This window comes from Nonomuraea thailandensis (assembly GCF_024172165.1).
Lineage (GTDB): Bacteria > Actinomycetota > Actinomycetes > Streptosporangiales > Streptosporangiaceae > Nonomuraea > Nonomuraea thailandensis.
This window is the reverse complement of sequence record NZ_JAMZEB010000002.1, coordinates 4,861,252-4,975,979: the sequence shown is the minus strand read 5'-3', so window position 1 is coordinate 4,975,979 and position 114,728 is coordinate 4,861,252. Positions and strand designations below refer to the sequence as shown.

At 70.7% G+C, this 114,728-nt stretch carries 102 protein-coding genes and 5 pseudogenes (2 of these 107 only partly in view); 41 read left to right on the top strand and 66 right to left on the bottom strand.

Annotated elements, in window-relative coordinates; genetic code table 11:
• Together HD597_RS26470 and HD597_RS26465 are read right to left on the bottom strand one after the other, a co-directional pair.
• Positions 1-33, bottom strand: partial view of a GntR family transcriptional regulator gene (locus tag HD597_RS26470; protein WP_253745416.1) — the start only. Its footprint begins 333 nt before the window's first position; only the first 33 of its 366 coding nucleotides appear in the window; it begins with the start codon at positions 31-33; its stop codon lies off the left edge, out of view.
• Positions 33-1,016, bottom strand: a complete 984-nt coding sequence (locus HD597_RS26465; RefSeq protein WP_253745415.1) for a hypothetical protein — start codon at positions 1,014-1,016, stop codon at positions 33-35. The genes HD597_RS26470 and HD597_RS26465 overlap by 1 nt, the downstream gene beginning before the upstream one ends.
• Positions 1,017-1,347: 331 nt before the next feature.
• Between HD597_RS26465 and HD597_RS66915 the strand changes: the two genes are divergently transcribed.
• Entirely contained in the window at positions 1,348-1,755 is a 408-nt protein-coding gene (locus HD597_RS66915) for a hypothetical protein (RefSeq protein WP_372513400.1), read from the top strand.
• Between the two features lie 278 nt (positions 1,756-2,033).
• Here HD597_RS66915 and HD597_RS65975 read toward each other — a convergent pair whose 3' ends face one another.
• The 8 genes from HD597_RS65975 to HD597_RS26425 form a co-directional block, all read right to left on the bottom strand.
• A complete protein-coding gene (locus tag HD597_RS65975; RefSeq protein ID WP_253745414.1) occupies positions 2,034-2,648 on the bottom strand; it encodes a TetR/AcrR family transcriptional regulator C-terminal ligand-binding domain-containing protein in 615 nt (204 codons plus the stop codon).
• Entirely contained in the window at positions 2,645-3,433 is a 789-nt protein-coding gene (locus HD597_RS26455; RefSeq protein ID WP_253745413.1) for a tyrosine-protein phosphatase, read from the bottom strand. The genes HD597_RS65975 and HD597_RS26455 overlap by 4 nt, the downstream gene beginning before the upstream one ends.
• 26 nt (positions 3,434-3,459) lie before the next feature.
• Entirely contained in the window at positions 3,460-4,305 is an 846-nt protein-coding gene (gene phnE / locus HD597_RS26450; protein WP_253745412.1) for a phosphonate ABC transporter, permease protein PhnE, read from the bottom strand.
• Positions 4,305-5,099, bottom strand: coding sequence for a phosphonate ABC transporter ATP-binding protein (gene phnC, locus HD597_RS26445; protein WP_253745411.1), 795 nt, complete (start codon positions 5,097-5,099; stop codon positions 4,305-4,307). Before phnC ends, phnE begins: the two co-directional genes overlap by 1 nt.
• Positions 5,100-5,104: 5 nt before the next feature.
• Positions 5,105-6,037, bottom strand: coding sequence for a phosphate/phosphite/phosphonate ABC transporter substrate-binding protein (phnD, locus tag HD597_RS26440; RefSeq protein WP_253745410.1), 933 nt, complete (start codon positions 6,035-6,037; stop codon positions 5,105-5,107).
• 575 nt (positions 6,038-6,612) lie between these two features.
• A complete protein-coding gene (locus HD597_RS26435) occupies positions 6,613-6,828 on the bottom strand; it encodes a hypothetical protein (protein WP_253745409.1) in 216 nt (71 codons plus the stop codon).
• A 22-nt stretch (positions 6,829-6,850) separates the two neighbouring features.
• Entirely contained in the window at positions 6,851-7,756 is a 906-nt protein-coding gene (locus HD597_RS26430) for a S41 family peptidase (RefSeq protein WP_253745408.1), read from the bottom strand.
• A gap of 137 nt (positions 7,757-7,893) precedes the next feature.
• Positions 7,894-8,796, bottom strand: a complete 903-nt coding sequence (locus tag HD597_RS26425) for a LysR family transcriptional regulator (protein WP_253745407.1) — start codon at positions 8,794-8,796, stop codon at positions 7,894-7,896.
• A gap of 101 nt (positions 8,797-8,897) precedes the next feature.
• On the opposite strand from HD597_RS26425, the gene HD597_RS26420 reads away from it, so the two are divergent.
• Positions 8,898-9,737 carry an SDR family NAD(P)-dependent oxidoreductase gene (locus HD597_RS26420; protein WP_253745406.1) on the top strand — a complete coding sequence of 280 codons (840 nt, stop codon included), beginning with the start codon at positions 8,898-8,900 and terminating at the stop codon, positions 9,735-9,737.
• Positions 9,738-9,906: 169 nt separating this feature from the next.
• On the opposite strand, the pseudogene HD597_RS26415 reads toward HD597_RS26420, so the two are convergent.
• Positions 9,907-10,072: pseudogene (locus HD597_RS26415) on the bottom strand (transposase); the annotation flags it as partial.
• A gap of 194 nt (positions 10,073-10,266) precedes the next feature.
• Between HD597_RS26415 and HD597_RS26410 the strand changes: the two are divergent.
• The 4 genes from HD597_RS26410 to HD597_RS26395 all read left to right on the top strand — a co-directional run bounded on the left by HD597_RS26410 (position 10,267) and on the right by HD597_RS26395 (position 17,356).
• Positions 10,267-11,199 (top strand): hypothetical protein, encoded by a 933-nt coding sequence (locus tag HD597_RS26410; RefSeq protein ID WP_253745405.1) that lies wholly within the window; start codon positions 10,267-10,269, stop codon positions 11,197-11,199.
• A gap of 177 nt (positions 11,200-11,376) precedes the next feature.
• Positions 11,377-12,198, top strand: coding sequence for a hypothetical protein (locus tag HD597_RS26405; RefSeq protein WP_253745404.1), 822 nt, complete (start codon positions 11,377-11,379; stop codon positions 12,196-12,198).
• Between the two features lie 544 nt (positions 12,199-12,742).
• A complete protein-coding gene (locus HD597_RS26400) occupies positions 12,743-15,805 on the top strand; it encodes a tetratricopeptide repeat protein (protein ID WP_253745403.1) in 3,063 nt (1,020 codons plus the stop codon).
• A gap of 507 nt (positions 15,806-16,312) precedes the next feature.
• Positions 16,313-17,356 (top strand): pentapeptide repeat-containing protein, encoded by a 1,044-nt coding sequence (locus HD597_RS26395; RefSeq protein WP_253745402.1) that lies wholly within the window; start codon positions 16,313-16,315, stop codon positions 17,354-17,356.
• A 383-nt stretch (positions 17,357-17,739) separates the two neighbouring features.
• Here HD597_RS26395 and HD597_RS66910 read toward each other — a convergent pair.
• Positions 17,740-17,919, bottom strand: a pseudogene (locus HD597_RS66910) (IS982 family transposase); the annotation flags it as partial.
• A 64-nt stretch (positions 17,920-17,983) separates the two neighbouring features.
• On the opposite strand from HD597_RS66910, the gene HD597_RS26385 reads away from it, so the two are divergent.
• Positions 17,984-19,648, top strand: a complete 1,665-nt coding sequence (locus HD597_RS26385) for an IS1182 family transposase (RefSeq protein ID WP_253740324.1) — start codon at positions 17,984-17,986, stop codon at positions 19,646-19,648.
• Positions 19,649-19,671: 23 nt separating this feature from the next.
• On the opposite strand, the pseudogene HD597_RS26380 reads toward HD597_RS26385, so the two are convergent.
• A pseudogene (locus HD597_RS26380) lies at positions 19,672-20,412 on the bottom strand (IS982 family transposase); the annotation flags it as partial.
• 826 nt (positions 20,413-21,238) lie between these two features.
• On the opposite strand from HD597_RS26380, the gene HD597_RS26375 reads away from it, so the two are divergent.
• On the top strand, positions 21,239-22,588 hold the full coding sequence (locus tag HD597_RS26375; RefSeq protein WP_253745401.1) for a flavin monoamine oxidase family protein: 1,350 nt from the start codon (positions 21,239-21,241) through the stop codon (positions 22,586-22,588).
• Between the two features lie 63 nt (positions 22,589-22,651).
• On the opposite strand, the gene HD597_RS26370 is transcribed toward HD597_RS26375, so the two are convergent.
• Together HD597_RS26370 and HD597_RS26365 are read right to left on the bottom strand one after the other, a co-directional pair.
• A complete protein-coding gene (locus HD597_RS26370; protein ID WP_253745400.1) occupies positions 22,652-23,752 on the bottom strand; it encodes a VLRF1 family aeRF1-type release factor in 1,101 nt (366 codons plus the stop codon).
• A 188-nt stretch (positions 23,753-23,940) separates the two neighbouring features.
• Complete coding sequence (locus HD597_RS26365) at positions 23,941-24,591, bottom strand: SDR family oxidoreductase (RefSeq protein ID WP_308210973.1); 651 nt, start codon at positions 24,589-24,591, stop codon at positions 23,941-23,943.
• A gap of 319 nt (positions 24,592-24,910) precedes the next feature.
• On the opposite strand from HD597_RS26365, the gene HD597_RS26360 reads away from it, so the two are divergent.
• Positions 24,911-25,684 carry a class I SAM-dependent methyltransferase gene (locus HD597_RS26360; protein WP_253745399.1) on the top strand — a complete coding sequence of 258 codons (774 nt, stop codon included), beginning with the start codon at positions 24,911-24,913 and terminating at the stop codon, positions 25,682-25,684.
• A gap of 383 nt (positions 25,685-26,067) precedes the next feature.
• On the opposite strand, the gene HD597_RS26355 is transcribed toward HD597_RS26360, so the two are convergent.
• Genes HD597_RS26355 through HD597_RS26340 form a run of 4 tightly spaced genes read right to left on the bottom strand, consistent with a single transcriptional unit; the run spans position 26,068 to position 30,600 of the window.
• Positions 26,068-26,625, bottom strand: a complete 558-nt coding sequence (locus tag HD597_RS26355; RefSeq protein ID WP_253745398.1) for a DinB family protein — start codon at positions 26,623-26,625, stop codon at positions 26,068-26,070.
• Positions 26,622-27,176, bottom strand: coding sequence for a GNAT family N-acetyltransferase (locus HD597_RS26350; protein ID WP_253759476.1), 555 nt, complete (start codon positions 27,174-27,176; stop codon positions 26,622-26,624). Before HD597_RS26350 ends, HD597_RS26355 begins: the two co-directional genes overlap by 4 nt.
• 53 nt (positions 27,177-27,229) lie before the next feature.
• Positions 27,230-28,552, bottom strand: coding sequence for an FAD binding domain-containing protein (locus HD597_RS26345; RefSeq protein WP_276083025.1), 1,323 nt, complete (start codon positions 28,550-28,552; stop codon positions 27,230-27,232).
• Positions 28,549-30,600, bottom strand: coding sequence for a xanthine dehydrogenase family protein molybdopterin-binding subunit (locus HD597_RS26340; RefSeq protein WP_253745396.1), 2,052 nt, complete (start codon positions 30,598-30,600; stop codon positions 28,549-28,551). Before HD597_RS26340 ends, HD597_RS26345 begins: the two co-directional genes overlap by 4 nt.
• Positions 30,601-30,706: 106 nt before the next feature.
• On the opposite strand from HD597_RS26340, the gene HD597_RS26335 reads away from it, so the two are divergent.
• The 5 genes from HD597_RS26335 (at position 30,707) to HD597_RS26315 (ending at position 34,325) form a co-directional block, all read left to right on the top strand.
• Entirely contained in the window at positions 30,707-31,321 is a 615-nt protein-coding gene (locus tag HD597_RS26335) for a helix-turn-helix domain-containing protein (protein WP_253745395.1), read from the top strand.
• A gap of 850 nt (positions 31,322-32,171) precedes the next feature.
• Positions 32,172-32,477: a hypothetical protein gene (locus HD597_RS26330; protein WP_253745394.1), complete on the top strand. Its 306-nt coding sequence runs from the start codon at positions 32,172-32,174 to the stop codon at positions 32,475-32,477.
• A 263-nt stretch (positions 32,478-32,740) separates the two neighbouring features.
• Positions 32,741-32,938 carry a hypothetical protein gene (locus HD597_RS26325; RefSeq protein ID WP_253745393.1) on the top strand — a complete coding sequence of 66 codons (198 nt, stop codon included), beginning with the start codon at positions 32,741-32,743 and terminating at the stop codon, positions 32,936-32,938.
• Positions 32,939-33,042: 104 nt separating this feature from the next.
• Entirely contained in the window at positions 33,043-33,354 is a 312-nt protein-coding gene (locus tag HD597_RS26320; protein WP_253745392.1) for a VOC family protein, read from the top strand.
• A 95-nt stretch (positions 33,355-33,449) separates the two neighbouring features.
• The gene (locus tag HD597_RS26315) at positions 33,450-34,325 is read left to right on the top strand and encodes a sigma-70 family RNA polymerase sigma factor (protein ID WP_253745391.1); all 876 of its coding nucleotides are present in this window, start codon (positions 33,450-33,452) and stop codon (positions 34,323-34,325) included.
• A 205-nt stretch (positions 34,326-34,530) separates the two neighbouring features.
• Here the strand turns inward: HD597_RS26315 and HD597_RS66905 are convergent, their stop codons facing one another.
• A complete protein-coding gene (locus tag HD597_RS66905) occupies positions 34,531-34,626 on the bottom strand; it encodes a hypothetical protein (RefSeq protein ID WP_372513399.1) in 96 nt (31 codons plus the stop codon).
• A 156-nt stretch (positions 34,627-34,782) separates the two neighbouring features.
• Between HD597_RS66905 and HD597_RS26305 the strand changes: the two genes are divergently transcribed.
• The 3 genes from HD597_RS26305 to HD597_RS26295 all read left to right on the top strand — a co-directional run bounded on the left by HD597_RS26305 (position 34,783) and on the right by HD597_RS26295 (position 37,074).
• Complete coding sequence (locus tag HD597_RS26305; RefSeq protein WP_253745390.1) at positions 34,783-35,199, top strand: STAS domain-containing protein; 417 nt, start codon at positions 34,783-34,785, stop codon at positions 35,197-35,199.
• An 869-nt stretch (positions 35,200-36,068) separates the two neighbouring features.
• Positions 36,069-36,335 carry a helix-turn-helix domain-containing protein gene (locus HD597_RS26300; protein WP_253759474.1) on the top strand — a complete coding sequence of 89 codons (267 nt, stop codon included), beginning with the start codon at positions 36,069-36,071 and terminating at the stop codon, positions 36,333-36,335.
• Positions 36,336-36,648: 313 nt separating this feature from the next.
• A complete protein-coding gene (locus HD597_RS26295; protein ID WP_253745389.1) occupies positions 36,649-37,074 on the top strand; it encodes an STAS domain-containing protein in 426 nt (141 codons plus the stop codon).
• 644 nt (positions 37,075-37,718) lie between these two features.
• On the opposite strand, the gene HD597_RS26290 is transcribed toward HD597_RS26295, so the two are convergent.
• Together HD597_RS26290 and HD597_RS26285 are read right to left on the bottom strand one after the other, a co-directional pair.
• Complete coding sequence (locus tag HD597_RS26290; RefSeq protein ID WP_253745388.1) at positions 37,719-38,066, bottom strand: STAS domain-containing protein; 348 nt, start codon at positions 38,064-38,066, stop codon at positions 37,719-37,721.
• A complete protein-coding gene (locus HD597_RS26285; protein WP_253745387.1) occupies positions 38,056-38,676 on the bottom strand; it encodes a hypothetical protein in 621 nt (206 codons plus the stop codon). Before HD597_RS26285 ends, HD597_RS26290 begins: the two co-directional genes overlap by 11 nt.
• On the opposite strand from HD597_RS26285, the gene HD597_RS66900 reads away from it, so the two are divergent.
• The gene (locus HD597_RS66900; RefSeq protein WP_372513398.1) at positions 38,570-39,286 is read left to right on the top strand and encodes an IS110 family transposase; all 717 of its coding nucleotides are present in this window, start codon (positions 38,570-38,572) and stop codon (positions 39,284-39,286) included. The genes HD597_RS26285 and HD597_RS66900 overlap by 107 nt on opposite strands.
• Here the strand turns inward: HD597_RS66900 and HD597_RS26280 are convergent.
• The gene (locus HD597_RS26280; RefSeq protein ID WP_253745386.1) at positions 39,201-40,028 is read right to left on the bottom strand and encodes an enoyl-CoA hydratase/isomerase family protein; all 828 of its coding nucleotides are present in this window, start codon (positions 40,026-40,028) and stop codon (positions 39,201-39,203) included. The genes HD597_RS66900 and HD597_RS26280 overlap by 86 nt on opposite strands.
• Before the next feature lie 119 nt (positions 40,029-40,147).
• Here HD597_RS26280 and HD597_RS26275 point away from each other — a divergent pair, with 119 nt between their 5' ends.
• Together HD597_RS26275 and HD597_RS26270 are read left to right on the top strand one after the other, a co-directional pair.
• A complete protein-coding gene (locus HD597_RS26275) occupies positions 40,148-40,543 on the top strand; it encodes a winged helix-turn-helix transcriptional regulator (protein ID WP_253745385.1) in 396 nt (131 codons plus the stop codon).
• A gap of 261 nt (positions 40,544-40,804) precedes the next feature.
• Complete coding sequence (locus HD597_RS26270) at positions 40,805-41,155, top strand: SDR family oxidoreductase (protein WP_276083024.1); 351 nt, start codon at positions 40,805-40,807, stop codon at positions 41,153-41,155.
• Between the two features lie 139 nt (positions 41,156-41,294).
• Here HD597_RS26270 and HD597_RS26265 read toward each other — a convergent pair whose 3' ends face one another.
• Both HD597_RS26265 and HD597_RS26260 read right to left on the bottom strand, forming a co-directional pair.
• Entirely contained in the window at positions 41,295-42,188 is an 894-nt protein-coding gene (locus HD597_RS26265; RefSeq protein ID WP_253745383.1) for a TIGR03564 family F420-dependent LLM class oxidoreductase, read from the bottom strand.
• A 210-nt stretch (positions 42,189-42,398) separates the two neighbouring features.
• Entirely contained in the window at positions 42,399-43,955 is a 1,557-nt protein-coding gene (locus HD597_RS26260) for an alpha/beta hydrolase (RefSeq protein ID WP_253745382.1), read from the bottom strand.
• A 189-nt stretch (positions 43,956-44,144) separates the two neighbouring features.
• Here HD597_RS26260 and HD597_RS26255 point away from each other — a divergent pair, with 189 nt between their 5' ends.
• Positions 44,145-45,320, top strand: coding sequence for a sensor histidine kinase (locus HD597_RS26255; RefSeq protein WP_253745381.1), 1,176 nt, complete (start codon positions 44,145-44,147; stop codon positions 45,318-45,320).
• Complete coding sequence (locus tag HD597_RS26250) at positions 45,317-45,988, top strand: response regulator (RefSeq protein WP_253745380.1); 672 nt, start codon at positions 45,317-45,319, stop codon at positions 45,986-45,988. The genes HD597_RS26255 and HD597_RS26250 overlap by 4 nt, the downstream gene beginning before the upstream one ends.
• A gap of 386 nt (positions 45,989-46,374) precedes the next feature.
• Here HD597_RS26250 and HD597_RS65970 read toward each other — a convergent pair whose 3' ends face one another.
• The 6 genes from HD597_RS65970 to HD597_RS26220 all read right to left on the bottom strand — a co-directional run bounded on the left by HD597_RS65970 (position 46,375) and on the right by HD597_RS26220 (position 51,277).
• Positions 46,375-46,668, bottom strand: a complete 294-nt coding sequence (locus tag HD597_RS65970; protein ID WP_253745379.1) for an Atu4866 domain-containing protein — start codon at positions 46,666-46,668, stop codon at positions 46,375-46,377.
• An 18-nt stretch (positions 46,669-46,686) separates the two neighbouring features.
• The gene (locus HD597_RS26240) at positions 46,687-48,066 is read right to left on the bottom strand and encodes an amidohydrolase family protein (RefSeq protein WP_253745378.1); all 1,380 of its coding nucleotides are present in this window, start codon (positions 48,064-48,066) and stop codon (positions 46,687-46,689) included.
• Between the two features lie 22 nt (positions 48,067-48,088).
• Positions 48,089-48,397, bottom strand: a complete 309-nt coding sequence (locus HD597_RS26235) for a flavin reductase family protein (RefSeq protein WP_253745377.1) — start codon at positions 48,395-48,397, stop codon at positions 48,089-48,091.
• Positions 48,398-48,439: 42 nt separating this feature from the next.
• A complete protein-coding gene (locus HD597_RS26230) occupies positions 48,440-49,225 on the bottom strand; it encodes an SDR family oxidoreductase (RefSeq protein WP_253745376.1) in 786 nt (261 codons plus the stop codon).
• A 158-nt stretch (positions 49,226-49,383) separates the two neighbouring features.
• On the bottom strand, positions 49,384-50,226 hold the full coding sequence (locus HD597_RS26225; protein ID WP_253745375.1) for an SDR family NAD(P)-dependent oxidoreductase: 843 nt from the start codon (positions 50,224-50,226) through the stop codon (positions 49,384-49,386).
• 166 nt (positions 50,227-50,392) lie between these two features.
• The gene (locus HD597_RS26220; protein ID WP_253745374.1) at positions 50,393-51,277 is read right to left on the bottom strand and encodes a helix-turn-helix transcriptional regulator; all 885 of its coding nucleotides are present in this window, start codon (positions 51,275-51,277) and stop codon (positions 50,393-50,395) included.
• 645 nt (positions 51,278-51,922) lie between these two features.
• Here HD597_RS26220 and HD597_RS26215 point away from each other — a divergent pair.
• A complete protein-coding gene (locus tag HD597_RS26215) occupies positions 51,923-52,741 on the top strand; it encodes a helix-turn-helix domain-containing protein (protein ID WP_253745373.1) in 819 nt (272 codons plus the stop codon).
• 508 nt (positions 52,742-53,249) lie between these two features.
• Here HD597_RS26215 and HD597_RS26210 read toward each other — a convergent pair.
• Positions 53,250-53,681 (bottom strand): hypothetical protein, encoded by a 432-nt coding sequence (locus tag HD597_RS26210; protein ID WP_253745372.1) that lies wholly within the window; start codon positions 53,679-53,681, stop codon positions 53,250-53,252.
• Between the two features lie 717 nt (positions 53,682-54,398).
• Here HD597_RS26210 and HD597_RS26205 point away from each other — a divergent pair.
• Positions 54,399-55,460, top strand: a complete 1,062-nt coding sequence (locus HD597_RS26205; RefSeq protein WP_253745371.1) for a hypothetical protein — start codon at positions 54,399-54,401, stop codon at positions 55,458-55,460.
• Positions 55,461-56,024: 564 nt separating this feature from the next.
• On the opposite strand, the gene HD597_RS67330 is transcribed toward HD597_RS26205, so the two are convergent.
• Both HD597_RS67330 and HD597_RS26200 read right to left on the bottom strand, forming a co-directional pair.
• Entirely contained in the window at positions 56,025-56,513 is a 489-nt protein-coding gene (locus HD597_RS67330) for an efflux permease Rv1217c-related protein (protein ID WP_504928499.1), read from the bottom strand.
• On the bottom strand, positions 56,452-56,598 hold the full coding sequence (locus tag HD597_RS26200) for a hypothetical protein (RefSeq protein WP_253745370.1): 147 nt from the start codon (positions 56,596-56,598) through the stop codon (positions 56,452-56,454). The genes HD597_RS67330 and HD597_RS26200 overlap by 62 nt, the downstream gene beginning before the upstream one ends.
• 107 nt (positions 56,599-56,705) lie before the next feature.
• On the opposite strand from HD597_RS26200, the gene HD597_RS26195 reads away from it, so the two are divergent.
• The gene (locus HD597_RS26195; RefSeq protein ID WP_308210699.1) at positions 56,706-57,509 is read left to right on the top strand and encodes a glycosyltransferase; all 804 of its coding nucleotides are present in this window, start codon (positions 56,706-56,708) and stop codon (positions 57,507-57,509) included.
• On the opposite strand, the pseudogene HD597_RS26190 reads toward HD597_RS26195, so the two are convergent.
• The 8 genes and pseudogenes from HD597_RS26190 to HD597_RS26155 form a co-directional block, all read right to left on the bottom strand.
• Positions 57,484-57,624, bottom strand: a pseudogene (locus tag HD597_RS26190) (hypothetical protein); the annotation flags it as partial. The gene HD597_RS26195 and the pseudogene HD597_RS26190 sit on opposite strands and share 26 nt — an antisense overlap.
• Before the next feature lie 94 nt (positions 57,625-57,718).
• Complete coding sequence (locus HD597_RS26185; protein WP_253745369.1) at positions 57,719-58,618, bottom strand: zinc-binding dehydrogenase; 900 nt, start codon at positions 58,616-58,618, stop codon at positions 57,719-57,721.
• A 13-nt stretch (positions 58,619-58,631) separates the two neighbouring features.
• Positions 58,632-58,994: a hypothetical protein gene (locus tag HD597_RS26180; protein ID WP_253745368.1), complete on the bottom strand. Its 363-nt coding sequence runs from the start codon at positions 58,992-58,994 to the stop codon at positions 58,632-58,634.
• A 41-nt stretch (positions 58,995-59,035) separates the two neighbouring features.
• Complete coding sequence (locus HD597_RS26175; protein WP_253745367.1) at positions 59,036-59,434, bottom strand: hypothetical protein; 399 nt, start codon at positions 59,432-59,434, stop codon at positions 59,036-59,038.
• A 127-nt stretch (positions 59,435-59,561) separates the two neighbouring features.
• On the bottom strand, positions 59,562-60,152 hold the full coding sequence (locus HD597_RS26170) for a hypothetical protein (protein WP_253745366.1): 591 nt from the start codon (positions 60,150-60,152) through the stop codon (positions 59,562-59,564).
• Positions 60,153-60,174: 22 nt separating this feature from the next.
• Positions 60,175-60,492: a hypothetical protein gene (locus HD597_RS26165; RefSeq protein ID WP_253745365.1), complete on the bottom strand. Its 318-nt coding sequence runs from the start codon at positions 60,490-60,492 to the stop codon at positions 60,175-60,177.
• Complete coding sequence (locus HD597_RS26160) at positions 60,489-61,445, bottom strand: alpha/beta hydrolase (protein ID WP_253745364.1); 957 nt, start codon at positions 61,443-61,445, stop codon at positions 60,489-60,491. Before HD597_RS26160 ends, HD597_RS26165 begins: the two co-directional genes overlap by 4 nt.
• 19 nt (positions 61,446-61,464) lie before the next feature.
• Positions 61,465-61,782, bottom strand: a complete 318-nt coding sequence (locus tag HD597_RS26155) for a putative quinol monooxygenase (protein ID WP_253745363.1) — start codon at positions 61,780-61,782, stop codon at positions 61,465-61,467.
• A 142-nt stretch (positions 61,783-61,924) separates the two neighbouring features.
• On the opposite strand from HD597_RS26155, the gene HD597_RS26150 reads away from it, so the two are divergent.
• Entirely contained in the window at positions 61,925-62,845 is a 921-nt protein-coding gene (locus tag HD597_RS26150) for an AraC family transcriptional regulator (RefSeq protein ID WP_253745362.1), read from the top strand.
• 141 nt (positions 62,846-62,986) lie between these two features.
• On the opposite strand, the gene HD597_RS26145 is transcribed toward HD597_RS26150, so the two are convergent.
• Positions 62,987-63,760, bottom strand: a complete 774-nt coding sequence (locus HD597_RS26145) for a DUF7134 domain-containing protein (RefSeq protein ID WP_253745361.1) — start codon at positions 63,758-63,760, stop codon at positions 62,987-62,989.
• A 278-nt stretch (positions 63,761-64,038) separates the two neighbouring features.
• Here HD597_RS26145 and HD597_RS26140 point away from each other — a divergent pair, with 278 nt between their 5' ends.
• The 3 genes from HD597_RS26140 (at position 64,039) to HD597_RS26130 (ending at position 68,161) form a co-directional block, all read left to right on the top strand.
• Entirely contained in the window at positions 64,039-64,890 is an 852-nt protein-coding gene (locus HD597_RS26140) for a hypothetical protein (RefSeq protein ID WP_253745360.1), read from the top strand.
• Complete coding sequence (locus HD597_RS26135) at positions 64,848-67,547, top strand: outer membrane protein assembly factor BamB family protein (protein WP_253745359.1); 2,700 nt, start codon at positions 64,848-64,850, stop codon at positions 67,545-67,547. The genes HD597_RS26140 and HD597_RS26135 overlap by 43 nt, the downstream gene beginning before the upstream one ends.
• Before the next feature lie 143 nt (positions 67,548-67,690).
• The gene (locus tag HD597_RS26130; protein ID WP_253745358.1) at positions 67,691-68,161 is read left to right on the top strand and encodes a hypothetical protein; all 471 of its coding nucleotides are present in this window, start codon (positions 67,691-67,693) and stop codon (positions 68,159-68,161) included.
• A gap of 42 nt (positions 68,162-68,203) precedes the next feature.
• Here the strand turns inward: HD597_RS26130 and HD597_RS26125 are convergent, their stop codons facing one another.
• Genes HD597_RS26125 through HD597_RS26115 form a run of 3 tightly spaced genes read right to left on the bottom strand, consistent with a single transcriptional unit; the run spans position 68,204 to position 73,308 of the window.
• A complete protein-coding gene (locus tag HD597_RS26125; RefSeq protein ID WP_253745357.1) occupies positions 68,204-69,853 on the bottom strand; it encodes an amidohydrolase in 1,650 nt (549 codons plus the stop codon).
• Positions 69,853-71,247, bottom strand: a complete 1,395-nt coding sequence (locus HD597_RS26120; RefSeq protein ID WP_253745356.1) for a purine-cytosine permease family protein — start codon at positions 71,245-71,247, stop codon at positions 69,853-69,855. The genes HD597_RS26125 and HD597_RS26120 overlap by 1 nt, the downstream gene beginning before the upstream one ends.
• Positions 71,248-71,292: 45 nt before the next feature.
• Positions 71,293-73,308: a primary-amine oxidase gene (locus HD597_RS26115; protein WP_276083023.1), complete on the bottom strand. Its 2,016-nt coding sequence runs from the start codon at positions 73,306-73,308 to the stop codon at positions 71,293-71,295.
• A gap of 60 nt (positions 73,309-73,368) precedes the next feature.
• Here HD597_RS26115 and HD597_RS26110 point away from each other — a divergent pair, with 60 nt between their 5' ends.
• Complete coding sequence (locus HD597_RS26110; RefSeq protein ID WP_253745354.1) at positions 73,369-73,980, top strand: TetR/AcrR family transcriptional regulator; 612 nt, start codon at positions 73,369-73,371, stop codon at positions 73,978-73,980.
• Between the two features lie 4 nt (positions 73,981-73,984).
• On the opposite strand, the gene HD597_RS26105 is transcribed toward HD597_RS26110, so the two are convergent.
• The 11 genes from HD597_RS26105 to HD597_RS26055 form a co-directional block, all read right to left on the bottom strand.
• Positions 73,985-75,556 carry a GMC family oxidoreductase gene (locus HD597_RS26105; RefSeq protein WP_253745353.1) on the bottom strand — a complete coding sequence of 524 codons (1,572 nt, stop codon included), beginning with the start codon at positions 75,554-75,556 and terminating at the stop codon, positions 73,985-73,987.
• A complete protein-coding gene (locus HD597_RS26100; protein ID WP_253745352.1) occupies positions 75,549-77,039 on the bottom strand; it encodes an aldehyde dehydrogenase family protein in 1,491 nt (496 codons plus the stop codon). Before HD597_RS26100 ends, HD597_RS26105 begins: the two co-directional genes overlap by 8 nt.
• On the bottom strand, positions 77,036-78,454 hold the full coding sequence (locus tag HD597_RS26095; RefSeq protein ID WP_253745351.1) for a purine-cytosine permease family protein: 1,419 nt from the start codon (positions 78,452-78,454) through the stop codon (positions 77,036-77,038). Before HD597_RS26095 ends, HD597_RS26100 begins: the two co-directional genes overlap by 4 nt.
• Positions 78,455-78,576: 122 nt before the next feature.
• Positions 78,577-79,491, bottom strand: coding sequence for a LysR family transcriptional regulator (locus HD597_RS26090; protein ID WP_253745350.1), 915 nt, complete (start codon positions 79,489-79,491; stop codon positions 78,577-78,579).
• A 66-nt stretch (positions 79,492-79,557) separates the two neighbouring features.
• Positions 79,558-80,688, bottom strand: a complete 1,131-nt coding sequence (locus HD597_RS26085; RefSeq protein ID WP_253745349.1) for a M20 family metallopeptidase — start codon at positions 80,686-80,688, stop codon at positions 79,558-79,560.
• Between the two features lies 1 nt (position 80,689).
• Positions 80,690-81,358 carry a DUF1028 domain-containing protein gene (locus tag HD597_RS26080; protein WP_253745348.1) on the bottom strand — a complete coding sequence of 223 codons (669 nt, stop codon included), beginning with the start codon at positions 81,356-81,358 and terminating at the stop codon, positions 80,690-80,692.
• Positions 81,355-81,795: a RidA family protein gene (locus HD597_RS26075; RefSeq protein ID WP_253745347.1), complete on the bottom strand. Its 441-nt coding sequence runs from the start codon at positions 81,793-81,795 to the stop codon at positions 81,355-81,357. The genes HD597_RS26080 and HD597_RS26075 overlap by 4 nt, the downstream gene beginning before the upstream one ends.
• The gene (locus HD597_RS26070; protein ID WP_253745346.1) at positions 81,792-83,075 is read right to left on the bottom strand and encodes a flavin-containing monooxygenase; all 1,284 of its coding nucleotides are present in this window, start codon (positions 83,073-83,075) and stop codon (positions 81,792-81,794) included. Before HD597_RS26070 ends, HD597_RS26075 begins: the two co-directional genes overlap by 4 nt.
• 392 nt (positions 83,076-83,467) lie before the next feature.
• Positions 83,468-89,416 (bottom strand): RHS repeat-associated core domain-containing protein, encoded by a 5,949-nt coding sequence (locus HD597_RS65965; protein ID WP_253745345.1) that lies wholly within the window; start codon positions 89,414-89,416, stop codon positions 83,468-83,470.
• Between the two features lie 168 nt (positions 89,417-89,584).
• Positions 89,585-89,998 carry a DUF6283 family protein gene (locus HD597_RS26060; RefSeq protein WP_308210972.1) on the bottom strand — a complete coding sequence of 138 codons (414 nt, stop codon included), beginning with the start codon at positions 89,996-89,998 and terminating at the stop codon, positions 89,585-89,587.
• A 100-nt stretch (positions 89,999-90,098) separates the two neighbouring features.
• Positions 90,099-90,236 (bottom strand): hypothetical protein, encoded by a 138-nt coding sequence (locus HD597_RS26055; RefSeq protein ID WP_253745343.1) that lies wholly within the window; start codon positions 90,234-90,236, stop codon positions 90,099-90,101.
• 418 nt (positions 90,237-90,654) lie between these two features.
• On the opposite strand from HD597_RS26055, the gene HD597_RS26050 reads away from it, so the two are divergent.
• From HD597_RS26050 to HD597_RS26035, 4 genes are all read left to right on the top strand, one after another.
• Positions 90,655-91,590, top strand: a complete 936-nt coding sequence (locus HD597_RS26050) for an oxidoreductase (RefSeq protein ID WP_253745342.1) — start codon at positions 90,655-90,657, stop codon at positions 91,588-91,590.
• Positions 91,591-92,019: 429 nt separating this feature from the next.
• Positions 92,020-92,418, top strand: coding sequence for an ester cyclase (locus HD597_RS26045; RefSeq protein ID WP_253745341.1), 399 nt, complete (start codon positions 92,020-92,022; stop codon positions 92,416-92,418).
• Between the two features lie 452 nt (positions 92,419-92,870).
• The gene (locus HD597_RS26040; RefSeq protein ID WP_253745340.1) at positions 92,871-93,440 is read left to right on the top strand and encodes a TetR/AcrR family transcriptional regulator; all 570 of its coding nucleotides are present in this window, start codon (positions 92,871-92,873) and stop codon (positions 93,438-93,440) included.
• 888 nt (positions 93,441-94,328) lie between these two features.
• Entirely contained in the window at positions 94,329-95,117 is a 789-nt protein-coding gene (locus HD597_RS26035; RefSeq protein ID WP_253745339.1) for a neutral zinc metallopeptidase, read from the top strand.
• Positions 95,118-95,425: 308 nt separating this feature from the next.
• On the opposite strand, the gene HD597_RS26030 is transcribed toward HD597_RS26035, so the two are convergent.
• Both HD597_RS26030 and HD597_RS26025 read right to left on the bottom strand, forming a co-directional pair.
• Positions 95,426-97,042: a phytoene desaturase family protein gene (locus HD597_RS26030; protein WP_308210697.1), complete on the bottom strand. Its 1,617-nt coding sequence runs from the start codon at positions 97,040-97,042 to the stop codon at positions 95,426-95,428.
• Between the two features lie 152 nt (positions 97,043-97,194).
• Complete coding sequence (locus HD597_RS26025; RefSeq protein ID WP_253745338.1) at positions 97,195-97,380, bottom strand: hypothetical protein; 186 nt, start codon at positions 97,378-97,380, stop codon at positions 97,195-97,197.
• A gap of 251 nt (positions 97,381-97,631) precedes the next feature.
• Here HD597_RS26025 and HD597_RS26020 point away from each other — a divergent pair, with 251 nt between their 5' ends.
• Positions 97,632-97,931, top strand: coding sequence for a hypothetical protein (locus tag HD597_RS26020; protein WP_253745337.1), 300 nt, complete (start codon positions 97,632-97,634; stop codon positions 97,929-97,931).
• Between the two features lie 963 nt (positions 97,932-98,894).
• Here HD597_RS26020 and HD597_RS26015 read toward each other — a convergent pair.
• The gene (locus HD597_RS26015; RefSeq protein WP_253745336.1) at positions 98,895-99,425 is read right to left on the bottom strand and encodes a hypothetical protein; all 531 of its coding nucleotides are present in this window, start codon (positions 99,423-99,425) and stop codon (positions 98,895-98,897) included.
• 70 nt (positions 99,426-99,495) lie between these two features.
• On the opposite strand from HD597_RS26015, the gene HD597_RS26010 reads away from it, so the two are divergent.
• On the top strand, positions 99,496-99,936 hold the full coding sequence (locus HD597_RS26010; protein ID WP_253745335.1) for a MarR family winged helix-turn-helix transcriptional regulator: 441 nt from the start codon (positions 99,496-99,498) through the stop codon (positions 99,934-99,936).
• 153 nt (positions 99,937-100,089) lie between these two features.
• Here the strand turns inward: HD597_RS26010 and HD597_RS26005 are convergent, their stop codons facing one another.
• Positions 100,090-100,464, bottom strand: a complete 375-nt coding sequence (locus HD597_RS26005; RefSeq protein ID WP_253745334.1) for an STAS domain-containing protein — start codon at positions 100,462-100,464, stop codon at positions 100,090-100,092.
• Positions 100,465-100,808: 344 nt separating this feature from the next.
• On the opposite strand from HD597_RS26005, the gene HD597_RS26000 reads away from it, so the two are divergent.
• The 3 genes from HD597_RS26000 (at position 100,809) to HD597_RS25990 (ending at position 105,467) form a co-directional block, all read left to right on the top strand.
• Positions 100,809-103,193, top strand: a complete 2,385-nt coding sequence (locus HD597_RS26000; RefSeq protein WP_253745333.1) for a PKD domain-containing protein — start codon at positions 100,809-100,811, stop codon at positions 103,191-103,193.
• A 3-nt stretch (positions 103,194-103,196) separates the two neighbouring features.
• On the top strand, positions 103,197-103,604 hold the full coding sequence (locus HD597_RS25995) for a hypothetical protein (protein ID WP_253745332.1): 408 nt from the start codon (positions 103,197-103,199) through the stop codon (positions 103,602-103,604).
• A 1,641-nt stretch (positions 103,605-105,245) separates the two neighbouring features.
• A complete protein-coding gene (locus HD597_RS25990; protein WP_253745331.1) occupies positions 105,246-105,467 on the top strand; it encodes a hypothetical protein in 222 nt (73 codons plus the stop codon).
• A 96-nt stretch (positions 105,468-105,563) separates the two neighbouring features.
• Here HD597_RS25990 and HD597_RS25985 read toward each other — a convergent pair whose 3' ends face one another.
• From HD597_RS25985 to HD597_RS25965, 5 genes and pseudogenes are all read right to left on the bottom strand, one after another.
• Positions 105,564-107,069 carry an RICIN domain-containing protein gene (locus tag HD597_RS25985; protein ID WP_253745330.1) on the bottom strand — a complete coding sequence of 502 codons (1,506 nt, stop codon included), beginning with the start codon at positions 107,067-107,069 and terminating at the stop codon, positions 105,564-105,566.
• Positions 107,070-107,130: 61 nt separating this feature from the next.
• Complete coding sequence (locus tag HD597_RS25980) at positions 107,131-108,435, bottom strand: AbfB domain-containing protein (RefSeq protein ID WP_253745329.1); 1,305 nt, start codon at positions 108,433-108,435, stop codon at positions 107,131-107,133.
• Between the two features lie 304 nt (positions 108,436-108,739).
• Positions 108,740-109,006 (bottom strand): annotated as a pseudogene (locus HD597_RS25975) (IS5/IS1182 family transposase); the annotation flags it as partial.
• Between the two features lie 132 nt (positions 109,007-109,138).
• Positions 109,139-111,961 (bottom strand): heparinase II/III family protein, encoded by a 2,823-nt coding sequence (locus tag HD597_RS25970; protein ID WP_253745328.1) that lies wholly within the window; start codon positions 111,959-111,961, stop codon positions 109,139-109,141.
• A 144-nt stretch (positions 111,962-112,105) separates the two neighbouring features.
• Positions 112,106-113,005 (bottom strand): polysaccharide lyase family 20 protein, encoded by a 900-nt coding sequence (locus tag HD597_RS25965; RefSeq protein ID WP_253745327.1) that lies wholly within the window; start codon positions 113,003-113,005, stop codon positions 112,106-112,108.
• 140 nt (positions 113,006-113,145) lie between these two features.
• Here HD597_RS25965 and HD597_RS25960 point away from each other — a divergent pair, with 140 nt between their 5' ends.
• Complete coding sequence (locus HD597_RS25960) at positions 113,146-114,225, top strand: substrate-binding domain-containing protein (RefSeq protein ID WP_308210695.1); 1,080 nt, start codon at positions 113,146-113,148, stop codon at positions 114,223-114,225.
• A 118-nt stretch (positions 114,226-114,343) separates the two neighbouring features.
• Positions 114,344-114,728, top strand: the 5' portion of a protein-coding gene (locus HD597_RS25955; protein ID WP_253745325.1) for an ABC transporter substrate-binding protein. Its footprint extends 908 nt past the window's final position; 385 of the gene's 1,293 nt are visible here — the first part of the coding sequence; its start codon is at positions 114,344-114,346; the stop codon falls past the right edge of the window.

The window sequence follows — 114,728 nt, the reverse complement described above, 5'->3', positions numbered from 1 at the left end:
CTGGGACGACGCCGGATCGATGCTGATCAGCACTACGCCGTCCCTGCCTGGCGCTGCCTGCTCAGCCAGCCGTTGACGAGCGCGGCCGCGGTCCGCGCCTCGCGCGTGGAGTAGACGAGCCATCGGTCGTCGCTCAGGGACAGCGCGAGAACCGGCCCCTTGCCGCTGACGACACCCCAGCCGGCCGGGCTGTCGTCCAGCTTGTATCGCCCTTCGGGGGCCTGGTCCCTGGCCTCGGCGAAACGGACCAGGGAGAAGGGCGCCGTGCGCCGCAGGACGGGCAGCCACGTGGCGCGCACGGTGATGCCGGAGCCGTCGATCTGCAGGCTCGTACGTGCCTGCGCCGTCTCGAACAGCGCCCACAGGGCCAGCAGCGCCGTGCCCTGCCAGGCCCCCGAGCCGTTGCCCACGCTCAGAGCGGCGAGCGCGCCCAGCACCACGGCGAACACCAGGCGGCGGACCGACCACGCCGACGTCACGAACAGGACCCGCTGGTGCGGCCCGAGCGCCATGGCGGGCTCGTGCGGCGGCGGCGCGGCCGTGACCTCGGGCGGCGCCGGGACCGGCCCGGCCGCCCGATAGCCCAGGGCACCCGCGACGACGGTCACTGCGACCTCCGCGGCGAGGTGCCAGGCCGGGCGGGCCACCGGTCCGGGGGCGTCGAGCAGGGCCGTCAGCTCCAGGACGGTGGAGGTCGTGAGGGAGGCGAAGGTGGCGAAGCTCACGGCCACGACGCCGCGCTGCGCCTGGGGCACGCGCCAGCAGCTCAGGAACGACAGGAGCAGCACGGCCTCGAACATCACCATGGACCAGCGCCGCCCCGTCAGCCAGCCGTCCCAGGTGGGCGCGTACTTGAGGTTCGTGGCCCAGTTCTCGACGAAGGCGCGGTCCGGCAGACGGCTTCCGTACAGGCTGACCAGGACCATCGGCACGAGCAGGACGAGCAGGGGAGGGACGGCCGTCAGCGTCAGGCGGCGCAGGCGCCCCGGCGCGGCGGAGTCGGTGGAACGGGACATGACCCACCTCCAACTGTTTGCTTTTAACTATAACACTTCCAACAGTTGGGGTGCGGTCGAACGCGGCCCCGCCTGGCCGCGGGACTGTTCTTGCGCACGCGCGTGCCGAGGAGGCCGGCGAGCGCCGGAGGATGGGGCAGGATCCACTGCCCCCTACATCACCCGTGGGAGAAGACACCCGAGTGGGAACGCCAGGCGCCGCCGCCGCTGTCTGCAGTCAGGTGCGCGCCTTCGTCGAGATCAGTGCCGGCCATACGGCCAAGCTGACCCGCGAGCAGAAGGGCAGATTCGTCGCCCTGTGCTGGATCAGGACTGACTGCGATGACCCAGCATGTTCATCAGCCGAGAAGGCGATGACACGCGAGGCCGAACACCCGAGCTCGCTAACATAGAGCAAGTGCCGTCTGACAGTCCGTCATCAGCCGAGTCCCCTGATCGTCTCCGCGACGCGATGGTCGCCGAGCTGCGCGAGCGCGGCGCGATCCGCTCATCCGAGATCGCCGCCGCCTTCGCCAAGGTGCCACGCGAGAAGTTCGCCCCCGAAGCGCCCCTCTCCGCCGCCTATCCACGCGCGACGACACCGAGTTCCTCAAACGCGTCATCGACGAACACGGCTGGCCCGGCCACGACCTCGTCGGCGAACGCGCCACCCAGGCGGCCTGCTTCTGGCGCCCGACTCCCCGCGGCCCGAGGAGATCGAGCATCTGCACTTCTCCGGAGCTCTGCCGAGCGTCCCTGACAGTTGATGATCCCGAGCAGGGACGGCTTCGCGGCGATGGGAGCCTGGAAGTCGGTGCCGATCAAGCAGGAAGGGCCGACGTTGCCGGCCACTGACGCCGCGTACCGAGCATGAGGCGTTCCTGCTGCCAGTCGATGCCCTGTCTCTGTTAGGAAGGTCCGCGGTTCTCGCGTCCCTCCGGGTCTCGGGTGCTCCAAGTGCGGCGACATCCTGAAGATCTGAAAGAAGACGCGGGCCGTTGTGATGCGATGGGGCGACCGCGGGCGACGCAGGGGCGGTCAGGCCGCGATGCCCCGCCAGATCAGGTCGAGGGCCGCCGCGCAGCGCACCCGCGTGGCAGGGTCGTTCAGAGGGGCGCCCCGCACGACGGCCTGGTAGTAGAACAGGCCGTTCATGGCGTCGATGGTGGCCTCGACGTCGACGTCGGCCCGTATCTCGCCGCGTTCGATGCCGCGGCGCAAAGCCTCGGCCAGCGGCGCGCGGCGCCGGGCCACATGCGACTGCCAGATGACGTGCTGCAACTCGCGGTCGGCCAGGCCGAGGCGTAGGCGCAGCCGTACCCGGTCCTCGAGGTGGCGATCGGGCGCTTGCAGCGCGTCGAAGTAGCCGCCCAGCACGGCCTCGCGGGTGGGCACCTCCGGATCGATCCAGACCGGGCCGCGTCCGTGGTCCAGAGCCGCGGCGAGCAGATGAGTGAGCGATTCCCACCTGCGGTAGACGGCCGCGCGGCTGGCTCCGGACCGGGCCACGACGGCCCTGACCGTGACGGGCTCGCCGCTGTCGAGGAGCTCTCGGACCGCCTTGAGCACGCGTTCCTCGATGTCGGGGCGGCGGGGACGGCCGGGCCTGCGCCCGGCCGTGGCCGGGCGGAGTGTCGCCTCGACCTGGCTCACACCGCCGCCGAAGGGCTGCCCGGCTCGATCAGCCGCTCGCGCAGACGGGCCTGGGTCTGCGGCGTCAGGCCCGCCTCGCGCAGCAGCTCGACCAGCCCGGCCGTTCCGCCGAGCTCGGCGAGCATGGTGTGCATGGTCTCGGCCTTGGCGCCGTTGAGCTCCGGCGGCATCGTGGCTCGGTACGCTTCCAGGTCGCCGAGGAAGGGCTGCATGAGGCCGGCCAGGCGGGCCATGAGGGCGTCGTGCACGTCGTCGGTGCGCACGTAGTCGGCGACGATCGCCTCCTCGCCCGCACCCAGCACGGCCAGCAGCGAGGCGGCGAACTTGCCGGTGCGGTCCTTGCCCGCGGCGCAGTGGAACAGCGCGGCGCCGTCGGCCTGCGCGATCTCGGACAGGCCCTGGACGATCAGGTGACCGCAGGTGCGCATCACGCGGGCGTACCAGCGGCCGAACTCGGCGGCCGGGTCGGAGGCGTCGATCATGCGCTGCATGAGCTCGGAGGTGCCGCCGGTGATCTCCGCCATGAGCGGCAGGTGCAGATGGCGCACGCCGGTGTGGGCCTGGAGCGCGCCGCGGCCGGTGCGGGCGAGCTCCTCGGGGCTGCGCAGGTCGATGAGCAGGCTCAGCCCGTCCTCGACCAGCGTTCGGGCGGAGGTCACATCGATGATGCACACGTCGTCGGAGCGCAGCACCAGGCCGGTACGGACGGTGCCGCCCGCGACGGGGATGCCGCCGAGGTCGCGCAGGTTCGCCAGCGGGGACAGCGTGAAGGAGGGGATGGACATGGGATTTCTCTCTTCCGGAGGGGGAGTCAGGAGATCTTGCGGCGGACGACCGCCGACACCTGGTCGATGATCGTGACCAGGACGATGATGCAGACGACCATCGCGCTCAGATGTTCATAGTCGTACATGCGCATCGCGGTCGTCAGCTCCAGGCCGATGCCGCCCGCACCGACCATGCCCAGGATGGTGGCGCCGCGGACGTTCGACTCGAACATGAGCAGCGTGTAGCTGGTCAGCAGCGGCGCGGCCTGCGGCAGCACGCCGTACTGGACCACCTGGCGTTTCGAGGCTCCCACCGCCTGCATCGCCATGATCGGCCCGCGGTCCACCGACTCCATCGCCTCGGCGAAGATCTTGCCCATCGAGCCGACCGCGCCGAGCGTCATGGCCAGGATGCCGGCGAACGGGCCCAGGCCCACCGCCGAGACGAACATGAGGGCGAACACCAGGTCCGGCAGGGAGCGGATGATGTTCATGATCCAGCGCGCCGGATAGTACAGCCACCGCGGGGCGATGTTCGAGGCCGCGCCGAACGCGCAGATCAGGGACAGCAGGGCGCCCAGGACCGTGCCGACGATCGCCATCTGCAGCGTCTCGACGAGCAGTTCCAGAATGGTCGGCAGCTTCTCCCAGCTGGGCGGGAACAGACGCGCGAGGAACTCGCCCATGTTGACGGCGCCCTCGCCCAGCTTGGCGAAGTTGAACTCCGCGCCCGCCATCGACCAGACGACCAGCATGACGGCCAGGAGCGCACTCAGCGCGTTGCGAGCCCGCGGCACCCGGAAGGCCTGCTCGAGGCGGACGCGTTCCTGAGGGTCGAGGGCCGGCTTGTCACGGGGCTTGGCCGGGGCCTTGGGGCTGTGGATGGCCATCAGTCCTCGCCCTCCTCGTCGTCGCCGTCGTACAGCGGGGCGAGCTGTTCGGTGGAAAGCTGCGCGGTGGGCGCGGACACGAGCACCTCGCCGTGCCGCAGGCCGACGATCCGGTCGGAGTGCCGCAGCGCCAGGGGCAGCACGTGCAGGCTGACCAGGACGGGGATGCCGTCCTCACGGGCGATGCGCTGCAGCAGGTCCAGGACGGTGTGCGACAGCTTCGGGTCGAGGGAGGCGACGGGTTCGTCGGCCAGCATCACCTTCGGGTTCTGCATGAGGGCCCGGGCGATGGCCACGCGCTGCTGCTGGCCGCCGCTCAGCGAGCGGGCCTGCTCCTTGGCCTTGTACGCGATCCCGACCCGGTCCAGCAGTTCCATTGCCCGGCGGCGGTGCGCGGCGGAGAACCCGCCGGCCAGGTTGACCGGCCCGGCGTCGTGCAGGGCGCCCGTCAGGACGTTCGTCAGGACGGAAAGGCGTCCCACCAGATTGAACTGCTGGAACACCTGCCCGACGTCCGCGCGCAGGCGTCTCAGCTCGCCGCGCCGCAGGTTCGCCACGTCGTACCCGGCGACGTGCACGGACCCGGAGGTGACGGGCGCGAATCCGGTCAGCGACCGCATGAGCGTGGACTTGCCGGACCCGGAGGAGCCCAGCAGCGCCACGGTCTCGCCGGGGTGCAGCTCCAGGTGCACGCCGTCCAGGACCAGGGGGCCGCCGTCGTAGGCGACCTTCAGGCCTTGCACGGTGACCAGCGGCGGGCGGGCGGCCGTCGTCGGTTCGGCGTTCGCCGTCATCGTGCTCACTTCAGGTCCGAGATGTCGACGTCGGCCACCGCTGCGATGTCGACGAACGGCTGGAAGATGTCCTTCCTGGGCTCGATGATCGGCTGCACGCCCTCCGGGAACGCCTGAGCGTACGGCCCCAGCTCCTTGGCGTTCGCCGGGGCGAACACCTGCGGGATCGCCTTGAGCAGCGCCGCCCGCTTCTCCTGGCCCATCGACTGGTTGCCGAGCACGGACAGGGCGACCGGCATCGACGTCGACTCGCCGAGGACCTGGTACTCGCCCTCCTTGAACGGGAACATCTCGGTCCCCGGCATCGAGGTCGAGGTGCAGGCGACGTCCACCTGGCCCTTCTCGATCGCGACGAAGCTCATCTCGTGGCTGCCGGAGAACATCGGCTTGTAACCCGTCTTCGGCTCTAGGCCGGCCTGGTGCAGCAGATGGGTCGGCATGAAGTAGCCGGACGACGACGCCGGGTCCGCGAACGCGATCACCGTCTCGGGCTTGATGTCCTTCAGGGTCTTGATGGGGCTGTCCTTGAGCGTGAAGCACATCGAGACCGGCTCGTCCTTGGCCCCCGGCCAGGCCACCAGCGAGTCCACCTGGCCCGTGTTCACCGCCAGGGCCGAGGGAAAACCGCTCATGATGCCGATATCGGTGTGCCCGTTACGCACCGACTCGATGACCGCGGTGTAGTCGGGCACGTCCGTGATCTCCACCTTCATGCCCGTCTGCTGTTCCAGGAGGCGGGCGATGCCCTTGACAGGGGTGGTGGCGGCGGTCGGGTCGTCACTCAGCGGCAGGGTGGCGAACCGGATCACATCGTCCTCGCCTGCTCCGGAGGCGGCGGCGCCGCCGGAGCAGGCGGTCAGGATCAGGGCTGAGGCGGCGGCCAGGGCCACCGCTCCGGCAGCGCGAGCACCACGGAGGACGCGGGGACGCGGGGGCATGGGGCACGACCTTTCGGGAAAACCTTGCGAATTGCCTTCCCCCAGGCAAGCGAGCCGCGGTGAACGGGAATTACGAGACCGGTGTACCGAGAACAAAAGTCTCGGTGAACGCGTTCTTCGCGTGCGAACCGCCATCAATGCTGGTCAGGGCGTACCAAGGGACCATGCCGTTCTCCGTACCGGCGGCCAAGCAAGCCGAGGGCGGCCTGACCGGCGCCTGGGCGCTGGCCACCCCTTGCCCAGCAGGCCTGCGCCCTCGGCCGGCGACGCGGGGCCATCCGCCTGTCCGGCGCGGCCGTCGAAGCCGCGGGCAAGGCCGAGGCTCCGTCCTGCTGTTCGCACTGCGCCACCTCGAGGACGGCGCGCTCCGCTGGGGCATCCTCGGCTCCGCCTTCGACGTCGGCCTGATCATCGGCGCGATCACCGCGCTGCTGCCGGCACCCCCTCGCCTGGGAACGCTGGTGTGCGCCGGCGCGCTGGCCGAAGCAACAGGGACACTGAAACTCGTCTCCTACACCAGCCTGCAACAACGCGAGATCCCGCAGGACCGGCTCAGCAGAGTCATCGCCACCGCCTCAGTCGCCGGCAGCGTGCCAACGCCTGTCTTCTCCGCACTGACCGGGCCGCTGGCCGGCGCCGTCGGGGAACGGCTCGTGCTCGCCGGCTGCGCGGGCAGGCCCCCCGCCGCAGCCGCCTGCCGACCTCCTCATACGGACGTCCAGGAGGACGACGTCGAGCAGCAGCCGCAGGTCCTGCCTGACCAGCTCCTGATCGCCGACGTCAGGCACCATACTGCCGATGAGCTCGACTGCGTCAGCCTGCCACGCGGGCCAGGGCCAGCGCGTGCGCCCGGTCGAGGGATTCCGCGGCAGCGCAAGGGACGTCCGGCTGCACACCGGTGCCCTCCCAGTTCGTGCCGGAGACGGGGTTGATGGCGCGGCCGGTGGGGACGGTGGCTTCCAGGTGAGGGTGCACGGTCCAGCCCTTGCACGGGTGCGCGCCGCCGCGGGTGCGCTCGCCGACGACAACGGCGCGGCCGAGCTGCTGCAGGTCGTAGGCCAGCTCCTCAGCGGCGGAGAAAGTCCTGTCACTGGACAACACGTACAACGGTCTGCTGCCGCCGAAACGCGCGCCGGGAACGTGCGGCAGGCTCCAGGACTGCTCGCTGCGCTCGCCGCTGCGCCAGTACATGGTGTTGAGGTGGGTGCGCTCGTCCAGGAGGTAACTGCAGACGAAGGCGACGGTGTCCGGGTCGCCGCCCCGGTTGTCGCGAAGATCCACGATCAGCGCCCGGGCGCGGGAGGCCAAGGTGAGCGCCGCGCTCAGCGGTTCGGCGGCCCAATCCAGCGGAAACAGCATCGGCGCCAACTCCACCACGGCCACTCCTCCGCCGAGCAACTCCACCCGGGGCGCACCGCCCAGCGAGGTGTCGAAGTCCAGGCGGATGGACTCCAAGGTTGCCGCACCCTGCTCGGGGGACACCGGGTCGGCGTGGTACCTCAGTCTCAGGTGTTTGTCGTCATTGACGGACTGCAGGTCCGCGGTGACCAGACGGGCGAGCTCCTCGGCACTGCCAACGTCATAGGCGCCCTCGGCGAGGCGTTGTTGTATCAGGTCGGCGAGCTGCTTGGCTGTCTCAGGGAAAACGTAGTGCTCGGTCAGCAGCCGGGCCGTCTCGTCGATGACAGGGGCGGGCTGAAGCTTTGTCAGAGTCGTCACGGCAGGGAGTAGATCACTGCGCTGCCGAAAGCGTCAAAGACGCTCAGACGCGGCAGTGCCAAGCCATGGGTGATCTCGGCTACGTCTGGACGGGCCGGGACGTGGTGATCCCTGGCGCTGGGGGTGCGGTGTGAGGGTCAGCCGAACTTGGCGAGGTCGGTGGAGGCGGCCAGTTCGGTGACCACGTTCAGCAGACGGCGCAACGCGGGTGAGGTGTTGCCGGACAACCAGGCCATCTCGGTGGGAACAAACTCTCCGGTCAACGGTACGAACACCACACCGGTGCGTCGGAGACTGCTCGCGGACCTGGCGAGCCGGGTCACCCCGACACCGGCCGCCACCAGGCCGAGAAGCCCTTGCACGCTCGCGTCCCGCTGGACCACGTCAGGGGTGAACCCCGCCGTACGGAAGGAGTGGTCGAACGCCTGGTGCCAGGGTTCCCATGAGCTACGCGGGGTCAGCACCCACCGTTCGCCGGCCAGCTCATCCAGCGCCAGTTCGGTTCGCGCGGCGAGCGGATGCTCTTCGGGCAGGACGGCGCACACGGGCTCGCTGATCAAGGTCCTGGTCTCCAGACCGGCCACCAGCGGAGGCCGGGTGAACGCGACGTCGTAGCGGCCCTTGAGTACGCCGTCGACCAGGGGCGAGATCGTTGTCTCCTCCGTCGTCAGCCTGATTCCCGGCAGTCGCTGCCGGACGGCCCGGACCACCGGAGGCAGCAGGTAGTTCGTGGTGGTGGCGAGGAAGGCCAGGCGGAGACGGCCGGCCTCGCCACGGATGGCTCGTGCCACGACGTCGAGAGCTTCGTCGGCTCGATCGAGCACCGCACGGGCCTCGGGGAGGAACAGCACACCGACAGCGGTCAGGCTGGTGCCCCGGGTGTCGCGGTCGAACAGCTTCGCACCCAGCATGCGTTCCAGCAGGGCGATCTGCTGGGACAGGGACTGCTGGCTGATCAGGAGTCGTTCGGCAGCGCGTGTGTAACTGCTTTCCTCGGCGACCGCGACGAAGTACCTCAGCTGCCGGAGGTCAGGGGTCACAGGAAAATCCTACAACCGCGACAAGTAAAGGGTGTTGGACGGCTTTGGTGCGTCCAGACCACCATTGACCTCGAAAGACACCACGTTGAAGGGCGATGGGGATGACGAACGAAACGCAGGGCCGCGTCTGGTTGATCACGGGCTGCTCGACCGGATTCGGCCGGGAGATCGCGCTCGCCGCGCTGGCCGCCGGTGACCGGGTCATGGCCACCGCACGACGTCCGGAGACACTCGCCGACCTTGCGGAGATCGGCGGCGGCCGGGTCAGCACGGCGGCGCTGGACGTCACGGATCCGACCTCCGTTCAGGCCGCGGTGACCGCGACGCTGACTGTGTTCGGTGGCATCGACGTCCTGGTGAACAACGCCGGGTTCACCATGATCGGGGCCGTGGAGGAAACCTCGATGGAGCAGCTGCGCTCGCTGATGGAGGTCAATTTCTTCGGTGCCGCGGAGGTCACCAAGGCGATCGTCCCCCTGATGCGCGAGCAGGGCAGCGGGACGATCGTGCAGATGAGCTCCCTGGGCGGCCGGATGACCTATCCGGGGCTGGCCGGTTACGACGCCGCGAAGCACGCGCTCGAGGCCTTCAGCGAGGCGCTGTCGAGCGAACTGGCACCCATGGGCGTCCGGGTGCTGCTGGTGGAACCTGGCATGTTCCGCACCAGGATCACCAACAACATGGTCCTGGCCCCCGAGAACCCGGCCTACCAGGCGAGCTCTGGAGGTCTCCGGCGGATGGTCGAGGCAATCGCGGGCCACGAACCAGGTGACCCCGTGAAGGGCGCCGCGGCCGTCATCCAGGTGCTCGACGCGGAGAACCCGCCGCTCCGCCTCGTACTCGGCGGCGACGCGGTCGATGCACTGCGTGCCCACCACGAGGCTCTGCTGGCCGACATGGTCACGTGGGAGACGCTCAGCCGCTCAACAACGATGTCGTGACGTCTGCACCAGTCTCTTCCTCCTGCTCGGCCGCGCACCGACCACGGTCGACACCGCGGTGCAGGCCACGCCGGGGTTGTACGCCTGCTTCGACATCCTGGTCGGCAACGCCGTTCGCCGGTCGACGGCGGTCCACGAGGCACTTCCCGCGATTACACCCGTTTGCGACGTCGAGCGCTGATGGGAGGCCCTCCCCGCTGCACCCGGTCAAGGCGCAGGCCCTGAGCGAGCGCAGGAACGCGTCAGAACGTGCCGTCCTCGCTGCCGCCGACGGAGAAGCCGAGCACGTGGCGGCGGTCGTCGGCTGTCACTCCGGTGGCCACGATGACCGCTTGTCACCAACCTGCGCGACCACCCCTGAACGCCGTACATCCTCTGCAAGCGCAGTGCAAGCGGGCCCAGCGATGATCGCGCAGAGAGGATCGCCGCATCCCGTGCGGACCGGCGACGCGTAGATCAGGAACGGCATGACAAGCACACCCTTCACCCCCAGGCCCGGGCACCGTCGGGCAGCACGGCGGCCGGCACCATGAACGTCCTTGTCCTCGACCCGGACCTGCCCGAGGCGCACCGCCGGGCGATGTCCGCCCACCCCGAGCTCCTGCCACCCCCGCCGCACCGGCCCGCGTGGGGCGGCCGGACGGCCGGCGACGTCCTGGCAGCCCTGACGCTGTCGGCGTTGTACGGTTTCCTGCCCCTTGTCCTGGCGCTGGCCCGACATGGCCGCCGCCCCGTGCTCGTTGCCGCCGCCGTGCTGCTGCAGGCGGCGCTGCTCGGCGTCTGGATCGGGTACGGCTTCCCGGCGTTTTTCCTGTCCGGCCTGGCCGTGCAGGGCATCGCGGCCATGGCGCTGCTGGCTCTGGCCGGCGAGTCGCCCGTGGCCGGGTACGGCCGCCGCCACAGCGGCCGGTACGTGCACACCCGCATGCTGGAGCCGCTGGACGCCGCGCTGCTGGAACGCACCGTGGACGCGACCGCCACCGTGCTCGGCTCCCCGCTCGACCGGGACGGCCTGCTCGACAGCGTCGCCAACCGCGTCACCCTGCCCCGCCAGGCCTGGGAGATCGCCGAGACACTGACCGAGCTGACCCGCCTGCGCCGCGAACAGGACGCCGCCCGCTCCGGCCGCGTCACCGAGCGCATCTCCACCGTGCTCGCTTCCCAGGAAGAGGCGCTGACGGTCGCCACCCGCGCCCTGGCCAGGCGGATCTCCGCCCTGGAGGAGTACGCCCGGCGCACCGAGGAGGCGCAGGCCGTCTACGCGGAGTGGCGGACCCTCCAGGACCTGGCCGAGGACGGCGACGCCTACCGCGAGCTGCTGTCCAGGACGGCCCGTGATCCGCTGGCCGCCGAGGAGGTCGGCCTGCTGTCCGAACGCGTGCGCGACCTGCACGAATCCCTGCGCGACAGCGTCGAACAAGCCCGCCTCGCCGGTTCCGACCTGCTCTCCCGGAAGGGCTGACCCATGCCCGCGACCTCCGACCACCCGGGCGCGTCCTCCTCCGGCCCGACACGCGGCTCCAAGAAGCGCGCCACCCATAAGGGCACGCCCAGCACGCGCACATCGGGCCGCACGCGTGGCCGCGCGGGTGGATCCGACCGCGCGGGCGCGTCCGGTCGCCTGCAAGCGTCCGACCGCATGCGCGGCCTCCTCGCACCGTTCCCCACCTGGATCCGCCTGCTCGGCGCCGCCGCGCTCATCACCGAGCTGGTCGTCGGCCTGAACCTGGCCACGGGCTCCGGCACGCCCGTCACGGCGGCTACGCCCGTACAGACGCCCACACCGCCCTTCCCGGCGACACCCACGCCCGCCCCCACCACCACCCCGACCGCCACCACCCCGACGGCGACGCCCAGTGCCTCGAGCGATCTCCGGGTCACGAGGATCGAGGAGGGGACCGTCGTCACGCTCGCCCGCCGGCCGGGCAAAGGCTCCAAAACGATCGGCAGAGTGACCGACCCCAGGACGGGCCTGTCGTTCGCAGAGCTGGGCGCGCCATGGCGGCGCAGCCGTCCCATCGGCGACGGCCCCGTCAAGGACGGCCGCTACAACCTGCGCCAGACGCTGCTCACCGAGACGTACGGACCGGACGGCGACCGCGAGTGGTGGGCCGACCTGGACTCCCAGCACCTGTGGTCCGAGCTCGACGTCGGCGACAGCATGTACGACGCCGCCCGCGCGATGCTCGACCACAAGCAGGCCGGCGCGTTCCCGGCCGGTACGACAGGCCAGGACATCGCCTCCCAGCCCGTACACCGCGGCTGGCTGCTGGCCAGGATGATGCGGATGCCGCCGAGCCCGGACGGACGCGAGGCCGCTCAGGAGCTGTCCGTCGCGATCGCCGTGGACACCGGCCGCCCGCGCCCGGCCGTTCTGTGGATCACCATTCCCGACACCCACCGGCATCTGTGGCCCGACGTCCACACCGTGGTGGAATCGCTCAAGATCGTCCCGGCGTGACTGCTCCAGCAGGACCTCTGCACCCACGCAGTGGCCATGCTGGGCGCCGAGCACCCCAAGACTCTGACCGCCCGGCACAACCTCGCCGTCTGGACGGGGCAGGCGAGGGACGCGGTCGCCGCCCTGCTCCCCCTCACCGTCCTGCTCCCCATCGTTGAGCGCGTCCGGGGCATCGAGCACCCCGACACCCGACCACCCGGGCCAACCTCGCCCGCTGGACGGGGGAGGCGGAGGGAGGGAGCCGGGTGGTGGGTGATGGTGCTTCATTTACCGATCGTTAGATGAAGACTGTTCACCAATCTCCCGCGAGTGTCCGTTAGGGGAACGCTCACCGGACAACCACGATCCGCCCCCAGGCGAGATCTCGACCTGCGGCGACGCCGTCTCAGATAGGTAGTCCGCGAATACGTCCGGTGACCGGGGGCTAAACGATGCAGTCGGCGGGTGGGAGCGGCGAGGGATGTGACGGGGGTGTAGCCGCAGGCAGGTCACGCGTTCGTCACTATCAGTCCGGATGCATGCGGTTGGGGAGCATTCTGGATGCATGTCGAGCGCGGGCGACAACACCGGCATCTCCTCCAGCGGTGACCAGGCGAGGAACGTACAGCTACAGGCCAAGAGCTCAGGGCAGAGCCCCATGTATCAAGCAGCCGGCGACCTGTCCATCCACCACGACTCCTCCGTGCCGCGCCGGCCCCTTCCCCACGCCGAGCGCGTGCCGGTTCCGCCAGGGTTGAACGGTCTGCCGCGCCGTCCGGCCGCAGCCTTCGTCGGCCGCGACACAGCACTAGGTGACCTTCGCCGAGCCCTGGACGACAAGCCCGGAACGGGTGTGATCAGTCAGGCCGTGCTCGGGCTGGGCGGCGTCGGCAAGAGCGAGCTGGCGCTGCAGTACGCCCACCGCCATCGCGCCGACTACCGGCTGGTGTGGTGGATCGACGCCGACAGCCCCGACCGCATCCGCATCGGGCTGGCCGCCCTGGCCCAGGCACTGACGTGCGGCATCGACTCCGTCGCCGCCGAGCAGGCCACCGTAGAAGAGGCCGCCGCCTGGGCGGTGAGCTGGCTGGCCGCCCACCCCGGCTGGCTGGTCGTCTTCGACAACGTCGAGGAAGTCGCCGACGTCGAGCCGTACCTGGCCCGCCTGACCCACGGCCACGTGCTGATCACCACCCGCCGCGACATCGGCTGGCAGCACCTCGACATTACCCCCGTCCGGCTGGAGCTACTGTCCCGCCCGGCCGCGACCGCGCTGCTGGCCGGCCTGATCGGCCCGCCGGACGCCGCCAACACCGGCGCGCTGCAGGACCTGGCCGAGCAGCTGGGGGATCTGCCGCTGGCGCTGACCCAGGCCGGCGCCTACATCGCCCGCACCCCCCGCATGACCCTGACCCGGTACCTCGAGCTGCTCAAGGACGTCCCGGCCCGCATGTACGCCACCGCCACACCCGCCGGCGGCGACGCCGAACGCGTGGTGGCCAAGGTGCTCACCCTCAGCCACGCCCGCATCCACGAGATCAACCCGCTGGCCATCCGCGTGCTCAACCTGCTGGCCTGCTACGCCCCCGACAACCTGCCCTGCTCCGTCCTGGACGCCCTGCCGGAGGCCGACCCGCTCCAGGTCGGCGAGGCACTGGCACTGCTGCAGTCCTACAGCTTGATCATCCTGACGCCCAGTCCTACTGGCCTCCAGCCCGGCGAGCCGGAGGACCTGGTCAGCGTGCACCGCCTCATCCAGGCCGTCACCCTGCACCAACTCACCCCCGACCAGCGCGACCACAGCCGCCAGGTCGCTGCGGACCTGATCCTGGCCGCCCTCCCCGACGACCCCGACACGATCGAGGCCTGGCCTGCCTATCGAGCACTTCTCCCGCACGCCCGCAGCGTGCTGCCACCAGGCACCCCTGGCCTACGCCGGCTGGCTGCCTACCTCGGCGCCAGCGGTGACTACAGCACCGCGGTCCAGCTCCAGCAGGACCTCTACTCCTACGCAGCGGCAACGCTGGGCGCCGAACACCCCGACACCCTGACCACCCGGCACAACCTCGCCGTTTGGACGGGCCTGGCGGGGGACGCGGAAGCCGCCCGCGACCAACTCGCCGCCCTGCTCCCCCTCCGCGAACGCATCCAGGGCATCGAGCACCCGCACACTTTGACTACTCGGAATCAACTCGCCCGTTGGACGGGGCAGGTGGGGGACGCGGCCGCCGCCCGCGACCAACTCGCCGCCCTGCTTCCCATCCGCGGGCGCGTCCTGGGCGCCGAGCATCCCGAGACTCTGATCACCCGTAACAGCCTCGCCTCCTGGACGGGGGAGGCGGGGGATGCGACCGCCGCCCGCGACCAGTACGCCGCCCTGCTCCCCCTCTGCGAACGCGTCCTGGGCGCCGAGCATCCCGAGACTCTGACCGCCCGGGGCAACCTCGCCCGCTGGACGGGGGAGGCGGGGGACGCGGCCGCCGCCCGCGACCAGTACGCCGCCCTGCTCCCCACCCGCGAACACGTCCTGGGCACCGAACACCCCGAAACCCTGATCACCCGGGGCAACCTCGCCCACTGGACGGGGCAGGCGGGGGACGCGGCCGCCGCCCGCGACCAGTACGCCGCCCTGCTCCCCACCCGCGAACACGTCCTAGGCGCCGAACACCCCGACACTCTGGCCACCCGGGGCAACCTCGCCCGCTGGACGGGGCAGGCGGGGGACGCGGCCGCCGCCCGCGACCAGTACGCCGCCCTGCTCCCCACCCGCGAACACGTCCTAGGCGCCGAACACCCCGAAACCCTGATCACCCGGGCCAACCTCGCCCACTGGACGGGGCAGGCGGGGGACGCGGCCGCCGCCCGCGACCAGTACGCCGCCCTGCTCCCCACCCGCGAACACGTCCTGGGCGCCGAACACCCCGAAACCCTGATCACCCGGGGCAACCTCGCCCACTGGACGGGGCAGGCGGGGGACGCGGCCGCCGCCCGCGACCAGTACGCCGCCCTGCTTCCCACCCGCGAACGCGTCCTGGGCGCCGAGCATCCCGAGACTCTGACCGCCCGGGGCAACCTCGCCCGCTGGACGGGGGAGGCGGGGGACGCGGCCGCCGCCCGCGACCAGTACGCCGCCCTGCTCCCCACCCGCGAACACGTCCAAGGCACCGAACACCCCGAAACCCTGATCACCCGGGGCAACCTCGCCCACTGGACGGGGCAGGCGGGGGACGCGGCCGCCGCCCGCGACCAGTACGCCGCCCTGCTCCCCACCCGCGAACACGTCCTAGGCGCCGAACACCCCGACACCCTGACCACCCAGCACAACCTCGCCCACTGGACGGGGGAGGCGGGGGACGCGGCCGCCGCCCGCGACCAGTACGCCGCCCTGCTCCCCACCGTCGAGCGCGTCATGGGCGCCGAACACCCCTCCACCCTGACCACCCGGCACAACCTCGCCTCCTGGACGGGGGAGGCGGGGGACGCGGCCGCCGCCCGCGACCAGTACGCCGCCCTGCTCCCCACCCGCGAACACGTCCTGGGCGCCGAACACCCCGAAACCCTGACCACCCGGGCCAACCTCGCGTACTGGACGGGGGAGGCGGAGGGGATGGAGTCGGGTGGTGGGTGATGGCCTTCATTTAACGATCGTTTTTTGAAGACTCGCCCAACCGGCCCTCAGGGGGCCCGAAATGCCTTCAAAAACTCCTTCAACAACATCACCTTGTCAATAACCCCAATAACACCGTTTATTGACAGGGTCAGGGAGGAGGTTTCGGGACGGCACCCGCGATGCAAAGATCGCCGCTCTACTGATCGTTAACCAGCGGGAACGGCTCTTCTCACAAGCCGGCGTAGCTGCCTTCCGCCGGATCCCGTTCCAAATCTTTCAGCAGCCTTCCACCGCACAGCAGCCGGGGCCGCTGTGCGGTGGAATTGATCTATGGCAATCCGATCCCCCCGTGTGCCGCCGCGTGCGGTCATCGCATCAGCCGTCGCCGCCCGGGCCCGCCGGGCCGCCCGCGCCGCGGCCCAGTCTGCCGCCCTCGAGCCTGCTGCCGATGCGGAGCCGGCCTCTCCCCCATCTCCGCGGCTTTCCGGGCGAGTGCGGCGATCAGCAGGCGTGATCCTGGCTGCGATGGTGATCGCAGCCTGCGCGTGGGCGGCCGTGGCGGTGCCGGTGCCGGACTGGGCACGTTGGGCACTGGGCGGGACCGCAGTGGCGGTGGCGGTCGGCGGGATGCTCGCCGCCCTGATGGGCCCGGCCGCGCGGCGCCTGGCCGGAGAAGGGGCGCCGCTGAGCGTGGAGGAGCGCAAGGCACTGACCGTGGCCGAGCGGATCGAGATGGTCAGCAATGCCCGGCACATACTGCTCCAGGCGGCCACGGGCCTGGTGGTGGTCGGCGGCCTGGTGTTCACCGGCGCCGGCCTGGTGTACACCTCCCGTACTCTGGCGGTCTCCGAGCAGGGGCAGATCACCGACAGGTACACCAAGGCCGCCGAGCAGCTCGGCTCCGACAAGCGGGACGTGCGCCTGGCCGGCATCTACGCCCTGCAGCGCCTGGCCACCGACTCCCCCCGCGACCGCGACACCATCCGCAATGTGCTGGCCGCGTTCGTTCGCGGCCGCGACGCCTGCACCCCGGCCGCCGGCAAGACGACTTTGCCCACGCAGTGCACCATCGCCCACGAAAAGCTCAGAACCATTCCGAGCATTCGGCCTGAAGCCGATGTATTCGCCGCCTTAACCATCGCGCCCGCTCTGGCCAACCACGATGCAAGCATCACCTCTCAAGCGGACTTCTCCCACGTGCGCTTCCCTCGCGCGAACCTGTTCCGCGCGAACCTGAGCGGCGCGGACCTGCGCGGCGCGGACCTGAGCGGCGCGGACATGGCCGAAGCGGGCCTGCGCGACGCGGCCCTGGTCGGAGCGAAGCTGCGCGATGCGCGCCTGATCGGAGCGGACCTGAGCGACGCGTACCTGAACGGCGCGGACCTGCGCGGCGCAAACCTGCACGGCGCGGTCCTGAACGGCACGAGCCTGTATGGCGCGGACCTGCGCGGCGCGGACCTGAGCGGCGCGGACCTGCGCAACCCGGACCTGGGTGTGACGGACATGCATATGACCGAGCGATATGTGCGGGAGGTTGCCATCGTCGATCGAAGCACGAAGTTCCACTAGCAAGATGTGCCGTCTCATGAGGTTGGTTACGCCTGAACCCTCTTGCGTGACCGTCCCGTGCGGCCGGGAAACGAGACAAGGCCAGGCGCGCCATTCCGCCTCACGGACGGTGGTGGCCGTAAAGCGGCACTTGTGTGAGAGCCGGGCGTTGTTCAGGTGTTCTGGGGACGGAACCCGTCAATGCCGGGCCGCCGCTGGGTCGGGGGGCGCGCGCATGATCGGGGACCCTTCCTAGGATGTGGAGCTATCCCCGAAGTGCTTGCTGGACGGGGCGGGGCGCGGCCTGACGCCCGGTAACGGCAACGCCGAATACGGCGCCCGGCACAGGCGAGGGGACCACCGTGAGTCCTCGAACGAAACCCTCTAGACGAGTAAGTCCTAAGTCAGTGGTCGTAGGCGATCAGTGATCGGGTGATGGGCTGGCCGGTGTGGCGGTTGTGCCAGATGGCGGCGGTCAGGGCCAGGATGCGCTGGGCGATCCGGGCGCCCACGCCGGTGACTGTACGGCCGCCGTGCAGTTCCAGGTCGAGCTGGCCTTTGAGGACTCTGTTGGCCGATTCCAGTTGATGATCCCCGGTCCCCGGAGGAAGCTGGACCTGGGCCGCGGGGAAGATGGAGAGCTTCGCCATGTCTCTGCACCCTCGGCCCGCACGTCAGATTCCTGAGCAGACTGCCCGTATCGCGTGGGCGGCGTTCCCCAAGAGCTGCCTGGCCATGCGGATCCGCGATGAGCTGGGTCCGCTGTTTCGTGACGAGCAGTTCGCCTGCGCGTTCCCGCGGCGTGGTGGGCCGGCGCTGTCGCCGGGGCAATTGGCGATGGTCTCGGTGCTGCAGTTCGCTGAGGGGCTGACCGATCGTCAGGCGGCCGATGCCGTGCGGGGGCGGATCGATGTCAAGTACTGCCTAGGTCTGGAGCTGGACGATCCGGGGTTCGACTTCTCGGTGCTCAGCGAGTTCCGGGACCGGCTGATCGCTCATGGCCTGGAGGAACGCATCCTGGACACGCTGCTGGAGCGTCTGTCCGGGATGGGCCTGCTGCGGGCCGGCGGGCGGCAGCGCACCGATTCGACCCACGTGCTGGCGGCCGTGCGCCGCTTGAACCGGATGGAGTTCGTCGGGGAAACCATGCGTGCGGCGCTGGAGGCTCTGGCGGTGGCGGCCCCGGGCTGGCTGGCCAGCATGATGGTGCCGGACTGGAGCGAGCGGTACCAGGCCCGCTGTGAGGGCTATCGGTTCCCGAAGAGCGATGATGCCCGCACCGCGTGGGCCCGGCAGGTTGGCATGGACGGTTTCACGCTGCTGGAGGCCGTCCATGCGCGCTCCGCCCCGCCTTGGCTGCGGGAGCTGCCAGCGGTGCAGGTGCTGCGCAAGGTGTGGATCCAGCAGTATCACCGCGATGACAAGGGGGTGCGCTGGCGGGAAGGCAAGGACCTCCCGCCGGGCGCGATGCGCCTGGTGACGCCGTATGACGTGCAGGCCCGCTACAGCATCAAACGCGGTATGGGCTGGACCGGCTACAAGGTCCATTTCTCCGAAACATGTGAGCCCGACGCACCCCACGTGATCACCAACGTCGCCACCACCGCGGCAACCGTGACCGACACCGAGATGACCGCACCCATTCACCAGGCTCTGCGAGGGCGCAGCCTGCTGCCCGATGAGCACCTGGTGGACTATGGCTACACCTCGGCAACGCTACTGGTCCAGGCTCGGGCCGAGTACGGGCTGGACCTGGTGGGGCCGGTCCGTATCGACGTCTCCCGGCAGCGCCGGCAGGCGCCAGCGCTTGCGCAGGATGCCTTCACTATCGACTGGGACGCCCGCCGGGTCACCTGCCCGCAAGGCCATACCAGTGCGGTGTGGTCCGCCCAGCAGCACACCGTCCGGGGCGTGCCCATCGTCCAGGTCTTCTTCCGCCGCACCGACTGCGATCCGTGTCCACTGCGCGCGGCGTGCACCCGCACCACCAGTCCGCGCTGGGGGCGAGGGCTCCAACTCCTGGCCCGGCCTCTGCAAGAAGCGCAGGATGCACGGCGACGAGAACAGCACACCGAGGAGTTCAAAGTCCGCTACGGGGTCAGGGCGGGCGTGGAAGGAACCATCTTCCAGGCCGTGCATAGATCCGAAATCCGCACCAGCCGCTACATCGGCCTATCCAAGACTCACCTCGGGCACCTGTTCACCGCCACCGCCCTCAACCTCGTTCGCCTCAATGCCTGGTGGGCGGGCCAACCCCTTGGTGCCACCCGCACCAGCCACTTCGCCAAACTCGTCCTCGCACGGGCGGCTTGACCACTGAATCGGCCAACAGAGTCTTTGAGGGTGTCGTTGACGGACTCGATGAGCTGGCGGATCGGTTTGAGCAGGTGCTCGCCGGGACGGGGTGTGCGGTTGCGGTAGGACGGGCGCAGCAGCCGCACGCCGCGCTCGGCCAGGAAGGCGTCCAGTTCGGCGGAGACGTAGCCCTTGTCAGCGATGATCAGCAGGCCAGGACGGTCGGCGAGCAGGTGCGGATCGTGTTCGCAGATGGCCATCAGCACCTGCCGTTCGTCGATGTTAGGGGTGGCCAGGGCCCAGGTGATCGGCAGGCCGGCGGGCGTGCAGATCAGGTGCAGGCGCAGCCCCCAGAACCAGCGCGAGTGGGAACGGCAGTAGCCGTAGCCGGCCCAGCCGGCCAGGTCCGAGCGCTGAGTGGTAGGGCGAGAGCGCCCGCACTCGATCGGTGTGGAGTCGGCCACCCATACCGGATCGCTCCACAGGTCAGTGTCCTGAGCCAATGCCCGGATCGCTTGCTTGACGAGTGGCAGGGCCTTGCGCAGACGTTTGTTGTAGCCGGATTGGCCGGGCAGGTAGGGGAAGGCGCCGGGCAGGTGCTCGGGGACGAACCGCAGCCAGCGGGCCTCGGAGTGGATGCCGAGCAGAACTTGAGCCACGGCCAGGGTAAGCAGTTCGGCGTCGGTCAGCTTCGGCTTACGTCCCCATCGTGGCCGGTTGCCGAGCCAGTCATCGATTCTGACGTACAGTGCGGTGAGAAGGGTGTTGAGGTCTGTCTTCACAAACCGATCGTCAACACCCTTCGTCATGCACACACTCAGCACCGCGGCCACTTAGGACTTACTCGTCTAGACCTAGAGGCTGGCCTAGAGCCGACAACCCGACAACCCGCCTTGACCAGGGATCTAGCACCTAGACCCTGGTCTGCCGGACGGCCGTCTTCGCTGTAATGCCGAGGTGTGACAGATCGTTGGCGAGAACGCCAAACGCAGAGATCAGTAGCTGACTGACCGGGGCCAGGATGCGGCTGGCTGAGCTGAGAGGAACCTGTTGGGCGCGAGGGCCTGGCAGGCGACCCCCGCCGGCGACGTCACCGAAGTCTGCCGATCGGCCAGCCTCAGCCAAGATCTTTCGGCAACCCAGGCGGACCCGTACATCGCAGATGCATAGGTACATCGGCGCATCGGCGCTGCGGCTTCTCCAAGTGGCTCGGGTTCGGCGGGGTGCTGGCCGACGATGATCCCGAAGAGCAGGAGAAGCTGATCAAGCTCAATACCCTGCCGATGGCTGTGCGCGGGCTGAGCAGGAGGTAGATCACCGCCGCTCTCCGCGCTGGCTCCGGCAGCGGCGTGACCGACGTGGCGATCTGCTGGGCGCGTGAGAGTGAAGGCCCCCGATTCGGCTTCCACCGCCCGCACTGGCAGGACCTCGGCGCGGGCGGTCGATGCGCCGCACCTGGTCGCCCTGGTCCGCGCCGGGGCCACCTTCGCAAAGGCGAGCTCATCGAGCGGTCCGAGGAGTCATCGGGGATCGAGGAGCCGTCGATCCCCGCTTCAAGATCTTGATCCACAGATCGTGATGATTGCTGCCCTGCGTGACCATATGAACATGGTCGACTCTCAGGTTCTTGTCATCGGGGCGGGCTTTTCAGGGCTCGCTGCCGCGCACCGGCTGGACGCCGCCGGCGTGGACGTCCGCGTCCTGGAGGCGCGCGATCGCGTAGGCGGGCGCACATTCACGCGCTACCTCGACGGCGGGCTCCAGATCGACCTCGGCGGTCAGTGGTTCGGCCCGGGCCAGACCCGCATGTACGAGCTCGCCGCACAGTACGGTGTGAAGACCTTCCCTCTGCGCGAGGTGGGGGAGAGGTTCGCGTTCCTGGGCGGCCAACGCAACGCCGGCCCCGACGCCGAGGTGTCCGCGATTTACGCCGAGCTCGACCGCCTCGCCCGAACCGTGGACCTGGAGCGCCCCTCGCTCACCCCCGACGCCGCGGAGCTCGACTCCCAGACCCTGCACACCTGGCTCGCCGACCGCACCGACGCGGAGCGCGCCGCCTATGCCTCCCGCCAGCTGGCAGGGGGGCTGCTGGCCACGGACGCCAGTCAGGTGTCCATGCTGCAGATCCTGTTCTACCTGCACTCCGGCGGCGGCGTGGACTCGATGCTCAAGACCGTGGGCGGCGCCCAGCAGGACCGCGTGATCGGTGGTCCGTTCGCGATCGCGCAGCACATGGCCGAGGCGCTCGCCGAGCCGGTCGTGCTCGGGTTCGACGTCGCGTCGCTGACCCGCGATACCCGTGGCCAGGTGGCCGCGCCCTGGACTGCTCACGCGCGGGACGGTCGCGAGTTCACCGCAGACCGGGTGATCGTCACGGTGCCCCCGGTGGTGCTGAACCGCATCGAGATCAGCCCGGCGATGCCGGGGACGAAGCGCCGCGCGGTGCGCAACGTCTTGCCGGGCGACGCGATGAAGTTCCACGCCGTCTACGCCACGCCGCTGTGGAACGACCAGGGCAGGTCGGGGGCGTTCACCAGTTCCACGGGCCTGATCACCGAAGCTGTGGACAACTCCGTTCCCGGCACCGCCCAGGGCGTGCTGACGTTCTTCGTGTACGGGCACGACGCCACTCGCATCCGCGGGCTGGACGCAGGTGCTCGCCAAGAGCTGCTGCTCGCCGAGATCGCCGACCGGCTCGACGACGAGCACCTGAGACAACCTGTCGACTTCATCGAGTTCGACTGGGACGCCGAGCCCCACACCGGTGGCTGCTTCTCCGGCAGCTTCGCGGTCGGCACCATGCACGTCTACCGCGACGCCCTACTCGCGCCGTGGGAGGGCCTGCGGTTCGCCGGGACCGAGACCGCCGACATCTGGAACGGCTACTTCGAGGGCGCCGTGCGGGCGGGAGAGCGCGAGGCGGCCGCCCTTGTCGACGAGCTTGCGGGCGCGCTGTAACCACTCTTCCGAGCGGTACCGTTGACGGCGGTCACCGTCAGCGCGGGGCATCGCGACGACCGCTCACCAGCGCAGCATCGCCGCCACTCCGCCCGCCTCGGCCAGCTCGCCCGCCGCCCCGCTCTCCAGCACGGTGACCTCGCCCCCGTGCTCGAGGGCGAGCTCGATCATCTCCTCCTCCAGATCCTCGGGAGCGACGGGCTTGGGCGGCGCGGCCTTCCACCCGCCGGCGTCATCGAGCAGCAGGTGCTCGACCCGGCCCTGCCGCAGCAGGGAGAGGATGTCGTCGAGGCCGACCGCGCCGTTGCCGCCCGATAGGGCCAGGTCCCGGGCGCGCACGGCCAACGCGGCGTCATGCCGGGCCCGCGCCTCGTCGAGAGCGGGGCGCACGAACTCCAGCACCTCCGGCGGCGACAGGGCGTGATCGAGCACGGCGTCCACCTGGATGATCTCCGTGCCGGCCGGCAGCGCCTCGCTCAGCACCGAGGTGTCGCGGGGGTCGCCCACCAACAGCAGCGTCTCCCAGCCCAGCCGCCGAGCGTGCCCGGCCACGTGCGGGGCCGACTCGCGCAGGAACCTGGCCAGATGTTCCTCGACGCGCTGGTCGAAGCGGTCGGGGTGGATGCCGCCCCGCGAGAGCCTGGGCAGCGTCGTCGACCCCCCGCCGGACGAGCCCGCGGTCGCCAGGTTGAAGGTGACCGGCTCCAGCTCGTCGGTCAGGCCGTAGCGGTAGTCGAACAGCCGCACGCCGTCACGCCCCACCCTGGCCACCCCGGCGGGCCTGTCGGCCTGAACAGCGGTGACGAGCGGCAGCAGATAAGCGTGCTCCCTGAGGGTGGCGAGGTCGCCCACCGGGAGCTGGACCCACTCGGTACGGACCTCCTCACCTGCCACCTGCGCGAACAGGGCGCGCCCGAGACCGGGACCGGCCGGGTCGAGCAGCTCGTCGATCCGCGGCTCCAGCAGGTCGAGACGGAGGCCCGCGAGCCTGGCACGCTCGTGGTCGGGGTCCGCGGACAGCTCCTGGCGCAGCGCGGCGATCTCGTTGCGCAGCCGGGTGCGCCCGGCCTGCGTGCCCGGCTCCATCGTGGTGTAGAACGACAGCACACCGACTTCGTCGCCGAAGGCCGCCAGCTCGCGTAGATCTGCCTGGTCGAACACCATGACGCACTCACCTCCGTGGCTGGGCCCTGGCACGGACCCGGCGGTGCGGGGGTGACTCCATTTTATCCCGTCGCTCGTTCTCGCTGGTCAGCGGCCTGCCAGAGTGCTGCATTCAGGCGGGGCGTTGATCGCTCCCGTCATCGCAGATCATGGCGGGTCAGCTCGGGCGCTGAGCATGGCCCCGCGAGTCAGCCGAGGCGGCAGGAGCGAACCGCGGCGGTGACGCCGCCGTCCACCAGCAGGTCGGTGCCGGAGATGAAGCTCGCGGCCGGGCTGAGCAGGAACTCGGCGGCGGCGGCGATGTCGGCCGGGGTGCCCAGCCGCCGGGCGTTGGAGGCGTCGATCATCGCCTGCATGGCGGCGCCGTTCTCCCCGCTCAGCTCGGCGTGCGTCATCGGGGTGGCGATGACACCCGGGCTGATGGAGTTGACGCGGGCGCCCCGCTCGCCCCACGCGCTGCTGGCGGCCTGGACGCGCAGTACGTTGGCCTGCTTGGCAAAAGCGTAGGCGTGCCCGGAATCGGCGAAGTTGGACGCGGCGGCGATCGGCAGCGACAGCAGCTCATCGGCCGGGGCGGTGGCCAGTTGGCGGGCGTCCTCGGCGGCGAAGGGAGGGTGGAAGTGCCCGGCCATGCTGGCGATGACCAGCCCCGCCCCGCCGTCGGCGACGACCGTGCCGAACTCCTCCAGCACCAGCGCAACCCCCAGCAGGTCCACCGCCAGCACGGCCGGCACAGGAGCCTGGACCGGGGACAGCCCGGCGGTGTGCACTACGCGGCGGACCTGGCCGAGCTCGGCGGCCCGCCCGGCCAGCGCGGCGACCGACTCGCGGGAGGCGATCGGCTGTTGGAGATCATGGCCCCAGATCCACCATCTTGCTGCTGCACCTTTTCAAGATCGTTCGATGTGGTGCTGGATCTGGTCGTACGGCTTTCCGGTTCCGCGCTCAGGCGATCTTCTGGCCCCGCGGGGGCGCCGGACGACCGGCTCGCAGACGCCCCCGCGCGCACAGTCGATCACGGCGCGCTGCGTCGCTCCCCGGACCTGCGTGTGCCGGCCCGTCCACCGCGCGGCATGCGCGGACGGGCTGTCCTTGCGAAAACCATTGGTGCCCGGCTTGCTCCGATGATGGACTGACGTCCCGCCGTGAGTCTGCCGCGTGACGGAGGTAGTGGTTGTGACGGATTATGACGTGCTTGCCGAGGTGTATGAATGGCTCATCTCGGATGCGAAGTTGCCTCCAGCCGAGTTCGCCGCGTCGTTCGATGACGTCCTCAGTCTCCTGCCGTCGAACGCTCACGTCCTCGACTGTTCGTGCGGAACCGGACAGCTGGCGGTTGGCCTCGCCGGTCGTGGCATGCAGGTTGTTGCAACTGACGCCAGCGAAGCGATGGTTCGTCGGACCGCAGAGTTGTCTGAGGAGTTCGGGGCATCCGTCCGGGCCATGCGGGCGAACTGGGAAGAGTTGCCCGACCATTTCGAGGACGACACGTTCGACATGGTGTTCTGCGTCGGCAACTCGCTTCACCATGCCGCGGGCGCGACAGGCAGGGGTGCTGCTCTGGAGTCGATGTCACGGCTTCTGCGCCCTGGCGGGCGCTTGGTGCTCACATCCCGCACTTGGGAACTCGTGAGGGCCAGAGGTTCCCGGCTGGACATCAGTGACCGACTCGTCCGCCGGAACGGTCGCGATGCCGTCGTGGTCTACCGCTGGGAGATTGCGCCGCATTGGGAGGAGGAGCACCACATCGAGATTGCGATCGCGCAAGTTGATGCGACTGGGCTGGTTCTTGTCCGCTCGGAACTGCTGTCCTGCTGGCCCTACCGGTACGAGGAACTCGAAGTCGAGCTGCACCGGGTCGGACTCCGGACGGAAGTGAGCACGTTCGATCTCAAGGCCGAGAACTATATGGTGGTCGCGAGCAAGGCATAGACACCGGGCTCTCAGTCCCCGGTCGGACCACGCTGTTGCTCGCAGGACGCTTGCGCCCTCTCATCGGTGCGGGTCAAGCGGTCAACGCAACGCCTTGTAGCGGTCCCACCGGAATACAGCGGAAACGGGCGGCGGGCTTGATCACCAATCGTCAGGATCTGCGGGTCCGCGCTGATGGATGACGGTTTCCAGGGTTCCGGGTGGCTCGATCGATCGACTCACCTTCAACGCCACCATCATCGAAACCGGCACAGACTCCTACCGGCTGGCCCAGACCTGAGCACGTGCCGACGGCGCCACCGGCTGACGATCCGCCATCCGCCCGCGGTCATCCTGACCGGCGCAACCGCGCGCCCGGTCTCGGCCCACCCTTCGATGCCCATTCACAGGCCAACCGCGCCGTCGATGCCCTGCCGGAGGAAGTCGGCGTGGCCGTTGTGCCGCGCGTATTCCTCCACCATGTGCACCAGCACCCATCGCAGGGTGATCGTGCCCTTCCAGGGATCCTCACCGGTCACTTCCAGGTTCTCCGCCTCGGCCACGAAACGGTCGGCGAAGTCGACTTCCTCCTGCCATAGGCGCCAGGCCTGGGCGACCATCTCGGCATCGGGTGCAGCATTGTCGAAGGCCGCGTCCCGGTGGTCCTGGGTGGCGAAGTACGGTTCGACCGCCTGCCCGGCCAGGTCCCGGCGGAACCAGCGGCGCTCGACGTCGGCCAGGTGTCGCACGAGGCCCAGCAGCGACAGGCCGGAGAAGGACACCGGCCGCCGAGCGAGGGCCTGCGGGTCCAGTTCGGCGCACTTCAGCATGAGCGTCTGCCGGTGCCAGCGCAGGAAGGCGGCGAGCATGGCCTTCTCCGCCCCTCCGGCCGGCACGTCGATCCTGGGATCGGCGTTCTCGTCGACGAACATCTCGGCGAACATCGGCTTTGGCACAGTCATCGCACTTCTCCAATAGATTCGGCGAGGCGGTCCTGCGGGGCCGCCTCGACGGCAGGCCATTCCGTGGCGATCAACGAGAACATGGGCGAGTCTCGCAACAGGCCTTCCTCGCCCGGCGCCCAGGGCGGTGACCAACTGCGCAGCACGCCCTCGAAGCTCGGGCGCTCCAGCGCCCGGCGAGAGCGCTGGTTGCGGGCGTCGGTCTTCAGGCCGACGCGGGTCACGCCCAGCACCTCGAAGGCGTGGGTGAACAGCAGCAGTCTGGTCTCGGCGCTGATGGTGGTGCCCTGCGCGGAGGCGGCCAGCCAGGTCCAGTCGGCCTCCACCGCGCGCAGGTCCTGGCGGCCAGGCCAGTGGTGCGGATCCCAGAACGCGGTGCATCCCGCCGCCTTCCGTCGGTCGCGCGGATCTACGCGAAGGGGGGCAACCCCTCGCCAGAGTGCTGGGTTCGCAGGTAAGATGCCGCCTCCTGCGCACGGGGGAACCAGGGTGAAGGCGTAGGAGGACCGGTCCTCCTCCACGGCCTGAGCAAGAACGGGTACACGGCTCATCGCGAGTGGTTCCAGCCGTACGGACACACCCGACAGCGCCGGGGTATCGAGTCTCATGAGCAAGGTGGCCTTCCCGCCAGTGGGAGAAGGTTGCGGAGCAGCAGCCCGGCCACGGCACGGCGCCGGTAGCGGGCGGTGGAGCGGATGTCGTCGATGGGCTGGGCTTCGCGGCCGAGAAGGTCTGCGGCGTGGCGGAGACGTTCCTCTGTGAGCGGACCGCGTTCGAGAAAGGCCGCGGTTTTTGGAGCCTCCAGCACGGTGGGCCCGACCGCGCCGAGCGCGATGCTGACGTCCGCGAGCCCGCTCTCGTGCCGGCGCGCGCGGAAGGCGACCGAAGCCTTCGTGATCGCTTGGGCGCGGCGGGTTCCCACCCGGTCGAAGAACCAGATCAGGTCAGTCGGCGGCGTCTTGGGGATCTCGATGTGGGTGACGAGCTCGCCCTTGGCGAGGCGGGTGCGGCCAGGACCGGTGAAGAACCGCGAGATCGGGACGGTCCTGGCCTCGTGTGGTGATCGCAGGTGGATGCGTGCTCCCAGCACCTGGAGCGCCGGGATGGCATCGCCTGCGGGCGAGGCGTTGACGATGTTGCCGCCCACGGTGCCCGCGTTCTGGATCTGCCGTCCTCCCACGAGGGCGGCCGCGGTCGCGAGCGGCCCGGCCCAGCGCAGGACGGTCGGCGAGGTTCGCAGGTCGGTGTAGGTGGCGAGCGCGGGTATGACGACCGACTGGCTGGTTTCTGTGAGGGCGGGAAAGTCGGCGATGGCCGTGATGTCGAGCAGGCTCAGGCGTTCGAGACGGTGCTCGTGCTGGACGAGCAGGTCGGTTCCACCGGCGAGGATTCGCCAGGGGGCGTCCGTGGCGAGCAGGCGCAACGCGTCGGCGACGGTGGCCGGGCGCGCGTAGGCCGGGCCGAGGATGGCACGGCGTGGACCTGGCGGCGATGGCGGCCGGGGCTCGATCTGGTCGAGCACCTGACGGACCGCCGCGCGGATCTTGATGTACCCGGTGCAGCGGCACAGGTTTCCCGAAAGGTCGCCTCCGGCCGTGATGCTGGCGACGAATCCCGGCGTGCAGAAGCCGCATTGGACTCCGCCCTGCTCGCAGAGGGCCTTGATCACGGTCTGGCCGGTCTCGGTGCCGGCGATTCCCTCGATGGTCTCGACACGAGCGCCGTCTGCGCGTCCCGCGGGTATGAGGCAGGCGTTGAGCGGGCGGCCGTCGATCAGCACGGTACACGCGCCGCATTCGCCTTCGCCGCAGCCGTACTTGGTGCCGCGAAGGCCCAGTTCTTCCCGCAGGACATGCAGCAGGAGCGTGCGGGGGTCGGTGGTCACCTGGTGGCCGGCGCCGTTGATGGTCAGTTCGATGGCTGTCATGAGCTGAGGGCTTCCAGTACCTGTTCCGGAGTGATGGGGAAGCGGGCGAATCTCCTGCCGACGGCGTCATAGATCGCGTTGGCGACCGCGGCGGCCGTGGCGCTGATGCCTATCTCGCCGATCCCGCGCACGCCCAGCGGGCTCAGCGGCTCGGGCTCTTCGACGATGAAGGTGACGATGTCGGCCGGGACGTCCAGCGCCGACGGGATCAGGTAGGTCGACAACCTGGTGGTGCGCGGCTCGCCGTCCTCGATGATGGCGTCTTCGAGCAGGGCGAGTCCGAGGCCCTGGGCGATCGCGCCCTCCGATTGAGCCTCGACTCCCGCCCGGTCGATGACGCGGCCCGCGTCGAGGTAGTGCTCGACGCGCAGGACATCGACCTCGCCGGTCAGGGTGTCGACTTCCACGAGCACGATCTGCGCGGAGGAGGCGAACGCGGCATGCGGGATACCGGGCGTGATGGGGTCGCTCTGGCGTGGCGCGAACCGCCCTTCGACGCTCAGCGGCCCGCCGTCGGTCCGGCGCAGTTCCCGAGCTGCCTGCAGTACGGCCGAGCCCACGGTGAACATGGTGCGCGAGCCGTTGCTCGATCCGGAGTCGGGCCCGTCGGAGTCGCCGTCGGCAATGTCGAACAACGACGCGGGGACGCCCAGCTCGTCGGCGGCGATCCGGATGTAGGCGGACAGGTTTCCCTGGCCCATGTCGGGAGTGCTCACGTGTAACCGGATCCGCCCGCTTTCCAGCCGTTCCAGGCGCACGAGGGCCCTGTCCTTCACACCGGCCCCCATGCCGAACCCCTGCCATGCGATGGCTAGGCCGACCCCGCGGCGTTTGTGGGGCGTCTCCGAGTGAATGGGCTCGGTCAGCAGGGGGCTGGCCTGGGCGGCGTCCAGGACCCGGCCCATGCCCAGCGTCCCGAGAACGGGCCTGCCGAAGCCGGCCACCTCGCCGGGCCGCAGCAGATTCCGGCGGCGGAATTCGATCGGTCCCAGGCCGGTGTCCCGCGCCAGCATGTCCACGCACTGCTCCAAGCCGGCGACCATCTGGGGGTTGCCGAACCCGCGGAACGCGCTGGCGTTGCCGTTGTTGGTGAAGGCCGCACGGCCGCGGATCCGGGTGCCCGCGAAGGCGTACGGCCCGCAGGCATGCTCCGCGGCGAGCCCGACGACGGCGGGGCTGAGCGTGGTGTAGGCGCCCGCCTCGGCGACGAAATCGACGTCGGCGGCCACCAGGTCGCCTGCGCTGGTGGCCGCGATCCGGTACCGGACCTGGAAAGAGTGACGCTTCACCCCGGCGGCTATCGATTCCTGGCGGTCGTACATCATCCGGCAGGGGCGGCCGGTGTGCCAGGTCACCAGCGCCAGTAGCGGCTGAACGTTCAGGTCCTCCTTGCCGCCGAACGCCCCGCCCATCATCGGGTGCAGCACCCGGAGTCTCGACTCGGGCACGCCGAGGATCGCGGCCAGCTGGCGGCGATCGTGAAAGGGGTTCTGCCCTCCGGCGACGATGGTCAGCACGCCGTCGTCGTCATAGGCGCAACCGGCCTCGGTCTCCAGAAAGGCGTGCTCCTGGCGCGGCGTCTGGTAGGTCAGCTCCCGCACGAGATCGGCGTCGGCCAGGGCGGCATCGATGTCACCTGTTCCCAGCTCGACCCGGCCACACAGGTCTGCGGGTTCGAGCGGGTCCGAGACCACCTCCAAAGGCTCCGCATCGACGAGCACGGCGTCGGCGGCGCGGCGTGCCTGCTGGTCGGTGTCGGCGGCCACGATCGCGATCGCTTCGCCGTGGAAGCGGATCAGGTCCGATGCCAACACGGGCTGATCGGCCACATCGAGGCCGAAGGCGTTCAGCCCGGGAACGTCCGAGGCGGTCAGAACGCATGCGACGCCAGGAGTCTCACGTGCCGCAGTGGTGTCGATCGCACGGATGGTGGCATGCGCATGGCGAGCGCGGACGACGCGCACCCACAGCATGCCGGGCAGCGCGACGTCGGAGGGATAGCGGTGCTTGCCCGCGGCTTTCACGTGTGCATCGAAGCGTTCACCCATCGAGGGCCCCTTATTTGTGACGCAACGAGATACCCGCCATCAGCAGGTAGAACGCGGCGACATTATTACTACGACTAATTTCATGTCAACACGTTAAGGTGGTCGCGTGACATCTTCGGCCCACCAGGAAGCGCCCATCGCCGACTCACCCGGCCTGGAGCAGGAGATCGGCGCGACGATCCGGGAGGCTCGCCGGCGGGCTGGGATCACCATGACGGCGCTCGCCTCAGCGACTGGGCTTTCCCAGGCGTTCCTGAGCCACCTGGAGACGGGGCGGTCCGCTCCCAGCGTTGCCACGCTCTACCGGCTGGCCCAAGCGCTTAACGTGCTCCCGCAGGATCTTCTCCCTCGACCATCAGGACGAGACCTGGTCATCACCCGGAGAGGGGACGGTCCACGGCTCACCGGAACCGAGCGAGGCGGCGCCGGCGGAGACTTCAGGCTCCTGGCCGGCGAACCGAACGGCCTCATCAAGGCCAACGAGGTCACAGCCATGCCGAACACCCCGGCGGGCGACTGGTTCGAGCATCCGGGCGAGGACCTGATCGTCGTCATCGGCGGCACCCTGCGCATCGAGTTCCGCGACTGGCAGGCCGTCCAGCTCAACGACGGTGACTCGATCTGGTACAAGGGCCTCCAGCCCCACCGCTGGAGCTTCCCATCCGAGCAGCCCACCCGGCTGTTCCTGGTGACAGCTCAACACCGGCAAGACCACCCATAGGCGCGCAGGGAAAGCCACCGACCCGTACATCCGAACGTGCGACCCGAGACATGGCCGGGTCTACGCGGTCGTGGGAGAGCATGGGCGGAACTCACCCGCGGGACGGGCACCAGATGGTTGCGGCGGAAGTAGCCGACCTCGCCCTCCACGCCGCCCTTCTCGTTTGCGCCCTGCTTGCCCGGCCGGCAGTGGAAGGCCTCCAGCCGGTAGTGCGAGCGGAAGGCCACCCATCGGTCGGTCTCCACCCTGGCCAGGGAAAGCCCAGCACCTGGGCCACCGCGGCGCGCAGGTTGTCATGGCGGATCTTGCCGACGGGCACGCCACCCCGGCCAGCTCCACCATGACCTCGCCGAAGTCGACCTCGGCCTCCTGCCCGGGCAGGTGCGACTGCTCGATGAACACCTCAGGTGCTCCGCGCCCGGCCTGCGCCCAGATCTGCGGTCGACGCGCAGCCACGTACGTCTTGACCATGAAGTACGACACGACGTGCGCGCCGTACTCGGCCAGCAGCCGATCATTGATGCGCTTGGCGGCATGCCCCTGCTTCCGCGGAGCGCCCAGATCCTCGCGGAGCATGCCATCGATGGCGTCCTTGAACGGATCCAGCAACGACGGCCGCGCCGGCAACTCCTTGCGTGGCGCGGGCCAGGCCGACATCAACGCCTCACGCACCAACCGGCGGTGCACGCCGTACTTACGGGCCAGCGTTACTTACGGGCCAGCGCACGTATCGACAGGTTGCCCACCCGCGAGTCCCGGCGAACCGCCGCGAACAACTCCACCTTCGACTTCGGCACCATACGTGCCTCCGCGCTCACGGAGCACACCGATGCTCCCAACGCAAGAAGGCATGTTCGGCACGACGACCTTCATCGATGTCGCGTTCATCGAGGCGACCTTCAACAGCGGCACCACGTTCGGCTGGGCGACCTTTACTGGCTTCGCCTTCTTCGACGGGGCTGCCTTCAGCGGCGACGCTGGATTCGAGGGAGCGACGGGTTTGGAGGGCGCCAAGCTCCACGATGTGCGAATAGCCCCAGCGGAGGTGGAGCGGCGGTGGCCGGCGGCCTGGCGGGAGGAGCCGAGCGTAGACGGGTGGCGGACGCTGCGCCTGGCCGCAGAACCCTCCGGCGGCCCGGAGGACAGCGGTGGTTGACATAAGCGCCGATATCGAGCACCACGACCTGGGAAAACGTGCTGCTGGTGGCTATGGAGCCCGACTTATCCCGCCATGTTCGGGCCGAACCAGCCCGCACGTCCATGCCCCGACTACGCCCGCGTCTCCACCGCCGGCCAGACGTAGAACCGATCGCTCATCCGTACAACGGTCCACTCGATCGCCGACAGGTCGGCCCGTACGACCTTCGTCATCGAATGGTCTGAGCTCAGTACTCGCTCGCAGCCGGCCAGCGTTGCTTCGTGCAGCGGGATGGCCCGACCCAGATCCCCGCCGCCTTCACCGTGCCGGAGGACGTGGACGAGGCGCTGGTCGACTTCCCGTTCGCCGGAGCGGGGCCGATCACCGCCCAGGTGGTCTTCCGGGTGCAACCCGAGTCGCGGGCCTTCGGTGACAGTCTGGCGGCGCTGCCGAGCCACACCGGGATGCGCCCCCGGTGACCGCTCCAGCGGACCGGCCCTGTTACCTTCTCCCGTTGGCACTCGTCATGGGGGTGACGACCGAGACGAACGGTCGTCGCACCAACGAGTGAAGTGAGAGCAGGATGCTGACCAACATCATGTACACGACGGTCTACGTCACCGATCAGGACCGCGCGCTGGAGTTCTACACCGAGGGACTCGGCCTGGAGAAGCGGGCCGACTACGCGGGTCCCGACGGGCGGTTCATCACTGTCGGCGTTCCGGGCAGCCCGGTGCAGATCCTGCTGTGGTCGCATGCGGCGGCCGCAGGCCAGCCGGGCGACACGGGCGCCACAGGCCAGCCTGTCGCGCCCGGTCCGTTGATCCTCGAATCGGATGATCTGCGCAAGGACTTCGAGATCATGCGCGAGCGCGGCGTCACCTTCGAGGAGTGAGAGCCCGTGGACTATCCGTTCGGGGTCCGGATCGAGGCGGTGGACCCGGACGGCAACCGGGTCTCGCTGCGTCAGCCGCGAAAGCCGCGCCAGTCGTGACCATCCACCCCTCCGGCCTCGTGACCGAGGCGTTCGAAGCCCAGCGCGATCGGCTGCGGGCCCTGGCCTACCGCATGCTGGGCTCGCACGCCGACGCCGAGGATGTGGTCCAGGAAGCCTGGATGCGCCTGGTCCGCCAGGACGAGGCGACCATCGGCAACCTGGCGGGGTGGCTGACCACCGTGGTCGGCCGGATCAGCCTGGATCTCCTGAGATCCCGCCAGGCCCACCCTGAGACCGGCTACGGGCACGAGTTCACCGATCTCGTGGTGACGCCCACCGGCGAGCCCACGCCGGACGAGCAGGTGGCGCTGGCCGATTCGGTCGGCTTCGCCCTGCTCGTGGTGCTGGACTCGCTTAGCCCCGGCGAGCGGCTGGCGTTCGTCCTGCACGACATGTTCGCGGTCTCGTTCCAGGAGATCGGCCACATCCTGGGCAAGTCCGCCGACGCGACCAAGATGATCGCCAGCCGCGCCCGCCGCAAGGTCCAAGCCACGGGGCGGCCGGCGGGCTCCGGCCGTGAGCATCAAGAGGTCGTCCAGGCATTCAGCGCCGCAGCGCGCAGCGGCGACTTCGAGGCGCTCCTGCGGGTCCTCGACCCGAACGTGAAGCTGACTGTCGACACCCCCACCGGCATGGTCGTCACCCTCGGCGCCACCGAGGTGGCCGCTGGTGCCCGGATGTTCTCCGGCGAGGTCGCCCGCCAACGACCCGTGCTGGTCAACGGCGTCCCCGGGCACATGTCCTGGCGCTCGGACGGAATGCCGCTGTCGGTCATCGCCTTCACCGTCGCCGAAGGCCGGATCACTGGCATCCACATCGTGGTGGACCCGGCCAAACTCGCCTCGATCCAGCTGCCCGCCCCGGCCTGAGCCGGTGTCGTCAGGGTCGGCCCGTGCATGGCAAGTCGTCCCGGGCCGACCGGCCGAGTTCCTCAGAACGGAGGCGTCGCTGAGGCGCCGGGGCCAGCGCCCGCCGGCGCAGAGCTGACCGCCCACGGATCATCTGGCGGGGAGTTCGCTCCCATGCCGGGTTCCTGGTCACGCTGTGTCTTGACGACCTTGGCGGACACCCACTTCAGCGACGGTGTTCGACGTCTTCGACCTCGAACACCGTCCGCTTGACGCCCTCGCGATCTTCATAGGTGCGCTGCTTCAGCCGCCCCGTGACCACGGTGCGGCAGCCCCTGGTCAGCGACTCTGCGCAGTTCTCGGAGCTTCCGGAACGCCGAGCATCCCGAGACCCTGACCACCTCTACGCCGGGCTGAAGGACAGCGTGACCAGAACGCCCTGGGATTGCTTGTCTGGTGCGGGGCAGGGAGACGCCGTATGGAGGAACAGCAGGCTCCCGAGCGGTTCACCGTGTCCGTGGGCATGGGAGCGGGCCTGGTCAGGATCAGCGTGGCCGGTGAACTGGATCAGGGGTTCGCGACGCTGCTGGAGCGGGTGGCCACCGAGGCGTGGGCGGTGGCCTCGGCTTCGGGGCTGGTGCTGGATCTGAGGGGCCTGACCTTCTGCGATTCCAGGTGCGTGGGGGTGTTGCTGCTGCTGTTGCGGCAGAGCCGTGAGCAGAAGGCGGCTCTGGTCGTGGCGGGCGTGCCGCAGCGTCTGGAGCGGATCTTGACGATGACCGGCTTGCGGGCCATGTTCCGGGTGGAGCCGTCGCTGGAGGCGGCGATCGAGGTAGTGCGGGCATGGCGGGAATCTCAGGGCTCGCCGGACAGATCCGAGAAGAACTCGCCCTAGCAGATCGCCGCAGGATGCGGGGTCGAGGGCGGGGATGGGGCGGACGGGCCCGCCGTGGAGGTAGACGAGCGGCGGGGGAGGGTGGTGTTGCCGTTACGTGTGCGGTGTTCCCGCGACCGGCCCTGCGACCTCCCGGCACTCCGGCACGACATCCGTCCTGCCCCCTGGTTCGCGGCGCTCGCGCCCCGTGCCGTGCGTCGGCGCAGGATGAGCACAGGCCGAAGACTGCCACGCCCGGAGCGGAAAATCTCTCACGGCGGTAGTAGACATTCGCGAGCGCAGGCATTATGGTTTGTGACATCGCAAGAAACGGATCCACCGGGCAGCGACAGTAGTTCCTGGCATCACGACGAACTGCCCGCAGCAAGAAGATGAAGTCAGAGGTTGACGGCAGAAGGTCGGACGTGACGGGCCAGCGCAGGAGATAGGGGCCCTGATCGTGGACGCGCTGCCGAAGGTGAAGTTGGCAAGTGGTCCGGAAGAAAAAGATGAAGGGAGTGTTGACGCCATCGGGATCGCCCGTGCCGGCTGAAGTTGCGCCGCTCGGGTACCGCAGTTCCACGGGATTGGAAGGTGGTCTACGGTCACGCATCCGCGATCCGCGCATCACCGCCGCTCAGTACGGCCGATGCGGTAAACAGTGAACCGGCCGACAGCCGGTAGATGGTGTTGAACTCTTCGGGGCCCCGGCGCAACAGGCGCCGGGGCCCCCTGTGCGCGTGAAGAGAAGGGAATGCATGGATCAACGCCGCTCGGCTGCCGAGGGTGACACACCGGCTCACGGCAGGATCACGGAAACAACGACCGAACGCACGACCGGACGCACGGCCGAAGACCGGTTCGACGATGAGGACTACCCCGCCTACAGCATGGGCGCGGCCGCCGAGATGCTCGGCGTCACCCCCACGTTCCTGCGGGCCCTGGGCGCCGCTCATCTGATCGAGCCGAAACGCTCCGGCGGCGGCCATCGCCGCTACTCGCGCTACCAGCTGCGCCTGGCCGCGCGGGCCCGGGAACTCGTCGATCAGGGCACTCCCGTGGAAGCCGCCTGCCGGATCATCATCCTGGAAGACCAGCTCGCCGAGGCGCTGCGGATCAACGCCGCACACGAACGCGAGCGCACCGCCGGAACCTAGCGGCCGGCGCCGCACCCAACGGCCCGGCCTGCTGCCACAGTGCCCGCCCGCCTGTAGGGCCGGTCCGGAAGACCCGGCAAACCCGCCTCCCTTCCAGGGGAGGCGAGCACGAAGAGAGCCCGCGCCCCCTCGCCGCGTCAAGGAGGGCCGGGGCTCTCGGCGGGAGCGCGGTGAACAGGGCTAACGGCCCTCGAAGGTGCTTCGTGACAGCCGCGCCAACGAGGGGCCTCCTTCGGCCCGTTCGTCTCGGATGGATGGTCTTGGTGCGGTTTGGCCTGCCCTTCATGCCGCCCTGGCGAGGATGATGGTTCGCATGGATGAACCGGGCGACCCCAGCCGGCGCTTCACCGTCACCGTCGGCCCGCACGAGGACTTCATCGTCGCCCGTGTGGCCGGCGATCTGGACTATCAGACCTCCGGGCTGCTGCACCGGCAGGTCAAGGACGCCTGGCAGGCGGCCGGGTCCGCCGGCCTGGTGCTCGACTTGAGCGGCGTGACGTTCTGCGACTCCATGGGCGTCGGCGTGCTGGTGCTCCTCCTGCGGCAAAGCCGCGAACAGCAGAGCAGCCTCGTGCTGTCGAACCTGCCGCCCCTGCTGGAACGCATCCTGGCCATCACCGGCCTGCGCAGCGCCTTCCACGTCGAGGGCTCGGCGGAGCAGGCCGTCCCGGACCTGTTCAAGCACCGCCCCAGCATGAGCCCCCGCACGGGCTCGAGTTCTCGACGCCGCCCCCTCTAGGCCGAGAGCCTGCCCGAGAGCCGAAGACGTGCCCCGGCCAGGGACGTAGCGCCTAGACCTTCCTCCCCTGCATGCTGGGAGCCGGCTGGGCTGTTAAGTAGTTCAGTAACGCAGTACCGGTAGGGCGGTCAGCCGCGGCCGATCGGCCGGTCCCACCCGGCCAGAACACGCCCTGATGGACCCGTTCCTGTGGCCGGGCGGTCGAGGACGGTGCGGTCGGCGCGGACCTGAGCGCGGGCGCACCTGTTCCCTCAGCTCGCACATCCGGTCGCGCAGTTCGCGCAGTTCGCGCATGGTCGCGGTCAGGATGGCGGTCTTGTGCCGTGTCTCGTTGAGGCGCTGCCGCTGATATCGCTGGCCGATCGGCGGGCGCGAGCGAGCCGGTCGCATTCGTGACCTGTCAGGCGTTCGACGGGTATCTCGGTGTGACGGCGGGCGCAGGAACTCGCCATGACGACCGACGCAAGGGCTGGTCGAGAGCGGCCATGGGCTGCCTGGGCCGGCAGAGCTGAGGAGGCCGGCCTGCCCTGATGTGCCCGCTCCCGTCCCGTCCCCGGCGCGACGGGAACAGCCGGAAATGCAGATCGGCCTGCAGAAGTAACCGCCGGGCAAGTAACGCGCAGACGTCATCGCGGGGGTGCGGGTCATGCGGCGTCGGGGGCTCCGTGCGTGGCGGCCAGGGCGTGCTCCACGCTGGGGTACCAGCGCAGGTGCCGCCAGGCGCCGGTGAGTTCCAGCAGGCGGGCGGGCGCGGCGCGCACGGCGGCCAGGTACAGGCCGGTGCCGTGCTGTTCGGCGACGGCGTGCGCGCGGGGCAGGACGCGCAGCGCCCCGCCGCCCAGGAAGGTCAGCTCGCTCAGGTCGAGCACCAGCGGCTCGCCGGGCCGGCGGCGCGCGTGGGCGAGGAAGGTCTCCAGCTGGGCGGCGTTGAGCGCGTCGGCCTCGCCGGCCACCCGCACCAGCGTGACGCCGGGCAGGTGCTCACAGCTCAACGCGAGCGCGGTCAGGATGCCTCCCGGTCCGGTGCGCCGCCCGTGGCGGGCGGGCGAGGGACGCTTCGAGCCGTGGAAGGGCTGGTCGTGACGTCAGCCGAGCCCGGGGCCCGCAGCCGGCGCCGAACCTGCGCCAGCCGTGCGGCGATGACGGGGGCACGGGCTCGGGCCTGCCGCGCTTACGCAGTCCGGCGAGCGCGGTGTCCTTCTGGTCCAGGACGGTGCGGGCCTCGTCGAGGTCGCCGGTCAGGACAGCGATGCGGGCGCGCACCGCCAGCAGTTGCTGCTCGATGGTGGGTGCCCCCGCGAACGGCAGCGCGGCCTGGACCTCTTGGACGCGCTGCCGGGCGGACTCCGTTCCGGGCGGAACGGGTAGGAGGTCGAGCCGGGCGGCGCCGAGGCGCAGCCGCATCCAGATGATCAGGTCATCGCGGCCGTCGAAGCCGTCGATGGCCTGGTTCATCAACTCCGCCCCGGTGTCGCGGTCGCCCTGACGGACCCGAATGTTGGCCACGGTCCATACGGCCTGCGCCCACAGCGCGCCCGAGACCTCGCCTGCCACGGTGAGCAGTTCGTCGGCGTGCCGGGCGGCGTCATGGCCGCAGCCCACCCCGCCCCGGACCCGGCAGCGAACCCCACCGTGTGACGGCGGCGCGCGAAATGTCGCCGCCTTCTGCTTGTCTGTGAGGCATGACGACGGTGAGCTTGAGGCCGAAGGGTTCGAGTGCTGGCTGGTCAACGCCCGGGACGTGAAGAACATCCCCGGCCGCCCCAAGACCGACAAACTGGACGTGGTCTGGCTGGCGAAAGTCGCCGACCGCGGCATGTGCCGCCCTTCCCTGGTTCACCCCGAACCCATCCGCCAGCTGCGGGACCTGACCCGCTATCGGCGCGCTCTGGTCGCCAGGCCAGGCCGCACACGGCCTCTGGGATGTCCAGCCGGCGGGGATGCGGCCCCGGTCGGGCACGAGCATGCCGTGGCGGCGGCCGAAGGGAGCGCACTGCGGCGATCAGTGTCACCCGGCGAGGATACGAATGCCACACGGCGGCGTCATCGCCATGACACCAAAGGAAGTTGGGGGTGTCATGTCGATCTCGGCGAACGCCACTGTCCTGGCAGCCGAGCGGATCTGGCTACCCGGCCAGGCCGCGCAACAGGCCCTCGAAGTCCTGTTCGCCGTCACGGGTCTGGGCGCCGCGGGCCAGCCCTGCGCCCATGAGCTGCGCCGTGACGGAGCGGAATACGAGCCCGGCCCAGGCCTCGTTTTCGCGCGCCAGGCCATCGGCGTGATCGCTGGGGATGATGGCGTGCTTGGCCGCCGCGACGACGCCGTCCGGCAGCGCGGCAATGTTGTGAGCGAGGCGGTCGACGAACTCGTCGAGTTCGTGCGCGGGCAGGGCGCGGTTGACCCAGCCGTACCGCTCGGCGGTCTCGGCGTCGAGTAGGTCGGCGCCGAGCACGACTTCCAGGGCGCGGCTGCGGCCGACACGTTCGGTGAGGTACTGCGTGGCGCCTCCGCCGGGGACGATGCCCATGAGGGCTTCGATCTGGCCGAGCCCGGCCCTGCCGATCGCTGCGAACGCCATGTCGGCGGCCACGACGAACTCGGCTCCGCCGCCCCGCGCCTTGCCGGCCAGCTTGACGATGGTCACCTGGGGCTGGTGGCGTAGTTGCTCTCCCACGGCCTGGAAGACATTGACGTGTTCCGGCAGGTCGGCCATGAGCCCGGCGAGATCCTCCGGGGTGAGGGTCATGTCGACGTGGGCAAGGAAGAAGTCTGGATCGGCGCTGTCGAACACGATCACGCGTACGGTGTCGTCATCGGCCAGCGTGGTGAGCAGGCGCCGCAGGTCGGTCATGACGGCGACATCGAGAACGTTGATCGGTGGGTTGTCGATCGTGACGTGCGCGACCCCGTCTTTCCGGCTGACCCGCAGAGTCCGGTAGGCGTCGTGGTTCATCTTACCTCCATAGGTATCTGGCAGGATCTTGGTTCCTGATGTATACCTACTGTGGAATCGATGATGACCTGCGTCAATAACGCACTTCAGGCATCCCAGGGATCGTGGAGGATACCGCCATGGCCGCTTCTGAGACCGTTTACCGGGCTATCGCCGAGCAGGACCTTGTGTTCCGGTCCGATTGCGCGAGCCGGCCGATCCTCGATCAGATCGCCGACAAGTGGTCGATGATGGTGATGGCGGTCCTGGCCGAGCCGCGCCGGTTCAACGAGATCAAGCGCCGCCTCGAGGGCGTGACTCAGCGCGTGCTCACGCAGACCCTGCGCCGGCTCGAACGCAACGGGATGGTCGAGCGCCGGGTGCTGCCGACCTCGCCGGTCGGCGTCGAATACTCGTTGACCCCGCTCGGCGAGACCCTGCGCGAGCCGTTCGGCCGCCTCTACGACTGGGCAGTCGCCAACGCGCCCGAGATCCAAGCACGCCAGCGCGATTTCGACCAGCGCGCTCAGCGCTGACACCCGGAGCCGGAGTCAGCGGACGCCGGCGCCCCGATCGACCCGTGGGTCGTTTTCGACGTTCACTCCCATATCCCGCCCGGCACCGACGAGCGCATCTTCCTGCGCCTCACCCCACCTGCGCGGGCATGACGGCGGTGCTCGCGATAGGCATGAGACGGCACATTCAGCACGTAATCGGTCACGTCGATCATCTGATCTGGCTGCTGCTGGCATTCGAGGGCGCGTCCGCCGCGTCGTGCGAGGTGGTGGCACCCTCGCATGAATGGAGGCCCTCCACGCCGGTCAGTTTCCTGTCCGCCGAGCAACGCGACCGATACGCCGTCTTCCAAGTTCGTCGCCGTCGAGGGCGGCCCGCTGGGCATCCGCGCGAACCTCGTGGCCGCGGGTGTCATCGAGACCGACTTCCTTGACACGTTCCGGCCCGACAGCCGCCAGCACCTGTACTCCTTCGCCAGCGCCCAGCCTCTCGGCCGGGTAGCCCAGCCGGAGGAGATCGCCGAGGTGCTCTGCTTCCTCGCCTCGCCGCGCGCCAGTTTCGTCACGGGCGCCGTGGTCGCGGCGGGCGGCGGGTTCACCGCGGAACTGAACGGCACGCCCATCGCGGCCTGAACGGCACGCCCATCGTGCAGCGCTGACAGAGCTGACGCCGGACGTCGCCCTGGACCTGCGCTCAGCGAGGCGCCCTGCTGTCCCAGTCGATGCAGGGCCCCCGTGCGCTCGGACCTGCGCCGTTCTGGTCCGGCCGGTCCTACCCCGCAAGGTCGGCCAGGAGTGCGGTGCTCCGGGCCTGTTCATCCTCTGATCCGAGCAGCATCACCACGAGTTCCGTGGCACCGGCATCGAACAGCCGGCGGATCTGCCGCTCGACGACAATCTCATCACCGATGACGACCGTGTCCTGAGGGCCTGCGGCGCGACCTCGGTCGAGCACGGCGCGGTAGCTGGGCAACTGCCCGACCATTGCGAAATTCTCAGCGACCCAGTGCCTGCGATCGTCCTCGTGCGAGGTGACGCAGACGACCGTGGAAGCGACCACACGTGGTGTACGCCGGCCCGCCGCCCGGGTGATCGCAGGAACGACGTGGTCGGTGAGAGCCGCCGCGTTGGCCCACGTCGTGATGGTTCCATCGGCCAACTCTCCGGCCACCCGCAACATGGCCGGGCCGAGTGCGCCGACAAGCACGGACGGCGGCGCCGCTGCCGCGATGTCGACCGCGCCCGCGGCCTGGAGTGTCTCGCCCTTGTACGTCACAGTCTCGCCCTTCAGCAGCGGAACCAGCGCGGACAGGTACTCGCGGAGGTGACGAACAGGGCGGTCGAAGGAAAGGCCGTACTGCCCTTCGATGAGGTGCCGGTGGCTGACACCGAGCCCCAGGCTGAGCCGGCCGCCGACCGCCTCCTGGACCGTCAGTGCCTGCGCCGCGAGGGCCAGCGGATGCCGGGGGTAGCTCGGCACCACCGCCGTACCGAGCTCGATGCCGGGCACCTGGCGCCCTGCCACCGCCAGTGTGGTCAGCGCGTCCCTGCCGTCGCGCTGGCCCAGCCACACTCCGGCGAAGCCCGCCGTGGCCGCAGCGCGAGACTGATCGACGATCACGTCCAGGGACGGCCCCTTCTCATCCACGAACAATCCAATGCGCATCACAATCACCTCAAGATCAACAGTGGGCGTACGTTCGAACTACGATGGGCCAGGAAGCACTCAGACGGGCATCTCACCGCGACATCGGCGACGAAGGCACCCACGCCGATCAGCGCGGACAGCGTGTACCCGGCGAGCCTTCGAATGACATCCCGATCATCTCTGAAGTCAGGTCCTAGACGGTTGATGGCGACGCTGACGGCAGGACGGTCAGGGCCGGGGGCCGTCGCAGGAGGCGTCCTTGGCCGGCAGGGTTCCCTTGATCAGGAACGCGACGGTGGCCTTGTCGGCGCAGGTCGAGCCGGTGCCGTAGACGAAGTGGCCGCCGTGCTCGACACCGAGGAAGCCGGCGCGGTCACCCAGGGCCCTGCGCATTCCCCGACCCCCGGCCCACGGTGTGGCGTTGTCGCGGCGGTTCTGCAGGATCAGGATGCTACGCGAACCGCGCGAGGTGACCTCGACCACCGGCTCGATCGGCTTCTGCGACCAGAACGCGCACGGCAGGATGTTGTTGGGCATGCCCGCGCTCAGCGGGTACTTGGCGCGGGCGGCCGCGGTGGCGCCGGCGTAGGAGTCCACCTTTCGCGACCAGGTGGTGTCTCCGCAGAGCATGGCCAGGACCATGGTGGCCTGGTTGTCCGCCGGCACGCCCTTCACGGCCGGGGCGTCGGCGAGGATCTGCCGGACCACGGCGACGTCCGCGTCCGCCGGGGCCTTGCCGGCCGACAGGTCGGCCGCCGCCTTCCAGAATCGGGTGAGCGGGGCGAGCAGCTCGTTGCGCTGCAACATCTGGTACGTGACGCCGCGTAGCAGCGCACCGCTGATGGCCACCGACGTGCCCGGCATCGTGGCCGGCTTCCGGTCGAGGCGGTCGGCCAGCGCGAGGAAGGTGTCGGTGACCTCGCCGGCGGTGCCGCCCAGCCCGAGGTCGGCGTCGTCCGCCGCGGCCACGCGGGCGGCGTCCGGGAACCGGTCGTTCATGCCCTGGTTCCAGGTGTTCAGCATCTTCGCCCACACCTTGGCCGGGTCGACGTTGCCCTCCAGCACCATCCGGTCGGTGTTGCGGGGGAACAGTGAGGCGTAGACCGCGCCGAGGTAGGTGCCGAAGGACTGGCCCCAGTAGGAGATCTTCCGCGCCCCGAGCGCCTGGCGGATGCGATCCATGTCGCGCGCTGTGTTCGCGCTGTTGAAGAAGCGGAGCTTGTCACCGATCGTGGCGCACTGCCGGGCGACGGCGCGCGCGGTGGTGACGTTGCCCTCGATCGAGCCGCCGGCGCCGGGGTAGGGGAAGATGGTGAGAAGGCTGGTGCCGGACAGACCGCAGCTCATCGGGGTGCTGTGGCCGACGCCGCGCGCGTCGAAGCCGATCAGGTCGTAGGAGTCCAGGACACCCTTCGGGAGCGTGAGTGCCATCTGGCCGGGCATGTCCAGGCCCTGCAGTCCCGGACCGCCCGGGTTGAACAGCAGGTCGCCGCGCTTCTTGCCGGGCTTGGCGGTGGCGATTCTGGAGACCGCGACGGTGATGGTCTCTCCGCCGGGGCGGCGGTAGTCCAGAGGCACCTTGACCGTGCCGCAGGTTTGCCTGGGGTTCCGTTCGGTGCCCGGTGCGAGTTCCGGGCACTCACCCCACTTGATCGAAGTCTGGACGTGACCGGCGGTCGCCACGGCCCTGGCGTCTGCCGGCTGCCCGCCGATCACTGCCCCCGTTGCCGCGACCGCGGTCAGGGCGCCGGCGACGGCGACGCGTACGCGGATGGTGTTTCCCATGGTGCTGTCCTCCGAATGACCGATGTGCCGCGATCTGACTTCGTGGTTGACCTTGGTTGTCAGCCGCTGATGAGAAAGGTAGGAGTGGAGGGCCCTGTCCCGAATCACTGCTTTGCGGACATTCCGTGTAGCTCACATGAGGGACAATCGCGGCAACATCGGGAATCGGAGATCGATAGGCTCGGAGCCATGTCGGGGACCTGGGCCAGTGACCGCTTCCGGAGGCGGCGGGAGGCGTGGCGCGTCTACGACGCCACGGTGTGGGACCGGTGGCTGGCCGTCGTGTGCACCGGGCTGGCGTTCGTGCCGGCGCTGTCGATCATGAGCGTCGAGTTCGGAAACCGGTCAGGACGCCCGGCCGACGCGTTCCAGATCGTCCTGATTCTGGCCCAGACGGTGCCTCTGGCCGTGCGCACGCGATGGCCTGCCGCGTGTCTGGCGATCAGTGGCACGGCTTTCGTGCTCCATGAGACGCTCGGCTACCCGATGCAGTTCGGCACTGTGACGGTGTACATCGCGCTGTACTCGGTGGGCGCGCACCAGGAGCGATTCCGGCGCGTCATCGCCGTCGTGGCATCGGCCGCGTACGTCGTGCTGTGCGTGGCCATGGTCCTGCTCGGCTCACCGGTTCTGCAGAGCGACTTCCTGATCTTCTACCTGCTTTTCGCCGCGTGCTGGCTGTGCGGCGCCTTCGTACGCGGGCAGCGGCTCCAGGAGGCCGAGCGACGGCGCCTCGCCACCGAGGCCGCGGCCGCCGCAGAGCGGGCGCGCATCGCGCGGGAGCTGCACGACGTGGTGACCCACCACGTCACCGCCATCGTCGTGCAGGCCGACGCCACGCAGTTCGTGGCCACGTCGCCAGAACGCGTGGTCACGGCACTGTCCACGATCGGCGGCGCCGGCCGCCGAGCCCTGGCCGAACTGCGGTATCTGCTGGACGTGCTGGAGGCGACCGGAGAGTCGGCCACGCCCGTCGCGGGCAGCGTGCGAGACCTGGTCGAACAGACCCGAAGCGGTGGTCAGCCGATCGAACTGGTGGAGGACGGCGACCAGCCCTCGCTCCCGGTGGGCGTGGGGCTGGCCGTGTACCGGGTGGTGCAGGAGGGCCTGACGAACGCCGTCAAGTACGCCGAAGGCCGCCCCACCACCGTTCGCATCGGTTACCGGGACGACCGCGTGGAGGTCGAGGTGACGAACGCCGCCGCCGCGGTCCCCGTCGGCGCGAGAAGCGGCCTTTCCGGCGGCCGCGGCCTGGCCGGACTGCGCGACCGGATAGGTGCGCTGGGCGGCGCGCTGGCCGCGGGCGAGCAACCGGACGGCGGTTTCCGAGTCTCCGCGTCGATCCCCGCAGGGGGTACCGAATGACCATCCGTGTCGTGATCTGCGAGGACCAGGAGATCGTCCGTACCGGCTACGTGACGGCGTTCGACGCGCAGCCGGACATGGCGGTGGTCGGCGTGGCCGCCGACGGCCCGGCCGCGGTCGAGGCGGTCACCAGCCTGAAGCCCGACGTGGTGGTCATGGACATCCACATGCCGCTGATGGACGGCATCGAGGTGACGAGGCGCATCGCCGGCCCCGGTGTCGTGGCGCCGCCGAAGGTACTGGTGGTGACCACGTTCAACGTGGACAAGTACGTCTACGAAGCCCTGCGTGCCGGAGCCAGCGGTTTCCTGCTGAAGGACGCCCCTCTCCTGGATCTGATGAACGGCGTCCGCACCGTCGCCCGCGGAGAGGCCCTGCTGTCGCCCACCGTGACGCGTGCCTTGATAGGTCGCTTCGCCGACCGCCTCCGCCCGGCCGTCCCCGCCCCCGACGAGGACCCGCTGGCCGTCCTGGCTCCCCGCGAACGCGAGGTACTGCGGCTGATCGCCCGTGGCCTCTCCAATGTCGAGATAGCCGCGGAACTGGTCATCAGCTTCGAGACCGTCCGAACCTACGTCTCCCGGATCCTGACGAAACTGGACCTACGCGACCGCGTCCAAGCCGTGGTCTTCGCCTACCGCACAGGCTTCGCCGACGACGACCGCTGAAACCGGCAAGCGCCTTTCCGGGCCGGACGAGCAAGATCCCCACGGATCGGGCACATGACGGGCACGGAAGGCTGGCGCTCTGACGCAGGTCTCGACCAGGTTGTGTTGCTTGTAGGTGTGCATAAGATCTCCGTCACGCCGATCCCCGGTGGACCGCACGAACGCTGGAAAGGCTGCAAGATCAGATTGCATCCGCCGATGACTGCTCCGCGGATCACCTCTTATTCACGAGCAAGCCCAGGTGACCCGCGAAGCCGGCCGCGAAACGACCGTTACGGGACGGCTCGGAGGCGCCGGAACCGAGGTCGCAGAATCCCAGCTCGGACGATCACGCGATCCCCGGCGAGCGTCCCGGAACTCGTTGCGGATGTACGATTCGGATGTGGTCAGGTCTCGCGGTAGAGCACGCCGTCTCGCACGTCGCCGGTGGCGGTGAAGCCCAGGTCGTCGTAGTAGCCGAGGTGCGTGCCGGTGACGGTGTAGCGGCCGGTGCAGGCGTGCTTGCGGCCGTCGCGTTCCTTCGGCCGGCGCCCGGAACGGCGCAGGCGAGCAGCGTGGTGAACAGTCCGAGCAGGTGCAGGGTGTTCATGAACATGGGCGGGCTCCGTGGGGGTGGCGGTGGTGAGCGGGACGGCACGGCCGTGACGAAGGACCGGGCCGACCCTGCTGATCGCCGGCACCGGCGACGGTGCGGCCGGTCAGACCCGGCTGTCGCCGTGTCCGGAGGCGTGCAGGACGCGGTCGCGGGAGGCGCGCACGTCCTCGCGCAGCGCGGGCAGGTCGACGTCGAGGACGGTGCCGGCCCACTTGCGGACCTGACCGGCGATGAAGACGGTGTCGATGTTGCGGGCGTCGGAGCCGAGGACGAGGGTGCCGATGGGGTCGTTGAGCGGCATGTTGTTGAGGTCGTCGGCGCGTAGGACGAGCACGTCGGCCTGCTTGCCGGGGGTGAGGGAGCCGGTGACGTCGCCCAGGCCGATGCTGGTGGCGCCCTGCAGGGTGGCGAAGTCGAGCACATCGGCCACGCCGATGCGGGTGGGCTGGTCGCCGGTGCCGTAGGCGGCGTGGACGGCGCGCATGCGCTGGACGGCGTGCAGGGCGCGCATCTGGGTGAACATGTCGCTGGCGAGCGCGACTTCGACGTCGATGCTCAGGCCGGGGCGGACGCCGGCGGCGAGGGCCTCGTCGATGGCCGGGATTGCGCTCTCCAGGCCGATCTGGGCGTCGGAGGTGGGCGCGAGGGCGACGTTGGCGCCCGTGTCGGCGATGGCCTGCCAGGCCTGTGGGGTCAGGCCGGTGCAGTGGATGAGGGAGACGTCCGGGCCGAGCAGGCCCTGCTTGGCCCAGCCGAGGACGGCCTCGGAGGAGGGCAGGCCGAAGACGGCGTCGATGCTGACGCCGATGCCGAGGTCGCGGGCGGTGCGGGCGAGGTGGTGGCCGTAGGCGAGGTCGGGGCCGGCGACCTCGTCGGTGGCCAGGGCGGCCAGGCGCAGGGTGAGCAGGGGGTTGCCGGTGAAGTGGGTGTCGTGCAGGCGGGTCAGGTCGGCGGGCCACTGGCCGTCCCAGTCGCCGAAGTGCGGGCGCATCGAGGCGTGCACCCCGCGGATGCCGGTGTGGGCCAGCGCGCGGATGGCGGCGTCGGAGTGGGCGGCGGTGCGGGAGTTGTGGGAGAAGTCGAGCATGGTGGTGATGCCGCTGTCGATGGCGGTCAGCGCGGCCAGGCGGGTGCCGACGTACATGTCCTGCGGCTGGTAGGCGGGGGCGATGCCGGCCAGGGTGGAGGTGACGTACTCGCCGAGGTCGTTGACGTCCGGCATGATCCGGCGCAGCTGCGCCTCCCAGGCGTGGCGGTGGGTGTCGACGAAGCCGGGGGACAGGACGGCGCCGGTGACGTCGATGACCAGCGCGTCGCCGGCCTGCAGGTCCACGCCGACGGCGGCGATCCGGTCGCCTTCGATGAGCAGGTCGGCGCGGGGCAGGACGCCCAGCTCCGGGTCCATGGTGACGACGGCGGCTCCGGTGAGCAGGATGCGGCGGCCGGGCACGGGGCGGCGCAGCCGGTCCAGGATGGCGTTCACGGTGCTTCCTTGGTGAGGTTGGTCATGGGTGGCGCAGGTACACGGTGGCGGCGTTGGCGGAGAAGGTGCCGTCACCACAAAGGTGAGACTGGCCCGCGCTGCGCCGGCCCGGATCGATCCAGGCCCACTCGCCCTTGAGGATCCACAGGTGGCGGTTGTCGGCGACCGTGCATTCGAGGATGGCGAAGCACTCGGCCACCAGCGGCGCGTCCACGGTGGTGGCGGGGACGGGTATGAAGCCGAAGCGGGTCCGCTTGCCGGTGTCGCGGCCGGAGGTGTTGCCGGCGTCGGCCACCTGCGCGGCCAGGTCGATGGAGGGGATCGCCGGCACGCACTGCGCGGCTCCTGGTGGGGAGCCGGGCAGGAGGCCAGGTCAGACGGCCTGCGCGGTGGGCAGGATGGTGATCTCGGTGAGGTTCACGTGGCGGGGCGAGGCCGCGATGAACGCCACCGTCTCGGCCACGTCCGCCGGCTGCAGCGGGTCGATCTCGGTGAGCAGCCCCTCCATGAGGGCGCCGGCGTCGGGGTCGGTGACGTGGCTGGGCAGCTCGGTGTCGACCATGCCGGGCTCGATGGTGGCCACCCGGATGTTCTTGGGGCCGAGCTCGACGCGCAGCAGCCGGGTGAGGTGGCTGATGTAGGCCTTGGTGCCGGAGTAGACGGAGAACTTCTCCAGGATCCGGGTCGCCGCGATCGAGGAGGTGGTGATCAGGTCCGCGGGCCGGCCGGCCTCGGCGGCGGTGGTCAGGTGTGGCAGGAAGGCGCCGATGACGTTCATGACGCCGGTGATGTTCAGGTCGATCTGGCGCTGCCAGTCGTCCTGGCGCAGGTCGGTGATCGGTGAGATGAGCTGGACGCCGGCGTTGTTGACCACCAGGTCGGCGGTGCCGAGCCGGTCGGCGACCTGCGCGGCGGCGTCCTGGACGGCGTCGCGGCCGGTGACGTCGACGGCGATGGTGATCGCGGTGCCGCCGGCGGCGGTGATGGCGGCGGTCAGCTCCTCCAGCCTGTCCTTGCGCCGGGCCAGTACGGCCACGCTGGCGCCGAGTTCGGCCAGGCGCAGGGCGGTGGCGGCGCCGATGCCGCTGGAGGCGCCCGAGACGACGGCCACGCGGCCGGCCAGCGGGGTTCCGGTGAGCAGAGCAGCAGTGGTGGACATGGCAAAGGCTTCTTTCATGCGCGGGTGTGGTGCCCGCGGTCGGTGGCGGGCCAGATGACATGCGGGTGGGGCGCGCGGGCGACGGCGGAGGGCGGCGCCGTTGGCAGGGTCCCTTCGCGAAGGTGGAGCCGCGGTCGCCTGGTGCGGCGGGCTGTTGGTCAGGCTGCGGCGTCGTCGTGGGCGGTGGCCGCCGACCTGGCCCGCCAGGGGGCCACGTCCTGCTCGATCTGGTCCAGCTTGACCTGCAGCCGCTCCAGGGTGTCGGGGCCCAGGTACAGGTGGGTGGGCAGGCTGTCCTGGCCGGTGACCTCGTAGATCAGTGCCGCGCCCTTGACCGGGTCGCCGAGCTGGGTGTGGTTGGCGGTGCCGGCCCAGTCGAGGGTGACGTGGGCCGGGGTGCCGTCGTAGGCGTCGATCCGGCCGGCGGCCACGGACAGGGAGCTGGCGTCCAGGAAGTCGGTGCGCAGCACGCCCGGCTCGACCACCATCGACTGGATGCCGAACGGCTCCAGCTCCTTCGACAGTGCCTCGCTGATGCCCGCCACGGCGAACTTCGAGGCGCTGTACAGGCTCACTCCGGGCTCGCCCTCGAAACCCGATCGCGAGCCGATGTGCACCAGCTTGCCGGAGCCCTGGCGGCGCATGACGGGCAGCACGGCGCGGGTCATGTCGATGAGGGCGAACACGTTCAGGTCGAACAACGAGCGGGCCTCGGCGTCGCTGATCTCCTCCAGCGCGCCGAGCAGGCCGCGGCCGGCGTTGTTGACCAGTACGTCGATCCGGCCGAACCGGTCGACGGCGGCCTGGACGGCGGCCGGGACGGCCGCGCTGTCGGTGACGTCCAGGGCGACGGTGAGCACGTTGCCGGCCTTGGCGAGGTCGTCCGGCACGCGGGCCGGGTTGCGGACCGCGATGACGACGTCGTCGCCCTGGGCGAGGGCGGTGCGGGCGATCTCCGCGCCGAGCCCGCGGGACGCTCCGGTGATGAACCAGGTGGCCATGACGGTGCCCTTTCGCATTCGTTCCGTTTGGCTGACTTCAATGAGTCTGCCGAGGTCAGCGAGGTAGAAGAAGGTAGAGAAATTCCTGGGAGCGCCATACCTAGGAACGGAACCGCCCGCGCACGAAAAGAGGCCGGGGCGTGGCCCCGGCCTCTCGGCGTGGTGGTTACCTGGTGGCCCAGTCGGCTAGTGCGGTCAGCGCCTGATCCTCGTCCCACAGCTCCCTGGACAAGGAGTTGTCGGCGCGGGCACGCAGCCGTTCGAACGCCTGGGCGGTGGGGGAGGCGGGCTCGGCCTGGTAGACCACGAGCTGCTGGTGGGGCGCGCCGTTGACGGTGAAGGCCGAGAACAGGATGTGCAGGTCGCCCACGACCGGATGGCGCAGGTGCTTGCCCTCCTGGGTCTTGGGTTTGACGTCGTGGCGGCCCCACAGCTCGGCGAACTCGTCACTGGCGGCCGACAGGTCCGCCACGACCTCGGCGATGCGCGGATTGTCGGGGTCGTGGCCGTAGGCGGCGCGGATCTCCGCCACGCACGAGTGCGCCGCCCGTTCCCACTCCTGGTAGAACTCCCGTCCGGCCGGGTCGGCGAACACCATGCGGGCCAGGTTGTCGAGCGGGTGGAAGCCCTCGTGCAGCGCGGCCGCCATGGAGTTGCAGGCCAGGATGTCCAGCGCGGGACCGAGCGCGAAGGCGGGCGAGGTGGACCAGCCGTCCATGAGCTGCAGCAGTTGCGGGCTGACGGTGGTGTCCTGCGCCTGCCGCCAGGTGCGTGCTTCCGGCGGCTGCACCAGCCGCCACAGGTGCTCGGTGGCGGAGACGTCCAGTTGTAGGGCCCGTGCGACCGCGTCGACGACCTGCGGGGACGGGCTGGACTCGCGGCCCTGCTCCAGTCGTACGTAGTAGTCGCTGCTCATGCCGGCCAGTATCGCCACCTCCTCGCGGCGCAGGCCCTTGACCCGGCGGCGGCCGTACTCGGGCAGGCCGACGTCATGGGGCTTGAGCGCTTCACGGCGGGCACGCAGGAAGTCGCCCAGCGGGGTCCCGGTCATGTCGCGTCCTTCGCCGGGCACTTCGCCCGGCTCTTGATCGGCACGGCCTGCGTGACCGTACCGAGCGTGCTCGTGCGGGCTGTCATGTCCGTCCTTTCAACGTGCGGAGCCATCAGAGGGTGATGGTCACCTTCCCCTCGCTGTGCCGCGTATCCAAGTCGATGAGCGCCTGGCGGGCGTCGGCGAACTCATGGGTGGCGCCGATCACCACCCGCAGGGCCGCGTGCCGCCTGCTCGGTGAGCGTGTCCAAACGCCCCCGGCGCGGGCACCGTGCCGGTATGGACCGCCTCCACCCCGCGGGCGAAGCGCCGGAACCGGCTGGGGGCTCGGCGTGCCGGCCCGCTGCCGCGCTCTGCTCAGCGACGCCCCGGACAAGCTTTATGAGGAGGCGATCGACCGCCTCGCCGGCACCCGGGTCGCCGTCCAGCTGACCGGTGCGCACCTGCTGCACGGCGAGTGGCTCGCCCGGTCCGGCGCGCGGGCGCAGGCACGCGCGAGCCCCACCGTATGTTCGACCGCAGGGGCGAGCCGTCCGCGGGCTGCGTGAGCTCGATCTCGGCACCTGACTTGCGCGGTTGCGGCTGTTCAGCCTGGGAGTGATGCACCCAGGCAGAGCGTCCGGCTTCTACCTAACCTCGGATGTTATGGACAGTGAGCGTAACAACCAGCTGGGGCGGTTCCTGCGGGAGCGCCGCGCGCTCGTGCGGCCCGAGCAGGCCGGGATGCCGGCTCAGGGCCGCCGGCTGGTTCCCGGGCTGCGCCGCGACGAGGTCGCCCGCCTGGCCGGCCTCAGTGCCGGCTACTACGCCCGGCTCGAACAGGGCCGCGAGCGTCCCACCCGCCAGACCGTGGAAGGCCTGGTCCGGGCGCTGCGCCTGGACGAGCAGGCCCTGGTGGAGCTGTACCGGCTGGCCCGGCCCACCGCCGGACGCCGCCGGCCCGGCCGCGTCGAGCGGGTCGCGCCCGAGGTGCTGGCCCTGCTCAACGACTGGACGGTGGCCCCGGCCTTCGTCCTGGGCTGGTCCGGCGACGTCCTGGCCCGCAACCCGCTGGCGAACGTGCTGCACAACCGCTTCGTCCTCGGCGACAACCTGCTGCGCATGATCTTCCTCGACCCGGGGGGACGGCAGTTCTTCCGCGACTGGACCACCACCGCCCGCGCGGCCGTCCAGGACCTGCGCCGAGCGGCCCGTCAGAGCCCGGACGAGCACCACCTGCGCGAACTCGTCGGCGAGCTGGCGATCACCAGCCACGACTTCCGCCGGTTGTGGGCGGCCCCCGAGCCACGCGGCGCGCTCACCCCCGGCAGCCGCTTCCACCACCCCGACGTCGGCGACCTGCACCTGCGCACCGAGGCCTTCCCCATCGCCGGCACGCCCGGCCTGCGGCTCATCGCCCACCCGGCCGAGCCGGACTCACCCTCGGCCCAAGCCCTGGCCCTGCTGGGCACGCTGGCCACCTGATGGGACCTCGGACGTCTCCTCTCGGGCCGCCCGCCTCGGCGATCATCCGGACGCGGCCCGTGACGCCGCCTTGACCGGCAGCGCCACGCATCCGAACGCCTTCCGCGACGCCCTAACGGGCGGCCCGGGCGCGGTCTTGTTCATCCATGGCCCCCCGGAAACCTTCTCCTCCGCGGCCGCCGCCGCACTGGGCGACCCCACCGCGGTCCTGCTTGCCGACGACTTCGAACGCTGCCAGGGACTCGGTGGCCGACTGCCTCGAAGACGACGACCCGCCCACTCCCGCCAACGGCACCACCGCGGCGACGGCCCGTCGACCAGGCCCCGCGCCCACCCCTGCCGCCCGCCACCTCGCCGCGCGCAAGCCGACGCCCGGGTCGACAGGGTCCAGGCTAGGCGATTCTCTCGGGTTCCCAGCAATCGTTACGTGCAAAAGGAATCGAGTTCCCCATCGTGAGCCTGTGCTTCGATGGCTGAACTGCCGCCGAAGGTGATGCAACTGCCGCACTCACCAGCCTACGTACGCGTAGACGCTCACGAGCGCCGTGGGCTTGATGCCCCGCTTTTCGATGGCCTTCATCGCTTCTGGCCGATCGTGTTCCTCGGAGACACTCCATGCATAAGCAGCAACGGTGGCGCCTTTCCACCGGGGCGATTTCAGCCACACATTCAGCGGCCGACTGTCTGTTTCGGTGGTCCAGTTTCGGCTGTGGAGAGAGGCTACCGCCTTCCCGAGCGATTCCTCCTCTGTATCGCCACCGACATTGATCAAGAAAGCATGGGTTACTAGAGTTTCGGACCCCGTTGAGACTTCTTGGCGTTCTTTCCAGACAATTGTGCCGATCTTGTGAACTTCTTCCAGTACGCCGGGGTCGACCTCTTCTGGCTGCTGCGCACATCCTCCAACAAGAAGAGAGATCGTAAGAGCAATTGCCGTCACCTTTCGTCTCCGCTTAACCCTCATTCTTTTATCTCTTCTCTCTCGCCCGCCAGCCGCCACCCCACTGAAGGCCAGCTCCCAGCGGTCATGGTAGGCGACCAGCTGGACATGTGATCGTTCTGCACCGTTCGCGGGCGAACCAGAAGTTGACTGCGTCAACGGGCCGACCGTTCGGCATCCTTGAAGTCATGGCACGCACCCCTTGCTTCAGCCAGGCAGGCGCCTCCTGGGCTTCCATAGCCTCACTCACCCCCGGGCAGCACGTCACAGCCGGGGGCATCGCATTGACGCGGCCCGGCTCGCATCACGACACCAGGAAGGACCGCCGCCGGACTGCTTCGCCGCCCCCTCGAAACCGCGGGTCAGGGCGCGTGCGTCACGGAATTGGCCACGACGCATCTTTACCATCTCCTTCACCTTGAGTCAGCGATCCTTGTACAGTCGGCGGGACGGAACGCCGGAGCAGAGGCCCGGTCATCGTGGGGCGCTGGGCGCGTCTGCGGGCCGAGCCGTGCAAGGGGGTTCCGGGAAACCGGGGACATCGCCTTCTCCAAGAGGGCAACATGGCGGCGCACGTGACGGCGCCGAGCACCGCAAGCTGGACGTTGAGATGCAGGCGCAGGGCGGGTCTCCGGTGCGGATGCCGTCTGAGAATTCCGATGGTCATCCGCGGAGGGGACACAACTGATGGGAAAGCCCAACAGACAGCAGCATCGCGTGAAGAAGGTGGCACGCCGCCGGCAGCGGCTCACCGGCCGCCCGACGAGCGGGAAGGACTCCCGCAGCGGGCTGCAGGGCCATCGTCCGTCCGCGCCTGAAGCCACGGTGCTCGATCTCGGCTGGCAGCCACCGGTGCTGCGGCTGGTGCCGCTCGTGCCGGCAGCGACGCTGGAGCAGCTGGCGCTCCGGCACGGGCTCACCGGCGAGGACCACGTCTCCGTCAACGGCCAGTGGTGGACTCCTGAGCAGTTCCTGGCGTTGAAGTGGATCCCCGAGTTGTGCGAGGACGAGGTGGATCGGGTCCGCGAGGAGATCCCGGCCCGCTACGGCGGGAAGATCCCGGCCGATCTCGCGCTGCTGGACATCAGCGGCGCGCACTTCCTCGGTTTCACCACCTGGAACGAGGTCGGCATCGAATGCAGAGCTGAGCATGTCACGGCTCTGGCTCAGACGTCCGACCTGCGTGAAGCGCTCGGCGTCCTGCACCGCGACGGCTGGATCACTCCCATGGCGGACGGGTTCCTCGACGCTCCCGGCCTGGTCCTGCGGCCGGTGCCGCCCGCGCCGCCGCACGTCCGTCGCTGGCCCACCGCCAGTCACCTCCACACGCGGTTCCGGCTCGCTCCGCTGCCCGCCGACGAGATTCCCGACCTGGCAGCGTTGCTGGACGCCTGCCGGTTCCCATGGACGGCCCAAGGCCTCTACCCGGTCACCGGCGAGACCTGGACCCCTGAACAGCTTGGCCGCCATCCCTGGGTGCAGGCAGCGGCACATGGTCGCGACTTGCCGACGATGCGCGCATACGAGCAGCTCGTGGCCCGCCACGGCGACGAGATTCCCGCCGACCAGGCGATCGTGGAGCTGTCAGGCGTCGTCAGCCCGCACATCGTGACCGGCAACTTCGACGTCGTCGACGACGAGCAGCTCATTTTGAGCTTCGCCCAGGCCGATGACCTGTGCCAGGCGTTGACCACTCTGCATCGCGACGGCCTGCTCATCCCTCTGGCCAACGGCCTGCTGCTGGTACCCGCGCTCGCCAAGACCATCGACGCAACCTGATCACCCCTCCACTCGCCGAGCGGCCCTGATGCGGTGCTGCGCCTGCGGCCCTGCGGGGACGGTGCGGGCCACCCCTCACGGCACGGCTGAGCACGCCCAGGCGAGCCCGGTCAGGTTCGCCGTGAGCTCTGGTGACAGCATCAACACGGCGGATGGGAATCGCGCACGGTCAGCAGGCGTCCGCGAAGAGCCGGGTCGTGGGCGCCCTGCCTGGCGAACCGGCGTAGCGGAAGCTGGGTTCAGCGGAGGCCGGGCCCGCGTGCGCCGCCGGACTGGGCCGGCAGGCAAGGCCGGGCCCAGGGGATGCCCGACTCCGACGGCTCTGGCCAGGACCACGTCCTGGGCGCCGTCTCAACAGGGCGGCACCGGTCAGTGCCGGGCTACCCTCAGCGCAGTGCTGGCCAGCGCCAACCCGGCCTTGTGGCGAGGTCACCCTCGACCCGCGAGCCGCTGATGAGAGTACGGGCGTGCGCCGCCTCTGCCTGCTGGATCGAGACTCGGCCGGGCTTTGCCGGCGGCAGCCCGGACCCGGCGGCGACAATCGCGGCTTCCGGGAGGCCTTGCCTACCCGCACGTGGCTTGCGCGAGCAATTTGCTGTTCCGCTGCTCAAGGAACTGGGCGGGCCGCCGCGTACGCCAGCAACTGCCAGCATCGTGTCCTGGAGTGACGGACGCGCGCATGCAAGGGCGCGCGTCACAGACTTCCTTCAGGGCCGAGATGCGAGCCGCCCGCTCCCACGACCGCCTTCCCGGGCGAAGCGGGGCGGAGGCGAGCAGCGCCGTCCAGGCGAGTGCGGTCAGCCGGGGGAGCAGTCCGAACAGCAGCATCGCGAGCCCGGCCAGGGTCCAGGTGGCGGGCGCCTGGGCCAGTGCCGCGCCGAGCAGGCGCAGCGTCTGCTCGGCGGGTTCGCCGATCCGAAGACCGTGGGTGAGTCCGGCGGCCGCAGCGTGGCCTGGATGGCGTAGCCGGCGGCGATGAGGCCGAGCACGCTCAGCTCGGCGTCGACGACATGGCCGGCGTGCCCGCGGTGCCCGCCGCGCTGCAACCGGTATGGGTGCCCACGCGGGCGTTCCGCAACCCGGTGCTGCCGGTGCCGCTGCCGAAGGCGCTCAACCGGGCCGCGTACCAGGTGATCAAGCTCCTTCGGCGGCATCGCCGACCGGCTGCGCGCCGAGCGACTGGGGCTGCCCCGGCGGCGCGGGCGGCACGACTTCCTGCGCCGCCCGGACGGCGGCCCGGCCACCGTGCTGCAGGGGTTCAGCACGCACGTGCTGCCGGACGGGCTCGACTACCCGCCGTGGGCGCACACCACCGGCTTCTGGTTCGTGCTCGCCCCGGCCGGCTGGGCACCCTCGCCGGAGCTGGCCGCGTTCCTGGCGGCGGGGGACAGGCCGGTGTACATCGGGTTCGGCAGCATGGCGGGCAACGACCCCGAGCGGGTGGGGCGGGTGGTGGCCGAGGCCGTGCGGCTGGCGGGGGTGCGGGCGATGCTGGCGTCCGGGTGGGGCGGCCTGCGGGTGGATGACCTGCCCGACAATGTGTTCCTGCTGGAGCAGGCGCCGCACGGCTGGCTGTTCCCGCGCATGGCCGCGATCGTCCATCATGGCGGCAGCGGTACCACGGGTGCCGCGCTGGCCGCCGGCCGGCCTCAGGTGGTCTGCCCGTTCGTGGCCGACCAGCCGTTCTGGGCCGCCCGCGTGCACGCGGCCGGCGTCGCCCCGCCGCCGCAGCCCCAGCGCCGGCCTCACCGCCGAAGGGCTCGCCGCCGCCATCCACCAGGCCCTGGACCTGGAGGAGAACGCCGGACGCCTGGGACGCCTCATCCGGGCCGAGGACCCGCCGATGCCGTCGGTGCGTTCGGGCAGGATGTGCCGCATGCGTTCGGCGATCTGTTCCTCGTTCGGCTCGTCGTCGCGGAAGTCCGGGTCGTAGGCGAGCAGCCGCCACTGGCCGCCAGGCATGGGCATCGCGTACCGTGCTGCCGGTCCCGTCGCAGCCGACCAGCCAGCGCGCCCGCATGGTACGGCCGTCGCCCAGCACGGCGGTGACGCCATCGGGATCCTGGTCGGCGGCCACCAGGGCGGAGCTCCACTCCGGCTCGCCGCCCAGCTCGGCCAGGTGATCGCGCAGCCGGGCTTCGACGCGGGCCTGGGAGATCACCATCGGGGGAGCGGCGGTGGCCAGGCCGGCCCGATGATCCCGTCCTGGTACGGGTCGGAACCAGGAACAGCCGTTGGCGCTGCGAACGATCGGCGGGTCAAACATCAAGGACCGCTTTTCCGGTGACGCGGCGAGCCAGCAGGGCATCGGCGGCCTCCGACACCTTGTCCCACGGCCCGCGCCAGCCGACCTGAGCGTCCAGCTCGCCGGCCGCCAGCAGTCCGACGAGGTGGGCAAGGTCCGGGCCGAACGGCGTGGTCACGTTGAAGTTCTCGATCCGGCCCCGCGCCGATCGTGTGCCCGCCAACTCGAAGTCGATGACCGCGGGCTCGCGGGCCGCCCGTCCGATGGCCATCACCACGCCGTCGTCCTCCAGCTGATAGAACGCCTGCGCGAGCTGCCGCCCGCCCACGGTGTCCAGCACGCCGTACACCCGGCCCACCAGGTTCTCCGGGCCAATGACGATCTCCGTGGCGCCCAGCTCCCGCAGTCCCTGCGCGCGGGCGGGGCTGCCGGCGGAGGCGACGACATGCGCTCCCGCACGGGCGGCGAGCTGTACGGCGAAGCGGCCGACGCCGCCGGACGCCCCGGTGACCAGGACGCGGCGGCCCGCCACCGGGCCGAGTCGGCGGAGAGCCTGCAGCGCCGTGACCCCGGCGACCGGCAACGCACTCGCCGTCCCCAGGTCGACGGTCTCGGGAACGACGGCCAGCTCAGCGGTGTCCACGGCGCGCAGCTCCGCCCAGGCCCCCGACCAGCCGAAAGTGACCACGCGGGTACCGGCGGCAGGCCCTGAACCGTCGGCGGCGGCCTGGACGACCACCCCGGCGGTGTCCCAGCCCGGGACGTTCCCAGGGTCGGGGTTCGCGCTTCGGTAGGCGATCTCCCCGAAGTTCAGTGAGAAGGCCGCCACCTTCACCAGCGCCTGGGAGCGCGTGGGTACGGGATCGGGCACGACGCTGGGGGAGAGGTCCGGGTTGAAGGTCAGGGCGCGCATGGTTGCTCCTCCATCAGTGGGTGACGGTACGACCCTGACGGAATGCGCGCACGATCGGCTGGGGATCGGCGCACGGCCGCCTCCTCGCCCAGTCCGGCGCGGACCGCGGCGGCGATCCGGCCGACGTCGCCGCGTTCGGCGGGCGGCAGGGGGCGCCGACCGGCTCCCTGAGTGCGGTAGCCTCCCCCAGCAGGGCCGCCGCCTCCTCGCAGGTGCCCTCGGCCGCGACCTCGGCCAGCCCTTCCCGAGCCAGGGCGATGGCACGAGGGTCCCCGACCTCGCGGGCCGCGGCCAGTCCCTGCAGATGCAGCGACCTGGCCGCCGCGAGGTCGCCGCGCAGCTCGGCGATGAAGCCGAGCTCGGCCGCCAGGCGCATCCCCCGCTCGTGCGGCTCCCGGGACCCGTCCCGATCCCCGGTCAGCAGGGCGAACCCGGCCTCCCATACCGCCGTCCTGGAGGACTCCGCGCCGGGCAGCGCCAGGGCCGCTGCGAGACAGGCGCGGGCCTCGCGGTGCCGGCCACGCAGATACCAGTACCACGCCAGGCGTCGACCAGGCGCAGTGCGAGCGCGGAGTCGGTGGCGTGCTCAAGCGCGGCCCGCAAGTTGGGCGTCTCACCGTCCAGGCGGTCCAGCCCTTGGCGCTGTGCGGGACCGTGCAGGTGCGGCCTGACCTGTTCGGCCGGCTCGGTGTAGTACCGGTCGCGGCGCTGGAAGACGGGGTCGTCGCCGGCGAGCCGGTCGAGGCAGAAGGCGGCGATCGACTCCAGCGGCCGGTAGCGGATCCCGCCGGAGGACTCGGCCATCGACCTGGTCACGAGCTGGCCCAGCAGGTCGGCGAGGTCCGCGCGGGGTCCACTGCAGGGTCCAGTCCGGGGCCCGCGCACACCGCCCCGGCCGCCTCCAGCGTGCAGCCTCCCGGGTGGACGGCCAGCCGGAGCAGGATCAGCCGCTGCTGCTCGGTGAGCTGCTCCCAGCTCCAGTCGATCGCCGAGCGCAGCGTCTGCCGGCGGGCGGGCCGTCCCGGCCCGAGACGGTGAGCAGGCGGAAGCGGTCGTCCAGCCGGTCGGCCACCCCCGGCACCCCCAGCGCGCGTACTCGGGCGGCGGCCAGTTCCAGCGCCAGCGGCAGGCCGTCCAGCCTGCGGCAGATCACCGCCACCGAGGGCGCGCCGGCCTCGTCCAGCACGAACCCGGGCGCGGCGGCGGCACGGGCTACGAACAGCTGTCCGGAGCCGGCCTGCGCCGGGTCTGCGCCGGCCACTGGAAGCTCCAGTGGCGGCAACGCGTACAGCGCCTCTCCTGGGATCGCCAGCGACTCCTGGCCGGTCGTCAGCACCCGCAGGCCGGGGGCGGCCCGCAGGAGCAGGTCCACCAGCTCGGCGACCGGTTCGATGAGGCGTTCGCAGTTGTCCAGCACAAGCAGCAGCCGGCGGCCGCGCAGGGCGTCGGCGAGCCGGTGCGCCAGGTGGGCCGGGCGTGCGCCGGGACGCGCACCGGTCGCCGTGTCGTCGCGGACGTCCAGTCCGGCAGCCACCGCCACGGACCGCCGTCCGCCGCTACACCCGCGACCTGGCCGCCGGCACCGCCGCCCTGGTGCTCACCCCCGGCCCGGTCGTCCTCGGCGGCGGCTTCTCCCGATCGGCCGACCTCATCCTCGACCAGCTGGCCCGCGAGCTGGGCCGCACCTGCCTGCGCGTCCCCGAGATCCGCGCCTCCACGCTGGGCGCCGAGAGCGTCGCCCTGGGCCGCTGCGCCTGGCGCTCAACGAGGTGGACGCCCGCCTGTTCGGGGCGGGCCTGCCGGCCCCGGTCGCCCCGCGCGCCTGACCCCGGTCCGCCGGGGCGGCGGTGCCTGCTCTTGGAACCGGTCTTCATCCGGCGTCCAGGGTGCGGGCGAGCCACCCGGTACGGGTCTCGCGGGCGGCGGCCGACAGGGCGGCCCGCGGGAAGAGGGCGTCGAAGCCGTGAAAGCCGCCCGCCCAGACGTGCAGCTCGGCCTGCCCGCCCGCGCCCCAGATCCGGGTGGCGTACTCCACGTCCTCGTCGCGGAAGACCTCGGCGGACCCCGCGTCGATGTACGTGGTCGGCAGGCCCGACAGGTCCTCGGCCGTGGCGGGCGAGACGTAGCCGGGAACCCCGTCGCCGTAGAGGCCGCCGAGCATGGCGTTCCAGGCGAACTCGTTGCTCTCGCGGGTCCACACGCCGGGCTCGCCGGCGTACTGGCGGCTGGAGGTGGTGGTGTTGCGGTGGTCGAGCATGGGGCAGATCAGCACCTGGGCGGCGATCGGCGGCGTGCCGCGGTCGCGGGCCATGAGTGTGACGCCCGCGGCCAGGCCGCCGCCGGCGCTGGCGCCCGCCACGACGACGCGGCCCGGGTCGATGCCGAGGTCGCCGGCGTGGTCGGCGATCCACAGCAGGCCCCGGTAGCAGTCCTCGACGGGGGTGGCGCCGCCGGCCTCGGGCGCGAGCCGGTAGTCCACGGTGACCACGACGGCGCCGAGCAGGTCGAGCCATTCGAGGGGAATGTCGAGCTGCGAGAACCGATCCCCCATGATCATGCCGCCGCCGTGCATCCAGTACACGCACGGGGCCGCGGGACCGGCGCCGGCCGGGGCGAGGACCGTCATCGGGATCCCGGCGCCGTCAGGGGCTGGCACGGTGATCTCGCGGCGGTCGACGGCGCGGCCCTCCAGCAGGGATTCGACCGGCGTCGAGGGCATGCCGCGCAGCTGGGTGAGCAGCTGCGGGGTGATCCGCGGGACGAGCGGCACGTCGGCGAGCAGGGCGTTCAGCTCGGGGTCGAGGGCGGGGCGGGCAAGGGGTGACATGAACGGTTCCTCTCGAATCTCAGAACGCGGCCTTGCCGCCGACCGGCACGTAGTCGGTGTACGGGGACTCCGCGGCGACGAGCTCCTGGACCTGGGCGACGAGCGCCTGCGCGGCCTCGCCCGCGAAGACCCGGTGGTGCTCCTCCTCGCTGGTCCAGCCCTCGGCCACGTGGACGACGTCGGGGTCGGACGCCGACCGGCAGACGAGATAGACCATGCAGTGCTCGCTCGCGGCCGGGCTGCCCTCGTCCAGGCCGGTCAGCAGCAGCCCGGCCAGCCGCTCCCCCTGGCCGGGCTTGGCGGTCAAGGTAGCGTTGAACCCGTAGCGGACCTTCACGACAGTGTTCCTCTTCCTTAGAACGGCTATGCACGATCCCCCTCCTGTGGTGATTTCTCACCGGTCGGGGTAATCCCATTTCACCGTCCCGCACTGGGCTTCCGGTAGAACAAACCTGCTTCACTCTTGCATAATCCTGCTTATGGTGGAATCGCTGAGATTCGACGAGCTCCACGCGGCGCTGGCCCGGCACGTCCGGCCCGAGCAGAGCACCGCCATCGACGGCCTCTACATCGCGCAGATCGAGCGGCCCGGGCCGCCCGCATCCTCGATGACCGGCACCGTGCTGGCGGTCCTCGCCCAGGGCGCCAAGCGGCTCGCGGTGGGCGACCGGGTCCTCGAATACCGTCCCGGCGACTACCTCGTGGCCGCCATCGACCTGCCCGTCACCGGCCACTTCTTCGACGTCGAACCCGGGCGCCCCGCGCTCGGGCTGGCGCTCGCCCTGGAGCCGGCCGCCGTCGCCGACCTCCTTCTGCACCCCGCCACCGCCGACCTGCCCCGCCCAGGGGCGGGAGCGCTGCCCGGCCTCACCGTCGCCACCATGACGGCCGACCTCCTCGACGCGCTCACCCGCCTGGTCCGCCTGCTGGACAGGCCCCGCGACCAGGCGGTGCTGGCGCCGCTGGTCAAACGCGAGATCCTGTGGCGGCTGCTCACCGGGGAGCAGGGCGCCGCCGTACGCCAGCTCGGCCTGGCCGGCAGCAGCCTCAGCCACGTGGCCAGGGCCGTCCGCTGGATCCAGGACCACTACGCCGAGCCCTTCCGCGTGGAGGACCTGGCGCGGCTGGCCGGCATGAGCCCGTCGGCGTTCCACCGCCACTTCCAGACCGTCACGGCGCTGACCCCCATCCAGTTCCAGAAGCAGCTGCGCCTCCAGCAGGCCCGGCTCCTGCTGGCCGCCCACCCCGGCGACGTCACGGGCGTCGCGCACCGCGTCGGCTACGACAGCCCCTCCCAGTTCAGCCGCGAGTACCGCCGCCAGTACGGCCACCCACCCAGCCACGCCACCCGCCTCGGCTCCCCGGTCGCGGCGGCTGCGAAGGAGGGAGCGGCGCCTTGAGCGACCACCAGGGCGGCTCATCCGGCACGACCGGCGGCGAGCCGTGGCGCTGCCCCGAATGCGGCCTGCTGTAGGAGCCGCTCCCCACGGCACCGGAACGGCAGCCCAGGCGTCTGCGCATCAGCAAGGACAACGTCGCGATCACAGGCGCTCCCACAGCCAGCTCTCGGTCATCACCTCGACCGAGTCCCGCGGCATGCGCCGCCCCTGCGAGGTCATCTGCGCCGTGGGTCCGCAGCCACAGGTCGGCCAGGCCGCGCTCCAGCGCGCTGACCGGGGCCGCGGGCGGTGGGCCACCACGTCGTGCAGCTCGCGGGCGATGCGCCTCCGCTCCTCGGCGACCGCGCGCCGCGCCCTGTCCTCCTGCTCGTGGCGCAGCCGCTCGCTGAGACCGGCGAGCCGGCTGTTGCGCTCGACCAGCATCCTGGTGCTGTTGCCGAACGTCCACGAGACGGCCACCATGACGCCCGCCTGCGCGAGGTTCGGCCAGAGAAACTCCGCCGGTCCGAGGAACGCCGCGTGCCACGAGGAGGCGAGCGGGGCCGGCACGCACGCGACGGACACGGCGGGCGCTCGCCCGGCCGCCACGGTGTAGAGCGCCAGCAGCGGCACCACCCCGTTGAGCCGGGCGTCGTAACCGGCCGCGTGGAAGACGATCGCCGAGGCGCAGCAGATCATCAGCACGGTGACCGGGGCAGGCCGCCGCCACGCCAGCGCGAGGCTGGCGACCAGGGTCAGTGCCACGCCGGCCGGATCCATCGGGCGGCGCGCGTGGCCCGGATCGGCCGAGCCGTCGCCCAGGACGAGGCCGAACGTCAGGGTGACGCCGGCGACCACGACACTGAACAGCAGATCGGTGAGGAAAGGGTTCATCACGGCGAGCCGTCGCAGAGACGACAACACCTCTGCGCGCATCAGCGCATGGTAGCCGCGACCGGCCACGTCACTCATCACTCGTTCGGATGACCGCCGCTACAACCCGTGCGGTACGCCCGCGGCGCCGTACCGCAGCCGGTTGACCCCACTCCGGTGCCTGGTACGCATGCGGGCCGGGCGCCGCCCTCTCCAGCCGTTGCCCGCGCCGTGGCGGCAGTTCCCGGAGCCTTGGGGAAAGAGTCGGTCAACTGCCCGGCGAAGCGGGCGCGGATGAGCTATGAATCAGTTTCCGTCAGCCGTTCACAAAGGGACGTCGCATGGCCAAGGGGCGCAGGAACAAGCGTGCGGCACCCGCCGCCCCGGCCGAGGAGGCCGGAGGCTGGAAGGCCGCGCGGACGTGGCTGGCGGGCATCCTCAGCGCCGTGATCGTCGCGGCCGTCGGTGTCGTGTTCACCGCCTGGTTCAACGCCCGCGGCGCCGACACCGTCGATCGCCTCGGCGGCGAGCCGCCGGTCGAGGTCGGTCACGTGGCCGTGGAGTACGCCGGCCGCGACACCGCCCTGCGCCGTCCGGTGACCGACCACGCGGACCGGGCGGTCCTGCTGGGCAGCGCGTCCGGCACGCGGCGCGAGACGATGCTGGCCCGCCACGACTGGGCGCCGCTCGAGACCGCCGACGTCACCGTGGTGCTCGTCGGCAACCGCAGCAGCCTGCGCGTCGTCGACATCCAGCCGCGCGTCCTGGCGCGCGAGCCCGTCTGGGACGGCGCGCTGCTGGTCCACACACCCGCCGGCGAGGCCGGGACCATCGAGCTGGCCGCCGACCTCGACCGGCCCGCGCCCCGCTTCACCACGGCGAAGGATCCGGACGTCCCCTACTTCAGGAGGAAACAGATCGACCTGAAGCGGGACGAGCGGGTCACGCTCTCCATGACCGTCGTGGGCAGGGCCGCGTCCTACGCGTTCGACCTGGCGGTCACCGTGCTCGCGGGGGACCGGACCGAGCAGGTGACGGTCCGGGGGCCGGGCGGGGTGCCGTTCCGGGTGACCGGCACCTCCGGGACGTACCAGTCCTACTACACGTTCTCCCCGCTCGGCGGCTGGCAGCCGATCTCCAGGAGCGAGGCGTGCTCGATCGAGGAGAAGCTCGCGAAGGCCGGGCAGTGCTGACCGCGCGCCGGCGCCGGTCGATGGCGCTCCTGTGCGCGGTCGTCCTGGCGGCCTGCCCGGCCGCGGCCGTGACCGGGGTGCCGCGCGTCCCCGTCGAGTGGCGGGCGGTGTGGTCGGTGCCCGCGGAGACCGAGTTCGAGCCCTTCCTGCAGGCGCAGGGGCATGCCGTGTCCGGGCAGGCGGTCGCCGTGGCGACGCGGGAGGGCGGCGTGCGGATCCACGACGCCCGCACGGGTGCGCTCCGGCACGCGCTTCCCGCCGATCCGGCCCCCGTCGGGGGTGTCTGGGCCGCGGCCGGCGTCCTCGTCGTCGCCAGGCAGGCGGCGGGCGAGCGGGTCCTGGCCGGGCATGACCTGGCCACGGGCGCGCTGCTGTGGCGGCGCACGATCACCCTCGCCGATCCGGAGGCCCGGACGGACGAGGTCGGCTCCTACCACGGGCCGCGGATCATGGTGACAGGACGCGGCGTCGTGGTGGCCGAGCGGGTGACCGATCCCGTCCGTCTCCAGTCCCTGGACCTGCGGACCGGCACGGTCACGGCACAGGCGACCCGGCCGGGCGGCTGCGCGCTGACCGGCGCCGCGACCGCCCGATCGGTGACGCTGCTCAGCCACTGCGCGGACGACGAGCTGCGGCTGTCCTCGATCGACGCGCGTACCCTGCGGCAGGACTGGGCACGCCCGCTGCCGTCGACGAACTCCGTGAAGGGCGCGCACCCGCCGCTGCGGATCAGGGCCAACGCCGACGGGTACGTGCACGCCACGGCGGGCGGCGACGACTTCTTCTGCGGCCCCGGCGGACGCCTGCTGTCCACCGGCCCGCAGGCCGTCCAGGTCACGCACCCGGGCCCGCGGAGCCCGCTGCTGTACGCGGGACCCCATCCCGCGGCGGGCCGGCACGGCGGCGCCGGGCTGGACGGCTCCTGGCCGCTGCCCGCCCACCTGATCTCCGTGGACCCCCGGACCGGGCGGCTCGGCGGGCTGCCGATCGACCTGCCCGCCGACCTGGTGTCCCTGGCCGGGGCGAGCGGGGGGCTGGCCTTCGTGCACAGCACCGTCCCGGGGGGCGGGCGGCTCACCGCGTACCGGCTGGTCCACGGTCCGGCCCGGCTGGAGATCGCCTGGCCGGACGCCTGCGCCCTGCTGACCGGCCGCGACCTGGCGGCTTTCGCGGCGGGCTACCGCGCGGCGCGCGGTCCCGACGGCACGGCGACGTGCGACTGGATACCGCCTACCGACGACGGCGCGGTGATCACGCTGTCCGTGGACTGGGTGGCGCCGTCGGAGGCGCAGGCGCACCGGCTCTACACCGCCGCGACGGCAGCCGTCAGGCGGACCGGCGAGATCGACCCCACGACCGAGGCCCCGGGTTTTCTGACCTACACCGTGCACCGGCCGAACGGCCTCCACGGCGCGACGACCATCCTCGCGGGCCGCGTCATCGCCCGCCTGACCTCGTCCTCCAGGCAGGCGGTGCGGATCATCTCCCCGCTGCTGCGCGACAACCTGCTCGCCCGGTACCGGCCAGGCGTCCGCGCGCCCGTCCCCGCGCCCGAGCGCGGGTGGAGCTTCCCGGCCGACGCGGCGATCCGTACGGATCCGGTGGTGGCGGGCGGCGTCGTCCACGCCGCCGACAGCGGTGGCACGGTGTCCGCGCTGGACGCCGCCACCGGCGCGGTGCGCTGGCGCTCCCGGGCGGGCGGAGCCGACATGGACGGCCACGCGGTTGCGGACGGCATCGTGTACGTGGCCGGCGCCGGCCGCGTCGTGGCCCTGGACGCGGCCACCGGCCGCCCGAGGTGGAGCCGCGGGACCTCCGCCTCCGGCGACCTCGTGGCCGCGAACGGCCGCCTCCACCTCTGGACCAGGCGGCCCGCCTGGTCCGCGACGGCCGCACTCGTCACCTTCGGCGCCGGCGGCGAGCGGCTCTGGTCCTTCCAGCCGAGCGGCCCGATGCTCAATACCGACCCCGTGGTGACCGGCGACGTCGTCCTCGCCGGCAGCGGCCACGGCGTGCTGTACGCGCTGGCCCCCGCCACCGGGGCCGAGCGGTGGCGCTTCCGAGCAGGCGGGAAGACGGACCGCGTCCAGCTCGTACGGTCCGGCGCGACCGTCTACGCCGTGAGCACCGGCGGCGGCGTGCACGCCGTGGACGCCGGCTCCGGCGAGGCCCGCTGGAGCGCGCGGGTCCCCGGAGCCGTCGCCTTCCCCCCGGTGGTGGCCGCCGGCACCGTGTACGCCGGCGACGACCACGGCGCCACGTACGCGTTCGACGCCGCCACCGGCAAACGCCTCTGGGACTTCCGGGCCGAGGGCTACCAGCCCCTCTACAGGTGGACCGCCGCCGTGGCGAGCGGGCTCGTGTTCACCGCCGGCCCCGACCGCACGCTCTACGCCCTCGACGCCGCCACCGGCGGCGTGCGCCGGCGCCTGCCCCTCGGCAAGGGCCACCAGTCGGGCCCCGTGGCGGCGCACGGGCTCGTGCACGTCGCCGACCGCGAGGGCACGCTGCACACCCTCGACGCCGCCACCGGCGCGGTGCGGTCGGCGTTCCGGACCGGCGGCACGGTCGAGACCAACCCGGTCGTGGCGGGCGGCTTCGTCTACGCCGGCAGCTCCAACGGCAACGTGTACGCCCGCCCGACAGGCGACCGTTAGGACGGCGCGACCTCGCCACCTACACGCAGGTCCTGCCAGACCTGATCTCGAAGTGCTGGTAGACACGGCGACCGGCACAGGAGGACATCGTCACCAGTGCCGTTAAGTCGGCACACGGCGAGCGGGACTCCAAGCACCGCTTCATGGCGGCGACGCTCCTCGCGGCTCTCGATGACCCCGGCGAGTATCCGGCGCTCGGCTCGGCATCCAGGAAGTTGGCGGCGACGGCACCAAGGTTGCGCAGCGTCAGCGCCGATTGGAAGGGGTCGCCGGGCGGTGACGGCCAGGCGCGGCGGAGCCGGTCGAGGTATCCGACCCCGGCGGATCGATCGGCCCGGCCATCGAGGCTACCGATCGCTGTGGCGGGCTCGCAGTGGTCGGGCGGTGCGGCGGTGTTGCCGGTCGAACTCGGCTCGGCGCGTAGCCCGCTGCTTCCACAGGACGGCCAGCCACCGCAGCGCGCACGTACGTTGAGCGGCCGAAAAATCAGGCATGATCTTGCCGGTCACGCCCAAATCCGGCGGCAGCGTTTCCTGCGCGGGGTCGGGGATGTCGCGGGCGCTGACGGGTTCGACGAGGTCGGCGGCGTCGAAGGCGGAACGCCGGCCGGATGAGGATCGCGGACGAGACACCCCATCGGGTGTCTCGTCCGCCGCTCAGTCCTCGCGGTGCACGGCCTGCCCGTCCACCAGCGTCAGGACCGGCCTGGCCGCGCTGACCTCCTGGAGGTCGGCGAGGATGGGCCGGTCGAGCAGCACCAGGTCGGCCCGGTGCCCTGCCGCGATCGTGCCCGCCTCGTGCTCGGCGTGGTTGGCGTAGGCGGAGCCCGCGGTGTAGGCGTCCAGCGCCACCCGCAGGTCGAGCGCCTGAGCCGGTTCGAGCGGCTCGGTCAGGACCCCGTCGCCGACGGCGTGCGGATCCTGCGGCGGGCCGAGGCGGGTCGCCGCGGTGTAGATCGCCCACAGCGGGTTCGGGTCGGTGACCGGCCAGTCGCTGCCCATCGCCAGCCGCGCGCCCGCCCGGTGCAGCGCGCCGAACGGGAAGTGGTGCGGTTCGCGGTCGCGGCCGAGCAGCGGCAGCTTGCGTTCCACGATCTCCTTGTCGCGGCGGGCCCACAGGGCCTGGAGGTTGGCGATCACGCCGAGGGAGGCGAAGCGGGGCACGTCGGCGGGGTGCACCACGTCGAGGTGGGCGATCTGGTGGCGGTTGTCCTGGTCAGGGCCGGCCTGCCGGGCGGACTCCAGCGCGTCCAGGCACTCCCGTACGGCGCGGTCACCGACGGCGTGCAGGTGGATCTGGAAGCGCCGGCGGTCCAGCTCGCGGCAGATCTCGCGCAGTTCCTCCGGGTCGATGAACGACAGGCCCGACGGAGTGCCGTGGTGCCGGCCGCCCGAGTACGGCTCCAGCATGGCTCCCGTGCAGTTCTCGCAGACCCCGTCCTGCATCACCTTGACCGACGTCGCGCGGAAACGCCCGATCGTGCTGGTCTCCCGCCGCTGTTCGAGCGACTCCAGTTGGGCGAGGCCTTCCCTGGCCTCCCACCACAGCGCGCCGACGACGCGGGCGGTGAGCCTGTCGTCGGCGGCCAGGCTCAGGTACGTGGGCAGCGGGTCGGGCAGGCCCCACAGCGGGCCGACGCAGGCGTCCTGCCAGCCGGTGATCCCCATCGCGTGCAGGTGCCGCTGGGCCGCGAGCACGGCCCGCTCGGCGAATTCGCCGGTGACGGGCGGCAGCAGGTCGGTGACGAGGTCGCCGGCCCGTTCCACGAGGATCCCGGTCGCGGAGCCGGACGCGTCCCTGTTGATGCGGCCGTTGACCGGGTCGGGCGTGCGGTCGTCGATCCCGGCGCGTTCCAGGGCCCGGCTGTTGGCCCAGACGCCGTGACCGTCGTGGCTGATGAACGCCGCGGGCCGGTCGGGCACCAGCTCGTCGAGGAAGGCCCGGTCGGGCAGGCCGCCGGGGAAGGTGTCGCCGTACCAGCCGTTGCCGCTGATCCACTCCAGCTCCGGATGGGCCGCGGCGTAGCCGCCGATGGTGGCGCGGTACTCGTCGGGCGAGTGCGGCAGGCGGGACAGGTCGCAGGTCAGCAACTGCACGCCGGCGGCGAGCGGGTGCACGTGCGCGTCGGTGAAGCCCGGGAGCAGGGTCGCGCCGCCGGCGTCGATGATCTCGGTTCGCGGCCCGGCGAGCCGGTGCAGCGGCTCGGGCGCGACCGCCGCGATGCGGCCACCGGCGACGGCCACCGAGGTGATGCCCGGCCCGGCGGAGTGCACCTGGGCGTTGACGATGATCGTGTCGTGGTTCATCAGGCGGCCGCCACGGCGGGCTCGGCCGCGCGCGTCGCGGCGCGGCGGGCGACCAGCAGGTACGCGCCGCCGGACACGGCCAGGCCCACCAGCCAGGCCAGGTCGATGCCGCCGACCGCGGCGGCGACCGGGCCGGTGAACATGGGCAGCACCATGAACGGGATCTGCACCAGCAGCCCGATCCCGTAGATCACCAGCGCGGGCATGTTCCACCTCCCGTAGGGGCCGCCGTCTGCGGCGAAGAACGCGTTCACGTCGTAGTGCCCCTTCCTGACCACGAAGTAGTCGACGAGGTTGATGGCCGACCACGGGATCAGCACGTAAAGCAGGATCGTGATGAAGCCGGTGAACGAGGCGATGAACCCTTCGGTGGACACCAGGGCCACCACCACCCCGAGCGCGTGCAGGATCGCCGCCGTGACCAGCCGGCCCCGCAGGCCGGGCAGCCAGCCGCTGCGGAAGGTCTCGATCAGGGTCAGTGCGTTCAGTGTCGCGCAGTAGACGTTGCCCGCGTTGCCGAGGGCGGAGGTCAGCGCGAAGGCGATCAGCATGACCGTCGCCAGGCCGCCGGTCAGCGAGGCGAGGCCGCCGACGACGTCCTCGTTCGTGGCCGCGGCGCCGACCAGGCAGCCGAGCGCCATGACGAGCACCGAGCTGAGGACCGTGCCGCCGTAGGTGGCCCAGAAGGCGGCGCGCGCCCCGGAGCCGGCGGGCAGGTAGCGGGAGTAGTCGGAGACGTAGGGGGCGTAGGCGATCTGCCAGACGGCGCCGACGGCGATCATCGAGACGAACCCGGTGACGGTGAACTCGCCCGCGCTCAGCGCCCCGTCGGGCACGCCGGAGACGAGGATCCAGCCGAACGCCACCACGACCAGCACGCCGATGACGACGGCGCTGACCGTGATGATCGCCTTGATCAGCCGCAGCCCGATCACGGTGCCGGCCATGCTGAGCACGGCCGCCCCCACGATCACGGCGGGCGTGCCGAGTCCGGGGAACACCCCGATCAGCGACTGGGCGCCGACCACGAGGTTGGAGATGTAGAAGCCCATGAACATGACCGTCGCGACGAGCACGATCAGCGCGGCGCCCTTCGTGCCGAACTGGCCGCGGGCCTGGATCATCTGCGGCACGCCGAGCTGCGGGCCCTGGGAGGCGTGCAGGGCCATGAACACGCCGCCGACGATGTTGCCGATGACGACGGCGGCCAGCGCCCAGGCGAACGGCAGGTGGAACAGGGTGGTGCCGAGGGCGCCGGTCACGACGGTCAGCGGCAGCATGTTGACGCCTAGCCAGATGCCGAACACGCCGCGGGCCGATCCGGTGCGTTCGGCGGCGGGGATGGGGCCGATGGTGTTGCGTTCCATGAGGGTGGGGGCGGTGTCAGTACTCACGGTGAGGCGCCCTTTCGCTGGGGGGAGGGGTGGCGTTCCCGCTGGTCAGGCCTGCGGGCGGCAGCACGCGGCTTCGTGCGCCGCGCCGGGCTGCTCGTGGGCTCGCGGCGCGGGGGTGTCGAGCGCCGGGTTGGCGTCGAAGAAGCCGGTCGGCTTGAGTACGAACCCGGTCCGGTCGACCGGCATGATCGGCCAGTCCTCCGGTCGCGGGAAGTGGGTGAGGCCGAAGGTGTGCCAGAGCACGACGTCGGCGCCGTCGAGGTCGCGGTCGGCCTGGATCCAGGTGTCGATGCCGGTGCGGCCGTCGTTCTGGTTGACGTACTCGCCGGAGGGGAAACGCTCGTTCTCGTCGTAGGCGGTGACCCACAGGTGCCTGCGGGTGAACGCGGCCCGCCGGGCGATGGAGGAGCCGTCGTCGGCGAGCAGCGTGGGCAGGCCCTCGGGGTGCAGCGTGTAGGCGACGGGGTGGCCGAGCGCGTTGCGCGACTCCTCGTTGCTGATCTGCCAGACGCGGCCCCGCAGGCCGTCGGCGAGCCTGGCGGCCTGCGACTCGCGCCGCAGCCGGGTGACGCGGCGGGTGAAGCCGTTGCCGTACGGGTTGCCCGGCCCCATCGGGACGCGCTGGGCGTCGATCTCGTCCACCGCGTTGCGCACGCCGTCCACGGTCATGTCGAGGCGGGCCGAGAACAGGTGCTGGTGGAAGGGGGCGGCCACGCCCGGCGCGATCTCGCTCGCCCACGGGTACTCGCCCCCGGGGTGGGCCGAGGCGAAGACGACGCCGGTCGCCTTGCACTCCAGCTCGATCGTGCCGTCGAGGTAGAAGTACCAGTAGAAACCGTAGTCGTAGTTGCCCACCGTGATGAAGAACGACACCACCATGCGCCGCTGGCGGCGGGTGGACACGCTGCCGTTGTAGGCGTCGGTGTGCTTCCACAGCACGCCCGCGTCCTCCTCGTGCATGCAGATCGCGTTGCGGATGACGCGCGGGTGACCGTCGTCGTCGTGCAGGGTCGCGTCGAGGTAGTGGATCTCACCGAGGCAGTCGCAGCCCAGGGTGAGCGAGTTGGCCTCCTTGCCGAGGGAGTACTCGCCCGCGTCGAAGTAGTTCTGCCAGAAGCGGATCGGGCCCGGGTCGCCGTACGGCACCACCATCTCGGCGACCGACGCCCGGTACACGATCGGCCGGACGCGGTCGCCGTCCTGGAACCCGATCTGGTGCAGGGTGAGCCCCTCGACAGGGTTGAAGCCCACCCTGAACTGCCACTTCTCCCAGGTCACGACGTCGCCTTCGACGGTGAAGCTGGGCCCGTCCGGCTGCGTGATGACGATGGGCCGCTGCGTGGTGCGGGCCGGGCGGGCGGGGTCGTCGAGGTGGTAGTCGTAGGAGGCGGCGGGGACGGGCACCGGGCCCTCGTCGATCAGCTCGCGGACGCGGCAGGCGATCAGGTCCACGTAGGCGACGACGCCGTCCACCGGGTGGGCCCACACGTTGTCGTCCGCGCCGAGCTGCTGGAAGGCCAGGCACCGGACCAGGCGCAGGCCCTCCTCCCCCGGCAGGTCGAAGCAGCCGGCGCTCAGCGCGGAGACGCGGACGGTGCGCGGGTCGTGGATGCCGCGCCGCGCCATCGCCGCCGCCCAGCCGGAGTCCTTCCACAGGATCTCCTCGACCAGGTCGAACTCCTCGTGCAGGATCGGCGGCTGCCCTTCCGCGACGACGTCCACCGCCCGCTGCCGCACCACGGACCCGGTGGTCAGCGACACTACGACCTCGTGCACCGCGCCGCTGCGCCGGTCGAGGAGCAGCGATCGCACGCGGCGCTCGATGCGGCCACCGGGCGTCCAGGCCAGCACGCCGGCCTTGGCGGGCTCGTGCAGGCCGACGAGCGCGAACCGCGTGTGCGCGGTCACCAGCCCGGCGTCGGTGAGGAGGGCGCGGTTCGCGGCGATCTCCTCGGCGGTCAAGCGGTCGAGTGGGTGCGTCATCAAGCTCTCCTGCTTATTCTTTGCGGCGTATCGCAAAGAATGCGCGGTGTTGCCAGGCCGTGCAAGCCCTGGAAACATCTTGTTTACACAGGAAAGCGTGAGGTTTTTCGATGACTATCATCAAAAAAATGCGAGAACATGGCACGGCCTAAGGAGCAGAGCCGCCGCCGCGGCGAGCTCGTCGCCGCCGCGGGGCGGGCGATCGTCAGGCGCGGTCTGGCCGGGCTGCGGGTGCGCGACGTGGCCGAGGAGGCGGGGCTGTCGGCGGGGCTGGTCAGCTACTACTACCCGGACGTGGACGAGCTCCTGCTGGAGGTGCACCAGGACGCGGTGGACCGCTTCTACTGGGCGCGGGCCCGCGCGGCTGAGGCGGAGCAGGACCCGAGGCGACGGCTGATCCGGCTGGTCGGAGCGGGGCTGCCGTCCGGTGAGGACGACCCGGTGTGCCGGGTGCTGTACGAGACGCACGTGCACGCGGCGCGCAGCCGTACGCACGCGGTGCTGATGACGGCGCTGTGGGACAGGGAGGTGTCCCTCTACATGGCGGCGCTGCGGCACGGCAGGGACACCGGCGTGTTCCGGCTGTCCCTGCCGGTGGAGGACGTGGCCGCGAACGCGGTGGCGCTGGAGGACGCCTACGGGCTGCACGTCGTCGGCCGCAACACCAGCATCCCGGCGGCACGCGCCCGGGAGCTGGTGCTGCGCTTCCTGGAGACCCAGACGGGCTGCCCTCTCGTGGAGCCCTCCTGACCCGTCAGCCCTTGGGATGGTCCGATGCGATCAGGTCGGCCGCCCGCTCCGCGACGACCATCACCGTCACCACGGGGTTGACGGAGGTCAGCGTGGGGAAGACGGACGCGTCGGCGATCCGCAGCCCCTTGACGCCGTGGACGCGCAGGTCGGGGCCGACGACCGCGGCCGCGTCGCCGGGCACTCCGATGCGGCAGGTGCCCGACGGGTGGTAGACGGTCTGGTGGGTCGCGCGGGCGACGGCCGACAGCTCCTCGTCGCCGGTGACGCCGGGGCCGGGGAACACCTCGCGCTTGATCCACGACTTCATCGGCTCGACCGCGGCGATCCGGCGGGCCAGGCGCACGCCCGCGACCAGCATGGCCTCGTCGTGCCCGCCGGGGTCGGTGAAGGAGCGGAACTCGATGGCCGGGGGCGCGTCCGGGTCGCCGGAGCGGACCCGTACCCGGCCCCGGCTGTGCGGGCGGGCGACGTTGGGGGCGATCGCGACCGTCGTCTCCGGCAGCGGCGGCGCCCCGGTCTCCTCCAGGTGGCGTTCGGCGTGCACGGCCCACGGTTCGACGGGGAAGTGCATGAGGACGTCGGGCCGCCCGTCGCCGCCGAGGCTCAGCACGGCGCCGGCGTCCCAGCCGCTGGCGCAGGTGGCGGGCGGGACGCGGGTGGCCTCCCAGACGACGAGCCCCTCGACGTGGTCCTGCAGGTTCTCGCCGACGCCGGGCAGGTCGAGCGCGACGGGGATGCCCGCGTCCTGGAGCACCTGGCGCGGGCCCACGCCCGAGAGCTGCAGCAGGCGCGGGGTGTCGATGGCTCCGGCGCACAGCACGACCTCGGCGGCGGCGCGCAGGTCGCGTTCGGCGCCTGCGGCGTCGCGCACACGGACGCCGCACGCGCGCAGGCCGCCGCCCTCGTCCTCGAACAGGACGCGCACGGCCCGCAGCCCGGTCAAGACCGCAGGGCCGCGACCCGCGGCGCGGGCCAGGTGCACGTAGTGGATCGAGGTCGAGGCGCGCACGCCGGTCCGCGGGGTGTAGCCGATTTCGAAGAAGCCGGCGCCGTTGGGCGACTCGTCGAGGCGGCCGTCGTTCCAGCGTTCCTGCACGGGCAGCCCGAGCGCGGCGGACGCGCTGGTCACCACGTCGGCCACGTACGGGTTGCGGTCCTCCGGAGCGACGGGCTGGATCGGCGTGCGCAGCCGGTCGTACAGCGGGAGGATCGTGTCGGGATCCCAGCCCTCGGCGCCCAGGGCCACCCACTCCTCCAGGTCGCCGCGCAGCGGCCGCCAGGAGATCATCGTGTTGGCGGTGGAGCAGCCGCCGAGGATGCGCAGCCGGGCGAGCCGGATGTGGGAGTTGCCGCGCGGGTTCGGCTCGCTGCGGTAGTCGAGGTCGTACTCGCCTTCCAGCATCTCGGCCCATCTGCGCAGCTCGCGGGCGCGGGGCTCGTGCTCGTCGTCGGGGCCCCACTCGACGAGCGCCACGTCGTGCCCCTGCTCGGCCAGCCGGGTCGCGAGCAGTGACCCCGCCGTGCCGCCGCCGACGATGAGGAAGTCGCAGGTGCCGCGGTCGACGTCAGCCATGGTGGATCCAGGTGGTCTTGAGTCCGGTGAACTTGTCCAGCGCGTGCAGCGAGAGGTCCCGCCCGTAACCCGACTGGCCGAACCCGCCGAACGGGGTGGCGACGTCCAGGGCGTCCACGCAGTTCACCGAGACGGTTCCGGCGCGCAGGCGGCGGGCGACGCCGTGGGCCCGGCTGAGGCTGTCGGTCCACAGCCCCGCCGCCAGCGCGTACGGGGTGCCGTTGGCGACGGCGACGGCCTCGTCCACGGTGTCCACGACGTGCACCGACAGGACGGGGCCGAAGACCTCGGTCTGCGCGATGGGCGCGTCCGGATCGACGCCGAGCAGCACCTGGGGCCGGACGTAGGTCGGCGCGGGCATGTCGGGGACCAGCCCGCCGCCGTGGACCTCGCGCGCTTGTGCCGCCCCTGCCTCCATGAGCTCCAGCACCCTGGCGGCCTGACGCTCGCTGGCCACGGGGCCCATGCCGGTGGCGGGGTCGAGCGGGTCGCCGACGTCGATCGCGAGCGCGCGGCCGACCACGCGCTGGACGAGCTCGTCGGCCACGCCGCGCTGCACGACGAGCCGCGACGTGGCCGAGCAGACCTGCCCGGTGTTGGTGAAGATGCCCGCCGCCACGCCGTCGGCCGCCGCGTCCAGGTCGGCGACGTCGTCGAGCACGACCACGGCGCTCTTGCCGCCGGCCTCCAGCCAGACCTGCTTGAGGTTGGACTGGCCGGCGTACTGCTGGAAGAGCTGCCCGGTGCTGGTGGAGCCGGTGAACGTGACCACGTCCACGCCGCGGTGCCTGCCGAGTGCCCGGCCGGCCACGGGGCCCGCGCCCGGCACGACGCTCAGCACCCCGTCGGGGAGCCCGGCCTCGGCGGCGAGCCCGGCCAGGCGCAGCGCGGAGAGCGGCGAGTCCTCGGCGGGCTTGAGTATCACGCTGTTACCGGCGGCGAGCGCCGGGGCGATCTTCCAGATGGCCATTTCGAGCGGGTAGTTCCACGGCACGACGGCGGCCACCACGCCGAGCGGCTCCCTGGTCACGACCGCGAGGTCGGCTGCGCCGGTGGGGGCGACCTCGCCGTAGACCTTGTCCAGGGACTCGGCGTACCAGCGCAGGATCGCGGCCGAGCCGGGCGCGTCGATCGCGATGGTGTCGGCGATGCGCTTGCCGGCGTCGAGGCTGTCCAGCAGGGCCAGCTCCTCGACGTGGTCCTCGATCTTCCGCGCGATGCGGTGCAGGACGGCCGCCCTGTCCCTGGGCGAGGCCGTGGACCAGGCCCCGCCCTCGAAGGCGCGCCGGGCGGCGGCGACGGCGGCGTCCACGTCGTGCTCGTCGCACTCCGCCACCTCGGCGAGCACCGCGCCCGTGGCGGGGTTGACGGTCGTCCGCGTCGCCCCGGACAGGGACGGCACCGGGCCGCCGATCCACGCGGTGGTCGCGGGCACGACCTTCCTGGCCAGCGCCAGCCAGTCCTCGTGCGTTCGCTCGGTCATACGCCTTCGGCCTCCGCGAGGTCGGGGGTCGTGGCTCGCGCGCCCGAGGAGCGGCGCAGGCCACGAACCCAGAAGTAGTAGAGAGGGCTGATGATGGCCAGCCCGGCGATCCATGAGACGTCCACGCCGTGCAGGGCCTCGGCCAGCGGCCCGACGTACAGCGCGTTGGACAGGAACGGGATCTGCACGGCGATGCCGATCACGTAGCAGCCGATCGCCGGGACGTTGTAGCGGCCGTAGACGCCGCCGTCCGCGCGGAACAGCGCGGAGATGTCGTACTCGCCGTGCCGGACGAGGTAGTAGTCGACCAGGTTCACCGCCGTCCACGGCACCAGCGCGCACAGCAGCAGCAACATGAAGTTCACGAAGTTGGTGAGGAAGTCGCCCTTGCCGAGCTGCGCCAGGCCGAGGGCGACGACGAACAGGGCGACCACCACGACCGACCGCGCCTTGGCCTGCGGCTGCCATCTCGACCGCAGCGTCTGGCCGATGGTCAGGACGGACAGCGCCCCGCAGTAGAGGTTCATCGTGTTGGTCGTGACGATGCCGACCACGAAGACGAGCAGGACGACCGCGCCCGCGGGCCCGGCGCCCGCCCGCACGGCGCCGACGGTGTCGAGCGCGGGGAACGCGGCGCCCAGGACGGCGCCGAAGATCATCGGGATGATCGAGCCGAGCGTGCTGCCTGCGTAGGTGGCCCAGAACGCGGCGCGCACGCCGGTGTCGCGCGGCAGGTAGCGGGTGTAGTCGGACACGTAGGGCGCGTAGGCGATCTGCCAGAGCGCGGCCAGCGACACCGTGCCCATGAAGCCCGCCCAGCCGAACCCGCCCGACGACCAGGTGGCCGCGGGGAGGTCCACGAAGGCCAGCAGCATGACGAACGCCAGCACGAGCAGGCTTCCGGCCACCACGGACATCACGCCGGCCATCGCGTGGATGATCTTGTACCCGAAGATGGCGCCGGCGGCGGAGATGGCCCCGATGACCGTGATGGCCAGGGTCTCGTCCAGCCCCGTCAGGTTCGACAGGCCCTGGCCGCCCAGCACCATGTTCGAGGCGAAGAACGCCGTGTACATGGCGACCACGATGACCACGACCAGCAACGACCCCTGCGAGCCGAACTGGGCCCTGGTCTGCAACATCTGCGGCACGCCCATCTGGGGGCCCTGCGCCGCGTGCAACGCCATCACGACGCCGCCCGCGAGGTTGCCGAGCACCAGCGCGGCGATCGCCCACGGGATCGACAGCCCGTAGACGAGCGTGCCCAGCAGGCCGGTCGCGATGGTCAGCAGCATGATGTTCGACCCGAACCAGATGGTGAACAACTGCGACGCCCGGCCATGCCGTTCCGCGATCGGGATATGTTCGATCGTCCGGATTTCAAGAGCCTCATGGGAGGGCGCTGGAGTGCTCATCAACTCTCCTCGTGCAGCACAGTGACCAAGTACACCCTGTGCCAACGGCGAGCCATCTGTCTAACGCGAGAAACCGATCACTTGCATCAAGGAATTCGATGCAGTAACACCCCCGACACCATTCATCCGGTAAGCGAGGCTCCCACTTCACGGCAGACCTCTACAAAAGCCTCCGCCTTACGGGTGAGCCGGGCCTGTCTCATCCGCACCGCCACGACGTCGAGCGCCGGGAAGTCGTCGGCCAGGGCGACCGTCACCAGCGCCCCGCCGCCGTAGGTGTAGCCGTGGGCGGGCCGCTGGTTGAGGATCGCGTAGCCGTGGCCTGCGGCGACCATCGACCGCACCGTCTCGTAGCCGGCGGTGCGGTGCCGCACGCGCGGCTCGACGCCGACTTCCTGGAAGAGCGAGTGGAAGTAGGCGGAGGTGTGCGGCAGCTCCAGCATCACCACCGGATCCTCGGCCAGCTCGGCGAGGTGGATGCGCTTTCTGTGCGCCAGTCGATGACCGGGCGGGAGCAGCAGGTACGGGGGCGCGGAAGCGACCCGGGTGGTTTCGAAGTCCTCGCCGAGTTCGTAGGCGTACATCAACGCGGCTTCGCAGGCGCCCGATCGGAGATTCTGTTTCAGGGCGGCGTGCGGGGCTTCCAGAACCTCCATGCTCACGGCCGGATGTTGCGCCCCGTACTTCGCGACGAGATGCGGCAGCCAGAAAGGCGCGAGCGTGTCGAAACAGCCCACGATAAGCGCGCCTACCAGTTCTCTGCCCGCATTCGCGGCGCTGTCGGCCAGCTCCTGGCTGTGCGCGAGAAATCCGCGCAGCTCGGTGTAGAAGGCCCGGCCGGCGGGGGTCAGCGCCAGGCCGCGCGCGTGATGGCGCAGCAGGAGCTGAACGCCGAGTTCCTTCTCCAGCTGCGCGACCGCGGTGGAGACGGCCGACTGGGAGACGACCAGCTCGCGGGCGGCGGCCGTCATGCTGCCCAGCTCGGCCGCGGCCGCGAAGTAGCGGAGCTGCACCAGGGTGAACGAGGGGGCCTTCACGCTGCCCTCCTCCTGCACTCGGCCCAGCGGCTAGCCTGAACAGGCACGATACCAGGGGCGACGGTGTCAGCCCGCGGCGACGTCCAGCGCCGTCCAGGCGAGCGCGGTCGCCGCGTCGAGCAGCGCCTTCCCGGCGTCGCCGCCGACGCAGTGGGCGGCGAACTCCGGCTGGTGGTTCAGCGCCGGGAGCGACCCGATGCCGACGTAGGGGTGGATCGCGGGCACCAGTTGCGACACGTTCCCCATGTCGGTGGAGGCCCGGTTCATCCGCCGGGCCGGGGAGCCGTCGTCGAAGCGGCGGCCCAGCCGTTCCGCGTTGCGCCGGTAGGCGAGCAGCGCCCGTTCGTCGTTGCGGAACTCCGCGTACGGCTTGCTCTCCGGGGTGATGTCGAGCTCGCAGCCGGTGGCCAGGGCGCCGGCCTCGAAGCACCGCCACACCTTCTCCTCCGTCTCGGCCAGCCGCGCCAGGCTGCCGGCGCGGACGTACCATCTCCCCTCGGTGCGGGCCGGGATCGCGTTCGGGGCCTCGCCGCCGTTGGTCATCACCCCGTGGACGCGGACGGTGCGCGGCAGTTGCTGGCGCAGCAGCCCGATCGCGACCTGGGCGATGGTGAACGCGTCGGCGGCGTTGACGCCCTGCTCGGGGTAGGCGGCGGCGTGGGCGGCCCGGCCGCGGAAGGAGACGTGGGAGTGCGAGACCGCGAACGCCTCCGCCTCCGCGACGTCCACGGGGGCCGGGTGCGCCATCATCGCCAGGTCCAGCCCGGCGAACGCCCCGCGTTCCAGCAGCTCGATCTTCCCTCCGCCGCCCTCTTCGGCGGGGGTGCCGTAGACCTCGATCGTCAGTCCGGCCGTGTCGGCGAGCGGCGCGAGGGCGCGGGCCGCGCCGGCGGTGATGGCCGCGATCAGGTTGTGCCCGCAGGCGTGCCCGAGGCCGGGCAGGGCGTCGTACTCGGCGCACAGCCCGAGGCGGAAGGGCCCGCTGCCGTACGTCGCGTGGAAGGCGGTGTCGAGCCCGAGGTAGGCCGGGGTGACGGTGAAACCGGCCTCGTCGAGCGTCTCGGCCACCCAGCGCGCCGACCGGTGCTCCTGCCAGGCAGTCTCCGGATGGGCGTGCAGCCGCTCGGACAGCCCGATCAGCCGCCCGGCGTCGGCGGAGATCGACTGCGCCACGCGTTCCTTGTCCGCGGCCGTCATGTCACTCGTCCCCCGGCACGCCGTACGACGGCGCGGCGGTCGGGTCGAGGCCGCGGGTGACGTAGTCGTCGCGCTGCGGCAGCCACAGCTCCAGCAGCCCGCCCAGCTCGCCGACGGGGTCGTCGCTCCAGTCGACCCGCAGGTCCGTCTCGCGCCACGGAACCGTCCTGACGACCGCCAGCCCTGCCGAGTGCACGGGGCCCGCCTCTCCTCCGGCCGCCAGCCCGGCGGCGAGCCCGGCGAGCAGCCGCTCCTCCAGCTCCCCCGCCGAGCGTTCGAAGCCTTCGACGACCGCGTCCACCACGCCGGTGCCCGCGAGCATGTTGCCCGCGGCGACGACGCCTGATCCGGCCTGCGCGTGGTGCACGCCGAGGGTCCTGGCGCCGGAGAACGTGGCGGCCGCGCCGTTCAGCGTGAGGACGGTGAGCTGCCGGTACTCGATCAGCTCGCGCCCGCGCACCACGCCGTCCAGCGCGTCGCGGGCACTCGCGCCGGCCTCCAGGGCGTCCAGGAGCTCCGTGCCGAGACGCGGGTCGGTGACGTTCTGCGAGGCGGCGCCTCCGACGCCGGCCCGCAGGTGGACGCAGCGGGCCGCCACGGCCGGGCTGGAGGAGGTGACGGCCATCCCGACGGCGCCGTCGCCGTCCACGGCCAGGATCGAGAACGTCACTGTCCGCCCTCCGGGATCACCGCGATGGCATCGACCTCGACCAGCCACTCGGGGCGGGCCAGCGCCGAGACGACCAGGCCGGTGGAGATCGGGTGCACGCCTCTGGTCCAGCGCCCGATCGTGCGGTAAACGGGCTCGCGGTAGCGCGGGTCGACGAGGTAGACGGTCAGCTTGACCAGGTGCTCCATCCGCGCGCCCGCCTCCCTCAGGAGCAGGTCGATGTTGGCCATCGCCCGCTCCGCCTGGGCCTCGACGTCGCCGACGCCGACCGACTCGCTGGTGTCGAGATCCTGCCCGATCTGGCCGCGCACGTAGACGGTGTTGCCTGCGACCACGGCCTGGCACAGGTCGTTGTCGAGGTTCTGCTCGGGGTAGGTGTCGCGGGTGTTGAACGGGCGGATCCGGGTGTGTCCCCCGGCGACGATGGGTGCGTTCACGTGGCGGCCTTCACAGCGTTGTCGGTCAGGTCGACGGCCGTCCTGTAGGAGAGGTAGCCGCGCTGGGTGGTGATGTGGTCGGCCACGTACCTGGCGTCGTGCCAGACGCCCCAGATGAAGCTCGATCCGCGCCGCGACAGCCACGGCAGGCCGAGGAAGTAGACGCCCGGCTCCGACGACACGCCGCGCCGCTGCCGCGGCCTGCCGTTCTCGTCGAACGCGTCCACCTGGAGCCAGCCGTAGTCGGTGGCGAAGCCGGTGGCCCAGACGATCGAGGTGACGCCGGCGGCGGCGAGGTCGAGTTCGAGCAGCGGGTCGGTCACGCACTCCGGGTCGGGCCCGAAGCGGCGGGCCCGCGGCTCCTCGGGCAGGTCGAGGCCGTTGCGCGTCACGTAGGCGTCGGCCTCGTCGAGCAGCGCCAGGTAGCTGGCGTCGCCCGCCGCGATGTTCCTGCCGAGGTCGGGCGCGAACCGCACCACGCCGCCGTCGTACGAAGCGGTCAGGCCGGTCAGGTGGATGCCCCGGGCGGCCAGGTCGCGGAAGTCGACGGTGTGGCCGCCGCGCGCGCCGCTGACCGCGATCGTGACGTGCTCCGCGCCCTGGGGCGGGGTCTCGGCGTCCCACTTGCCGAGGACGCCGAGCCACCAGCAGAAGTCGCGCCCCCGGTAGCTGCGTGGCGGCCGCTCGTGGGGGCCGACGGACAGGTAGACGCGCCTGCCGGACCGCCGCAGCTCGTCCGCGATCTGCACCCCGGACGACCCCGCCCCGACCACCAGGACGGCGCCGTCGGGCAACTGCGCCGGGTTGCGGTAGTCGATGGAGTGCAGTTGGACCGGAACCGCGCCGTCGGGGACGATCGGCGGGATGACCGGCTTCTGGAACGGTCCTGTCGCGGCGACGACGAACCGGGCGTCGATGGCGCCGTCCGAGGTCTCCACGCGGAAGCCGGGCCGCCCGTCGTGCTTGCGCACCGACGTCACCTCGACGCCGCACCGGATCGGCGCGCCGATCTTCTCCGCGTACGCGACGAAGTAGTCCGCGATCTGCTCCTTGGACGCGAAGGCGTCGGGGTCGAGGTCGAGGAACTCCAGGCCGGGGAAACGGTCGTGCCAGGCGGGCCCGTTCGCCACCAGGGAGTCCCACCGCTGCGAGCGCCAGCGCTCCGCGACGCGGTGCCGTTCCAGGACGAGGTGCGGCACTCCGCGGTCGGTCAGATGCTCGCTCATCGCCAGGCCGGCCTGGCCCGCGCCGACGACGAGGACTTCGACTTCTTCACTCAAACCCACAACCTCCACTTCGACTGGAATCCTCGCCCGCCGGGCAGACCCCTGTCCAACAGAAGTTGTTGCGCTTCTAGATCTGATTTGTTGATAACCATGGACATCCCGTCAGCGTCGAGAATCACCGGCGCCCCGGCCGCGCTGGCGGCGGTCGTCATGCGGCTGGTCCCGAGCGTGCGCGGTGAGCCGCTGACCCGGCTCGGGCGGCGGCCGGAAGCGCGCGCCGAGCTGGAGCCGGCCGCCCGGGCTCTGCGCCAACCAGCGCGAACGCTCGGTGCTGCTGCGCAAGGCGGCCGCGCTCGGGCCCGTGGCGAGCTGATGAACCGAGCTGAAAGTCCGGCAGCCCATGAAGAGGGGGACGTTCGGGCTGCCGAACGTCCCCCATCCAGCCATCAGTCATCCAGGTTGTAACTGTTGTGGTCGCACCCCCTCACCGGACATGGCCCCGCTTGCGGAGCCGCGCAGCCCTCGCACGGCGGCGGCACCCCGGCCGACCCGGTGTGCTCGCCCTGCCCTCCGCTGGGCAGGTGCGTGCACCCGTATTCCGGCCTGGAGCCGGAGTCACACGTTCGTACGGGGCTGCGGCCGTCGCTGGTGAAGAGCTCCTGGACGAAGTCGATGACGGGATCCACGAGTCCGAACTGGTCCAGCACGTCCAGGGTGAGGAAGACGACCCCCACCCCCGGGATCAGCTGGCCGCCCTCCAGGATGGCCCCCTTGACGCACGCCTGGCTGGTCCAGCCTTCCGACTCGCAGTCGATGACGACGCCCAGGGCGCCGGTGGCGTAGCCGATGCCGTCGGTCATCTCCACGAACTCGGTGATCTGGGCGCAGCCGAGGGAGTCGGTGCACAGCTCCATGCCGAGTTCGGTGACGTCGAGCGCGGTGTCGGTGCCGTCGTTCACGCGTTCGGCGAGGTCCTCGACGGTGAGGTCCTCATCGCCGGTGATGGTGGCGCGCTCGCGCCTGGGGCCGCAGGCGGGATGGTTGTTGCCCGAGCTACCGGGAGCGCACAGCTCCTGGGCCGCCGGCGGCGGGTCGGGAGTCGAGGGCACGGGCTGGACGTTGATCCAGCCCTTGCCGTTGAACGAGCACTTGACCTCTCCGAAGGCGCACGCGTCGGGGATCAGGCCGCTGGGGTCGGAGAAGGCCGTGGGATTGTTGAGCCCGTAGGCGTAGGGGTTGAGGGTCTGTGGCCGGGCGACGTCGAAGAGCGGGTCGGGGGAGACGAACCGTCCCATCGAGGGGTCGTAGTAGCGGGCGTTGAGGTAGCTCAGCCCGGTGGAGGCGTCCTCGATCTGGCCGATCCAGCCGCGGTCGGTGGCGGTCCTGTCGGTGCCGCCCGGCCTGCCGTACGGCTGGTAGGACCTGACGTGAGCGGCGGCCGTGGCGCCGGCGGGGACGCTGAGCTGGACCGAGCCCTGATTGTCGGTGGCCAGGAACTCCACACCGCCGGCCGTGCGGATCGCGATGGGCGTGTCGTTGAACCTGTAGGTGCGCACCGCCTTCGATCCGGTGATCTCGTGGCCGTCGATGTAACGGGTCGTGCCCGCCGGGGTCCTGCGCTGCAGGCGTTCGCCGTCGGCGTCGTAGACGAAGCTGGAGCTTCCTGCGGCGAGGAGCAGCCGTTCGGGGCTCCAGGCGAGCGTCTGGGTCTGGCCTGAGACGGTACGGCTCGCCAGGTCGCCGTTGGCGTTCCACGTGTAGGTGTCGCCCCCGACCGCGGTGGGGGCGTGCGGTCGGGCGCCGCCCGCGGCCGGATAGGTGTAGGCGATCGGCGTGCCGCCCTCGGCCCGCCGGGTGAGGTTGCCGTCCACGCTGAAGGTGTAGGCGTGGTCGTAGGCGTGGGCGCCGGTGCCGGGGGTGCCGGTCGCGCAGGTGCCCGTCGTGGTGAAGGCGCGGGTGAGGCGCCGGCGGTCGTCGTGGTCGAAGCACTCGCGCCACGACTGCCCGTTCAGGGTCGTGAGCCGGTCGACGACGTCGCCGAAGGTGTCGTCGTAGGTGAAGCGCAGGTCCTGCAGCGTGGTGTCGCCGCCGCCCGCCTTGATCGCCTTGACGCGCTGGTCGGCGTCGTACTCCGTCACCCGGCTGAAGGGCACGGACCTGGATCCGGACAGGTTCCACACCGAGCGCGCCCGGTCGTCGTACAGGGCGGCCCAGACGTACTCGGCGGCGCCGGTCATGGTGGAGGCGAGGCCGACGTCGTTGTAGGTGGTGGTCACGGTCTCGGCGGGGAGCCCTCCGACGGCCGGGTAGGTGATGCGGGTGGGGTGGTCGGCGGCGTCGTAACCGTAGCCGACGGTGTAGCTGGCGTCGGGGAAGACCCAGGTCTGGCCGGTGGGCCTGGCCCGGCCGTCGTAGCCCGTGACGTCGACCACGTAGGAGCTGCCGCCCTCCACGCGGGTGGTCTTGTCCAGCAGCCCCGTCTCCCCGGCCGCGTCGTACTCCCACTTGGCGAGCAGGGCGCCGGCGGGGGAGTCCCTGCGGCGTTCGGCGGGGCGGTCCAGCGCGTCGTAGAGGGTGTGCACCTGCGTGCCGGCGGCGTTGGTCGCCCTGGTCTGGTTCCCGGCCGCGTCGAACCCGTAGGTCCAGGCGCCCATGTCGGGATCGGTCATGGCGATCTTGCGTCCGGCGAGGTCGTAGGTGTTGGTGATGGTGTTGCCCGCCGGATCGGTGATGGTGGTGAGCCGGTCGGCCTTGTCGTAGCCGTACTGGGTGGGGCGCCAGGCGGCGCCGTCGCGTTCCTCCACCTTGGTCACGCGGCCGTGGGCGTCGCTGACCGTGCGGACGACTCCGCCCGCCAGAGGATGCGGGGTCGTCGTCACCGAGTCGTGCGTGTAGTCGGTGACGACCGAGCGCCGGGCGGCGCCCGCGGTCCACGAGATCTGCCAGACGGGACGGCGGAGCTCGTCATAAGCGGTCGTCTCGTCGTTCGCCCAGCCGCCCGCCGGGACGGGGAGCAGGCCGGCTCCGGCCGTGCCGGTCAGAGCCTGCGGCTGGGAGGTCGCCGCGACCAGGCCGCGTCCCTCGTACCGGGTGTCGGTGACGATCACCTTGCCGGATTCGGGGGACAGCACGTGGGTCTGGCGCGGACGCAGCCAGCTGTCGTGCAGCACCCAGGAGTCCACGTACCTGGTGGTGTCCTGGAGTCTGCGGGTCCGGACCACGCCCGGCCTGGTCTTGTCGGGGTCGAGATCGTAGCCGAACTCGTACGAGGCGGCGCCGCCCTGCTCCGTCGGCCGGTGCACGGTGCGCGTACGGCCCAGCGCGTCGTAGGAGAAGCTGGTCCGCGCGCCCCGCGCGTCGGTGGTCGCCTTCGGCGCCTGCCGGGGGCGGAACCAGGTCGTGGTGGTCCTGTGCCCCAGGTGGTCGGTCACCGTCGTGGTCGCCGGATACCTGATCGCCGGCGTGTGGGCGGTCGTGGTGGTGTGCCCGTTGGGGTCGGTCACCTTCAGCGGCCGTCCCAGCCTGTCGTAGGTCGTGGTGGTCGGCGCCCAGGTCGGCGTACTGGTGATCTTGACTCGTGCGCCGGTCCGGTCGCCGCGCGCCGTCGCCGCCGCGCCGAACGCTCCGCCGTCGTAGGCGTACTCCTCCCGGGCCAGCTCGGGCCCGTCGCACGTGGCGTTGCCGTAGCGGGTGACCGACGCGGGCAGGTCCAGCAGCCAGCGGTCGGTGTTCACCGTGGGCACGGTGACCGTGCACCGCTCGTCACCGGCCGAGGCCAGCCAGCCGTGTTCGATCACCTTGTCCGGCGTGCCGAGCAGCCCGTTGTAGACGGTCTGGGAGCGGCTGCGCACCAGAGCGCCGCCGGCGGGGTCGCGCCGCCGCTCCACCCGGTCGCTCGGCATGACGAACCAGGCGTCGTCCAGCGGATCGGGCCCGGCGGCGTCCACGGTGCGCTGCGCGTGGTAGCCGGTCACCGTGCCGTGCTCGACGCTGCCGTCGGCGCGCAGCTCCTGCTGGTCGAGCACCCCGCCGGCCAGCCAGTTCTCGTCGTTGACGTTGGTGACGGTGCCGTCCAGGCTGGAGGTCCTGGCCACCCGCGAGCCCGGCCCCGGGAACGGGTCCCCGGCCAGCCTGTCGCCGTTCATGCCGCGGAAGAGCCGATATTGCGTACGCCCGCCGCCCTGCGTGACCAGCATGTCGGCGTAGCCGCGCCACTCCGACCAGGTCTGGTTGGCGTTGGAGACGAACTCGTCCCGGTCGTGATGCCAGGCCGCGTTGGGGAAGCCCGCGCCGACCTGGTCCCCGTACTTGTAGGAGGTGATCATCGCGGGACTGCCGCCGACGGTGTCACGCTGCTCCACCTGGGTCACCACGTACTTGTGGAACACCGCGAACCCCGCGGCCCCGCCGTCCGGCGCGTGCCAGTGCGGGAAGCAGTTGCGGGTGTTCAGGTGCCAGTTCGGCGGATCGGGGATCGGGCTCGGGCACGGGTGCGGCCGGCCGTAGGTGACGATGACCTGCCCGCCGGTCTCGTTGGTCACCACGCCGACCCGGTAGTGCGGCATCGCCGACAGGCCGCCCGCCGTGTCGACCCGGTTGCTCAGCAGGGTCGGCCAGAAGGTCACCGGCGGCATCGTGATCCGCTCCTCCTCGGACATGCCCTTGCGCTGGATCGCGGTCAGATACAGCTTCTGGTCCCCGGTCCGGTTCGGGTCGGGGTCGGGGAAGGCGTGGGAGAGCAGGATGCGGTCCACGTCGGCGAACTTCTCCTCGCCCACCTCGACCTGCGTGGTCAGCGAGACGTACCGCAACGCGGTGAAGAAGGTCGGGGAGTGCTCGGTGCACACCTCGGTGAAGCACATGAGATCGACCGGGGTGTCGGGATAGCTCGCGGCCGTGGCCGCGGTCGGCTGTGAGCAGCCCGCCGCCAGGTCCACGCACCGGTAGTCGAGGTCGAAGGTGACCCGCGCCGACGGCTCGGTCTCGTTCGCGGCCCGCCGCTTGCCGTACTTGAGCAGCTCCAGCGCGCCGCCCCGGACGTACTCCGTGTGCTCGAAGCCGGGCCAGCCGTTCAGCGCGGCGTAGTGGTTGATCTCCTTGCGGTACTCGTACTGCTGGACGTTGTCGTGCGGGTCGATGACCAGGTCCAGGTTCCACCGCCACGCCTGCACGCACCACGGCAGCGGGGTCTCGGCGTTGCACGGCTCACCCGCGTCGTCGCCGAACACCGGCACCGTCCACGCCGAATGGGTCTCCGCCCCGACGTCGGGGTTGACGCCGCGGCCGAAGAAGTACTGCACGCCATCAGGGGTCGTCACCTTCCAGTGCTCGCCGTCGTTGTCGCCGTTCTTCGCGCCGGTCAACTGCTCGATCCGCCATCGGGGGTCGTCCTTGAGCCGCCACTGCTTCGTCGGCGTCCCGGGCAGCGGCACCAGCTCTCCCGATCGGCCGTTGAGCGAGATGGTGGCGTTGTCGGACTTCCAGCACAGGTCGTCGGAGCCCTGGCCGTCGGCGCGGCAGGAATTGTAGCGGCGCTCGATGAAGGCGTCGGCGAAGTCCCCCCAGCCCAGCCCGATCGGGCCGCTCTGGGTGTTCTTGCCCGACACCAGGCCGTCCACCGTGCCGGAGGAGTAGCCCAGGCTCAGCGACGGCGTCGGGCCGGCGGGCGCCTGCTGCAGCGGCACATCGTAGGTGTAGGTGAAGTTCCCCGATCCCGTGATGACCTGCCAGTCGCCGGAGAGCGCGAGCGGCGTCGCCTTGAACGAGCCCTCCTCGCCCTCGGGTCCGGCCGTGACGGCGAACAGCCCGGCGGGGACCTGCGCGCTCAGCTTGGTCCCGCTCTTCACCGACGGCAGGACCGGGCGGTCGGTGCCGTCCTTGAGCGAGGGCGCGCGCCGACGCTCGCAGCCGCCGGTCAGGGCGCACTCGGGGAGCCGGACGAGCTTGAGCCGGTCGGCGTATCCCGCGCCGTAGCGCTCGGCGAAGCCGGCGAAGTCGACGGAGACCCTGGTGGCCGCGGAGATCCGGAACAGCAGCCCCGGCAGGCCCGGCCGCTCTTCCAGCACCTCCACCCGCGCGATCGTGCCGGCGGCCCCGCTCACCTCCAGCGGTCCGACGCGCTGCGCCTTCGCGTCCAGTCTCACCTCGGCCGACGTCGCGGCCGGCAGCTCGGTGCGTTTCGGCTCGGGCGCCGGGGTGCTGCGCACCTCGGGCGCCGACCGGATGGCGGTGACCCGTGGCGAGCCCGGCGGGGCGGCCGATCTCTCGAGCGCCGCGCGCCAGTCCAGCTCCGGCGGCGCCATCCGAGTGGCCGTGTCCCCGAGCGGGGCCTTGAGCGCGGGTGCGGTCAGGCCGCCGCATAACAGCGTGAGAATGATGAGGATTCTGCTGAGCACGATGACTCCTGAGGGTGAGAAGTCAAGACAGGCTCAGTCTGAGCTTCCGCCGTCATAAGTCCGTCATAAGTGCACTTGTTCGAGCCTCCGGCGAGCCGACCTGGAGGAACAGGTCACGAGCGCGCCCCCGGAGCCTCCGCGCGGCGACGGCGGAACCGTGCACCTCGCTCAGCGCCCGGCAGGCGCGGGCCGCCCACAGCGGGCCGCCCACAGCGGGGCGTCGAGGCCGGCGACGGTGCTGATCGCCGTGGAGAGCTGATCGATCGCCTGGCGGGCCTGCCCGCCCCGGTGGTGCACCATGCCCCGCGCGACCCGGATCCTGCCGTCGGCCAGCGGCTCGCCGAGCGGCCTGTTCAGCTCCAGGGCCTCCCGCGGAGCCGGCAGGGGTGACGTGCAGTTCTCGACGGCGCGCGTCGGCGACGCTGAGCAGTCCGTCGCCAGCGCGAACGTCGGCCGATCGTAGCCGCGCAGCTTGTCGAACACCATTTCCTGCGACCACATCCCGGAGGGCGCGTCCTTGCGGTAGGGGCAGGTGCCGCACGGTCTCCTGGCCGGCGGGGCCCGCTGGTTGCCCTGCCGGATCCGGGGGAGCGGTCGACGCTGTGGCGCCGGTCATGGACCTCTCAAGGGGCTGGGGCTGATCTCATCGTGACCGCTCGCGTGCGGTGGCTGGTCGCTGGGTTCAGCTCGGGTACAGCGACGCCACGATCCGCCACCACGGCGGGGCGATGGCCCTACCCTGGGCCTCGAACGCGACCGCCGCCGAGGTGACGTCGGGCGGCACGCCCGGCCAGTCGTCCCTGGTGACCAGGTGCCGCATGCTGGCGGCACACCTGGTTCAGCCGGTCGCCGGGCCGGCGGCGCGGGTAGTCCTGGCAGCGCGTCCGCTGGGCAGCAGCAGTGCGGTCGAATGGTGGTTGCGCGCCACCTCCTCGGGCTAGCCCGTCGACCGGCCCGTCTGGAGCGGGCCTCCAGACGGGTGGCCAAGGCCGGCCGCGATCTGGTCGACCGGCTCGACCTGATCGACCGGGAGGGCGCCGACCTCGATGTGGCAGCGATGTGGACCGCAGTTGCCGAGATCGCCGGCGCCGCGCCGGTCGAGAGGTACAACTCTGTCCCTCCGCGGAACACGGTTCGTCGCGACCACCGTAATGAACGTTCATTTGACAATGTCGGACTGCCGTTGCGATGCTGCGTACGGTTAATGAGTGAACATTCAATACGAGAGAGGGCAACCCATGCAGACCACTCGCCACGCGCGGTCGGCGGCGCACTGGAGTCCTGCTGACCTCGGCGACCTGACCGGCCGCACGGCGCTGATCACGGGCGGCAACAGCGGCATCGGCCTGGAAACCGCCCGTGTCCTCGCCGGTCATGGCGCCCGGGTCATCCTGGCCGGCCGCAGTCGGAGCAAGCTCAATGAGGCCGTCACCGATCTGCGCGCCGACCGGCCCGGCGCGCGACTGGACACGATGCTGCTGGACCTCGGGTCGCTGGCCTCGATCGCCGCGGCGACCTCCCGGCTGGCGGCTACCGAGACGATCGACCTGTTGTTCAACAACGCCGGTGTGATGAACGTGCCCGACCGCCGCGCCACTGCGGACGGGTTCGAGCTGACCGTCGGCACCAACCATCTCGGGCACTTCGCGCTCACCGCCGGCCTGCTGCCCGCGCTGCGTCGTGCGGAGGCCGCGCGGGTCGTCACGGTCAGCGCGATCGCGGCGACGTGGCGCAGCGGGCGGCTGGACGACCTGATGAGCGAGCAGCGTTACGGCGCGATGAGCGCCTACGCCAAGTCCAAGCGCGCCAACGTCCTGTTCACCCAAGAGCTCGCCCGACGGCTGGCGGGCACCACCATCACCGCTGTGGTCGTGCATCCCGGCTCGGCGATGACCAACCTGCAACGGCACAGCCAGGGCCTGATGACCCGGATCGTGATCGCGTTGACCCGGAACATCGTCATGGGCTCCCCGGAGGGCGCGGCGTGGCCCTCGCTCTACGCGGCGACCAGTCGCGACGTGGCCAGCGGCGGCTTCTACGGTCCGGCCGGACGCGACCAGACCTCCGGCACCCCGAAACCGGTGGCGCTGCCGCGCGGCGCCGACGACCCCGCCACGGTGGGTCGCCTGTGGACGGAGAGCGAGCGGCTGACCGGCGTCCGGTTCGCGATCTGACCCCAGCACCCACCGACCTCATCCACGAACAGGAGCATCGCAGTGACCAGGTCCACCCGGTCCTTGGCAGGGACGATCGGCCTCGCGACCGGCGCGGGTACCGGGATAGGCCGCGCCACCGCCGAACAGCCCGCCCGAGAGGGCGGCCACCGTCATCCTCGGCGGACGCATCCAGCCTCTGCAGGACGTCGCCGCGGTGATCAAGGCGGCGGGAGGTACGGCGCACGCGTTTCCCGCGGATGTCAGTGACCCAGACCAGGTCGCCGCAGCCGCCGCTGCCACTGCCGCTCATACGGCCACCGAGCACGCGGTCCGCGGCCTGACCCGCGCCGCGACGTCGCAGAACGCGAACACAGGGGTGCGGATCAACGCCACACCCCAGAACAGCCCGGCCCGCTCGCCGGGAGAGGGGACAACCCCGCCCGGATCGTGCGCCGGTTCATCGACGAGGTCGTCAACGGCGGTGACATCGACGCTGTCGGCGAGCTCTGGCACGAGGACCTGAAATGGCACGCCGGCAGTGGTGGTGACATCGCAGGAATCCCGGCGTACAAGGCCTTTCTGCGCGCCGCCATCGGCGGGGCCTTCACCGACATGCACCTCACCATCCACGACACCCTCGTCGACGGCGACACGGTCGTGCTCCGCTTCTCCAACAGCGGCACCCACACCGGCCCGTTCCTGGGCACCCCCGCCACCGGTCGCCGCGCGCAATGGCTCGGCATCGGCATCTACACGGTGCGCGACGGCAAGATCGCCGAGGCATGGTTCGGCGAGGACATCCTCGGCATGCTGCACCAGCTCGGCGCCATCACCCTGTCCGCCTGACCGCCCGAGGCCATCTCGATGCGACAGCTGGCATACGACACGGTGGGCTCGGGCACGGCCCTGGTACTCGTGCACGCAATCAGCAGCGATCCTCAGGGAACCTGGGGCCGTGCGTGCCGGAGCCCACCCCGTCCTGCTTCCCTACCTGCCCGGCTCCGGGCACAGCCCACTCCCGGATGATCCGCTCGAGGCCGCGGTGCCGGGCTGAACAGACGGGCGAGTGACACATCCGGTGTCGTACGCGGGTTATGCACGCTCGCGTACCGGCCTGCGGTTGCGCCCTTTCGGCCGAACTGGCCGGCCGCATCCCCACAGCGACACCGCCGCGCCTGCCGGGCGGACACGGGGTTCGTACGAGAACACGGCTGCGGTTGTACAGGCCATCGTCGAACTGGCAGCCTGACGAGCCCGCTCATTTGTCAAGTGAACATTCATTAGAGGATATTGGAGCGATGCGGACGCGAGACCCCGAGCGCAAACGCCGGCAACTCCTGGAGGGGGCGCTGGCGGAGTTCGCCGAGCACGGCATCGGCGGAGCACGCGTGGACCGCATCGCCACCCGCGCCGGAGTCAGCGCCGGCCTGGTCTACTCCTTCTACGAGGGCAAGGAAGGCCTGTTCGAGGCGGTCTACGACGCCATCGTCGAACAGGTGGTGTCCGGGATCCCGATCGACGCGGACAACCTGCCCGAATACGCCGGGCAGCTTTACGACGCGGGACTGGAGCACCCCGCGGTGATGCGCTTCGTGGCCTGGTACACGCTGGAACGCGGTGACGCCGAGTCACATGTACGCCCGAGCGTCACCAGGTCCATGGCCGAGAAGGTCACGGCGATCGAGGACGCACAGCGTCGCGGGGTTGTGACCGGCCAACGCAGCGCAGCCGAACTGCTCGCCCTGGTCCTGGCCATCGCGAACATGTGGCAGCGCCATGGAGAGGACGTACGCGGCCTCGTACAGGAGCCCGAACGCCGCCGCGTCGTCGTCGACGCCGTCCGACAGTTGGTCACCCCCTCGCGATGACGCGTGATCGGTTACAGACCAACGAGGTGCCGGCCCTCTTCCGGCCGGCCCTCTTCTGGCCGGCCCTCTTCCGGTCGGCTGTCGACCGTGCCGGCGCTCCTGCCGTCCTGCTGGACGAGCGCGGGTACGCAGCCCTCTCAAGCTCTACCGGGTCCCGCGCCGGCTACACCGCCGGGCCGCTGTTCCGCGCCTCCATCAACGGCCGGGGCGGGCCCCCGTCCTGCGACGCCGCCCACCACCGCCGGCAGAGCTACTGCGCCGGGGGACCAGTCAGATCGTCCGCCCATCGGCAGCCGCTGAGTCGTAGGGCAGCCAGCTGCCGAGCGCCCCGAGCGGGATACACCGTTGCTGCGGCGGGACAAGGGCTGGAGCCATCTCCTGGCTCGTCGTGACGACCGACCAGGTCACCGTGCGGTATTGGTGCCGGCCCCGGTCGTGGGGAGGAGCCGGAGGCCCGTTCGGCCGGCAGCGGCCCGCCTGGTCGGTCCACCATCCGTACCATCCCTCGTGACGGTGGCCGCGGTCGGCGCGGCACCTGCGCCGGGGAGCCCGGCACGTTTGACAGCAGCTCAGTTTTCCCGCGCGGGCCAGGTGATCGCGGCCGTCATCACCCCGGACCGCGACGAGTCCGGTTACCGACGCCAGGGGTTCGCGGTGACGCCTGCGGATGGCTGGTCCGCCCCTGCACGTGAGCAAGCGGAAGATCGTCGCGCCTCCAGCACGACCCGAACCGAGGCCTGGCCTGTCGCTCGTAGGCGAGTGAGCACCTGTCGTGAGGAGACGCGCCCGCCCTGCGACCCCTGATGACCTGCCACAGCTGTTTCATCGGCGATGTCTGCGGCGGGCGGGGTTGTCGCAGGAGCAGGACGGGCCCTATCGTCACGCTTCGTGAAGATCCTCCCCCTTGTTGCGCTGACGGCCGCCCTCATCGCGCCCCTGCCCGCCACCGCGACCGCCGCCGCCGCGTCCGCCTACCCGGTCAAGCACCCGAAACTGATCGCCAACCCGTTGTACGAGGCCGGTGTGCTGCCTGCGACCACCTGCACGGAGCCGCCGGTCAAGCGTCATGACCGCGCACTCGTCCGCGACTACATCGACGCGGTCATCGCGTGCCTGGAAACCACTTGGGAACAGCACCTGACCAACGCCGGCCTGCCCTACGAGCCGGTCAAGGTGCGGCACATGAGCCGCATCCCCAAGGGGTGGTGCGGTTCCAACGTGACCGACAAGGGCTCGCACGCCTGGTACTGCCCGAAGAATCGCACGGTGGCCTTTCAGGTCGGCAACGGCTACTGGGTCGAGGACCCCAGCAGCCTGTGGCTGCTGTTCATGACCGCTTCCATGTACGGCTACCACGTGCAGCAACTGACCGGGATCACCGACGCCTTGGGCGTGATCCCCCGCCCCACCAAGGCCGAGTCCCGTGAGCAGAGCCGGCGCTACACCCTTCAGTCCGGCTGCCTGGCCACCGCTTTCATGAAGAGCGTGTGGCCGATGGAGGGTCGCTCCACCAAGGACTGGAGCTACTTCGTCACCCTGGTCGCCGGTGACAGCGACGGCAAACACAGCTGGTGGGGCAAGACCTCCACCGTCCGCGCCTGGATCAAGCGCGGGTTCGCCACGGGAGATCCCGGCTCGTGCAACACCTGGTCAACCTCCTCCTCCACGGTGGCCTGACAAGGCGATCCGCCACTTCCGCGGGTCGGTGTCGTTGCAGGGATACTGCTGCACGGCCACCCCGGGCGTCATCGAGCCGCCGAGCACGGCCAGGGCGAACACCGTTTCATGGGTCAGTGCGAACGGGCAGGCGCCTGACACGTTCCCATGAAACGGGTCCGAGGAGGTGCGACGGCCATCTCCGCATGGAGGCCATGGCTGCGTTCACCGGCCTCCGCCACCGCACCCGGAGGTCCGGCCAACGTGCCCGACCTGCCATCAACGATGACAACCGCTCCGCCGCAATCGTCACCGGCAGAACCAACGAACTAGTCCTTCTCGCCGGCACGAGGGCGACGGATTCTTGCCCGGACGCTGCCGGTCGAAAGGAGCTGCTGGGCCACGATGTGTCCCGAGCCGCCACCGAGACCGGCGCCGGGATGGGTGAAGGCGCCTATGTGCCAGAGTTGGGCAAAGCCCGTCCGGTGGCCGGTCCCGGTGCCGGGACGCCACAACAAGCTCTGGTCGAGTTCGGCGGCGGCGCCGTACGGGTCACCGGCGACAGCGTTCGGGTTCGCGGCGAGCAGGGCGGGCGGCGGCAGGGCGGCGATGCAGCGGATGCTGTCGCGAAGACCGGGGGCGAATTGTGCGATCCGATCGATCACCCGGTCCGCGTATGCCGCCACGACTTCCTCGCTCCAGGCAGTGGCCACGTCGATCTCGCCTGCGGCGTCGCCGCGGGGAGCGAACGGCAGCTCCTGGAGCTGAATCCACAACGTGCCGGCGCCCTCCGGAGCGCGGCTGGGGTCGAGGACCGTCTGCTGTCCCACGACGACCGTAGGCGCGGCGGGCAGCAAGCCGGCCTCGGCCTGGGCACAGGCGATGCCGGTGCTGTCGGCGCCGTTCGAGATGTGCACCAGTGGCACCGGGTCCAGGCGGGCATCGCTCCACCGCAGCCGCTCATCGAGGGCGAGGTGGATCTGCATGGCGGCCCGGCCCGGCCGGTGCAGCCGCGCCGCACGCCGCCCGTTCTCGGTTGCGGCGTCGCGGTCCAGCAGCCGGTCGTAGAGATCGCCGGTCGAGGTCGAGACCAGCACCGCCTTGCGGGCGGCGATACGCCGGCCGCCGGCGTGGACGGCGACCGCACGGCCGCCGGTCACCTCGATACGCTCGGCGCGGACACCCAGACGGACCTCGACGCCACGGTCGGCGAGCAGGCGCTCGAAGGCCGCGATGAACTGTCGAGCTCCGCCCTTCACCACCGGAAGGCCGATGCGGTGCACGGTGGCCGCCATCACCGGCAGCATCAGGCCGCCGGCGGCGTGGTCGGGGCCGAGCCCGGCATGCAGCAGCCACGGTGTCCAGAGCTGGTCGGCCTCCCATCCGGTGAAACGCTCGCGTACGAAGCCGCGGCCGCTCTGCACGGCGACCCGGGCCAGCTCCACCGCGCCGCTCACGCCCAGGCTCCGCAGCGCGGTCGTGCCGAGCCGCGCGATGTCCCGGGCGCGCAACTCCGAGCCGAGCACTCCGAACACGACGCTCGCACGCCGGTCGAGCTCATCGAGCATGGTGAGGTACGCCGCCTGATCGGCGGAGTGGGCCAGACGGGCGACGGTCGTCTCTGGGTCCCGGTCGGCCATGACGACGCCACGCTCGGAGATCGACGCGGTCACGGCGTCATCCGTGTTGGCGTACTCCAGGCCGCGCTGGTGCAGCGCCGCGCCGAGCTCGGCGTACGCGCCGCCTGCGACGAACAGCGGATGCCACGACGAGAACGTATCGTGGACGTGTCCGGGGATGGTGAGCTTCTCGGAGTCGATGAACCCGCCGAGACGGTCGCGCGTTTCGAGCAGCACCACCGTCCATCCCGCGCCCGCGAGTTCGGCCGCGGCCACCAGGCCGTTGATACCCGCTCCGATCACTACAGCATCGGCTTCGTCGCTCACCGTTCACCCCGAGTCGTCATCGTCCGTCCCCATCCGGCGGGGGCTCCACCCGCGCGACGCGGGCACGGGACCGCGGCCTGCTGGACCTGGTCCCGTCCAGCCTCCAGCCCCGACCACCCGGAGGCCGGCATGCGCCAGCCGCTCCAGCGTGATCAACGCCTCGATGCGCTGCTCGGATACGGATGCTGCCCGATAGGGCCCTCACCGGCCATGCGGCTCATCACCGCGAGCAGGTAGCCGCCGTGCACGTGGCCACCCACGCTCCACTGCGGGCGCAGATCCGTCTCGGAGACGTCTCCACGCCGCAGGATCGCCATCGCTTCCTGGAATGTGCCCATCTGTGTTCCGGTCCGTCGTCGCGGGAGCGGGAGTCGGTCCATGGCTCGCATCACTCGGGCATCCCAGTCAACCGCGCCGAACGCAGATGCAGTCCCACGACGGCGGCACTATTGGCCCTTCTTCTCGCAATGCCATGATGCCGTACGTCAAGTGACGGTCTCGGGTTCGAGTTGTCCGACGCGCTTGGCACCCTGCTCAAGCGCGTGCCGGAGCGCGGAGACGCTTCTCCGGCACTACGTTCGCAGGTCGGTTGGGACGGCGCGGCCGCGTCGCCCAGGGCAGTTACCGCCAGGCGATCTGCCCGGAAGCCCTGCGCGGCAGGATGAACGCCAGCCTCCGCTTCCTCATGTGGGGCTCGCTGCCGCTCGGGGGTGTCGTCGGCGGGCTGCTGGGCGAGGCCGTCACCGTTCACCAGCTCCTGTGGATCGCCTGCCTCGGCACCGCGGCGGCCAACCTGCCCTTCGTGCTGGCTCCCGCCGTACGAAAACTCAAGATCACGGACGACGGCGGCCGTGCGGACGCCGACGCCAAGCAGGACAGCCGCACGTAGGTGGGTGATCTGCTACGGCCGCGGCGGCGAGATCTCCACCAGCCGGCGCGAGAAGGTGGAGATGACGACCCTGTGTCTTCGGATCCCGCAAGCCTCGCTTGTCATGGTGTTCTCTCAACGTCAGGCTGGTCTTGGTGAGCCGATCAGTTCGCTGCCTCGCCGCACCTGTGCGAAGATCGGGGTGTCCCGACAACAGGTGCCGCCGGGGCGCCCGAGGTCTGCGGACCGGACCGGTGGGAGTAGGAGGCGGCTCACGGGGCGGCCGCATGCGTGACACGCGATCGGTGTCCTGAGTAGGCCCCATCGGACCCGGCCTGGCCATGTCACATGCCCGTACCTGCCGGCCGGAGCGGCCCAGTCGCCCGGCCGCGGTCCGCTCCATCCGCGCCCTCAATTCTGCGCCTGGTTGGAGAGAACCCCGACTGGGGCTACCGGCGGGTCCACGGTGAGCTCACCACGCAAGGTCGCGCCGTCCACGGTGTGGGAGATCCTCGAGTGGGAAGGTGATCCTGCGCCCGAGTGGGCGTCCACTACCTGGGCCGACTGTCTGCGCTCGCAAGCCGACGCCCTATTGGCCTGCGACTTCTTCGAGACCGTCACTCTGAACGGGCAACGCCAGTGCACCTTGGCCGTCATCGAGCACACCACGAGGCGCGTCCGCGTGCTCGGCACCACCGCCCACCCGAGCGCCCACAGTGCCGGGAGACGCGCGGTGCTCCGCGGAACGTGCCCCCATGGTCCGTGTCGAGCCCTCCCTGGTGGTCCTGTTCCTGGACAACTCTGGCGAGGGAAGCGAGGGCCGGCCCTGACCGCCACCGGGGCAAGGACCGTCCAGGAGCTGCGAAGTGCATGCGGGCGGGGCTACGCCCCGGCTCTGGGCACGAGTGGGATGCTTGGCCGTTGCGGTCGGCTGACGTGCGAATCCCGCGGCGAAGGCTCGGGGGAGCGTTCGAATTCCGCGCGTCAGGCCGGTGCCGGGCTGGCCGGCGCCGCCGGATGTGCGGGATCGTCGCGGTGGAGGAAGGCCAGGAGGGCGAACCAGACCAGGATCATGATTCCGGCCGGGCGCAGGAATTCCTCGGCCAGAAGGGTGCCGACGAAGGAGTAGCCGGCGAGCCAGACGCCGGTGATGACGCCGACCACGCGGACCGGCCAGGAACGGCTGACCAGGGAACTGGCTACGATCCAGACGCCGGCGAGGACGTGGCCGCCGAGCCGGACCGCCCAGGCCGTGTCGTACTCGACCGCGTTGATCATCAGGATGCCGGCCAGTACGTCGAGCGCCACCCAGCCGTAGCCCGCGGCCTTGGCCCAGGGCGCCGCCTCCAGGCGCGACACCAGAAAGAGGATCGAGAGATGGAAGAAGACGCCCAGGTATTCTCCCCACGCTACGTCAGGGTCGGCGAAGAAGGCGATCACGGCAGGGAGGAACAGAACGAGGGGGAGTAGGGCCACCAGGCGAAGACTGGCGTAGTGCCGTCGAGGATCGAGCATCGAAGAAGTCCTTGCGTAGGAGCCGGCTGGTCAGGTCGTGCACGTCGAACACTAAGAAGAAGGTGTTGATATGTCAACAGATGGGCCGAGTGAGGCGACGGGGCTGTGGCTGCGATGGAAACGCGCCCATGAGATGGTCCGCGCCGCCGTCATCGCCGAAACCACCGCGGCGTCCGGCGTCTCGGAGCCGGAACTGAGCGTCCTGGTCTGCCTGCACGAGTCCGGCGGGAGTCTGCGGCAGAACGCCCTCGCCGCCGCCCTCGGCTGGGACCGGACGCGGTTGTCGCACCTGCTGACCCGGATGGCCGACCGCGGCTACGTGGCCCGCGACAAGGTTCCGAACGGAGTGGAGGTCACGCTCTGCCCGGAGGGCAGGCACACGATCGATGCGACGTTGCCGACACTGGAGTCGGCCACCCGACGTCACCTGCTGGACCGGCTCGGCCCGGATGACACCAAGACGCTCAAGGCCCTCGTCGATCGCCTCCTGTCCGGCGAAGGAGGCGGCTGAGGCCGGGACCGGGGCTCGCGCCGAGCTGACCCCCGGGGGCGCCGCCTTCGCGCAGCAGGCGGGACGCCCCATGCCGCATCGCAGGCCTGCCCTGCACGGCCATGACCATCATCATCGCCGCCGGTGGTGCACCGCCGCCGGCGACCTTCGGGGTCAAGGCCGATCTTGCAGAAGCGCGGCCAGCGCCTCTTCCAGGGTGTTGTAGAGGGGCAGGAGCTGGGCGAGGCCGGTGATCCACATGACCTTGGAGTGGGCGTAGTCGACGCCGACCAGGGCGAACCGGCCGCCGGAAGCCGTGGCCCGCTGCCAGCTCTGCACGATGAGGGCCAGGGCGCGGGAATCCATGAACGTCACCCCGGCCAGGTCCACAATCATTGGAGGGCTGGTCTGGGACAGGTAGCCGGCGAACTGCTCGCGGGTGGTGGCATCCAGGAGCCCGTCGACAGTGATCACCGCGACGTCGTCCACGCGCTGCGATGTCAGGGTCAGCGTCGCGGACGGCGCGTTCTCACCGCCCGGTGTGATCACGAATGTCATCGTAGCCCGAGAATGGTCCCCGCGCTGGGGACGTGCATGGTCAGGGCGAGCAGTGAGCCTCGACCAGTGCGGACGTGACGGTCACCGAAGGCCTGGACGACATGGTTGACGCCTTCCTGGCCATGCTGCGGGGCGGCGACCCGGGCAAGATGATCGCCACGGTGTGACGGCCCGCCGCCCTCGACACGATCCGGAAACCACGCGTCAAACGGTCACTGACCTGTCGGAGAAATCGGCATATGCTCGCAGGCGGCGGTCGCGCTTGACGGCCGCCCCATCTGTTACGGGGAGTACATGCGATGAGCCGATTCCGGCGTGCCCTGCTCTGCTTACCCATGGCTCTGACCCTGGCCGTGCCGCTCCAAGCGAGCCCGGCGCAGGCGGAGCCACCGCAGGAAGCAGGAGCCCTCTCCTACACCGGCGAGCTGACCGTCGACGACACCGGCAAGCTCACCACCCGGCCGCAGCTCAAGGCGGACGCCGACGAGCCCGACCTGACCTACCGCGACCCGTTCACCACCGCCGCCGCCTCCGTGCCGAGGAAACCGCCGGCCGAACCCGGTGGGCCCGAGGTCGAGGACTGCCTCAACAGCGACGACGCCAAGGACTCCACCGGCCGGGTCTACAACCGGTTCATGTGGTGCCAGCGCTACCAGATCTCCGCCGGACGGGTGGTCGCCGGCAGGCTGATGTCCACGGTGACCATGGACTTCGACGCCGTCGCCTACGGCCGCGACGACGCCAACCGCGGCGTCACGGTCTTCTTCAAGGCCGGGGACGCCGTCTACTGGCCGACCACGAAGGGCTACATCCGGCCGGAGTCCATGCTCTTGCAGCGCATCAGCTGCCTCGGCGCCGCCACGGGCTGCGAGCAGAGCTACGCGCACACCGGCAAGCAGCTCAAGGACTGGGACGACGGCTGGACGTCCTGGTCCATCACCTCGCTGCCGTCGGTCGGCACCGACCAGATCGCCAAGCACACCTGGGCCTTCGACGGCTTCATCATCGACTCCTGGAACACCACGCTGCCGGGCCTGCCCGCCGAGACGCACAACATCCGCTGCGACTCGGCCGTCTACTTCGGGCTCAAGCGGCGCGGCGCGTGCATCTTCGACGACGTGATCCCGCACCTGCAGTACTCGGTGCAGAAGAAGGAAGTCGCCGACGTCGCCAAGCACATCGCGTGCGCGCAGGCCGAGCCGTTCTGCCTGCGCGACGGGCAGCCGTGGCAGACCTATCCCAAGCAGGACACGGCCAAGATCATCCCGGGCAAGTTCATCCCCGGCCGGCGTGACGACCAGTTCGCGCTGCACCGCGTGCCGTACGACGGGCCGGTGTGGAAGGCCAACGGGCGGGAGAAGGACCGGGGCTGCGCGACGATCCCCAAGAGCGACTACGACACGTCCAAGGGGCAGGAGTGCGACGAATACCCCTTCGCGACCACCGTGGAAGGCGCTTCCAACCCCAACTGGGACTACTCGGTGCTCGGGGTGCCGAAGACGGTGAACGGCTGCGCGGGCAACGCGCTCAAGCGCTACTACCGCGACGACCGGATCCTCTACCACTCCGACGGCTTCTACGTGCACATCAAGGACACCCCGCCCGAGAACTCCGACGCCTGTGAAGCCATCCCGGCCGATGAGGACGAGCCGGCCGACGGCGGCGGCCCCGCGCCCGTGAACCTGCCGCCGAGCGTCGACGCCGGCCCGGACATCTCCGGCGACGAGGGCGCGGCCAACCGGCTGCAGGGCAACGCCAGCGACCCCGAGTCCGGCACCCCGCACGTGAGCTGGAGCTTCACCCCAGGGCCCGGCGTGGACCCCGGCGCGACCTGCGGCTTCGGCGACGCGAGCGCAGGCGGCACCACCGTGACCTGCACCGACGACGGCACCTTCACCGTGACGCTGACGGCCAGCGACGGCCACAACGCGCCGGTGAGCGACAGCGCGACCGTACGGCTCAGCAACGTCGCCCCGCACCTGGGCCCGCGCCCGGTCATCGCGGCCGACGACACCCCGGACACGCCGCCGGACACGCCGGGCATCCACCAGCCGCAACCCTGGCAGGTCTTCCGCGCCGGCACCCCGGTCAAGCTGCAGGCCGTCTTCGGCGAGCCCGGCGCCAACGACACCCACACCTGCGTGACCGACTGGGACGACGGCACTGCCAGCACCTACAACGCCGCCGACCTGACCTGCGAGAACACGCACACGTTCACCGAACCCGGCATGTACACGATCAAGACCAAAGTCACCGACGACGACACCGGCACCGGCACCAAGGACGTCCTGGTCATCGTCTACGACCCCGACGCGGGCTTCGCCACGGCGGGCGGCTGGCTGGCCGCGGCTGACGGCAAGGCGCACGTGCAGTTCAACCCGAAGTACCTGCCGCACGACGAAGGGCCCGCTCCGGGCAACGGCAAGCTCTCCTACCGGGTCAAGGACGGCCTCGACCTGGACTCGGCGTCACTGGAGTGGCTGGTCGTGACCCGTTCTGACAAGATCGCCCTCAAGGGCAGCACGTCGGACGGCCGCGGCTTCGTCGCCTACGCCTACGACGGCTCGCCCGATCGATTCCGCCTGGTCGTCTGGCCGCTGTCGGCAGGCGCCTACCCGCAGGGCGAGGTGTCGTACGACAATGTCGCAGGCGCGGGCTACGACCTCGACGAGGCACGGCCCGTGGAGCTCGACCAGGGCTCGATCCAGGCGCATAACTAGAAGATGACCACATCCCCGCTGCACCGGCTGGAGACCACCGTCCTGGTGGACCACCACAGCTTCGACCTGCTCGACGACGGCGGCCCCCAGGAGGCCGTACCGGACTTCGCGGACCCGTCCCGCTGGCTGTTCACCGGGCGCAACGCCATCACGGTGGTCAGCCAGGACGGGTCCCCGCACCCGGCGCGGGTGACGGTGGAGCTGTGGCCGGCCGCACCCGACCCGGCGCCGGGCGGGGTGCGGGCCGAGGTACAGCTGGACAGCGGGGACCTCGAGGTCAACCCCCTGGTCGATCCGGACGCCGGCTGGATCGACCTCGGGGGGCCCGGGATGTACGAGGTGGAGGCGTATCAGCCGGAGGACGGCCACTACGTCTTCCGCATCTGGAACCCCGCAGGCGGCCCCCCATGACCGTCGCAGCCGAACCCGGCAGGCGGCCGCGACGATCACGCGGCCTCAACACCCAGTCCTTCCGGCGCGAGCGCGTCCTGGGCGGTGACCCCCTTCCGCGTCACCGTGGGAGCATGACTCCGCTGAACCTTGATGCAAGGCTCACCCTGCCGCCCCGCGGGCAACGGTGCGGCAGGGTGAGCCCCGCCCGTGGCGGGCAGGGACAAGCAGATTCAGCCCGGCGTTGAGCGGCGCGCGCCTCGTCAAGGAAGGCAGGCCATGATGGACGCCCCAGCCCACGTCCGCGTGAGCGACCACGCCTTCGGCCTTCTCGACGGTGGCGACATCCCGATCCGGACGGCCGACCACTCCACCGGCCTGATCGTGGTCATGTCCGCCGGAGCGCTCCTCTACACCGGCATCGACACCGGCACCGTCCACGTCGCCATCACGCTCGCCACCCAGCCCCTCGGCCTCGTCAACGACGCCGACACCCCGGCGAGCTGTACCACCTGCAGTTGTGGCCGGCCCCACCGGCACCCGCCGCGCTCATCCGGGCCACCGACCAGTGCGGAGCCGGGCTGCGTTCGGCGCCGGCCACGCCACCGCACCCGCCCGAGCCGCCACCCAGGCGCGATTGCTTGTGAACCATGCAGCCTCACGTCAGCGTCGAAGCCCAGGTCGATGAATTCAACCTGCGCCACCGCGGAACATCGAGCTTCGGCAACTCGGCGGGAGCCGTAGGAACGGCAGACTGCAGTCGCCTACTGTGATGCTCAGGCGTCACTCGAACCAGGAGGGCAAACTCGAATACGCCACCTTCATTGGGCGGGCTCAAGAGAGCTTCGCGGTCGACATGAACGTAGCCGGAGCCGCTGCAGTACCTCAGGCGCGCTACCAGGTGTTTGGGGCGGACAGTAAAGGCAATCGAGTCGGGTGGGCTTGGATGCCCGCCGATGCATTCTGGGAATGCACTCAAAGCGCTGCCTGCGACTATGCGGCAACGTCGACTGGGCCTCGGTGAGAGGGGAAAGGACGGTGGGTCGTCGGTGCGGACGGACGACTGAGTTGGGATATTTGGATCGCCGTAACGCGCTGGAAGAATACAAGAAGGCTGTCCCTCAAGCCCGCAGCGCTCGTAGAGCGTTTACGCGTACGCAGGCTGGTAAGTACGGCAGTTGCATCACCACCGACGGGCAGATCAGCCACCGAAGCACAGGCTCACCGATTAGCAACTCGAAATCTTCGGCCTGGTCATGCGGCATCTGCCGGCGTTGCGGCCAGTCCCACCAGTGCGCCCAGCAGGATGTTCGTCTCGCCCAGCGACACCACCGGCAGGTTCAGCGGGGACGCCGCCCCGCCTCCCAGATGCCACGCTTGACGTGCTCGGCGACCTCGTTCAAATGCAGGTTGCGCTCAGATATCCGGCCACGTTCTCCTCACGGTTCAGCAGGCCCTGCTGGCCAGGCGCTCCAGGTCGCGCCGCCGCGCGCCATCGGTATCAGGGCTGATCCTCGCAGGGAAAGTGATGTACGAACCTGGCTGCTGAGGCACACGGCCCCTCACGGACGGGGTGGTGGTTGCGCTGCATTCGCGCCGCGACCGCAGCGTCAACGTCATCGACTCGAGACGAAGCCTCACCATCACCTCCAGGACCTTGCTATGGAGACCTCACCCTCCAACCCGCACACCCACTGCACCCCGGGAACGGTGACGGGTGTGGCGCTGAGCCGGCCGCTGACGACGGACGGCGCAGGGGATCCGGCCACGATCGCCGTGCCGTGGCCGTTCCTGACCGCCGTGGTGGTGGGGTTGCCCGTCGTGGCGACCGTGGCGGCGCTCGTCACCCGGACCGGATCGCCCCTTGCCCGCCGGATCTTGTGACGCGCTGTATGACGACCCCCGGCCGGCTCTCGGTGTGCGGTGGTTCCGGGCTGTGACGGGCGGTACCGCGGATCCGCGGTACCGCCGGGACAGCCGTCAGATTGCCGTGCGCGACCACTGCTGGTTGGTGCCGGTGTTGCACGGATACTGCTTGAGAATCACACCGTCGGCGGTCGACGCGGACGGCACGTCCACGCACTTGCCGCTGTGCCGGGCGCGGAGCTGGAAGTAGCCGCCGGCGGCGACCAGCTGGAACTGCTGGTTGGTGCCGGTGCCGCAGGTGTACTGGATGAGCTCGGCGCCGTCGGCGGTCGAGGCGCTCAGCACGTCGAGGCACTTTCCGCTGTGGCGGCTGATGACGCGCCAGTAGCCGCCGCCGGCGTCCTGGAACTGCCACTGCTGCCACGCGTTGCCGCCGTAGGTGTACTGGCCGACGCGCGCGCCGTTGGCGGTGTTCGGCTGCTGGACGTCCATGGCCTTGCCGCTGTGGCGCACGTTGATCGTGTAGTACGCCGGAGGCGCGGTGGTGTCGCCCCAGGCGTAGCGGATCCGGTCGGCGCCGGAGGGGTTGCGGACGGTCAGGTTGAGGTCGGTGCCGCTGCCGCTCAGGGCGTACATCGAGTAGTAGTCGTAGCCGCTGGTTCCTGTGGGCTTGCCGCCGAGAGCGGGCCAGTAGGTGCCGCCCATCTGGTTGTCCCGCATGACCTGGGCCATGGCGCGGATGTGGCGCACGAAGTTGTCGGCGCTGTTCGCGTCGCCGTAGTCGAGGCCGGTGGCCATGGGCGCGCCGAACTCGGTCGCGACCGCACGGGAGGCGCAGTTGCCCAGCCGCGTCTGGATGTGGCTGCGGAAGGCGTCGTAGGTCATCGCGCTGTAGAAGAAGGCGTAGTGGTGGAAGGACAGCAGTGTCGCGTTGAAGCGGCTGTCGTTGCAGATGTCCCGCAGGTCCTGGCTGTAGCCGGTGCCGCCGATGAGCACCCGTCCGGGCACCGCCGAGTAGTGGTGGCTGAGCCAGTTCGCGGCGACGTCGCGCCACTCCGCCGAGGTGTAGCCGTGCGGCTCGTTCATCGGCTCGAAGTAGACGTTGCCGTTCGAGCCGTAGGTGCTGGTCACGCTGGACCACATCGTGTTCCACGCGGCGAGGTTCGTGATCCTGCCGCCTGAGGCGGCGCCGTCCTCCCAGTAGGCGAGGATGACCTTGAAGCCACGGGCGGTGGCGGCGTCGATGGCGCCGCGGTAGGCGTTCCACCAGGTCGTGTTGGCCACCGTGTGCGTGTTGATGGGCAGCCGGACGGTGTTGACCCCCATGGTGGAGGCCATGTCGTCGTAGAGGGCGTTGGCCTTGGCCCGTACGGTCGCGTTGCTGTCGGACTGGCTCAGGCCCTGCACGACGAGCGTGCCGGTGCTGAAGTTGTCACCCAGCACGGCCCAGTTCATGCCGCGGAACTGGCTGGTGGCGGCATGGGCCGGCGGCGCGGCGGCGACGAGGCTCGCCGCCGCGGCGAGCGCGGTCACCACGAGGGAGATCAGCGACCGGTGCGATGACCGGGTGCTCCGTGACGGTCCTGACGAGTAGGCGTCAGGCGCCTTGGTCGGTGTCATAACACTCCCATCACTAGATCTGGAGATCAGGTCGCTGACGGCGCTCCCCGCCGTCGGGGGATCAGCTGGTGATCCGGAAGGTGGCGTCCGCCCGGCCGATGGCCGTGGTGATCGGGTCCAGGCGGAGCAGGTAGCTGGAGTGGCGGAGGTACCGGTCGGGGAAGTTCGACGACTCCAGCGACACTCCCGCCGGATCGGCCAGGCCCGGGACGGCGCGCCACTGCGAGTCGGCGAGCGGGCTCACGTTCGGGTCGATGCGGACGTCGAAGTTGCTGTGCCGCACGTGGCGGTCGGGGAAGTTGACCGACTGCAGGCGCTGGGTGCCGGCCGAGGCGGGCCCGCCCCACCTGGCCAGCAGCGCGGTGAGCTGCGCCTGGGTGATGCCGATGATCGAGCCGTGCCGCTTGCGGCCGGCGCCCAGCGCGTACTCCGAGGCGGCGCGGACGCGGTACATGCCAGGAGCGGCGAGGTTGGTCGTGGTCAGCGGGAGGTAGCCGCGGCCGGCGGCGTACTGGTCGACCCACAGGCCCCACTCGCCGCGGCCGTTGTACTGGTGCAGGATCGGGCCCTCGACCTGCGCGCCCGTGTAGCCGAGATGGGAGATGTCGCCGAGCCGGGTCCAGCCCGTGAGGATCTGGTCGCTGCCCTCGATCGTGATCTGGCCGTCGCCGGACGCGCGGATGTAGCGGTAGCCGCCGGCGCTGCCGGGGATCTCCAGGATCTGCGTGTCGATGATGCCCTGGGTGCCCGGCCGGTCGATGGAGAGCTGCGCGGCGGTGAACGTGCGGAAGTCGCGCGTACGGGAGTAGTAGATGCGGGCCTTGTCGACGCCGTTGCGCGGCGAGATCGTCGCCCAGTAGACGACGTAGTCGCCGGTCGCCGGGTCGTGGATCGCCTCAGGCGCCCACGCGCAACCGGCGTCGGGGATGGCCCCGGCGACGTTCACCAGGCGCGGCGGCGACCAGGTGACCAGGTCGGGCGACTCCCAGACGACCAGCGAGGTGCTGCCGTGGTGCTGGGCGACGTCCCAGCCCTTGCCGGCGGCGATGCGCAGGTCGGTGGCGATCAGGTAGAACCGGTCGCCGGACGGCGAGCGGACGACGGCGGGGTCACGGACGCCGAGCTCGCCGATGCTGGAGGTGAGGACCGGCAGCGAGCTGTTGAGGTCGGTCCAGTGCAAGCCATCGGTGCTGGTGGCGAAGTAGATCTGCTCGCCGTTGGCGCTCTCGCCGGTGAAGTGCGCCATCAGGTACGCGGTGTGGGGATCGGCGGCCTTGGCGGGGCGTTCCAGAGCGGTGAGGCCGAGAGCGAGCAGCAGGGCGCTCGCCAGGCCGATCAACGCCGTTCGCCGCAGAACGTGGGTCATGGTCGCTCCGAACGTGCGGTGGGTCAGGAGATGCGGGGTCCACTGCTGGTTGGTGCCGCCGTTCCTCGAGCCTCCAGAACTCGAGAAGCTTTGTTAGCGTTAACAACAATGTCGTGAATTCACCCGGTGAGCGCTGGGCGGAGTCCCCGGTGGGGCGGGGGACGACGGACGATGTTTCGGACGTCTTGCCGCAGAGTGTGACGCAACCGTCAGGCTTGTCAAGACACGGGTAAGAGAAAGGTGGAATGCGCTTTCCGGGGGCCCGGTGAGGTTGTCGATGGAGGCTAGGCGGATCATGGCTGCGGCGTGGGGCGACTTCGACGTCGATGCCGAGGCGGGCGCCGATGTTCGATGGCGGCGTTCTTGAAGCCGGTGTCCATCCAGGCCTTGGTGATCGTGGGGCAGGTGTGGCCGGCCTGGGTGAGCAGGGTTGTGCCGATGGTGTTGTCGGACAGGTCGGCGGCGGCGACGGTGATGGCGGTTTGACGCTCTGGCTGTCGATGACGCAGGCGCTGGGCTCGGGGTTGCGTCCTTCTTGGGTGCGGGCCAGGCCGGCCAGGTCGATGCCCAGATGCATCGAAGATGCCCTCCTTGGCTGTGGACCTGCTCACCGACCGGCGGGGCGTCGAGCGGGCGATCGCCGGGTCGAGGAACGCATCCGCACCCACGTCAGCCTCGGAGAACGGATGACGCCCTTGACACGTCAGTGCAGTGCCGAGATTGTTACGAGGCCGCCCTTCCGGGTGATGGGAACCTTCTGCCCGGCTACGGTGGCCGTGCGTGCCCAGGGCGCCGCGAGGTGCAGCGGGCGACCGCCGGGCTTCGCCGCAGGCCCGGCTATCTCGATGGTTCTCCTGGCCGGATCCAGTCGTACGGCCAGCGTCGATACCAGAGGTTCGGCGGTGGCCAGGAGGGTTCTCCGGCCTTGCCGGAGGAGGGTTCCGCCGGCGAGCAGGATGCGCTGAACGGCGGCGTGGCGATCGACGTAGGCCAGGGATCCGTCGAAGAGGTACGGTCCGAGCCGTCGTGAGGCGCCGTCGCCGGGCGCCCGGAAGTAGTAGCCGTCCAGCCTGCTGGTGGAGGAGATCAGGCGAAGGGTGCGCCCGCCGTCATCAGAGGCCTCGACGGACAGGCTCGCCCTGGTACGGGCGCCGGGCGGCGTTGGCAGCAGGAGCGTGTCGAGCGTTCTGACGCCGGCTGCGGTCAGGGAGTAGGACACGTAGCGGGTGGGTGCCACCTGGTAGGTGATGGGCGAGTAGTGGCCGTCCTCCACGGTGGCGCTCACTGCGGCAGGTTCGGCGGGGATGATGGTGAGCTGGGTTCCCGCGGCGAAGCGGGTCCGGGCGGTCGCGCCGTCGAGGACGGGGCCGGCGTCGGGGAGCAGGTGCCAGTTCTGCTGGTACGTGTGCTGCCCGGAGTCGGCCGGCGTGAGGGTGTCGGTGACCAGCCATCCCAGGCCGTGCAGAAACAGGGCGCTGCGCTGGTGGCGGACCCCGGGGGTCGCGTCGGTGAAGCCGTCGGCGAGATCGGCCCAGGGCAGCGAGAGGTTGCTGACGGCGCCGGCGGCGGTGGGGTTCTGGGCGCGTCCGTCGATGGTGATGGTGTTGTGCGCCTGGGTGGATTTGCGGAGCCAGTCGGCCGTGGGATCGGCGGCGTAGGAGTAGGCGCCCATGGCGGGCAGCAGGGGCCGGTCGTGGGCGTAGAGCTGGATGGCGAGTTCGTCGGGGTGGCCGTGGTTGCCGCGGTCGGCGTTGAGGCGCAGGTACCAGTCGGTGGCGCTCCAGCCGGTGCGTTGCACCACGACGCGGGTGTCGGGATAGGTGACGGAGGTGTGGTCGGGGGTGGTTCCGGCGGCGCCTGCGGTGGCGACGTGGCGAAGGTGGTCGTCGTCGAGCAGGTCGGCGAGCGCGGCCAGGGCGGTTCGCTGGTCGGTGTAGCCGGAGTCGCCGTAGGCGGGGTCGTACCCGTTGGGATAGGTCTGGTCGGCCAGGTACCAGGCGAGATCGCGCAGCGGTGCGGCCGAGCCGACCGCGTAGCCGTTGGTGACCAGGACGCCCGCGGTGGCGACGAAGGTCTGCGCGACTCCCATCGCGTAGCTGGAAGAGGCCTCGCTGTAACCACCGTCGGGGTAGAGCGCGCCGGCCAGTTGCTGGATCAGGTATGTCTGGGCGCCGTCGCGCCACTGGGCCGCGGCGAGGAACTCGGGGAAGCAGACACCGAGGTAGAGCAGCGAGCTCTTGATGGTGACCATCCAGTTCGGGGTGGGGGAGGTGGTGTTGGTCAGGTACCGCCCGCCGGTGTGGATGGCTTTGAGTATCGAGGTGTTGGCGTCGGCCGTCAGCGATGGGCTGGTGCGCAGGATCTCGTAGGCGTAACACCAGTTCTGGTAGCGCCAGGCCGCGTCGAGGTTGCGCGGGAAGCTCGCGGCGCCGGCCGAGGAGGCGGAGGCGTTGGCCTCGGTGATGAAGTCCGTCATCAGCCGGAGGAGTCCCGCCGCGATCTGCTCGTCGTGGCCGGTGCGGTAGGCGTCGGCGAGGGGGCCGGCGAAGTAGAAGCGGGGGAGTTGGTAGCCGAACTCGTTGTCGACGTTGGCGCCGGTGGGCTTCTTCCAGTCGAAGCCGTTCGGGTCGCCGTGCCAGGAGAAGGTGTTCTGCACGGTGTTGTTCCAGCACCGGCTCGTCTCGTCGAAGCTGACCTGCACCTGGTAGAGCATGATCTGCTGCTGGCCGGCGCTGGTGCGGCCGGTCAGGCTGAGGGTCGCGGTCTTCGGCGCGCTCACGCCGGTCAGGTCGAACCAGAGGTAGGCCTTGCGGGTGGCGTCGGTGAACGGGCCGGTGCCCTCGTCGTGCACCTGGAGGGTCTCCGCGGACCCGAACGGAGTGGCCGCGTCCGGGCCTGCGGCGATGTGACAGCTCTGGCTCGCGGCCAGTTTGCGGACGGTGCCGTCGGCGGAGGTCAGGGTCAACTCCGGCGCGCCGTCGGCAGCGTGCCTGCCGGCGAACTGCGCCGTGCTCGGCTCCTTGTGGCGGGCCATGAGCATGAAGCCCACGCCGCCGGCGCTCGTGGCGGACCTCACCCCGTCGGTGACGTCGGCGTCCACCGCCGTCCACTGCGCTCCGACGGTCAGGGTGGAGTGGTAGATCTCGCCCTTGCCCAAGGTCCAGATGTGGTCGAGGAACAGCGGGACAAGCGCCGGGGTGTAGACGCCGTTGTAGCCCCACTGCGGCGGGGTGCGCTCTGGTCGGGTACGCATGTACTGCAGCAGCGCGGCGCGTGCGGCGGTGTAGTCGCCGGTACGCGCGGCATCGGCCACGGGCGCCAGCGCCGGGAACGCCGCGTAGTCGAGAACCGGAAGGGCGCGCCAGGTGCCGGTGGTGGCGTTCCACACGCCGAAGAACGCTGAGTCGGGGACTTCGGTCGTCGCGGCCACAGCCGCCGCGGCGAGGGAGGGACCGCCTGCCAGCAGGGGCGCCGCGCAGGCGCCGGCCAGGGCCGCACGGAGAACGGATCGGCGGGTGAGCGACATGGCTGTCTCCAGAGTGACTTCGATGATGCGCGAAACCGAATGCGGGCGCGACAGTTCGCCTCGCCGTGGGGGAGGGGGATCAGGTGCGGAGGTGACGTGCCGGCGGCGACGGTCGCCTGGGGGACCGGACCCTCCGGCCGCGTGTCATGCCGAGGGGTCGACGTCCTGGAATCCTGTGGACGTATCAGCTGCTACGGCGATGTTGTCGTGCCACACGACGCGTTCCGTGACGGCGGTGGGCCCTTGTCTCCATGCGGGCTTGTAGATGCCCCACTTGAGGTAGCCGAACGTGCCGGTGCCGCTGTTGTAGGTGTTGGCCACGTTTTCGGCGTTCAGGACCTGGGTCCAGCCGGGGAGCTTGCTGGTCTGGTGCCAGGCGGTGATGGAGCCGGTCTGCGTGTAGCTCCAGTTCACCTGAAAGACGAAGTCGTGCCAGGCGCCCTTGGTCAGCGCGGTGAGGTCGTAGCTGGTCTTCGTCAGGTTGGCGTCCGCGTTGTCACGGTAGTCGCACAGGACCGGATCGGAGTTGACGCGAAGACGGAGCTTGCTCGCGGACGTCGTGGACGGTGGGAGAACTTCGAGGAACATGGAGGGCGACCGGTTCGGGTTGTCGCAGGAGGACTTGGTGTGATGCCACTGGAAGATGATGTCCTCCGCCGTGGCGTCGTCCTGCCAGGTCGAGGGGATGTAGACGCTGAAGCCGTACCAGGACGTCTGCCCCGGCTGAAAGCGAGTGGCCACGATGTTCACGGTGTCGCTCTCGGCTCTCGGACCGCCGGAGACCTCGGGGTCTGCGTACCTCAGGGCGGAGCGGATGGAGTAGGTTCCGGCGCGATGCAGGCTGCCGTCGGGGTTCAGCGAGTAGGTGCAGCACCCACTCGCGCCGATGCCCGCGTAGCCGGAGTCGGTCCGGCCGTTGTCGTACGTCGCCCGCATGATCGTGTCCGCGGACGCTGTGGCGCTCGTGAGGGCGACGATCAGGCAGGGGATCGCGATGGCGGCGACCGGTGAGAGGGGACGAGCGCACCTTCTGCGGTGGTGCATGGTTGCCCTCCTGGGCATGATGGCGACCGAGCGCTCCTGCCGATCGCGGTGACGCCAGATGACTATCCGATATCATTCGAAAGCGTGTCAAGGTCCTTCCGCCATACTGGTTTCGGTAGGGACGATCGAAAGGGCTAGGTGTGCTGACCGAGGAGCGACACGAGGCGATCCTGCGCGCATTGCGCCTGAATGGCTCGATCAAGGTGAGCGAGGTCGCGGCGAAGCTGGGCGTCTCCAGCGTCACCATCAGGCACGACGTTCGCGAGCTGGCCGGGCGCGGGCTGCTCAGGCGCGTCCACGGCGGCGCCACCCTGCTGCCGGAGGCGGAGCAGACAGCGCCTGCCGAAGTGGGGCCGAAGGAACTCGCCTCTCAGGACGAGAAACTGGTCTTCGGCATGGTGGTGCCGAACACCTCCTACTACTACCCGGAAGTGATCAAGGGGGCGCAGTCCGCGGCGGCCCGGTACGGTGCCCGGCTGGTCCTGGGCGTCTCGCACTATGACCTGCGACAGGAACAGAAGGAGGCCGAGCAGCTCCTGGCCGACGGCGTCCACGGGATTCTGCTGACCCCGAGCATGGACCTGGCCTCCTCTCCGGAGACGGGCCGGTGGCTGGAGAGCATCGACATCCCCGTCGTCATGGTCGAGCGGCGGGCGAGCTTCGAGCTGGGCAACGTGGAGCAGGTCGCCTCCGACCACGTCTTCGGCGCCTATCTCGCGGTCAAGCACCTGGCCGGCCTCGGCCACGACCACGTGGCGCTCCTGGCACGCGAGGAGAGCTTCACCACCCCCTGGTTGCTCCAAGGCCATGCCAGGGCGCTGACGGCGTTCGGGATGCGACCGGCCGAACCCCGCCTGCTGATCGGTTCGGCCGAGCACGACCCGGCGGAGATGAGCGCCCAGATCGAGCAATTCGCGGACCTGGTGGTGGCCGAATCCGTGAGAGCCGCGCTGGTCCACAACGACCTCGACGCCGTCCAGCTCATCCGCAAGCTCATGGCTCGCGGTGTCAGCGTGCCGCGCGACATCGCCATCGTCACCTACGACGACGAGGTGGCGACGATGGCCGCCATCCCGCTGACCGCCGTCGCACCGCCCAAGCACGCGGTCGGCGCGGCGGCCGTAGAACTGCTGGCCCGGCGTATGGCCGACCCCGACGGCGCGTTCCGGCATCTCCTGCTCCGGCCCGAATTGAGAGTTCGCGCATCCTGCGGCGCCTGAGCCGGGGCACCGCGTACGCGTGTACTGCCGTGATCTGTTTGTGACGCTCTCTGCATTGACATGCTGTCGATCGAAATCGAATGATTGCGTTTAATCGCATCAGCAGGGAGCGCACACTATGAAGATCAGAAAGTCGATGGGGCTGACCGGGGCGATCGTCTCGCTGTCTCTCCTCGCGGCCTGTGGCGGCACTGAAGACCCGGCCGCCACAACGACGGACGAAATCACTTTCTGGTCGTCAGTGAAGGCCTCGGACGTCGTCGCCCAGAAGTTCAACGAGACACACCAGGACTTCAAGGTCAAACTCGAGTCCGTCCCCTCGGGAGCGGAGTACTACAACAAACTGTCTAACGCTGTCAAAGCGGGCACCGTCCCGGATGTGGCGCAGGTGGAATTCATGCGGCTGCCGGAAGTCGCCGGCACCGGCCAGCTGGAGGACCTGACCGCCAGCGTCGGCCCGCTCGTCGCCGAGAAGTTCCCGGCGCAGATCCAGCAACTGGTCA

Bases quoted from the DNA above. Each gene is read 5' to 3' on its own strand.
- HD597_RS26465 (WP_253745415.1), bottom strand. From the start codon at position 1,016: ATGTCCCGTTCCACCGACTCCGCCGCGCCGGGGCGCCTGCGCCGCCTG.
- HD597_RS66915 (WP_372513400.1), top strand. From the start codon at position 1,348: ATGTTCATCAGCCGAGAAGGCGATGACACGCGAGGCCGAACACCCGAG.
- HD597_RS26455 (WP_253745413.1), bottom strand. From the start codon at position 3,433: ATGTCCATCCCCTCCTTCACGCTGTCCCCGCTGGCGAACCTGCGCGAC.
- phnE (WP_253745412.1), bottom strand. From the start codon at position 4,305: ATGGCCATCCACAGCCCCAAGGCCCCGGCCAAGCCCCGTGACAAGCCG.
- phnC (WP_253745411.1), bottom strand. From the start codon at position 5,099: ATGACGGCGAACGCCGAACCGACGACGGCCGCCCGCCCGCCGCTGGTC.
- phnD (WP_253745410.1), bottom strand. From the start codon at position 6,037: ATGCCCCCGCGTCCCCGCGTCCTCCGTGGTGCTCGCGCTGCCGGAGCG.
- HD597_RS26435 (WP_253745409.1), bottom strand. From the start codon at position 6,828: ATGGTGCCTGACGTCGGCGATCAGGAGCTGGTCAGGCAGGACCTGCGG.
- HD597_RS26420 (WP_253745406.1), top strand. From the start codon at position 8,898: ATGACGAACGAAACGCAGGGCCGCGTCTGGTTGATCACGGGCTGCTCG.
- HD597_RS26410 (WP_253745405.1), top strand. From the start codon at position 10,267: ATGAACGTCCTTGTCCTCGACCCGGACCTGCCCGAGGCGCACCGCCGG.
- HD597_RS26405 (WP_253745404.1), top strand. From the start codon at position 11,377: ATGCGCGGCCTCCTCGCACCGTTCCCCACCTGGATCCGCCTGCTCGGC.
- HD597_RS26400 (WP_253745403.1), top strand. From the start codon at position 12,743: ATGTCGAGCGCGGGCGACAACACCGGCATCTCCTCCAGCGGTGACCAG.
- HD597_RS26395 (WP_253745402.1), top strand. From the start codon at position 16,313: ATGGTGATCGCAGCCTGCGCGTGGGCGGCCGTGGCGGTGCCGGTGCCG.
- HD597_RS26385 (WP_253740324.1), top strand. From the start codon at position 17,984: ATGTCTCTGCACCCTCGGCCCGCACGTCAGATTCCTGAGCAGACTGCC.
- HD597_RS26375 (WP_253745401.1), top strand. From the start codon at position 21,239: ATGGTCGACTCTCAGGTTCTTGTCATCGGGGCGGGCTTTTCAGGGCTC.
- HD597_RS26370 (WP_253745400.1), bottom strand. From the start codon at position 23,752: ATGGTGTTCGACCAGGCAGATCTACGCGAGCTGGCGGCCTTCGGCGAC.
- HD597_RS26355 (WP_253745398.1), bottom strand. From the start codon at position 26,625: ATGACTGTGCCAAAGCCGATGTTCGCCGAGATGTTCGTCGACGAGAAC.
- HD597_RS26350 (WP_253759476.1), bottom strand. From the start codon at position 27,176: ATGAGCCGTGTACCCGTTCTTGCTCAGGCCGTGGAGGAGGACCGGTCC.
- HD597_RS26345 (WP_276083025.1), bottom strand. From the start codon at position 28,552: ATGACAGCCATCGAACTGACCATCAACGGCGCCGGCCACCAGGTGACC.
- HD597_RS26340 (WP_253745396.1), bottom strand. From the start codon at position 30,600: ATGGGTGAACGCTTCGATGCACACGTGAAAGCCGCGGGCAAGCACCGC.
- HD597_RS26330 (WP_253745394.1), top strand. From the start codon at position 32,172: ATGTTCGGCACGACGACCTTCATCGATGTCGCGTTCATCGAGGCGACC.
- HD597_RS26320 (WP_253745392.1), top strand. From the start codon at position 33,043: ATGCTGACCAACATCATGTACACGACGGTCTACGTCACCGATCAGGAC.
- HD597_RS26305 (WP_253745390.1), top strand. From the start codon at position 34,783: ATGGAGGAACAGCAGGCTCCCGAGCGGTTCACCGTGTCCGTGGGCATG.
- HD597_RS26300 (WP_253759474.1), top strand. From the start codon at position 36,069: ATGGGCGCGGCCGCCGAGATGCTCGGCGTCACCCCCACGTTCCTGCGG.
- HD597_RS26295 (WP_253745389.1), top strand. From the start codon at position 36,649: ATGGATGAACCGGGCGACCCCAGCCGGCGCTTCACCGTCACCGTCGGC.
- HD597_RS66900 (WP_372513398.1), top strand. From the start codon at position 38,570: ATGTTGGCCACGGTCCATACGGCCTGCGCCCACAGCGCGCCCGAGACC.
- HD597_RS26280 (WP_253745386.1), bottom strand. From the start codon at position 40,028: ATGAACCACGACGCCTACCGGACTCTGCGGGTCAGCCGGAAAGACGGG.
- HD597_RS26275 (WP_253745385.1), top strand. From the start codon at position 40,148: ATGGCCGCTTCTGAGACCGTTTACCGGGCTATCGCCGAGCAGGACCTT.
- HD597_RS26270 (WP_276083024.1), top strand. From the start codon at position 40,805: ATGAATGGAGGCCCTCCACGCCGGTCAGTTTCCTGTCCGCCGAGCAAC.
- HD597_RS26265 (WP_253745383.1), bottom strand. From the start codon at position 42,188: ATGCGCATTGGATTGTTCGTGGATGAGAAGGGGCCGTCCCTGGACGTG.
- HD597_RS26260 (WP_253745382.1), bottom strand. From the start codon at position 43,955: ATGGGAAACACCATCCGCGTACGCGTCGCCGTCGCCGGCGCCCTGACC.
- HD597_RS26255 (WP_253745381.1), top strand. From the start codon at position 44,145: ATGTCGGGGACCTGGGCCAGTGACCGCTTCCGGAGGCGGCGGGAGGCG.
- HD597_RS26250 (WP_253745380.1), top strand. From the start codon at position 45,317: ATGACCATCCGTGTCGTGATCTGCGAGGACCAGGAGATCGTCCGTACC.
- HD597_RS26230 (WP_253745376.1), bottom strand. From the start codon at position 49,225: ATGTCCACCACTGCTGCTCTGCTCACCGGAACCCCGCTGGCCGGCCGC.
- HD597_RS26225 (WP_253745375.1), bottom strand. From the start codon at position 50,226: ATGGCCACCTGGTTCATCACCGGAGCGTCCCGCGGGCTCGGCGCGGAG.
- HD597_RS26220 (WP_253745374.1), bottom strand. From the start codon at position 51,277: ATGACCGGGACCCCGCTGGGCGACTTCCTGCGTGCCCGCCGTGAAGCG.
- HD597_RS26215 (WP_253745373.1), top strand. From the start codon at position 51,923: ATGGACAGTGAGCGTAACAACCAGCTGGGGCGGTTCCTGCGGGAGCGC.
- HD597_RS26185 (WP_253745369.1), bottom strand. From the start codon at position 58,618: ATGCGCGCCCTGACCTTCAACCCGGACCTCTCCCCCAGCGTCGTGCCC.
- HD597_RS26180 (WP_253745368.1), bottom strand. From the start codon at position 58,994: ATGCGCCTGGCGGCCGAGCTCGGCTTCATCGCCGAGCTGCGCGGCGAC.
- HD597_RS26165 (WP_253745365.1), bottom strand. From the start codon at position 60,492: ATGAAGACCGGTTCCAAGAGCAGGCACCGCCGCCCCGGCGGACCGGGG.
- HD597_RS26160 (WP_253745364.1), bottom strand. From the start codon at position 61,445: ATGTCACCCCTTGCCCGCCCCGCCCTCGACCCCGAGCTGAACGCCCTG.
- HD597_RS26150 (WP_253745362.1), top strand. From the start codon at position 61,925: ATGGTGGAATCGCTGAGATTCGACGAGCTCCACGCGGCGCTGGCCCGG.
- HD597_RS26145 (WP_253745361.1), bottom strand. From the start codon at position 63,760: ATGCGCGCAGAGGTGTTGTCGTCTCTGCGACGGCTCGCCGTGATGAAC.
- HD597_RS26140 (WP_253745360.1), top strand. From the start codon at position 64,039: ATGGCCAAGGGGCGCAGGAACAAGCGTGCGGCACCCGCCGCCCCGGCC.
- HD597_RS26130 (WP_253745358.1), top strand. From the start codon at position 67,691: ATGGCGGCGACGCTCCTCGCGGCTCTCGATGACCCCGGCGAGTATCCG.
- HD597_RS26125 (WP_253745357.1), bottom strand. From the start codon at position 69,853: ATGAACCACGACACGATCATCGTCAACGCCCAGGTGCACTCCGCCGGG.
- HD597_RS26115 (WP_276083023.1), bottom strand. From the start codon at position 73,308: ATGTTTCCAGGGCTTGCACGGCCTGGCAACACCGCGCATTCTTTGCGA.
- HD597_RS26110 (WP_253745354.1), top strand. From the start codon at position 73,369: ATGGCACGGCCTAAGGAGCAGAGCCGCCGCCGCGGCGAGCTCGTCGCC.
- HD597_RS26105 (WP_253745353.1), bottom strand. From the start codon at position 75,556: ATGGCTGACGTCGACCGCGGCACCTGCGACTTCCTCATCGTCGGCGGC.
- HD597_RS26100 (WP_253745352.1), bottom strand. From the start codon at position 77,039: ATGACCGAGCGAACGCACGAGGACTGGCTGGCGCTGGCCAGGAAGGTC.
- HD597_RS26095 (WP_253745351.1), bottom strand. From the start codon at position 78,454: ATGAGCACTCCAGCGCCCTCCCATGAGGCTCTTGAAATCCGGACGATC.
- HD597_RS26085 (WP_253745349.1), bottom strand. From the start codon at position 80,688: ATGACGGCCGCGGACAAGGAACGCGTGGCGCAGTCGATCTCCGCCGAC.
- HD597_RS26055 (WP_253745343.1), bottom strand. From the start codon at position 90,236: ATGCGGCACCTGGTCACCAGGGACGACTGGCCGGGCGTGCCGCCCGAC.
- HD597_RS26050 (WP_253745342.1), top strand. From the start codon at position 90,655: ATGCAGACCACTCGCCACGCGCGGTCGGCGGCGCACTGGAGTCCTGCT.
- HD597_RS26040 (WP_253745340.1), top strand. From the start codon at position 92,871: ATGCGGACGCGAGACCCCGAGCGCAAACGCCGGCAACTCCTGGAGGGG.
- HD597_RS26025 (WP_253745338.1), bottom strand. From the start codon at position 97,380: ATGGGCACATTCCAGGAAGCGATGGCGATCCTGCGGCGTGGAGACGTC.
- HD597_RS26015 (WP_253745336.1), bottom strand. From the start codon at position 99,425: ATGCTCGATCCTCGACGGCACTACGCCAGTCTTCGCCTGGTGGCCCTA.
- HD597_RS26010 (WP_253745335.1), top strand. From the start codon at position 99,496: ATGTCAACAGATGGGCCGAGTGAGGCGACGGGGCTGTGGCTGCGATGG.
- HD597_RS26000 (WP_253745333.1), top strand. From the start codon at position 100,809: ATGGCTCTGACCCTGGCCGTGCCGCTCCAAGCGAGCCCGGCGCAGGCG.
- HD597_RS25995 (WP_253745332.1), top strand. From the start codon at position 103,197: ATGACCACATCCCCGCTGCACCGGCTGGAGACCACCGTCCTGGTGGAC.
- HD597_RS25990 (WP_253745331.1), top strand. From the start codon at position 105,246: ATGGAGACCTCACCCTCCAACCCGCACACCCACTGCACCCCGGGAACG.
- HD597_RS25985 (WP_253745330.1), bottom strand. From the start codon at position 107,069: ATGACACCGACCAAGGCGCCTGACGCCTACTCGTCAGGACCGTCACGG.
- HD597_RS25980 (WP_253745329.1), bottom strand. From the start codon at position 108,435: ATGACCCACGTTCTGCGGCGAACGGCGTTGATCGGCCTGGCGAGCGCC.
- HD597_RS25970 (WP_253745328.1), bottom strand. From the start codon at position 111,961: ATGTCGCTCACCCGCCGATCCGTTCTCCGTGCGGCCCTGGCCGGCGCC.
- HD597_RS25965 (WP_253745327.1), bottom strand. From the start codon at position 113,005: ATGCACCACCGCAGAAGGTGCGCTCGTCCCCTCTCACCGGTCGCCGCC.